This is a genomic window from Paenibacillus sp. MER 99-2 (assembly GCF_023714095.1).
GTDB lineage: Bacteria > Bacillota > Bacilli > Paenibacillales > Paenibacillaceae > Paenibacillus.
Genome location: NZ_JAMAUZ010000002.1, coordinates 1 through 115,343 on the forward strand (window position 1 = coordinate 1; position 115,343 = coordinate 115,343).

101 protein-coding genes, 6 tRNA genes and 1 riboswitch are annotated in these 115,343 nt (G+C 45.1%); of the genes, 73 read left to right on the forward strand and 34 right to left on the reverse strand.

Annotation, left to right across the window (positions count from 1 at the left end; genetic code table 11):
* On the forward strand, positions 1-334 hold a 334-nt coding region (locus M3636_RS29955; RefSeq protein WP_483311514.1), incomplete at its 5' end, for a transposase.
* A gap of 230 nt (positions 335-564) precedes the next feature.
* Here the strand turns inward: M3636_RS29955 and M3636_RS10795 are convergent.
* Positions 565-2,523 carry an ABC-F family ATP-binding cassette domain-containing protein gene (locus M3636_RS10795; protein WP_251382523.1) on the reverse strand — a complete coding sequence of 653 codons (1,959 nt, stop codon included), beginning with the start codon at positions 2,521-2,523 and terminating at the stop codon, positions 565-567.
* Positions 2,524-2,871: 348 nt separating this feature from the next.
* Between M3636_RS10795 and M3636_RS10800 the strand changes: the two genes are divergently transcribed.
* The 8 genes from M3636_RS10800 (at position 2,872) to M3636_RS10835 (ending at position 9,586) form a co-directional block, all read left to right on the forward strand.
* Entirely contained in the window at positions 2,872-3,504 is a 633-nt protein-coding gene (locus M3636_RS10800) for a 5-formyltetrahydrofolate cyclo-ligase (protein ID WP_164848626.1), read from the forward strand.
* Entirely contained in the window at positions 3,504-4,013 is a 510-nt protein-coding gene (gene moaC / locus M3636_RS10805) for a cyclic pyranopterin monophosphate synthase MoaC (protein WP_128100723.1), read from the forward strand. Before M3636_RS10800 ends, moaC begins: the two co-directional genes overlap by 1 nt.
* 77 nt (positions 4,014-4,090) lie before the next feature.
* Entirely contained in the window at positions 4,091-4,576 is a 486-nt protein-coding gene (locus tag M3636_RS10810) for a MogA/MoaB family molybdenum cofactor biosynthesis protein (RefSeq protein ID WP_056694365.1), read from the forward strand.
* A 179-nt stretch (positions 4,577-4,755) separates the two neighbouring features.
* Complete coding sequence (locus tag M3636_RS10815; RefSeq protein WP_056694367.1) at positions 4,756-5,004, forward strand: twin-arginine translocase TatA/TatE family subunit; 249 nt, start codon at positions 4,756-4,758, stop codon at positions 5,002-5,004.
* Positions 5,005-5,079: 75 nt separating this feature from the next.
* On the forward strand, positions 5,080-5,865 hold the full coding sequence (gene tatC, locus M3636_RS10820; protein ID WP_128100724.1) for a twin-arginine translocase subunit TatC: 786 nt from the start codon (positions 5,080-5,082) through the stop codon (positions 5,863-5,865).
* A 511-nt stretch (positions 5,866-6,376) separates the two neighbouring features.
* Positions 6,377-6,658: a co-chaperone GroES gene (gene groES, locus M3636_RS10825; RefSeq protein ID WP_056694371.1), complete on the forward strand. Its 282-nt coding sequence runs from the start codon at positions 6,377-6,379 to the stop codon at positions 6,656-6,658.
* Positions 6,659-6,731: 73 nt separating this feature from the next.
* The gene (gene groL, locus M3636_RS10830) at positions 6,732-8,366 is read left to right on the forward strand and encodes a chaperonin GroEL (RefSeq protein ID WP_145050416.1); all 1,635 of its coding nucleotides are present in this window, start codon (positions 6,732-6,734) and stop codon (positions 8,364-8,366) included.
* 263 nt (positions 8,367-8,629) lie between these two features.
* Positions 8,630-9,586 carry a hypothetical protein gene (locus M3636_RS10835; protein ID WP_251382524.1) on the forward strand — a complete coding sequence of 319 codons (957 nt, stop codon included), beginning with the start codon at positions 8,630-8,632 and terminating at the stop codon, positions 9,584-9,586.
* 501 nt (positions 9,587-10,087) lie between these two features.
* On the opposite strand, the gene M3636_RS10840 is transcribed toward M3636_RS10835, so the two are convergent.
* A complete protein-coding gene (locus M3636_RS10840) occupies positions 10,088-10,240 on the reverse strand; it encodes a hypothetical protein (RefSeq protein WP_251382525.1) in 153 nt (50 codons plus the stop codon).
* 172 nt (positions 10,241-10,412) lie between these two features.
* Here M3636_RS10840 and M3636_RS10845 point away from each other — a divergent pair, with 172 nt between their 5' ends.
* The 3 genes from M3636_RS10845 to M3636_RS10855 all read left to right on the forward strand — a co-directional run bounded on the left by M3636_RS10845 (position 10,413) and on the right by M3636_RS10855 (position 12,328).
* Positions 10,413-10,649: a LapA family protein gene (locus M3636_RS10845; protein ID WP_251382526.1), complete on the forward strand. Its 237-nt coding sequence runs from the start codon at positions 10,413-10,415 to the stop codon at positions 10,647-10,649.
* 224 nt (positions 10,650-10,873) lie between these two features.
* Positions 10,874-11,926, forward strand: a complete 1,053-nt coding sequence (locus M3636_RS10850; RefSeq protein ID WP_251383049.1) for a flavin-containing monooxygenase — start codon at positions 10,874-10,876, stop codon at positions 11,924-11,926.
* Between the two features lie 51 nt (positions 11,927-11,977).
* Positions 11,978-12,328 carry a hypothetical protein gene (locus tag M3636_RS10855; protein ID WP_251382527.1) on the forward strand — a complete coding sequence of 117 codons (351 nt, stop codon included), beginning with the start codon at positions 11,978-11,980 and terminating at the stop codon, positions 12,326-12,328.
* Positions 12,329-12,473: 145 nt separating this feature from the next.
* Here M3636_RS10855 and M3636_RS10860 read toward each other — a convergent pair whose 3' ends face one another.
* Positions 12,474-13,130: a hypothetical protein gene (locus M3636_RS10860; RefSeq protein ID WP_251382528.1), complete on the reverse strand. Its 657-nt coding sequence runs from the start codon at positions 13,128-13,130 to the stop codon at positions 12,474-12,476.
* A 557-nt stretch (positions 13,131-13,687) separates the two neighbouring features.
* Entirely contained in the window at positions 13,688-16,804 is a 3,117-nt protein-coding gene (lacZ, locus tag M3636_RS10865) for a beta-galactosidase, LacZ type (protein WP_251382529.1), read from the reverse strand.
* 123 nt (positions 16,805-16,927) lie between these two features.
* Between lacZ and M3636_RS10870 the strand changes: the two genes are divergently transcribed.
* Positions 16,928-17,752 carry a helix-turn-helix domain-containing protein gene (locus M3636_RS10870; protein WP_251382530.1) on the forward strand — a complete coding sequence of 275 codons (825 nt, stop codon included), beginning with the start codon at positions 16,928-16,930 and terminating at the stop codon, positions 17,750-17,752.
* Between the two features lie 29 nt (positions 17,753-17,781).
* On the opposite strand, the gene M3636_RS10875 is transcribed toward M3636_RS10870, so the two are convergent.
* Positions 17,782-19,821: a helix-turn-helix domain-containing protein gene (locus M3636_RS10875; RefSeq protein WP_251382533.1), complete on the reverse strand. Its 2,040-nt coding sequence runs from the start codon at positions 19,819-19,821 to the stop codon at positions 17,782-17,784.
* Positions 19,822-20,298: 477 nt separating this feature from the next.
* Between M3636_RS10875 and M3636_RS10880 the strand changes: the two genes are divergently transcribed.
* The 15 genes from M3636_RS10880 (at position 20,299) to M3636_RS10950 (ending at position 40,983) form a co-directional block, all read left to right on the forward strand.
* On the forward strand, positions 20,299-21,519 hold the full coding sequence (locus tag M3636_RS10880) for a metal-dependent hydrolase family protein (RefSeq protein WP_251382535.1): 1,221 nt from the start codon (positions 20,299-20,301) through the stop codon (positions 21,517-21,519).
* Positions 21,520-21,554: 35 nt separating this feature from the next.
* The gene (locus M3636_RS10885) at positions 21,555-22,721 is read left to right on the forward strand and encodes a hypothetical protein (protein WP_251382536.1); all 1,167 of its coding nucleotides are present in this window, start codon (positions 21,555-21,557) and stop codon (positions 22,719-22,721) included.
* A 314-nt stretch (positions 22,722-23,035) separates the two neighbouring features.
* Complete coding sequence (locus M3636_RS10890; RefSeq protein WP_251382537.1) at positions 23,036-23,953, forward strand: helix-turn-helix domain-containing protein; 918 nt, start codon at positions 23,036-23,038, stop codon at positions 23,951-23,953.
* 26 nt (positions 23,954-23,979) lie between these two features.
* Positions 23,980-24,468 (forward strand): DinB family protein, encoded by a 489-nt coding sequence (locus M3636_RS10895; protein ID WP_251382539.1) that lies wholly within the window; start codon positions 23,980-23,982, stop codon positions 24,466-24,468.
* Positions 24,469-24,724: 256 nt separating this feature from the next.
* Complete coding sequence (locus tag M3636_RS10900) at positions 24,725-25,012, forward strand: hypothetical protein (protein WP_145050436.1); 288 nt, start codon at positions 24,725-24,727, stop codon at positions 25,010-25,012.
* 181 nt (positions 25,013-25,193) lie between these two features.
* Positions 25,194-25,457: a hypothetical protein gene (locus M3636_RS10905; RefSeq protein WP_251382541.1), complete on the forward strand. Its 264-nt coding sequence runs from the start codon at positions 25,194-25,196 to the stop codon at positions 25,455-25,457.
* A 79-nt stretch (positions 25,458-25,536) separates the two neighbouring features.
* Positions 25,537-25,869, forward strand: a complete 333-nt coding sequence (locus tag M3636_RS10910; RefSeq protein WP_251382542.1) for a hypothetical protein — start codon at positions 25,537-25,539, stop codon at positions 25,867-25,869.
* 92 nt (positions 25,870-25,961) lie between these two features.
* Positions 25,962-26,510: a GNAT family N-acetyltransferase gene (locus M3636_RS10915; RefSeq protein WP_251382543.1), complete on the forward strand. Its 549-nt coding sequence runs from the start codon at positions 25,962-25,964 to the stop codon at positions 26,508-26,510.
* Between the two features lie 398 nt (positions 26,511-26,908).
* Entirely contained in the window at positions 26,909-27,763 is an 855-nt protein-coding gene (gene rhaD, locus M3636_RS10920; RefSeq protein WP_251382544.1) for a rhamnulose-1-phosphate aldolase, read from the forward strand.
* Positions 27,764-28,044: 281 nt separating this feature from the next.
* Positions 28,045-29,862, forward strand: coding sequence for an APC family permease (locus tag M3636_RS10925; protein WP_128100737.1), 1,818 nt, complete (start codon positions 28,045-28,047; stop codon positions 29,860-29,862).
* A gap of 410 nt (positions 29,863-30,272) precedes the next feature.
* On the forward strand, positions 30,273-31,235 hold the full coding sequence (locus tag M3636_RS10930) for a carbohydrate ABC transporter permease (RefSeq protein WP_251382545.1): 963 nt from the start codon (positions 30,273-30,275) through the stop codon (positions 31,233-31,235).
* Positions 31,232-32,053, forward strand: a complete 822-nt coding sequence (locus tag M3636_RS10935; protein WP_483311515.1) for a carbohydrate ABC transporter permease — start codon at positions 31,232-31,234, stop codon at positions 32,051-32,053. The genes M3636_RS10930 and M3636_RS10935 overlap by 4 nt, the downstream gene beginning before the upstream one ends.
* A gap of 298 nt (positions 32,054-32,351) precedes the next feature.
* Positions 32,352-33,737 carry an ABC transporter substrate-binding protein gene (locus M3636_RS10940; RefSeq protein WP_251382547.1) on the forward strand — a complete coding sequence of 462 codons (1,386 nt, stop codon included), beginning with the start codon at positions 32,352-32,354 and terminating at the stop codon, positions 33,735-33,737.
* A 451-nt stretch (positions 33,738-34,188) separates the two neighbouring features.
* On the forward strand, positions 34,189-39,780 hold the full coding sequence (locus M3636_RS10945; protein ID WP_251382548.1) for a 5'-nucleotidase C-terminal domain-containing protein: 5,592 nt from the start codon (positions 34,189-34,191) through the stop codon (positions 39,778-39,780).
* Between the two features lie 228 nt (positions 39,781-40,008).
* Positions 40,009-40,983, forward strand: coding sequence for an ABC transporter substrate-binding protein (locus M3636_RS10950; RefSeq protein WP_251382549.1), 975 nt, complete (start codon positions 40,009-40,011; stop codon positions 40,981-40,983).
* Positions 40,984-41,188: 205 nt separating this feature from the next.
* Here M3636_RS10950 and M3636_RS10955 read toward each other — a convergent pair whose 3' ends face one another.
* Both M3636_RS10955 and M3636_RS10960 read right to left on the reverse strand, forming a co-directional pair.
* Positions 41,189-43,783 carry a glycine betaine ABC transporter substrate-binding protein gene (locus tag M3636_RS10955; RefSeq protein WP_251382550.1) on the reverse strand — a complete coding sequence of 865 codons (2,595 nt, stop codon included), beginning with the start codon at positions 43,781-43,783 and terminating at the stop codon, positions 41,189-41,191.
* Positions 43,749-44,978 (reverse strand): quaternary amine ABC transporter ATP-binding protein, encoded by a 1,230-nt coding sequence (locus tag M3636_RS10960; protein ID WP_128100744.1) that lies wholly within the window; start codon positions 44,976-44,978, stop codon positions 43,749-43,751. The genes M3636_RS10955 and M3636_RS10960 overlap by 35 nt, the downstream gene beginning before the upstream one ends.
* A gap of 498 nt (positions 44,979-45,476) precedes the next feature.
* Here M3636_RS10960 and M3636_RS10965 point away from each other — a divergent pair, with 498 nt between their 5' ends.
* Positions 45,477-46,052 carry a GbsR/MarR family transcriptional regulator gene (locus M3636_RS10965; protein WP_145407424.1) on the forward strand — a complete coding sequence of 192 codons (576 nt, stop codon included), beginning with the start codon at positions 45,477-45,479 and terminating at the stop codon, positions 46,050-46,052.
* Between the two features lie 301 nt (positions 46,053-46,353).
* On the opposite strand, the gene M3636_RS10970 is transcribed toward M3636_RS10965, so the two are convergent.
* A complete protein-coding gene (locus M3636_RS10970) occupies positions 46,354-47,976 on the reverse strand; it encodes a helix-turn-helix domain-containing protein (protein ID WP_251382551.1) in 1,623 nt (540 codons plus the stop codon).
* A gap of 151 nt (positions 47,977-48,127) precedes the next feature.
* A complete protein-coding gene (locus M3636_RS10975) occupies positions 48,128-49,414 on the reverse strand; it encodes a DUF5050 domain-containing protein (protein WP_251382552.1) in 1,287 nt (428 codons plus the stop codon).
* 240 nt (positions 49,415-49,654) lie between these two features.
* Here M3636_RS10975 and M3636_RS10980 point away from each other — a divergent pair, with 240 nt between their 5' ends.
* On the forward strand, positions 49,655-50,674 hold the full coding sequence (locus M3636_RS10980; protein ID WP_251382553.1) for a Gfo/Idh/MocA family oxidoreductase: 1,020 nt from the start codon (positions 49,655-49,657) through the stop codon (positions 50,672-50,674).
* Between the two features lie 16 nt (positions 50,675-50,690).
* Here M3636_RS10980 and M3636_RS10985 read toward each other — a convergent pair whose 3' ends face one another.
* The gene (locus tag M3636_RS10985) at positions 50,691-51,485 is read right to left on the reverse strand and encodes a MurR/RpiR family transcriptional regulator (RefSeq protein WP_251382554.1); all 795 of its coding nucleotides are present in this window, start codon (positions 51,483-51,485) and stop codon (positions 50,691-50,693) included.
* Between the two features lie 541 nt (positions 51,486-52,026).
* Here M3636_RS10985 and M3636_RS10990 point away from each other — a divergent pair.
* Together M3636_RS10990 and M3636_RS10995 are read left to right on the forward strand one after the other, a co-directional pair.
* Positions 52,027-53,865 (forward strand): HSP90 family protein, encoded by a 1,839-nt coding sequence (locus tag M3636_RS10990; RefSeq protein ID WP_251382555.1) that lies wholly within the window; start codon positions 52,027-52,029, stop codon positions 53,863-53,865.
* On the forward strand, positions 53,862-54,917 hold the full coding sequence (locus M3636_RS10995; protein ID WP_251382556.1) for a hypothetical protein: 1,056 nt from the start codon (positions 53,862-53,864) through the stop codon (positions 54,915-54,917). The genes M3636_RS10990 and M3636_RS10995 overlap by 4 nt, the downstream gene beginning before the upstream one ends.
* Positions 54,918-55,048: 131 nt before the next feature.
* On the opposite strand, the gene M3636_RS11000 is transcribed toward M3636_RS10995, so the two are convergent.
* The 3 genes from M3636_RS11000 to M3636_RS11010 all read right to left on the reverse strand — a co-directional run bounded on the left by M3636_RS11000 (position 55,049) and on the right by M3636_RS11010 (position 57,514).
* Positions 55,049-55,825: a DUF3169 family protein gene (locus tag M3636_RS11000; protein ID WP_251382557.1), complete on the reverse strand. Its 777-nt coding sequence runs from the start codon at positions 55,823-55,825 to the stop codon at positions 55,049-55,051.
* A gap of 1 nt (position 55,826) precedes the next feature.
* On the reverse strand, positions 55,827-56,036 hold the full coding sequence (locus tag M3636_RS11005) for a helix-turn-helix transcriptional regulator (RefSeq protein ID WP_128100752.1): 210 nt from the start codon (positions 56,034-56,036) through the stop codon (positions 55,827-55,829).
* 206 nt (positions 56,037-56,242) lie between these two features.
* Complete coding sequence (locus M3636_RS11010) at positions 56,243-57,514, reverse strand: MDR family MFS transporter (protein WP_251382558.1); 1,272 nt, start codon at positions 57,512-57,514, stop codon at positions 56,243-56,245.
* Between the two features lie 132 nt (positions 57,515-57,646).
* Here M3636_RS11010 and M3636_RS11015 point away from each other — a divergent pair, with 132 nt between their 5' ends.
* On the forward strand, positions 57,647-59,569 hold the full coding sequence (locus M3636_RS11015) for an ABC transporter substrate-binding protein (protein ID WP_251382559.1): 1,923 nt from the start codon (positions 57,647-57,649) through the stop codon (positions 59,567-59,569).
* A gap of 106 nt (positions 59,570-59,675) precedes the next feature.
* Here the strand turns inward: M3636_RS11015 and M3636_RS11020 are convergent, their stop codons facing one another.
* Positions 59,676-61,217, reverse strand: coding sequence for a serine hydrolase (locus M3636_RS11020; protein WP_251382560.1), 1,542 nt, complete (start codon positions 61,215-61,217; stop codon positions 59,676-59,678).
* 280 nt (positions 61,218-61,497) lie between these two features.
* Between M3636_RS11020 and M3636_RS11025 the strand changes: the two genes are divergently transcribed.
* The 6 genes from M3636_RS11025 to M3636_RS11050 all read left to right on the forward strand — a co-directional run bounded on the left by M3636_RS11025 (position 61,498) and on the right by M3636_RS11050 (position 70,604).
* Positions 61,498-62,697, forward strand: a complete 1,200-nt coding sequence (locus M3636_RS11025) for an outer membrane lipoprotein-sorting protein (protein WP_251382561.1) — start codon at positions 61,498-61,500, stop codon at positions 62,695-62,697.
* 598 nt (positions 62,698-63,295) lie between these two features.
* Positions 63,296-64,483, forward strand: a complete 1,188-nt coding sequence (gene alr / locus M3636_RS11030; protein WP_128100758.1) for an alanine racemase — start codon at positions 63,296-63,298, stop codon at positions 64,481-64,483.
* Positions 64,484-64,746: 263 nt separating this feature from the next.
* Entirely contained in the window at positions 64,747-65,028 is a 282-nt protein-coding gene (locus M3636_RS11035; protein WP_056699650.1) for a CopG family ribbon-helix-helix protein, read from the forward strand.
* A gap of 3 nt (positions 65,029-65,031) precedes the next feature.
* The gene (locus M3636_RS11040; RefSeq protein ID WP_024630714.1) at positions 65,032-65,382 is read left to right on the forward strand and encodes a type II toxin-antitoxin system PemK/MazF family toxin; all 351 of its coding nucleotides are present in this window, start codon (positions 65,032-65,034) and stop codon (positions 65,380-65,382) included.
* Between the two features lie 316 nt (positions 65,383-65,698).
* Positions 65,699-67,888, forward strand: coding sequence for an alpha-galactosidase (locus M3636_RS11045; RefSeq protein WP_251382562.1), 2,190 nt, complete (start codon positions 65,699-65,701; stop codon positions 67,886-67,888).
* A 502-nt stretch (positions 67,889-68,390) separates the two neighbouring features.
* The gene (locus tag M3636_RS11050) at positions 68,391-70,604 is read left to right on the forward strand and encodes a Tex family protein (protein WP_285858810.1); all 2,214 of its coding nucleotides are present in this window, start codon (positions 68,391-68,393) and stop codon (positions 70,602-70,604) included.
* Positions 70,605-70,913: 309 nt separating this feature from the next.
* On the opposite strand, the gene cmpA is transcribed toward M3636_RS11050, so the two are convergent.
* Together cmpA and M3636_RS11060 are read right to left on the reverse strand one after the other, a co-directional pair.
* Entirely contained in the window at positions 70,914-71,057 is a 144-nt protein-coding gene (gene cmpA / locus M3636_RS11055) for a cortex morphogenetic protein CmpA (RefSeq protein ID WP_128100760.1), read from the reverse strand.
* 235 nt (positions 71,058-71,292) lie between these two features.
* Positions 71,293-71,649, reverse strand: coding sequence for a hydrolase/acyltransferase (locus M3636_RS11060; protein ID WP_251382563.1), 357 nt, complete (start codon positions 71,647-71,649; stop codon positions 71,293-71,295).
* Positions 71,650-72,134: 485 nt separating this feature from the next.
* On the opposite strand from M3636_RS11060, the gene M3636_RS11065 reads away from it, so the two are divergent.
* The 3 genes from M3636_RS11065 (at position 72,135) to M3636_RS11075 (ending at position 72,850) form a co-directional block, all read left to right on the forward strand.
* The gene (locus M3636_RS11065; RefSeq protein WP_251382564.1) at positions 72,135-72,596 is read left to right on the forward strand and encodes a SprT family protein; all 462 of its coding nucleotides are present in this window, start codon (positions 72,135-72,137) and stop codon (positions 72,594-72,596) included.
* Between the two features lie 84 nt (positions 72,597-72,680).
* Positions 72,681-72,756: transfer RNA gene (locus M3636_RS11070), tRNA-Asn, on the forward strand.
* 5 nt (positions 72,757-72,761) lie between these two features.
* A tRNA-Ser gene (locus tag M3636_RS11075) sits at positions 72,762-72,850 on the forward strand.
* A gap of 241 nt (positions 72,851-73,091) precedes the next feature.
* Here M3636_RS11075 and M3636_RS11080 read toward each other — a convergent pair.
* Positions 73,092-73,790 carry an ArsR/SmtB family transcription factor gene (locus M3636_RS11080; protein WP_251382565.1) on the reverse strand — a complete coding sequence of 233 codons (699 nt, stop codon included), beginning with the start codon at positions 73,788-73,790 and terminating at the stop codon, positions 73,092-73,094.
* Positions 73,791-73,901: 111 nt separating this feature from the next.
* Here M3636_RS11080 and M3636_RS11085 point away from each other — a divergent pair, with 111 nt between their 5' ends.
* On the forward strand, positions 73,902-74,624 hold the full coding sequence (locus tag M3636_RS11085; protein WP_285858813.1) for a flavin reductase family protein: 723 nt from the start codon (positions 73,902-73,904) through the stop codon (positions 74,622-74,624).
* A gap of 192 nt (positions 74,625-74,816) precedes the next feature.
* Here M3636_RS11085 and M3636_RS11090 read toward each other — a convergent pair whose 3' ends face one another.
* Positions 74,817-75,713 carry a Cof-type HAD-IIB family hydrolase gene (locus M3636_RS11090; protein ID WP_251382566.1) on the reverse strand — a complete coding sequence of 299 codons (897 nt, stop codon included), beginning with the start codon at positions 75,711-75,713 and terminating at the stop codon, positions 74,817-74,819.
* Positions 75,714-75,717: 4 nt separating this feature from the next.
* Complete coding sequence (locus tag M3636_RS11095; RefSeq protein WP_251382567.1) at positions 75,718-76,494, reverse strand: DeoR/GlpR family DNA-binding transcription regulator; 777 nt, start codon at positions 76,492-76,494, stop codon at positions 75,718-75,720.
* 326 nt (positions 76,495-76,820) lie between these two features.
* Between M3636_RS11095 and M3636_RS11100 the strand changes: the two genes are divergently transcribed.
* The 4 genes from M3636_RS11100 to M3636_RS11115 all read left to right on the forward strand — a co-directional run bounded on the left by M3636_RS11100 (position 76,821) and on the right by M3636_RS11115 (position 77,765).
* Positions 76,821-76,892: transfer RNA gene (locus tag M3636_RS11100), tRNA-Glu, on the forward strand.
* 91 nt (positions 76,893-76,983) lie between these two features.
* Positions 76,984-77,059: transfer RNA gene (locus M3636_RS11105), tRNA-Lys, on the forward strand.
* Positions 77,060-77,076: 17 nt separating this feature from the next.
* Positions 77,077-77,159, forward strand: a tRNA-Leu gene (locus M3636_RS11110).
* A 189-nt stretch (positions 77,160-77,348) separates the two neighbouring features.
* Entirely contained in the window at positions 77,349-77,765 is a 417-nt protein-coding gene (locus tag M3636_RS11115; RefSeq protein WP_251382568.1) for a helix-turn-helix domain-containing protein, read from the forward strand.
* Positions 77,766-77,859: 94 nt separating this feature from the next.
* On the opposite strand, the gene M3636_RS11120 is transcribed toward M3636_RS11115, so the two are convergent.
* The 9 genes from M3636_RS11120 to M3636_RS11160 all read right to left on the reverse strand — a co-directional run bounded on the left by M3636_RS11120 (position 77,860) and on the right by M3636_RS11160 (position 84,752).
* On the reverse strand, positions 77,860-78,837 hold the full coding sequence (locus M3636_RS11120; RefSeq protein WP_251382569.1) for an urease accessory protein UreD: 978 nt from the start codon (positions 78,835-78,837) through the stop codon (positions 77,860-77,862).
* Positions 78,737-79,450 (reverse strand): urease accessory protein UreG, encoded by a 714-nt coding sequence (gene ureG / locus M3636_RS11125; RefSeq protein WP_128100767.1) that lies wholly within the window; start codon positions 79,448-79,450, stop codon positions 78,737-78,739. Before ureG ends, M3636_RS11120 begins: the two co-directional genes overlap by 101 nt.
* 55 nt (positions 79,451-79,505) lie before the next feature.
* Positions 79,506-80,201: an urease accessory protein UreF gene (locus M3636_RS11130; protein WP_251382570.1), complete on the reverse strand. Its 696-nt coding sequence runs from the start codon at positions 80,199-80,201 to the stop codon at positions 79,506-79,508.
* A gap of 19 nt (positions 80,202-80,220) precedes the next feature.
* The gene (gene ureC / locus M3636_RS11135) at positions 80,221-81,939 is read right to left on the reverse strand and encodes an urease subunit alpha (RefSeq protein WP_251382571.1); all 1,719 of its coding nucleotides are present in this window, start codon (positions 81,937-81,939) and stop codon (positions 80,221-80,223) included.
* Entirely contained in the window at positions 81,936-82,322 is a 387-nt protein-coding gene (locus tag M3636_RS11140) for an urease subunit beta (RefSeq protein WP_251382572.1), read from the reverse strand. The genes ureC and M3636_RS11140 overlap by 4 nt, the downstream gene beginning before the upstream one ends.
* An 18-nt stretch (positions 82,323-82,340) precedes the next feature.
* A complete protein-coding gene (locus M3636_RS11145; RefSeq protein WP_128100770.1) occupies positions 82,341-82,643 on the reverse strand; it encodes an urease subunit gamma in 303 nt (100 codons plus the stop codon).
* Between the two features lie 232 nt (positions 82,644-82,875).
* The gene (locus M3636_RS11150) at positions 82,876-83,520 is read right to left on the reverse strand and encodes a hypothetical protein (protein ID WP_251382573.1); all 645 of its coding nucleotides are present in this window, start codon (positions 83,518-83,520) and stop codon (positions 82,876-82,878) included.
* Positions 83,521-83,570: 50 nt separating this feature from the next.
* Positions 83,571-83,774 carry a hypothetical protein gene (locus M3636_RS11155; protein WP_056699605.1) on the reverse strand — a complete coding sequence of 68 codons (204 nt, stop codon included), beginning with the start codon at positions 83,772-83,774 and terminating at the stop codon, positions 83,571-83,573.
* A gap of 276 nt (positions 83,775-84,050) precedes the next feature.
* On the reverse strand, positions 84,051-84,752 hold the full coding sequence (locus tag M3636_RS11160; protein WP_251382574.1) for an urease accessory protein UreF: 702 nt from the start codon (positions 84,750-84,752) through the stop codon (positions 84,051-84,053).
* Between the two features lie 389 nt (positions 84,753-85,141).
* Here M3636_RS11160 and M3636_RS11165 point away from each other — a divergent pair.
* Positions 85,142-85,224, forward strand: a tRNA-Leu gene (locus M3636_RS11165).
* Between the two features lie 177 nt (positions 85,225-85,401).
* Here M3636_RS11165 and M3636_RS11170 read toward each other — a convergent pair.
* Positions 85,402-85,584: a hypothetical protein gene (locus tag M3636_RS11170; RefSeq protein ID WP_251382575.1), complete on the reverse strand. Its 183-nt coding sequence runs from the start codon at positions 85,582-85,584 to the stop codon at positions 85,402-85,404.
* Between the two features lie 148 nt (positions 85,585-85,732).
* A complete protein-coding gene (locus M3636_RS11175; protein WP_251382576.1) occupies positions 85,733-86,209 on the reverse strand; it encodes a glutathione peroxidase in 477 nt (158 codons plus the stop codon).
* Positions 86,210-86,602: 393 nt separating this feature from the next.
* Positions 86,603-86,779, forward strand: a riboswitch (cyclic di-AMP (ydaO/yuaA leader).
* Between the two features lie 115 nt (positions 86,780-86,894).
* Between M3636_RS11175 and M3636_RS11180 the strand changes: the two genes are divergently transcribed.
* Complete coding sequence (locus M3636_RS11180) at positions 86,895-87,293, forward strand: hypothetical protein (RefSeq protein ID WP_235540704.1); 399 nt, start codon at positions 86,895-86,897, stop codon at positions 87,291-87,293.
* A 181-nt stretch (positions 87,294-87,474) separates the two neighbouring features.
* Entirely contained in the window at positions 87,475-88,158 is a 684-nt protein-coding gene (locus M3636_RS11185) for an HAD family hydrolase (RefSeq protein WP_251382577.1), read from the forward strand.
* Between the two features lie 131 nt (positions 88,159-88,289).
* Here the strand turns inward: M3636_RS11185 and M3636_RS11190 are convergent, their stop codons facing one another.
* The gene (locus tag M3636_RS11190) at positions 88,290-89,585 is read right to left on the reverse strand and encodes an Nramp family divalent metal transporter (protein ID WP_128104350.1); all 1,296 of its coding nucleotides are present in this window, start codon (positions 89,583-89,585) and stop codon (positions 88,290-88,292) included.
* Positions 89,586-89,968: 383 nt separating this feature from the next.
* Here M3636_RS11190 and M3636_RS11195 point away from each other — a divergent pair, with 383 nt between their 5' ends.
* From M3636_RS11195 to M3636_RS11270, 16 genes are all read left to right on the forward strand, one after another.
* The gene (locus M3636_RS11195; RefSeq protein WP_056699592.1) at positions 89,969-90,388 is read left to right on the forward strand and encodes an organic hydroperoxide resistance protein; all 420 of its coding nucleotides are present in this window, start codon (positions 89,969-89,971) and stop codon (positions 90,386-90,388) included.
* Positions 90,389-90,619: 231 nt separating this feature from the next.
* Positions 90,620-90,865 (forward strand): zinc ribbon domain-containing protein, encoded by a 246-nt coding sequence (locus tag M3636_RS11200; protein WP_056699587.1) that lies wholly within the window; start codon positions 90,620-90,622, stop codon positions 90,863-90,865.
* Positions 90,866-91,017: 152 nt separating this feature from the next.
* Positions 91,018-91,308 carry a hypothetical protein gene (locus M3636_RS11205; protein WP_128100775.1) on the forward strand — a complete coding sequence of 97 codons (291 nt, stop codon included), beginning with the start codon at positions 91,018-91,020 and terminating at the stop codon, positions 91,306-91,308.
* A 368-nt stretch (positions 91,309-91,676) separates the two neighbouring features.
* Positions 91,677-92,099, forward strand: coding sequence for a thiol-disulfide oxidoreductase DCC family protein (locus M3636_RS11210; protein ID WP_145410101.1), 423 nt, complete (start codon positions 91,677-91,679; stop codon positions 92,097-92,099).
* 252 nt (positions 92,100-92,351) lie between these two features.
* Positions 92,352-93,230 carry a DUF6612 family protein gene (locus tag M3636_RS11215; protein WP_251382578.1) on the forward strand — a complete coding sequence of 293 codons (879 nt, stop codon included), beginning with the start codon at positions 92,352-92,354 and terminating at the stop codon, positions 93,228-93,230.
* A gap of 235 nt (positions 93,231-93,465) precedes the next feature.
* Positions 93,466-93,849: a VOC family protein gene (locus tag M3636_RS11220; RefSeq protein WP_056699563.1), complete on the forward strand. Its 384-nt coding sequence runs from the start codon at positions 93,466-93,468 to the stop codon at positions 93,847-93,849.
* Positions 93,850-94,066: 217 nt separating this feature from the next.
* Positions 94,067-95,287 (forward strand): P-loop NTPase family protein, encoded by a 1,221-nt coding sequence (locus tag M3636_RS11225; protein WP_251382579.1) that lies wholly within the window; start codon positions 94,067-94,069, stop codon positions 95,285-95,287.
* Complete coding sequence (locus tag M3636_RS11230) at positions 95,287-96,579, forward strand: TadA family conjugal transfer-associated ATPase (protein WP_251382580.1); 1,293 nt, start codon at positions 95,287-95,289, stop codon at positions 96,577-96,579. Before M3636_RS11225 ends, M3636_RS11230 begins: the two co-directional genes overlap by 1 nt.
* Before the next feature lie 55 nt (positions 96,580-96,634).
* Entirely contained in the window at positions 96,635-97,396 is a 762-nt protein-coding gene (locus tag M3636_RS11235) for a type II secretion system F family protein (RefSeq protein ID WP_128100780.1), read from the forward strand.
* Positions 97,397-97,455: 59 nt separating this feature from the next.
* Entirely contained in the window at positions 97,456-98,325 is an 870-nt protein-coding gene (locus M3636_RS11240; protein WP_251382581.1) for a type II secretion system F family protein, read from the forward strand.
* A gap of 11 nt (positions 98,326-98,336) precedes the next feature.
* Entirely contained in the window at positions 98,337-98,528 is a 192-nt protein-coding gene (locus M3636_RS11245; protein WP_128100781.1) for a Flp1 family type IVb pilin, read from the forward strand.
* A complete protein-coding gene (locus tag M3636_RS11250; protein ID WP_251383052.1) occupies positions 98,509-99,186 on the forward strand; it encodes a TadE family protein in 678 nt (225 codons plus the stop codon). The genes M3636_RS11245 and M3636_RS11250 overlap by 20 nt, the downstream gene beginning before the upstream one ends.
* A 90-nt stretch (positions 99,187-99,276) precedes the next feature.
* Positions 99,277-101,394, forward strand: a complete 2,118-nt coding sequence (locus tag M3636_RS11255; RefSeq protein ID WP_251382582.1) for a hypothetical protein — start codon at positions 99,277-99,279, stop codon at positions 101,392-101,394.
* Positions 101,395-101,423: 29 nt separating this feature from the next.
* Complete coding sequence (locus M3636_RS11260; RefSeq protein WP_251382583.1) at positions 101,424-102,482, forward strand: TadE/TadG family type IV pilus assembly protein; 1,059 nt, start codon at positions 101,424-101,426, stop codon at positions 102,480-102,482.
* A gap of 61 nt (positions 102,483-102,543) precedes the next feature.
* Entirely contained in the window at positions 102,544-103,053 is a 510-nt protein-coding gene (locus tag M3636_RS11265) for an A24 family peptidase (protein WP_251382584.1), read from the forward strand.
* A gap of 35 nt (positions 103,054-103,088) precedes the next feature.
* A complete protein-coding gene (locus tag M3636_RS11270; protein ID WP_251382585.1) occupies positions 103,089-104,960 on the forward strand; it encodes a DUF6382 domain-containing protein in 1,872 nt (623 codons plus the stop codon).
* Here the strand turns inward: M3636_RS11270 and M3636_RS11275 are convergent.
* Both M3636_RS11275 and M3636_RS11280 read right to left on the reverse strand, forming a co-directional pair.
* Positions 104,949-105,860 (reverse strand): TIGR01777 family oxidoreductase, encoded by a 912-nt coding sequence (locus M3636_RS11275; protein ID WP_251382586.1) that lies wholly within the window; start codon positions 105,858-105,860, stop codon positions 104,949-104,951. The genes M3636_RS11270 and M3636_RS11275 overlap by 12 nt on opposite strands.
* A 211-nt stretch (positions 105,861-106,071) precedes the next feature.
* The gene (locus M3636_RS11280; protein WP_145410146.1) at positions 106,072-106,542 is read right to left on the reverse strand and encodes a DUF2621 domain-containing protein; all 471 of its coding nucleotides are present in this window, start codon (positions 106,540-106,542) and stop codon (positions 106,072-106,074) included.
* Positions 106,543-106,712: 170 nt separating this feature from the next.
* Between M3636_RS11280 and M3636_RS11285 the strand changes: the two genes are divergently transcribed.
* Positions 106,713-107,840, forward strand: coding sequence for a deoxyribonuclease IV (locus M3636_RS11285; RefSeq protein ID WP_128104352.1), 1,128 nt, complete (start codon positions 106,713-106,715; stop codon positions 107,838-107,840).
* 23 nt (positions 107,841-107,863) lie between these two features.
* A complete protein-coding gene (purU, locus tag M3636_RS11290) occupies positions 107,864-108,757 on the forward strand; it encodes a formyltetrahydrofolate deformylase (protein WP_128100788.1) in 894 nt (297 codons plus the stop codon).
* Between the two features lie 81 nt (positions 108,758-108,838).
* Here purU and M3636_RS11295 read toward each other — a convergent pair whose 3' ends face one another.
* Positions 108,839-109,321: a hypothetical protein gene (locus M3636_RS11295; protein WP_128100789.1), complete on the reverse strand. Its 483-nt coding sequence runs from the start codon at positions 109,319-109,321 to the stop codon at positions 108,839-108,841.
* 447 nt (positions 109,322-109,768) lie between these two features.
* Here M3636_RS11295 and tkt point away from each other — a divergent pair, with 447 nt between their 5' ends.
* The 5 genes from tkt (at position 109,769) to M3636_RS11320 (ending at position 115,200) form a co-directional block, all read left to right on the forward strand.
* Positions 109,769-111,811: a transketolase gene (gene tkt, locus M3636_RS11300; protein ID WP_128100790.1), complete on the forward strand. Its 2,043-nt coding sequence runs from the start codon at positions 109,769-109,771 to the stop codon at positions 111,809-111,811.
* A gap of 112 nt (positions 111,812-111,923) precedes the next feature.
* The gene (gene ppnP / locus M3636_RS11305; protein WP_056699507.1) at positions 111,924-112,241 is read left to right on the forward strand and encodes a pyrimidine/purine nucleoside phosphorylase; all 318 of its coding nucleotides are present in this window, start codon (positions 111,924-111,926) and stop codon (positions 112,239-112,241) included.
* A gap of 182 nt (positions 112,242-112,423) precedes the next feature.
* The gene (locus M3636_RS11310) at positions 112,424-113,779 is read left to right on the forward strand and encodes a glucose-6-phosphate isomerase (RefSeq protein WP_128100791.1); all 1,356 of its coding nucleotides are present in this window, start codon (positions 112,424-112,426) and stop codon (positions 113,777-113,779) included.
* 180 nt (positions 113,780-113,959) lie between these two features.
* The gene (locus M3636_RS11315; RefSeq protein WP_128100792.1) at positions 113,960-114,592 is read left to right on the forward strand and encodes a YigZ family protein; all 633 of its coding nucleotides are present in this window, start codon (positions 113,960-113,962) and stop codon (positions 114,590-114,592) included.
* Positions 114,593-114,597: 5 nt separating this feature from the next.
* Positions 114,598-115,200: a TetR/AcrR family transcriptional regulator gene (locus M3636_RS11320; RefSeq protein WP_128100793.1), complete on the forward strand. Its 603-nt coding sequence runs from the start codon at positions 114,598-114,600 to the stop codon at positions 115,198-115,200.
* Positions 115,201-115,343: the final 143 nt, after the last annotated feature.

Below are 115,343 nucleotides of genomic sequence, written 5' to 3' on the forward strand. Positions count from 1 at the left end.
CAAACGCCCCGCTCCAGGACTGCTACATCACTCGGATCGTGGCTCGCAGTACACGTCAAAAGAATACGTGGAGCAACTGAAATCGTATGGTATGGAACTCAGTATGAGCCGCCGAGGAAACTGTTACGATAACGCATGTATCGAGTCGTGGCACAGTATTTTGAAGAAGGAACTCATTTACTGTAACCCTCGTTTTAAGAATCCAGAAGAGGCTTATAACGCCATTTACCAGTACATTGAGTTCTATTACAACCGCAAGCGAATGCATGGTGCGCTAGGTTATCTTTCCCCTGCTCGTTTTGCGAAGAAATTTACGGACAAATCCGTCGCGTAAGTGTCTACTTTCTTGACATAGGTCCATATGATTCGTTAGATATCAGATTTGAGAAAATAGGAGAGAATAGCGTGTATCAGGTTCATTAGCTTAAAATAACGCTAAAAGGGATGTCCCTCGTCATATTCATGACTTTGGGAGATCCCTTTTAATGTGTGAATATTGCATGCATCGTAGGTGATAAAGTAACGCAATGCTTCATTAGAATACTTTATTGCAAGTATGAATATCTATTCCAAAGCGAGAGCTTCCCATTCTTCATAAGCTGTCGCCACTTGCTGTTTAAGCTCCTCGGACTTGGCCTGAAGCTCCTGTAGCTTCATGTAATCCTGATAAACTTCAGGTAGAGCCATCTGTGCCTCAAGACCTGTAATCTCATCCTCCAGCTCCGCGATTTTCAACTCTAGCGTTTCTTGTCTGCGTTGTCGATTGCGTTCTTCCCGCTTCGCTTGTTTATCCGCTTCAAAGGATGCCGCACCTGATTTCTCCGTTGATGAGGGAGCAGTGCTCGCTTTAGGCGAGAGTTTGGCAGAAGCTGCCTTGGCTTCAGCGGCTTCGCGTGCGATATCTTCAAGCTCCTGTTTTTTCTCGACATAATCATCGTAATTGCCGAGATAATGCTCCGTTCCACCTGGATGCAATTCAACGATTCGCTCCGCCATTTTATTGAGGAAATAACGGTCATGGGAGATGAACAGCAACGTACCTTCGTAGTCCATGAGGGCGGCTTCGAGCACTTCTTTGGCGAATAGATCCAAATGGTTCGTAGGCTCGTCCAGAATCAGCATATTGGCTTCCTTAAGCATGAGCTTAGAAAGGGAAACACGCGCCTTTTCCCCACCGCTGAGCGAGGAGATTTTTTTGAGCACATCGTCACCGCTGAACAAGAAGTTGCCCAGAACCGTACGAATGCGGGCTTCCTCCATGCCAGGATAAGCACCCCATAGTTCTTCCAACACGGTGTTAGTTGGGGTTAACCCAGTTTGTTCCTGATCATAATAGCCGATCTGCACCTTGGTTCCCCATTGAATATCTCCGGCTGCCAGGCGCAAGCTTCCTGTTAGGCATTTGAGCATGGTAGATTTACCAATCCCGTTTGGTCCAATCAGGGCAACGGTCTCTCCCCGTCGCAAGTCGAAGGAAACATTGCGGAATAGGGGCGAACCCTCTTCATAGGCAACAGACAATTGATCCACTCGAAGAACTTCCTTGCCCGACATGACGGCTGTTTCAAAAGAAAAGTGAGCCTTCTTCAGATCGCCCATCGGTTTGCCGAGACGTTCCATTTTGTCGAGCGCTTTGCGACGACTCTGTGCGCGCTTGGTTGTTGAAGCACGAACGATGTTTTTCTGCACGAATTCTTCCATCTTGGATATTTCATCTTGCTGTTTCTCATATTGCTTCATCTGTGTTTCATACTCAGCCGCTTTGAGCTCCATATATCGACTGTAGTTACCTGTGTATTTTCTGGAACGGTGACGTTCGATTTCGACGATGGTTGTAACCAGTCGGTCGAGGAAGTAACGGTCGTGGGATACGACCAGCAACGCGCCTGAATACCCTCGAAGGTAATCCTCCAGCCAAGTTAGGGTAGGAATGTCGAGATAGTTCGTCGGCTCATCCAGCATGAGAAGGTCAGGCGCTTGTAACAAAATACGAGCAAGAGCAAGTCGTGTTTTTTGCCCACCGCTCAGCGTAGCAATCGGCGTGTCTGCGGCGAATTCGCCAAAACCCATCCCGTGCAGTACGCTTCGAATGCGAGTCTCCATCTCATAACCGCCATGATCCTTGAACCAATCGGAGCGCTTTGCATAACGTTCCAGCAGCTCCGCATATTTTTTCTCGTCCTCCATGAAGGCAGGGTCGGCGATATCTTGCTCCATCTGTCTTAATTCAGCCTCAGCTTGGGTTAGATGGGCGAAGACGTTCATCATCTCTTCCCAGATGTTGCGATCGGACTGCAGTCCACTATTTTGGGCGAGATAACCAAGCGTTGTTTCTTTTGATTTGAAAATTTGCCCGCCATCATAGGACATCTCACCTGCAATAATTTTGAGCAACGTTGATTTGCCTGCGCCGTTTACACCGACGAGACCAATTCGTTCACGTTCTAATATTTGTAAGTTTACGCCGTCCAAAATTGGATCGACACCATATCGTTTAATAATTCCGGATACTTGTAATAACATAAAATGAAGTTCCTCCATCGCTCCAGTACGTGATTTGATAACAATAAGTGCGTGTTCAAAAAGTACGGTTGTCAGTACCGAGAAGATGGGATGAACTTTTTGAACAACCTCTATAGTCCAGTTTACATGAAATACAGATCAAATGCACCGCTTGGGAGCGGGGGGCCGTGTAGTCTTTTTGGACAATCAATGATAAACTGAAAGAAGGCATGTTAATTCATGAGTATTTTGCAGAAAATGATTCATGATAACCATTTCAACGAGATGACATCACGTCATAACATATAAATATGATTATTAATGCGTGCTTTTTTCACCTTTCACATCAACAGGAGGGTATTCAAAACCATGCAGGATCGGATGGAACACAAGAGCGAGCTTCGTTCTCGGCTGAAGCAAAGTCGGGATCTGCTGGATGAATCGCTTCGTCTCCATGCGATGGGGGACATAAGCCTTGTGGTGAAGCGGGAGCTACAGCGATTGAGGCTGGACAAGCCAAAGTTAACGATCTTTAGCTATTTGTCCTATCGCAGCGAAGCAACGACAGCGTTTTTGTTTGAAGATGGCTGGAAGCATGGGGATGTGATGCTAGCTCCCAAAGTGCTGGCGAACCCCACTCGGATGGAACTGAGGAGGGTGGCTGGAGAACAGGATATTGAATCAGGAGTATGGGGCATACCCGAACCTAAAGATTCCTGTGAAGTATTGCAGCCGGAGAATTGGCCGTATATCGATCTTGTCATTGTGCCTGGTCTGGGGTTTGATCGTCAGGGTGGCCGGATTGGTTATGGTGGCGGTTATTATGACCGTTTTGCCGAGACGTTGGCAGTCCAATGTTCCCAAGCGGGTCAAAGACCACAGATGGCAGCACTTGTGTTACCAGGGCAATTGCAGGACGAGATTCCGATGGAACCACGCGATCTGCGACTGGATCTGTTGATGACAACCGAAGGTGTACTACATATCAATAAAGGGTTGTGATGGTATTGAGTTCAGATGTACACAATGGACAGACTTCCGGAGGGGAGTTTACCCATTTTAATGAACAGGGACGGGCTCGAATGGTTGATATTTCGGGCAAGGAGGCGACCGTTCGTAAAGCAGTGGCGGTGTCCAAAGTAACGATGCAACCAACTACGCTTGAAGCGATTCGTGAAGGACGCATTGGTAAAGGAGACGTATTGGCTGTTGCTCAAATCGCAGGTATCCAAGGGGCTAAGAAAACGTCAGACTGGATTCCGATGTGCCATCCTCTTGCACTTACAGGTGTAGATATCCGTTTTCACGACAACGGTGTGGATGAGATACAGATTGAAGCAACGGTAAAGACGGAAGGTAAGACTGGGGTCGAGATGGAGGCACTTACGGCAGCCTCGGCTGCGGCGCTAACGATCTATGACATGTGTAAAGCCTTGCAAAAAGATATGATTATCGGTCCGACCATGCTGCAATCCAAAAGTGGTGGCAAAAACGGGGATTTCAATCGTTAAGTGCGTGTTCAAAAGCGGACTTTTTGAACTACCTCTTAAACGGACATTTATTTTCATAAAGGAGAAGGGTGATCTTTATGGTGTGGAGAACAGCAATCCTGACAGCCAGCGACAAAGGGGCCCGCGGGGAACGTGAGGATACGAGTGCACAAGTCATCCGGGAGCTTGTAGAAGAAGAACTGGGTGGGGAGATCGTAGAGTACCGCATCGTTCCTGATGAACCCGATGAGATTATCGCGGCACTAATTGAGATGACAGATTACTTCCATGCAGACCTAGTACTGACCACAGGGGGTACGGAGCTTGCGATTCGCGATATTACCCCGGAAGCGACAAGACGGGTAATTGAGAGAGAAGTTCCAGGTATGGCTGAAGCCATGCGTTACAGTGTCATGAGCAAAAATCGTTCTGCCATGCTGTTCCGCGGCTTGTGTGGTATTCGTGGACGAACATTGATCGTCAATTTGCCTGGTACGCCTAAGGGGGTACACGAGCATTTGGCAGCCATTATGGATCAGCTTCCAGAGGCACTACTCATGGTTACAGGACAGTTTAAGCAATAGATTGAGCATGAGTCTCCATAGGTAATCCATTCATAAATTTTGAATAATTTATGAATATTATGGGTTATGTAAGTGGTTACATCTGTGGTATGATTGGCGTAAATCAACATTGTTGTTGTTCTTGATCATTGGATTCTTATGAAACAGAGTTTCTGAGCCTTGCAGAAGGAGGAGTATCCATGGGAAGTGCTATAGGTCCAACAGGTTTTATTTTATTAGTTGTTGTGGCGCTGTTGTTGTTTGGTCCAAACAAGCTTCCTGAACTGGGACGTGCAGTTGGCCGTACTTTTCGTGAATTCAAAGACGGCGCACGCGAGATTATCTCGGATGATGACGCATCCAAGCGCAAGGAGCAGGAAAAGGCCAAGCCACTGGCATCGGAGAGTGCACCTGTAGATAAGCCTGAAGACAAACGCTTGCCGGAGTAATGACGGCCATGAATGAGAATTCCCTTCCTGCCGGAAGGGTTTTGTATTTTAAGCTGGCAATAATGGGGGGCAGGCATGACGCAGCAGACAGAAGAAATGACAATTGTGGAACATTTGAGCGAGCTGCGCAAGCGGCTGATTTATGTGCTGAGCGTTTTTGTTTTAGGTTTAATTGTAGGATTTTTTGTAGCAGATCCCGTGTATGAGTACTTAACGAAAGCCGAGTCGGTTAAAGGTTTTGTTCTGCACGCCTTTTCTTTCTGGGATGGTATTGGCATCTATATGAAGATTGCGGGACTGTTTTCGCTTGTTGTGACATTGCCATTTACGGTGTTTCAGATCTGGAAATTTGTAAGCCCGGGGCTACGACCTATTGAGCGGAAGGCTGCATTGAAATATGTACCGTATGTCTTTCTTCTGTTCCTGATTGGTCTGTCGTTTGCCTATTATGTTGTCTTCCCGATGGCGCTTGCGTTTACAACATCGATTACGGAGAAAATGGGACTTGTCGAGACATATGGCATGAAGCAATATTTCAGTTTTCTGTTTGGCATTGTGCTGCCTGTATCTTTGTTGTTCGAGCTTCCACTGCTCATCATGTTCCTGACAGCAATACGGATTCTGAATCCGACCCGTCTTCGCAAAATGAGAAGAGTGGCTTACTTCATCCTGATCTTCATCGCTGTAGTGGTTACACCACCGGATTTTATCTCAGATCTCCTAGTGATGATTCCCTTGCTTTTGTTGTATGAGTTCAGTGTGTTTCTATCGGCCTTTGTATATCGTAAGCAGTTAGCTGCCGATGAGGCGTCAGAGTCGCGCTACACCCAGGCGAGTGACGAGAACAGCATGAATAGCTAGATGAGCTTGGAGGACAGACAAACCTGAAGAAGGTATAACTAGAACTTTTCGTTGACCACAAAAGTTTGAGTGCAGCCGTCGGAGGGTAACTCTGTCCTTGAAGGGTTCTATATTCCTGTTTATGTGTGTCGTTTAACCGACTTATATCTTCATCCCATCTTCTCGGTACTGAAAACAGTCCTTTTTGAACATGTACCTTAAAGGACAAGCAGGCATATTTTGACGAGCAATGGATACAATGGAAGAGGGCTGAACACTCCACGGGGATAAGGCTTGTTATTGTCATGCGTTTGAATTGCACGGCATGGAGGAACAGAGATTCTAGTGCATTTCAGAGGGTTCGGTGTAAAGAGAACGTAAATTATCACATGAATTCGTGAAAAGGACTTGAAATCATGCTTCAAGTTGAGTATCATAAAGTTGGTTGTTAGCACTGAACACTGTCGAGTGCTAATACATAGCTACAACCTACAATGTAACGTTATATAATTTCAAAAGGAGGCTATTTTTCATGATCAGACCTTTAGGTGAACGCGTATTGGTAGAACCATTGGAGCAAGAGCAAACTACTTCTTTCGGGATCGTACTTCCGGACTCTGCTAAAGAGAAACCACAAGAGGGTAAAGTAATTGCTGTTGGCGCTGGAGTGCTGAAAGACGGCGTACGTGTAGCTCTGGAAGTGAAAGAAGGAGACCGCGTAATCTTCTCCAAATATGCCGGTACAGAAATCAAATTCGAAGGTAAAGAATATTTGATTATGAAAGAGAGCGACATTCACGCGATTCTCGACTAATTCAAATTTTATCGGTTAACCGAACCATATAGCAGTACCATTTTACACAATATACTAGGGAGGTTTTCTTAACATGGCTAAAGACATTAAATTCAGTGAAGACGCTCGTCGCTCTATGCTTCGTGGTGTAGATGCATTGGCTAATGCAGTAAAAGTAACACTCGGTCCTAAAGGCCGTAACGTTGTACTTGAGAAAAAATTCGGAAGCCCGCTCATCACGAATGATGGTGTAACCATCGCTAAAGAAATCGAACTGGAAGATGCATTCGAGAACATGGGTGCACAACTGGTTAAAGAAGTAGCAACCAAAACAAACGATGTTGCCGGTGACGGTACAACTACAGCAACTGTATTGGCTCAAGCGCTGATCACAGAAGGTCTGAAAAACGTAACTGCAGGCGCTAGCCCAATCGGTATCCGCAAAGGGATCGACAAAGCGGTTAAAGCTGCGGTTGCTGAATTGCAATCCATCTCCAAACCGATCGAAACAAAACAATCCATCGCACAAGTTGCAGCAATCTCTGCTGCTGACGAAGAAGTAGGCGAACTGATCGCTGAAGCTATGGAAAAAGTAGGTAAAGACGGCGTTATCACTGTAGAAGAATCCAAAGGATTCGCAACAGAGCTTGAAGTGGTTGAAGGTATGCAATTCGACCGTGGATACATCTCTCCTTACATGATCACAGATACGGACAAAATGGAAGCTGTTTTGGACAATCCGTACATCTTGATCACAGACAAAAAAATCTCCAGCACGCAAGACATCTTGCCATTGCTTGAGAAAATCGTTCAACAAGGTAAACCACTCGTATTGATCGCTGAAGATATCGAAGGCGAAGCATTGGCGATGTTGGTTGTGAATAAATTGCGTGGTACATTCAATGCTGTAGCTGTTAAAGCTCCAGGATTCGGTGACCGTCGTAAAGCTATGCTGCAAGATATCGCTGCCCTCACTGGTGGCCAATTGATCACGGAAGAACTGGGTCTGGATCTGAAATCCGCTGTTGTGGAACAACTGGGTACAGCTCGTCAAATCCGTGTAACGAAAGAAAACACAATCATCGTTGACGGTGCTGGTAACAAATCCGATATCGATGCACGTGTAAGCCAAATCCGTACGCAATTGGAAGAAACAACTTCCGAGTTCGACAAAGAGAAACTGCAAGAGCGTCTGGCTAAATTGTCTGGCGGCGTAGCAGTAATCAAAGTTGGTGCGGCTACTGAAACTGAATTGAAAGAACGCAAACTGCGCATCGAAGATGCCCTGAACGCAACTCGCGCTGCGGTTGAAGAAGGTATCGTATCCGGTGGTGGTACTGCGCTTCTGAACGTATATCAAGCTGTTGCTGCTGTAGCATTGTCCGGCGATGAGCAAACAGGTGTGAACATCGTACTGAAAGCTCTAGAAGCACCAATCCGTACAATCGCTGCTAACGCTGGCGAAGAAGGTTCCGTAATCGTGGAACGTCTGAAAAAAGAACAAACAGGCGTAGGCTTCAACGCTGCGACTGGCGAATGGGTTAACATGATCGAAGCAGGTATCGTTGACCCTGCGAAAGTAACGCGTTATGCATTGCAAAACGCTGCTTCCGTAGCAGCAATGTTCCTGACGACTGAAGCGGTTATCGCTGACAAACCAGAACCTGCAAGTGCTGGTGCTGGAATGCCTGACATGGGCGGGATGGGTGGAATGGGCGGCATGATGTAAGGTCATTGACCTTATCTCGTGTGCCTAGCAGAGCAAATTTTCAGTCATTTTGATTGAGGGTTTGTGAAGCAGTCACTGTTACAAATTATAAATGAATCAAAAACCACTTCTTAATTTGATTAAGGAGTGGTTTTTGTGTTCCTGGATGATCGTAAGTTAAAGCGCTCTTTTAATGAAAGATATAACATAATTGATGCAATTTAAAAAATGATCTAAAATTAGCACATGTAATGAATACTAATATAGGATTAGGGGTGTGTACGTTGATAAGGCGATTTACTTTAAGTTTATTTTTTAGCTGTTTAATTTTAATTGTAGTAGGATGTAGTCCCAATCAGGCTGTTGATGAAAAACAAGCAACAGGTAGTGGAACATTGGAGCAAGAAACAATACTAGGCTTAGTAACTTCTGATAATTGGGAGGAGGCAAAGTTAAAATTATTAAAACCAGAGTTCAAGAATATTGAAGATTATAATGAAATACTTGCTTATGTTGATGCTAGAAATGATTATGAGAATGAGAAAGTTTCTGGAAAGATATCTTACGAGCCAATAGTAATGAAATTAAATTCAATAGACTTGGATACATACGATGGTAAGTTAAAAGAAGAAATAACAGCATTTAAAGGAGAACTGAATGATGAAAAAAACGAGTATTATGAATCCTTTTATGCCAAGAAGAGGGAGGAAGGAGAACAAAAACAAAAGGAATTGGACAAAATCTATAAACGAGTATCAGAAGAGGATAAGCTCAAAGAATCATTGAAAAATAAAGACTACAATGAAATAGCTAGTCTTTTGGTAAGAAAAATGGATTATGATGTTGAGAGTAAGATGCTTTATTATTTTGCTATGTCTGAGGTGTCCCGTAAGGAAGGCGATTCTGATATGATGATGTATTATTTACAAAGTATACCTATCGCCTACGAAGGAGAGTTTTCAGACTTGTTTTTAAAAACAAAATTGAAAATTCAATCAAAAGATAAATGGATTGAAGCTGAACGAGATATGGTCAGACATAGAGCTGAGGTTGAGAAGATGTTTTCAAGGGTTCCTCCAGCTATAGGGATGACAGCTTCTGAGGTGCGAGAATCTAGTTGGGGTGGGCCTGACAAGATTAACAAAACAACTTATGAATTTGGAGTTCATGAACAGTGGGTGTATTCAAACTATCGATACGTATATTTAGAGGAAGGCATAGTTATAACGATTCAAGAATAGTATTTTATTATCAAAAGAAAAGTACTTACGTACGGACGGATCTCTGTCAAGTAGACAGTAATAAGAGGCAATTTTGAGCAACCTGAGTCCGATATTCATACGGGCTTAGGTTGTTTTGTTTTTCTTGAAAATGTTGGTGGTTGTAAAAAGGGATACAACGTTGAACAGCAGGTTTCACTTCCTTCCTGTTGCAAATGTGCAGCGATTAAAATTCCCGCTTTGAAATGGCTAAAGAAGCTCTTCATACATGCTTTACCGTATCAGTTTCTCCTTCTGGACATACTTGCCCATTCCTCGTTTAGTCTTGAAGCCTTTGTTCATAAGATTACTTGAAATGATATACGCTACTTTTTTTGCCGTAATAAGAATTTTTTTGCGGAAGACATCTTGAATACCCATCTCATGCATCAATTTTGGATTCGTTTTGTGGCTTATGATTTGTGTGTATTTCTTCTCGATCTATACTTTGACCCGTCGATAGCTATAGATTCCTCGACTACTTTACATCACTTCGTTACCCTCATCTTTAACTGTTCGTCTCCACGTTGCTTGAAGGATATTAACAGCTGTCTTTATAGTATACGCTCTTGGAAACTTGAGCGAGTCGACATAACAGGAGAACCCTGTATCATATGTTTTTTTAAATTTGCTCATAAGAAATCCTCCTATAACAGCAGAGTAAAGTGCCGGCTTTTTTTCTGTCTGCTATGAGGGGATCTATATCATTTGAACTCTTACCTTTTCTAGGGATGAAACCTATTCTCCTTTTATTCGTATGTACAATGATACATAAATGAGAATTTCGGGAATTAAGGAGGAACTTTTTTTGCGAAAGAGTACAAAATGGGTACTGTGGATACTAGGTTTAATGCTCGCTGCGATTTTTATTAATTTTTATATGAATCTATATAGCTTTGGATTTGCTCTAATTGGGGTGCTGTTTATGGTATTTACGGGATGGGGGTTTCTGGTCAAGCTAAAGAATGACGTTCGCCAGCACGAGGATCATCATAGAAGAATGCATGAATCTGTGAACGATGATATTGAGAGATACACCAGGTAAATTAACGTTCTAGATACCTGACATAGAAATAAGAGATGCTAAGCCCACACAAATTAAATCGTATAATGAAAGAGTAGGGACTCCCGTTAGGGAGTCTTTTTAACTTTATAGGTTGAAAATAATAAAACTTTTATGAGAATTACATATTGCTCTGAAAAGAAAATTTGAGTAATATAAACATATGAATAAGTGTTCATATATTGAAGTGTAAAATGATAATGGAGATGATACATATGTACGATGTATTGGTAATCGGAGCTGGGCAAGCAGGGTTAGCAGTAGGTTATTATCTCAAACAATCAGGATTAACTTTCTTGATCGTTGATGCAGGCTCATCTATTGGGCAATCTTGGCGTACACGGTACGACTCTTTGCAGCTCTTCACTCCACGAATGTATGATGAGTTACCCGGAATGCCTCTTCAAGGAGATCGTCATGGCTTGCCGAGTAAAGATGAAATTGCAGATTATTTTGAAAAGTATGCTGAACAAATGCAGCTTCCGATCAGGTTAACTTGTGCAATTACCAGTCTCTCTATTGAAGATGAAGTTTATTATGCGGAAACTACAGCGGGAACGATTACAGCGCGCAATGTTATCATTGCAACTGGGCCTTTCCAGGTTAAAAATGTTCCTAGCTTTGCGAATTCATTATCTGAAGATATTGTTCAACTTCATTCCTCGGAATATAAAAACCGCTCTCAATTGCTTCCGGGAACAACAGTTGTTGTGGGCGGAGGCAATTCAGGTGCCCAGATTGCAGTAGAGTTAGCATCAGATGATAGACAAGTAGTGTACATATCCCTAGCTCGACAGATTACATTTAAGCCATTACATATTATGAAACGAAGTATATTTTGGTATTTGGAAAAGACCGGATTGTTACGTGCGGGTACAGAACGTATGAAAGGAAAATGGCTGCGCAATCAGCCTGAGTATGTATACGGCTACGAGTTAAAAGAGCTGATTGCCAAAGATCGAGTGAGCATGCGTCCACGTGCTACCAATGCGATAGATGACCGTATCCTATACAAGGATGGTAGTGAGACAAAAATAAATAACATTATCTGGGCAACGGGGTTTCAGCGTAATGATCGTTGGATTGATATTCATAATGCTTTTGATTCCGATGGGGGAGTCTTGCACGAGAGAGGCGTATCGCCAGTTAATGGACTGTACTTTGTAGGATTACCTTGGCAAACATCACGTGGTTCGGCGTTGCTAGGCTGGGTTAAATACGATGCTCAGAGTATCGTGAATGCTGTCCTTCAGAGGTAGAATGAATATGATATCTCATATTTTGGGTATATACCTAAAAGGAGGGATCATATGAAATTAATCAAAATAGCGTGCATGACTTGTTGTATAGTACTAGCATCTCTTTTATCAGCTTGTGGTGCGGATAATATTCTACACGGGAAGAGTGATCATTGGGATGTGTCCCTTCAGCGATCAACGGGTTCATTCAATATTGTCTACATTGGGGAAGAAACCAAGCTTAAGGATATCGAGTACGACATCTCTGGCACAAATATTAAATACCAGGGGAAAGCTTCTAATGAACAAGAGGTACCCTTCCATATATCCGGCCCCATCATAAGTAACGCGGATAAAACAAAAGATCCGATTACGTTTAGAATAAGCTGGAATGATCAAAGCGAGAGTGTGACCTTTGAATAGCTCTCGCTTTGGGAGGTGTTACACGGTTGAAGTGGGCACAATTATGGATTTAGCGGATTCCTAGCTAACACATCAATTACTTTTATTGATCATACTTTACACAATGAGCCGTCCTTCATAGGACGGCTTCTTACACGTATGAGACTTATTCCACCGTTGTTATTTCAAAAACAGACGTCCCATCATTTTGAATCTGGAAGCGATATTGGAATCCATCTCGTATCGTCGTTCCATCAAACTCACTCTGATTCACATCGCGTTCCAACAGTCCGATATCCTGAATAACATCTTGCGCATCGTTATAGGTATATTCACTGTGAGTGGTTAAGATGAGTGTAGCGATAGCTGTTAGCAGTACGCCACGTGTCGGTTCATTGACATTACCAGTCCCATATAACTTAATCTCCTGTATTTGATCAGCTGCATTGACTATTCCGATCAAGCTCAGTTCGTCATTGAATGCATATTCAAAAGTAGGAGTAGCCTGATCCGCAGATGATTCATTCATGGTCAGTCGAGTAATCGCCAGCCCGTTTAATCGGTATTTTCCTACAGCAGCATTGAACTTGTTTCGGAAATCGCCAGCAGTCATTTGGAATCCAGTAGTATTGTTCGGACTTGAAGCATCGTCGTTACTTTGATCCGACGCAGTACCGGAATTCTGCTGTGTTGTCTGCTCTGAACTAGGCTGTGAAGAGTCTGGAGATAATGCCAACATGCCATACATACCTATGGAAGCCATTACGAAACAGAGCGTCGTTAGAATGATATGCTGGATGTTTATCTTGTTACGTTTTCTCATCGATAAGATCATGCGTACAAGAAAAACAAAGAAAGCTAATAATCCAATAATCCATATTACGGTAAACAAAACTTGCAAATTCTCACCTCGTAATCTCTCAATTGATGAAAGCTCATCTATATTCTTTTGTTCCAACATTCATTATAATGTTTCTTCGAGTAACTTTAAACTGAGCATGTACGCTCACACAACGAACATTATGGATCATATATCTCACATCTCCAGCACACATCTCAATTCAAACATCACGTATCAAGCATCACGCATCATGCATCACAGATCTAGCTTCATTCATCACGGGCAAAAAGCACTGCCAGCATACAGCTAGCAGTGCTCTTCTTAGGCTTTCCTAACTTACATGTTCTATATAACTTGAACTAAAGAATATTTACACTTGCCACTCCAATGACAGAACAACCTTACGATCGCTGTTATCCCCAGATTTTTTTAATTCCCTCTATAAGGGGAAAATCCGGGGATAAAGGCGACCGCTCCGCTTCTTCAGGTTATTTCTGTCCTCTCCGTTTCCGTGTAAATGTTTAGTTCAATTTATATAGTTATACAGGTTTAACCGTAAAGGTGAAGTGGTACGCACGATTAGCGGGCAATGTATATTCCGCATGAGTAGGCGCACCCCAGCTATCGTCACCGCCTACGCCCATTTGTTTGTAATTGATGCGGGCAACAGTCTGGGTGCTCTGAGGTAGTTTGTACACATGGTCATGTGTCTCAAGTTCCTCAGGCGTCCACGGCAATGCATTAATCTCAAATGGTGTTGCTGATTCGAAGCGGACACCGTTTGTGTTATTGCTGGACGTAATTTCAGCATAACGTACATCGGTTTTGTTACCGCATTCCTGTGGTCTCAGGTACGGAACGAATTGATCGCGTACCGCTCCAGTGTAATATCCTAATCGTGCACTTGTCAGCCGGTCTGCATAGTTATCATGTGGCCCTCGACCATACCAAGCAATTGTATCCAGCTCGTTATTCAGTTGCAGCAGCATGCCGAATTCCGGTAGCTCGGGTAATCCTTCACCTGGAATAAGATGCTGTTGTATTTCCAGCGTGCCATCTGGGAGCATCTTGTACGTAACGGACAACGTGCACCCTGGATGTGCATTCCACGTATAATCGCTCGTCACGATGCAATTTTGTTCATTCACTTGGTGTTCGAAGCGAATTAATTGGCTAGTCGCGTGTGCATCTTTCCAGAAGCCGGAGCGCTCTGGGAGACCGTTACCTAGATCATTATCTGTCACAGCACGCCAAAAATTAGGTCGGACAGGTGCAAGCAATTGCTCTTGCTTGTTGATCTGATAGGATGTAAGCGCGCCTGTAGTTTGGTCAAAAACAAACGATACATGTTCACTACTTACGCTCAACTCGTTCTGCACATCCTCTACGAGTAACGATTTACCCTTGCCTTGCTCTGCTGCCTTGTTTGGTTGCAATCTTGGCGATACAACGAACTGATCCCAAGCGACTTCATGACCCTCACCTGCCCATTTGGTTGCAACTTTGGTCACGAGCGACACGGTTAACACCGCTTCTTGGTACAGATCTGTTGATGATGTATAAGGAATCCGGATTTCGCTTGAGTCTCCAGGTGCCACGGCAATGTCAAGTTGACCGTTCTCAACAGGTTTACCATCGTGTAATAACGTCCATACAAGATCGTATTCGCTCAGATCGGTGAACAGGAAGAGATTACGGATACGCAAAATACCCTCCTGTACATTTACGGCTTCCATGCGAACATTTTGGTAACATTTCTTCACTTCTTCAAGCTTCGGTGTAACAGAGCCATCTGCCAGGATCAGTCCGTTTCCGCAGAAATTACCATCATGCGGCGATTCTCCGAAATCCCCGCCATAGGCGAGATACTCAATCCCATCTGCTGTAGTTGTGAGCAGCGCCTGGTCGATCCAGTCCCAGATAAAGGCTCCCTGCAAAATGTCATAACGGTCAAATACATCCCAGTATAAGTGTAATCCACCACATGAGTTACCCATGGCATGGCTGTATTCACAGATGATATAAGGTTTCTTCGGCACCTTCAGCTGGGCATATTCCTCTACTTGTTGAGGTTTGATATACATGGTTGACTCAATATCACTCGCTGAATCCGAAGGGCGATAATGGAACGTTCCCTCGTAATGAACGAGTCTTGTTGGGTCAGCCTGTTTCAGATGATCGTACATGGCGATGAAGTTGTCGCCACCGAAGGATTCATTGCCCAGCGACCAGATGATGACGGACGGATGGTTTTTGTCCCGTTGGAACATCGAGTTACAGCGATCTATTACATTGTCTCGCCATTCTGGCTTGCTTGCAGGAATGTTGTTCTCATTCAGTTCCTTTTGTCCGTAGTACCATGATCCATGTGTCTCCAGATTGGTCTCGTCGATGACATAGAGACCATACTCATCACACAGTTCGTACCAGAGCGATTGGTTCGGATAATGAGAGGTACGCACGGCGTTAACATTGAAAGATTTCATCAACTCAATGTCACGGATCATGTCGTCAGCGGTAATCGCACGTCCTGTTTTCGGAGAAAATTCATGGCGATTGACGCCTTTGAAAACAATACGTTGACCATTGATTTTCATCAAACCGTCCTTCAATTCAAACGTACGGAATCCAACGCGGGAACGAACCGCTTCAACCGTTTCACCATTGTCCGTCTGGATAGACAGAACTACTGTATATAAATTAGGGAATTCTGCACTCCATTTCAGTGGATTGTTAACCTCTGCAGATAAGTGAACGCTCAGTTCGTTATCATTGGCAAAAGAAACAGTCGCACGTAATGGTTGATCCAGCACCGCTTGATCCAGTGCATCATAGAGCTGTGCCTGCACGTTCATGCCATCTGTAACGCTGGCATTGTGATTGAACAGTTTCACATCGATCTGTAGTTCAGCATCCTGATAGGCTGCATCAAGGTGAGTCTGTACGAAGAAGTCAGCAATCTGTACAGGTGAAGGAGAAACCAGATATACGTCACGGAAAATGCCGCTCATCCGCCAGAAGTCCTGGTCTTCCAGCCAGCTCGCATCACACCAGCGGTACACCTCCACGGCAAGTGTATTCTCGCCATCACGTAGATACGCACTAATGTCAAATTCCGAAGGAGTAAAGGTATCTTCGCTATAACCGACTAATTCACCGTTAACCCACACATAGAACGCAGATTCAACCCCTGCGAAATGGAGAAGAACAGGGCGATCCTTCCAATCAGCAGGAACGGAGAACGTTCGGATATAAGAACCAACAGGATTGTAGGTTGTTGGTGCGAATGGTGATTTTAATTCTGGCTCACGCTCTGACCATGGGTAACGAATATTTGTGTATTGTGGATAATCATAGCCTTGAAGCTGCCAGTGCGAAGGAACCGGGATCTCGTCCCACTGGCTATAATCGTAATTCGTCTCGTAAAAGGACGTGATTCGAGCATCTGGCGTTTCTGCAAAAGCAAACTTCCACACGCCATTCAGGGACTGGTACCAAGGAGAAGATGTTGCTTTATTGTTCAATGCTTCCGCAACAGATGGGAATGGCGTCATTGAAGCATGTGCCTGTAATCTGCCCACTTGAAAGATTTCAGGATTATTGTTCCATTCAGGATAACCATTGGCTGGAGGGGTGTAGTTCAATTTGTTTCTCATCACAGCAGCTCCTTCAATAATGTTATAATATTGTCATTATAAAATTGAAAAGGCACTTATGAAATAAAGAATATTGCCCACATCTATCACAATATGAAACTAAATTGACAAGGTGGTGAACTAGTGGAAACTCAATTTAGGTTTGGAAAAATAGACGAGACCTCTCGTTTGCCGATTTATATGACTACAGTAGGTTATTGGGAGCATCAGAAGGACACAGATCGTCCGCAGGGCTTCCCTGATTATCAGATCCATCAGGTCATTGAAGGGCAGGGAAAGCTGATTATTCAGGATGAAGAGCATATGGTCGGCCCGGGTGATGTGTTTTTCTTGTATCCTGACATTCCGCATCGTTATCTGCCTATAAGTGATCGCTGGGAGCTGGCATGGATATCCTTTCAGGGGCGAGAGGCAAGTGAGTTGCTCTCGTATGCGGGCATTACCCATTCACGCGTATGCAGATTGACATCCAACAAGCTATTACAAGGGTTACAGCACATGCTTGTGAGAGAAGAGAATGTGGAAGATACCCAGTATGAAATTGAATGCTCCAAGTGGTTGTACGCCCTGCTGCTGGATCTTAGATCAATGCTGATCGCGCCAGCTAACCAGAATGATGAGTTACAGCGTTTAAAACCTGTGTTGCGATATATCGCTGAGCATCTGGATCAGTCGTTGTCTCTAGCCGAGCTGGCCGAAGTGGCTGTGGTATCCCCGCAGTATTTGTGCCGATTGTTCCAGCGGGCATTATCCACCAGACCGTTGTTCTATGTGAATCAACAGCGTATTAATCGCAGCAAGCAATTGATGTTTAGTGAGATGCAGCTGCGAATATACGAAATTGCCCATCGGGTTGGGTACGAGAATGCCAGTTACTTTTGCGCCATGTTCAAAAGGCATACCGGCATGAGCCCAGAAAGCTTCCGTAAGCTACATGGATTGCAATGATTTCATTCCACCTTATCCGTTGGTTCAACTTATATAGAAGGTGTATGCGTCACAGCGTATACTTCGCTTAAATGAAACGCCAGATAGATTTTCATCCAGCCTTCTGATTCATTCAGATCAACACCTAGAATCTCTTCTATTTTACGTAGACGTAAATAGAGTGTATTGCTATGAATATGCAATCGTTCGGCCGTGGCCTGAACGGAGCGATTCTCGGAAATATAGGTTTTGAGCGTAAGTTCGAGCTCCCCCGATTTCTGCTGCTGGAGCGGTGCTAGAACTTCATGAATATAGTTTTCAATATCCGACGTCTCTTGATTGAGGAAGAGCTTGTTAATGCCAATATCCTCATAGAGCATTATGCCTACTTTATTACGCTTCAGCAAAAAGGAAAGTGCGCGTGTAGCCTCGTCATTGCTCTTGGATACATACTCCAGGCCACGATACATGCCGCCAATTCCCATCAAGAGTTGCGGCGTCTTGGAGGTAGTCCATTTCTGTATAGCGACTTCAAGTGTGCTTATGACGTGCAGCCGCATTTTGGGATCGGAGGCGGCAGCCAGAATCGTTATTTTATTGTGCGTATTAAATAGTAGATGCTCTGTTGTGCCTAACTCCTTGTCGGTAAAGCCAATCAGCTTACGAACCCAATTTTCCGTTGTTTTCATATCCAGGTGTTCACTCTGAAGCTGAACCTGAATGACGAATAAGGATTGATGGGTGGGTAAATGAAAACTGGCAAGCCTGCTCTCTAACTGCTGAGGTTCCCGATATTGAACCAGATCACCGAAATAATCCTGGTTTTTGCGATATGTCATCTCCGTCAGAGAGTAGGTATTCATCATATTCAATGTGACAATAGCTCCGCCCTGTTCCAAAATAACATGGTCAAGCTGCCGCAGGGGATGATGCAGCTCAATGAGGAAACAACCGAGCACAAGCGCACCATATACGATCGGATATAGATATACGTCGGGATGCCCATCTCCAGGCATTGACACAGGGTCGAAGCTGTTCTCTATCAAGCTATAGATATTGATCTCATGAAGCACAGCACTCTCAGGTATCGTAGGATACCAATCGTTTCTCGCCATATCAATATAATAGGTAGGCAAGTTAAGCATCGAACCTACCTTCTCAATGGTATGACCTAAAGAACCGTGTTCAATCGATAGTCTGGTAAACTGATTATGAATTTCATTGCGGCTTACAAGATAACGATTCTTCTCCAGTAGCTCAGAATACATGGTTGCGTTCGAGATGGCGATCGCCGCCTGATCTGCAAACCCTTGCATCACGTTCAGATCATGCGGGGCAAAACGCCTGTATTGCGTGAATTGATAGACGAGCATGACCCCGATTTTCCGCGTGTTCATTGTGACTGGGACGGCAATCATGCCTTTAGCCACACTACCGTCGGGTAACGCACTAACAATAATACTGGCTTTCTCCGGATTAACGTTATCCATATCTCTGTACGCCTCTTCCGGGTTACTGTATATACGGCCGATGCCTTCCTCATATACCTTCCCAGTAATTCCTTCATCAATCTCTCCTTGATACTGAAACACACTATCTTGAAAACCAACCTTGGCTCTAGGAATCATTTTGCCTGATTCGGGATCAACCATCATAAACAAACCACAGGATAGGGATGGAATCACCTTAAGGGCATTCTCCATAATTTTCAGCAACAGATCGTTCAATTCTAGTGAACAGGTAAGCTCTCTTAGCCCCGTCATCCAGCGCTCATTATGTACACGCTCCTTCATAATCTGCTGTTTGAGCAGTTCTTCCCGGATCAATGATTCCAGACGTTCACTCTGTAAGAGGGTCAGCTGCTTCTGAGTGTCGACAGCAACACGAATGTGGCAATGGGATAGAAATTCAAACGTATATTTAAATATTTTCCACTCTGAACCTGGAGGTATTTCCTCGATATTGTCGGGCATTTCTCCTACAAGCAGCCAGTTATTCCACTGAACATCATAATCATCCTTGAGCCATATGCCATATCGACAGGTGCCAAAGCTAAGTGTCATAAAGGAATGTATCGTCTCATTTAACATGGGTGCGACTCCTTTCGTGTGCCAATACATAACATTAGTCATATCAATTTTAAACGAAGGTTCTTCTTCGCTGTGTATATCACCATCAATATCTATATAAAACTGTTGGTATCAACAATGACATTATACAATTGCAACTTATATAATGTCAGTAACTTTAACGCAATACAATTTCAAAGTGTTACAACAGTATAGCTTTAATTTGAACGTGTGCACGTAATATTTAAGTTCAACTTAACTTTTACACGAGAACGGAGAGGACAGAAATAACGTGAAGAAGCAAAGCGTTCGGCTGAAAGCTTTCTGAAAGAAAGCTACATCGGAAGCATAGGCTATCCCCGGATTTTCCCTTTGGAGAAGGGAATCAAAAAAATCTGGGGATAACAGCGATCGGAAGGTTATTCTGTCATCGGAGTGGCAGTGTAAATATTCTTTAGTTGAACGTACAACCAAATCTGAAAACGAGGTGGAGTATTGATGAGTCCAATGATTGCTTTTACAGGTGCATTGCTAATAGATGGACAAGGTGGAGAGCCTGTTGCCGATAGTGTGGTTCTGGTAGACAACGGTAAGATTAAAGAGGCAGGTGCCAAGGCAACAGTACAGATTCCAGAAGAAGCTCAGATTGTCGACGTGACTGGAAAAGTTATCATGCCAGGATTGATCGATGCACATGTTCACGTACATGGAGCGAAAAATCTGAACATGGCAGCAGTGGCTCTTGAGCCAAATGAACTTCAGATGGGGAGAGCATTACAGGATCTACCCAAGCTGATTAACGCTGGATTCACAACGGTTCGGGATGTCGGCAGCCATGTCGCTGTGTATATTCGTGATTTAATCAAAGAAGGTGTCGTTAAAGGGCCGCGGATCAAAACGTCTCGTCATATGCTCAGTCAGACAGGTGGACATGCAGATATTCATATGATTCCAACGGAATTGAACATTTTCACGACATGTGACGGTGTGCCAGAAGTCATTAAGGCCGCACGCACGCAGTTCCGTGAGGGTGCAGATTTTATTAAAGTGTGTTCGACAGGCGGGGTGTTGTCTGAGAAGGATGATCCACGGTGGTCACAATTCCGCTTGGATGAACTGAAGGCGATTGTCTATGAAGCTGAGGCGGTACAGTCGTATGTAGCATCACATGCACAAGGCACACAGGGGATTAAAAATGCGTTGCTTGCAGGTGTCCGTACGATTGAACACGGAATCTACATCGATGAAGAAGGCATCGGTTTGATGCTGGATCAGAAGGCTATTCTTGTTCCAACACTGGCTATTGTGCATCGGATTATCCAAGAAGGGCATAAATACGGTGTACCTGAATTTGGCATTCGCAAAGCCGAGCGTGTATACCAAGAGCATATTGAGAATATGATCATCGCACACAAAGCAGGTGTGACCATCGCAGCGGGTACGGACTTCTGTTCATGTGCACCGGTGGAGCATGGCGGTAATGCGCTCGAAATGCGATTGCTTGTAGATGATGTTGGCTTCACACCAATGCAGGCCATTGTGGCTGCAACGAGAGATGCGGCCAAAGCGATGCAGATGGAGGAGGAGATCGGCACCCTTGAAGCGGGCAAGTCAGCAGATCTGCTGGTTCTGAATGTGAATCCATTGACCGATATTAGTCTGCTTGCTAATACAGCCCATATTGAGCAGGTCTATTTATCAGGTGAGCGCTTGAAATAATAAGCAGACAACATAGAGAATGGGGAGAAGTCACCATGTTTAGTCAACCGATTTATATCGCCACGATATTACTTGTCATTTTAGCTATAGGAGAATTAGTCTCCATCTGGTCGAAAGCACGAATTCCTTCCTTGCTCGTTATTCTAATCGGTTATCTACTACTGAACTGGGCCGGATTCTTTCCGCAAGGCGTGGTGTCGAGCTCTGCACTGAGCGCGTTCGGGGCGTTGATGGTGGCTCCGCTTATTGTTCATATGGGAACCTTGATTCCATTGAAACTGATTCGTTCGCAATATAAAGCGATATTGATTTCACTGTTCGGATCACTTATAGCTACAGGGCTCATTTTGTTAATTGTAACGCCATTTTATGGTTATCCTACAGCCGTTGCCGGATCAAGCCCGGTGGTCGGTGGTATTATCTCTTATCTGATCACGGCTACGAAGCTGCAGGAGATGAATCTCGCGCATCTGATTACGATTCCGGCGGTTATTTTGGGGATTCACTCACTCGTGGGCATGCCGCTCGCAACGAATCTACTTCGGAGATATGCACTGAAGCTACAGAAACAGGGTGCTTTTGAGAACAAGACTCCATCGTCAAGTAACGTAAATATTAAGGAAGCGAATGTCAAAACATTTCTTCCGAAGCGTTTCCACACGGCACCAATCTTGCTGTTGTTCTTGTTTATTATGGGCAGTCTGTCCATCTATCTTGGCAATATAACCGGGCTTAGCTACAGTATTTGGGCTCTGCTGTTAGGTGTTATTGGACATCTTGTCGGGCTATTCCCATCACGGATTCTGGATAAAGCCAGTACGTCAGGCATTGCTATGATCGGTCTGATTATCGTGGTTATGACAAGTATGGAGTCGATTACGGTGGATGCAGTGGTCAGCTCTATTATTCCCGTATTGTTCATTATCGCAGTCGGGGTGGTTGGGGTAATGATCGGAGGATTCCTTGGTTCTAAGCTATTCAAATGGGACCCGCTGAAAGGTTTGCCAGTAGCGTTAACAGCTCTATTTGGTTTTCCAGGGGACTACATTATCTGTGAAGAAGTGAGTCGTTCTGTTGGACGTGATGAGAATGAACGTCAAGCGATTCTGGATGAGATTTTGACACCTATGCTGGTAGGTGGATTTACAACAGTCACCACAGCTTCTGTATTAATTGCGTCAGTATTGATCAAGACACTGTAAGAGGTTGTTCAAAAAGTCCGCTTTTGATTACGAAGGATGCGCGAGCGGTATCTCAGCGTTGGTTAGTTTAATTTTCTTTATAAAATTGATCTTCTCTTCATCCCAATTTCAGTTTCTATTAAGGTTCGAGGGCTAAGATAAGTCTTGTAAACCCCTTCTCGTGTTAAATAGATGTGTGACTGGCTCCGCCCGGATCGTCCGGCGGGGCATTTTTTTTGTATCTTTGGCTGTGTAGGGTTATGTGATGATGATATGATAGAAGCATACATAATGGGTATACAGAGCAGAGAGATGAAGAGGAAGGAAGGGTTCTCATGGATGTAACGCTGCATACGATGTTTCGACCAATCCAGATCAATGGTACGGATGATCAATCGTATTATGTAGAGAGAATGCCTTCTCCTGATCTGATGGCGTATATTGCTTGCTATTGGGAATCAGGTTTTTTTTCGAACAGTGAAGAGAACATATTGCCTAAGCATACGAGTGGATTACCCACTCGGGTATTGCCAGACGGTTGTACGGATATTCTTATAACATATGATGCGGCTCAGTCGAAGCATACGTTATCGTATTGTGGAAACTACACGCAGCCCCTCGTATTTCCCCAAGGAGTAGGTGTGGTTCCGTCCGGGGATTATACGTTTGGTGTGCGCTTTTTTCCTGGAGGGGCTCGGTCATTTCATGGCTTGCCACTGGATGCGTTCACAGATCTGAGGATCGCCCTTGAGGAATGCTGGCCTACGCAGGTGGAGGAACTTCGGGAGCGCCTGGCTGCAACGAACAGCTTCCATGAGCGGGTGCGACTTATGGAGGGAACGTTGAAGCAACTGTCGGTACGTATCTCAGCATACGAGCAGGATCTGATGAAAAATGTTCTGCACCGTATATTCAGTGATGGCGGCAGTATGAATGTGCATGAGCTCGCCATGCGTGAGGTTGTGAGCGAGCGGCAATTGCATCGTAAATTTGCAGGCTGGATTGGCATTAGCCCCAAGCGGTTTAGCGAGATCGTTCGTTTTCACCGTGTACTGGCGAGCATTCATCAGAATCCGGTGAGTGATTGGGCGGCCTTGGCGGTTGAACATGGATTCTATGACCAAGCACACTTGATTCGTCACTTTCGTAAATTCTATGGAGATACGCCACGGACCGCTGCTAAGGAACATCATTTGATGATGTCCGATTTGTACAATAGATTAGACAAGCCCTCGGTTATACTTAAATCCTAAGATGAATGATAAAGGAGACAAATGATATGAATGGAACTATGCAAATGAGAGATCATCTGCTTCGAGAGTTGGAAACGGGCGTGCGGACTGGCGCATCACTTATCCGTCTGATTCGTCCTGAGGATTGGGCATACCGTCCACAGGATAATATGCGTTCTTTGGTGGAGCTGGTGCACCATTTTATTCAAATTACAGCTTCGGATCTTGCCATCATGCAGGAGAAAGGCGAAGCAGAGGTAGGACAAGTTGAGAATAGTCTAGCAGGCATCCAGGATATTGAGAAATTAGAAGCAACGCTGTGGAGTAATCTAGAGGCGTACAAAGCCTATATCGTTTCACTCAGTGAAGAGGATCTATTAACCCGTTCTACCAAAGCTTTTTATATGGAGCATGGTCACCTTCAGGCGCAGTGGCAGATTGAGACGTTAACGCATGTATTCCATCACCGTTCCCAGCTCTATAATTATCTGAAGCAGCAAGGTCATGAATTAAACTTCTTCATGTTATACGCGTAAGCTCGGGAGATTTATAATCTTCTGTCAGCAGAGTTTGCGTAGGTAATTCAGTCCGTTTTTTACGTTGAACATAAAGTACGCATCGCTACAGCTCTACCGAATGGTTCGGTAGGGCTTTTTTGCGTCTCAGTCTATAATCGAATCTCGAATCTATGAAGTCTAGTAAAAATAGACGTTATAACACTGGCATTTTACCGTTACAATACTAGATTTCAAACATAGAATACCGTATCAAAGCAAAAAGGAGGTGATTCACATGGCTATCCTTTTACCATTACAGTATTACAATCTTCCAGCGGGTGTAGGTAAGTCCTACTACGAAAATCTGGCTGGAGGCACCAATGCTACTGTAACAGTCAACAACAACGGACCATTTCCCGTATCTCTTGTGATTACTCGTGTCAATGAACCAGTTGTCACTTATGTTGTTCCTGTAAACAGTAGTCTTACGATTGGAGCGGGTCATGTGTTAGTTTTCGCGTTGCTAGCGAATAATGGAGGCGCGGCTTCCGGAACGATTCAATTCGCTGTAGCTGATTTCTAATGCAGACTTGACTGTAGTGCACTGAACAAGCCCTTGTCTGGTAGGTTATCTTGCCGGGCAGGGGCTTAATTTTTGATAGTGCTAGTTTTGTAGAAAATGGTATGATGTGTAAGCTTGTTATATTTACATAACGCTGTTATAAGAATGAGCGCTTCTTGCACAGCACGAAAGGAAGAATTAAATGTTGAACAAAATGTTGAAGTACATGTTGGGGATTACGTTATGTCTGTCACTGATCTTGCCTGCTGCGAGCACACAGGCAGCTTCTGCCATGACCACGCTGGATTTTAGCAATGGAGCGACCTATTATGGGGAAACGAAGAATGGTAAACCTCATGGTGATGGAACGATGACATGGAGCAAGAGTAAGACTTACAGTGGCAACTGGGTGAATGGCAAACGCTCGGGTTACGGGGTGTACCAGTTAAAGCATTACGACCCTTAAATACGAGGGGAATTGGAAGAATGATAAGAGAGATGGCAAGGGTCAGCTAGAAATCAAGGAAATATCTAATGAAGCAACATTGCTTGAGAATCAGATTCGAACAGGGACGTTTGCCAAAGATCAGTGGGTTGCAGGTTATGATGTTCGACATGGAGAGTACGATCCACCGTATTCTTTTATGTACAAGGACGCTAAGATGAGCCTGGAGATGATGGGTTCACCAGGGAATATGTTAGCAGGGTTAAAGAGCGGGTATTTCTTCTCATTCAAGTATAAAAAGGGAAATGTCTATCGTAATGTCGGTGTGGGTGATGAGTTTAGTCAGAAGCAGTTTGCTACATTTATTAAGAGTATAGAAAAAGAAATCAAACCACACATCGATCAATTCGAGAAGCTGGCTAAGCAGCTGTAGACGTTATTCTCTTGTTTAACCTAGCTCCCATGCGATTAATTCATTGGTAAAGAACCAGTGAATTCGTCATACCAATGGGAGGGTGTAAGACCATGAAGGAAACTATGAGAAAAGAACGAGCAACGTTTCTTGAAACCAATCGTCTTGAGTTCGCGACATGGACTGAAGAAGACCGTCCTTTGGCATCTGCGCTTTGGGGTGATCCAGAGGTGATGAAGTGGATGAGCAACAAGGGATTTCTTAACGAAGATGAGGTTGAGGCAAGACTCACGCAAGAAATGAAACGGCAGCAGGAAGAGAATATGCAATACTGGCCGATGTTTGACAAAGAAACGGGTGTATTGGTAGGCTGCTGTGGGCTTCAGCCATATTCATCGGATGAGTTCGTGTATGTATTAGGTGTTCATCTGACACGGGATCATTGGGGGCAAGGTTATGCGACAGAGGCCGCTCAGGCGGTGATCCGATATGCATTTGAAGAGTTAGGTGCTAAGAGGCTCGTGGCAGAACACCATCCAGAGAATCAAGTATGCAAAGAAATGCTGCTTAAGCTTGGTTTCACTTACGATCGGGATGAACTGGTCGAGCAGACAGGGAAGATGCATCCATTATATCTGTTACAGAGTCCATCCCAGAGATAAGATTAATGATTCGTTGGACATAACATTAGGAAGTATAGCGCTCACACAATGGTACTCTCTTGGCAACTCGTAATGAGTTACGTCGAATAGAGTCCAAATTCATCGATTTTTTATTTCATTTTCAGCTTCTATTAAGGTAGCAAGGGTAAGATATTTCTTGTAAACCCCTTCTCGTGTTAGATAGATGTGTGACTGACCCCGCCGGACGCCGGTGGGGTATTTTTTTGTTTGATTTTGAAATAAAACAGAAAAACAAACATAAACAAAGATAAATAAAATAATTAAACGTAAATATGATTGACTTATAAAGATAAACAAAGGTATAATGAATGTGAAAAAAGGAACTTAATAGTACGTGGCAAGCCAAAAAAATGATGTAATCTAAGGAGAGAATGATCATGAACGTGACCCTTACGAATAAAACGAACGAAACGGATCGACCTGCTGGCTGGAATATTCCATTCATCCGTGAGATGGCCGAAATTACACAGCATATGTGGAAAAATGGCTGGGATGAACGCAATGGTGGTAATGTCAGCTATTTGCTGGAGGAAGAAGAGGTTGCTCAGTATATCGATATTCATCAGGTCATCCGTACAATTAAACCCGCATTTGCTGTGCATGAGCTGGCAGGGAAATATTTTATCGTAACGGCTTCGGGTAAATATTTCAAAAATGTGCTTGCTGATCCAGAGAGTAATCTCGGATTACTGCGTGTCTCGCAGGATGGACAGGAATTGGAGGTATTGTGGGGCTTGAAGTCGGGAGCCAACCCGACCAGTGAGCTGCCTACCCACTTCATGAGTCATATCGAACGTTTGAAAATCGACCCGAATCACCGGGTTGTCATGCACAACCATGCGACCAATGTACTGGCGATGACATTCATCCATGAACTGGATGAGGCGAAGTTTACGAAGACGTTATGGCAGATGTGTACGGAATGTGTGGTTGTATTCCCGGACGGTGTAGGCATCATTCCGTGGATGATCCCGGGATCGAATGAGATTGGACGTGAGACGGCTGAGAAAATGAAGGAGTATCACGCAGTGATCTGGCCACAGCATGGTATTTTTGGTACAGGGACAACGATTGATGAAGCCTTCGGACTCATTGAAACGATTGAGAAAGCTGCCCAGGTGTATATGCTGGTTGCTGGTCATGAGATTAAACAACGAATTACGGATGAGCAGCTGACAACCCTCGCTGAAGCTTTCGGCGTGACCCCACGTCCAGGCATCATCGGCACATAATATATGTATTGCTCGTAGAGGAATCTTTTACGAGTGAAAAAGGAAATGGTCTTTGGTTCAATGAACCGAAGTCCGTTTCTTTTTTTTTGGCATCCAAACGTCAATTTAGCTCAAAAAAGTTCAAATAGATCATAAAGAATGGCTTTGTTATTCATTATTGAATTGTAGAATGCATTATCTCACGCTGACGAATTTCGGGTGAAATGACGTATTGTTATTGCGCTCGCGATTTTGCATAATAACAATGCTTCACACATGAAAGACGGAAGGAAGTCATGATCATGATTGGCAAAATGAAGAGGGTCTTAATAGGCAAGCCGATGAAATCGGCGCAACTGGATGGGGAGAAACTGGGGAAATGGAAGGCTCTCGCGATTCTATCCTCGGATGCATTATCGTCTGTAGCCTACGGTACGGAACAGATTTTACTGGTGCTCGTTGCGGCTGGATTTGCCGCTCTGTGGTATTCCGTCCCGATCTCCATCGCTGTGCTTGGCTTACTTGTCATTTTAATATTCTCTTATCGGCAGACGATATTTGCCTATCCTACAGGGGGCGGGGCGTACATTGTAGCGAAGGATAATTTGGGCACAACGCCAAGCCTGATCGCCGGAGGATCATTGCTAGTCGATTATATCCTCACGGTTGCGGTAAGCTCATCTGCAGGAACCGACGCGATTACGTCGGCATTTCCCGCTCTACATGATCACAGCATAGCAATTGCGCTGTTGATGATTGTATTTTTAACCATAATGAATCTAAGAGGAGTCACAGAGTCGGCATCCGTGCTGGCGCTCCCGATATATCTGTTTATCTTCTCCATTGCAATACTTATCATCTCTGGTGGGATCAAGTTCTTCACTGGAGGTATGCATGCAGCAGCACCTGAGTTCGGAACCAGTCTATCACACGTAAGTATATTCTTATTGCTCAAGGCATTCAGCTCAGGTTGTTCTGCACTAACCGGGGTGGAAGCTGTAAGTAATGCCATTCCGAACTTTAAGCAGCCTGCGGAGAAAAATGCAGCAGGAACTTTGCTGCTGATGGGTTGTATTCTTGGCGCAATGTTCATCGGCATTACGTTGCTCGCTTTTGGTTATGGCGTGAAGCCTGATCCTCAGGCAACGGTTATTTCACAGATTGCTGAAGCAACCTTTGGCAGAGGCACGATGTATTTTATTATCCAAGGTGTGACAGCACTCATTCTATTCCTGGCTGCGAATACGGCATATTCGGCTTTCCCGCTGTTGTCGTTCATGATGGCGAAAGACAAATATATGCCGCATATGTTCATGGTGAGGGGAGATCGCTTAGGATTCTCGAACGGTATTATTTTTCTAAGTGTAATGTCTGCATTGCTCGTGGTTGGTTTCAAAGGCAATACGGAAAGTCTCATTCCCCTCTACGCGGTGGGTGTGTTCATTCCATTTACGTTATCCCAACTGGGCATGATGATTCGCTGGATCAAAGTCAAACCATCAGGCTGGCGGACGAAACTACTTGTTAATACGGTAGGTATGCTGACGACCTTGTCGATCACCTTAATCTTTATTTTCACCAAGTTCACGCAGACATGGGTTATCTTTATTTTCCTACCACTCGTCGTTTATGGCTTCATGCGCATTCACCGTCACTATTGCAACATTGCTGATGAACTGCGGATTGACATCCAATTAGAGAAACCGATTCGAAAAGGAAATACGATTGTGATTCCAGTGGCTGGTATTACAAGGGTAGTGATGAATACGATCAGTTATGCCCAGACGATGTCGGATAACGTTGTTGCGCTATACATTGGTTTCGATGATGAGGCAATTCACAAGATGGAGAAAAAGTGGGAAGAATGGAACCCCGGTGTGCGCCTTGTGGTGGTGAAATCCAGATACCGTAGCATTATGGGGCCTTTGAAAAAATTCATCGATACCGTAGAGTGGAAAACATCCGAGACGGATCACATTACCATTCTTATCCCGCAATTCATCACCAAGCATTGGTGGCAAAATGTACTGCATAATCAAACGAGCTTCATGATTCGAACCTACTTGATTAATTACAAGGACGTTATTGTAACAACTGTTCCTTACCATCTTAATCGATAGACGTATGACAAGAGAGGTAGAGATCTATACGTGCAGTGGAAGCTTTACTCCGTTGTTAGAAGTTCTAATATCCTTACGAAGCAATAACCAGAGTGCATTTGTAAATTGTTATTTTCCAGTTTTGTGTTAAATGAGTGATGATCCAGGAAATGAAATGTTCATTTCGCTTTTACAAAGACAGCCGCATGAAACTTCCCGAATGAAGGGAGGACATGCGGTTTTTTTGTCATTTTATCCATTAATATGGAAGCTGTTTCAAGATGATCCGTTTGGTAAACCCCCTTGTCCACGATTAACATTACGTTAATTCAGAATGGATTCTGCAATGATGTTGAACTTATAGACTGATTAAGGTGGTTATGACGCTTGAGTCATGACCGAATGAGCTAATCAAGGGGGAAGAAAATCCGATGAGTGAGCTTGATAACCGGATCGGCTTGCCTGCTACCAGTCGGCGTATATCGAAGACAAGTGAGCGCCGTACGGCTTCGCTCCGAGTAGGGCGGATGCGGGAGAATATGCTGGCCTATGGTTTCCTGGCACCATCGCTGCTTTTGTTCGCAGTGTTCCTGTTTTATCCAATGTTTAAGTCTGTGTACCTCAGTCTGCATTCAACTGATCCTACGGGACAGATTGCTGCCTATGTAGGACTGGACAACTTTAAGGCGGTTTTCCAATCCGGGCTGTTTCTTCAAGGCATGAAAGTGACGTTGCTATTTGTTTTGTTCACGGTGCCAACGGGCATCCTGACCGCTCTCATTCTGGCTGCGCTAACCCATAACAAATTTAAGGGAATGCGTGTTTTTCAGTTTGTGTTTTCTCTACCCGTTGTATTATCTGTAGGTTCGTCCGCAGTCATCTGGAAGTTTTTGTTCCACCCGACGCTGGGCATGCTGAATTATTTATTAGGAAAAGTCGGCGTTGATCCGATTCCTTGGCTAACCAGTCCGGATTGGGCACTAATCTCCATTTCGATCATGACCATCTGGATGAATCTTGGATTCAATTACATTATTTTGTCCAGTGGATTGCAAGGCATCCCGGATGAGATCTATGAGAGTGCGAAAATGGATGGAGCAGGACCACTGCTTACGTTTCACAAAATCTCAATGCCGTTGCTGTCACCTACGCTGTTTTTTGTCAGCGTGGTTTCCATCATTGGTGCGTTCCAGTCGTTTGGTCAGATCAACATTCTAACCCGTGGGGGGCCGATGGACAGTACAAATGTATTCGTCTACTCGATCTATCAGGAAGCCTTTGTTAATTTCCGTTTCGGAACAGGTAGTGCGCAGGCACTGATTCTGTTCGCGGTCATTATGCTTCTAACCCTAATTCAGTTCAAATGGGTAGAAAGGAAAGTACATTATCAATGAGAACTCCATGGATGAACACCTTATTGTATGTGCTTCTCACGATCTGTGCGGCACTGGTACTGTATCCGGTCATGTATACCTTCTTCATGGCTGTGATGACGCCCGAGGATGCAAGTGCCTATCCGCCGCATATCATTCCGCAGTCGATTGACCTGTCCAACTTCTCCGAAGTATTCGATATCGTGCCTATTGGTACGTTTATCTGGAATACTTTCCTGGTTGCGGGACTGACCATGCTGGGGCAATTGATTACGGCGAGTATGGCTGCATACGCTTTTGCCAAAATGCAGTTTAAAGGAAAAAACGTCATCTTCAGTATGTTTGTCGCGACGATGATGATCCCTTGGGAAGTCACGATGATTCCAAACTATCTAACGGTTCGTAGTTGGGGCTGGCTTGATACGTATCAGGGCTTAACGGTTCCGTTCCTGGCTACGGCGTTTGGTACCTTCCTGCTAAGACAGTTCTTTATGCAACTCCCCAAAGAGCTGTTTGAGGCAGCAAAAATTGATGGCTGTGGACACATTCGATATTTTGTATCGCATGTACTACCGCTGTCTCGCCCAGCGCTTGGAACACTAGCGATCTACTCGTTCCTCAGTATGTACAATTCGTATCTGTGGCCGTTGCTTGTAACGAACACCCCAGAGATGAGAACAGTACAGATCGGGATTTCGATGCTGGAGTTCCAGGAATCCACTGCATGGAATCTGGTATTTGCCGGCACGGCGATGGTCATTCTACCATCTTTGTTGCTGCTGGTGTTTGGGTTGAAACAGCTTGTCCGCGGAATGGCGGCTGGCGCATTGAAGGGTTAGTTCAATCAGAGCTTTACCACCATTGAAAAAGATTCTTGCATTCCAATGCTACGAGCGAGTAAACCAGGCTCAATCTTAAAATCAATTTATGAGTAATTGCGAAGGTAATGGAAGGAACGAAATCGATTCTGAAGAAGCAGCGCGTTTGCGTTTATCACCGGATTTTCCCATTTAGAGAATGGGGAGAAAAAATCTGGGGATAACAGCAATCGGAAGAACGATTCGTTACTGGAATGGCCACTTCGCATAACTCCAATGAACTGATTTTTGAAATGAGCCCTAAAAAAGGAGAGAGATCATGGTAAAGGGATTTGGTTTGAAAAAAAGAGGAACGTTCGCTTTAATGTTGGCAGCACTCATGTTAGTTATCTCCGCATGTGGTACCAAAGCAGACACAAGCAGCACGCCAGCGGCTGGTGGACAAGCGGATGCCGCTGCAGCTACGACTGAGCCGGTTCATTTGAATTGGTGGCACTCCATGTCCGGTGCAGGGGAGAAAGCGATCAATCAACTTGCATCCGACTTCAACGCTAGTCACCCTGACATTCAGGTAAAAGCGATCTATCAAGGTAAATATGATGAGAGCTTGAATAAGCTGAAAGCATCGATGGGATCAGATAGCGGCCCTGACATCATCCAGGTTTATGAGATTGGTAGTAAGTTCATGATTGACTCTGGCATGATTACGCCAGTACAGCAATTTATTGATAAAGATAATTTTGATCTTTCTCAATTGGAGCCAAACATCATTCGCTATTACACCATTGACGGTAAATTGAACGCGATGCCTTTTAATACTTCGAACCCAATTCTTTACTATAACAAAGACATGTTCAAAGCAGCGGGCTTGGATCCAGAGAACCCACCAAAGACATATGAAGAGTTCGAACAAGCAGCTAAAGCACTGGGCAAAGACGGTAAACCAGGCGCTTCCATGGCGATCTATGGCTGGTTCATGGAGCAATTCTTCGCTAACCAGAATGCAGATTATGTAAACAATGGTAACGGTAGAGACAGCGCAGCTACTGAATCTCTGCTGAACTCCGAAGCTGGTGTGAAGACATTATCGTGGTGGAAAAAGATGATCGACGAGAAAACAGTATCTAACCTCGGACGTAGCACAGATGATACAACAGCAGCATTCACAGCACAACAAATTGGTATGACACTGGATTCTACGGCTGGATTGCGTAAAATCGTAGAAGGTTCTGGCGGTAAGTTTGAGCTTGGAACAGGATTCTTGCCTCGCCCAGCAGATGCAAAAGATGGCGGCGTTGTCGTTGGTGGTGCAAGCTTGTACATCATGAATAACAAATCCGATGCACAGCAACAAGCAGCGTGGGAATTCATCAAGTATTTGGCGACACCAGAAGTACAAGCGAACTGGAGTGTTGCGACAGGATACTTCCCAATTACGACAGCAGCTTACGATCAGCAAGTATTAAAGGATAATATGGCGAAGTACCCGCAATTCCAGACAGCAGTCGACCAATTGCACGCTTCCGTTGATTCGACAGCAACTTCTGGCGCAGTTATGGGTGTATTCCCAGAAGCAAGACAAATTGTCGAAGGAGCAATCGAGACGGTTCTGAATGGACAAGGTGAACCTCAAGAAGCTCTGGATGCAGCTGCGAAGCAAATTACAGATAAGATCGCACAGTATAACAGCACAGTGAAGAAATAATGTTAGATTAATCTCATAACTACAACTCAGATGCGGCGGTCGAACATGATCGTCGCATCTCTGTGTTCAAACTGAAAATATCATGTGGGCCTTAAGTCGGATGAAATAAAGATAAACCAAGGATAATTATTGGAAAGACGGTATCGTAAAATGTCGAAAAGATAATAGCTATGCACTGGTTTTGTTAACTTTTCTGACGTTAATTAGTCATATATGCATAAGTGTATAATGCGAAAAGCTAAAAAAGTCACGAATTTGGACAGAAAACTGCCTGAATTGAAGTTTTTATTTAACATAAATTTTATTTTTGTGAAGTCTATGTTCTATTTTCTATCATTTTATAAAAATAATGTTTACATGTAATCCGGGTTCAGTTATCTTATATTTGAACTAATGTACAAGCTGTCTGAACAAATGATTGTCAAAACGAAGATACGGGGGTAGGTAAAGGATGTATAGTAAACAAATGAAGAGTTGGCTCAGGTTATTCTTAGCCATGGTTTTATTGGTTACAGGTACCATACCAATCGGTGTATTCAACAGTAAAGTCGCCGCAGCAGATGAGCCATTGACGGTTGGACAAGCACTCGCTCTTCCTTCAGATGATAGGCCTGCTACAATTGAAGGCTATGTTGTAGGGACCTATAGTAGCGGTTCAAAAGTAAATGTGAATCCGCCCTTTGTAGACACAAATTTTGCAATTGCTGAAAGCCCGACAGAAACAGACATTAATAAAATGATGCCTGTGCTGGTACCCACATCTGCTCCTCGCACCATTTTTGGTCTTAATAGTAATCCTCCTTTGTATCAATCAAAAGTACGCATTACAAACGGCACTTTATCTCAATATTTTTCTACTAAAGGTTTACGTACTGGTACATCGTCAACCTTCCAACTTATCGATGAAACACCTGAAACAGAAGTGGCCAATGTCACTGCTAATCCATCCTCCGGAGAAGTTCCGACGGGCACACAGATCACTTTGGCAACAACTACAGTTGGTGCCACCATTTACTATAAGCTGAATAATGAAGTTGAGTTTCTCCCCTACACTAACCCCATCATAATAAATGACACTACACACATTGAAGCCTATGCACATAAAGAAGGATTACTAGATAGCGCCATCACTCTGCTAAATTACACGATTGTTGACAACACTCCGATTCCAATCGTTGAAGCCAGAAACAAGTCTGAGAATTCTTCGGTTACTGTTCAAGGTATTGTTACGTACCGAGAAGAGTCCGGAGGCATGGCAAACCTCTATATTCAGGATTCAAATGCAGGAATCGTAATACGAGGAACAGATTCTACAGTTGAACTAGGTGATCGGATTGAAGCATATGGCTCACTCACCGTATATAATGGCTTACTTCAGGTAGAAAAAGATAAAGCCGGATTCCCTGGCGGTTATATCAAAATCGTGGATAAGGCTCAAGAAATACCAGAGCCAATCTTACTTACATCTAAAGATTTTGCACCTGCTGCTGGTGGAGGGAAAGGCGCAGGAAGCATATACGAGGGTATGCTTGTCGAAGTGAATGCGGTCACTGTGACAAGAAGCAGCAGCTCCACGTTTTTTGCGACAGATGACGATGGTGGAGAAATTACGATTTATGCGAAAAACAGTCCTACTGCTCTAGCCGCAGGCAAAACATACGAAAAAGTGACAGGAGTCATGACGTACCACACTAGTTATGGGCTTGAACTTATTCCGCGTACCGCAGCAGATGTTGTCGAGAATCTGCTTTCTGTGACAACCAACGTACCTTCAGGTGGAATTGTCAAAGGCTCGACCGTGACATTATCTTCTCCGATGGCAGGGGCAGAAATATATTACACAGTAGATGAGAGCGAACCAACTACGTCATCCGTTTTATATAGTCAACCTATCACAATCAATGAGGATTCCATTATCAAAGCAATTGCTGTATTCAATGGAAGAGAGAGTGATGTATTTAGTTTTACTTATAAGGTTCTTCAGCAACTGGATAACCTTAGAATTCATGATATTCAAGGGGCATCACATGCATCCTTATACGATGGGTTGGCTGTACAGAATGTCGAAGGTATCGTAACCCATGTAGTCAATGGAAGTTCATTCTACATGCAGGAGATCCCTGAGATGGAAGATGATAATGAGGATACATCTGAGGGGATTTTGATATATAAACCGACACATGGTATGAATGTAGGCAATAAAGTTATGGTATCTGGACAGGTGAAAGAGTATGCAACATCAGCGACAGAACTGGCAACAACTGAGATTGTAGCTACAACAATTACAGTTGAGGATACAGAGCAGCAGCTACCTGAACCAGTTCTTCTGGGAAGTAAAGGACGAATCATTCCTAAGGTGATTGATTCTGATCAGTTTGGCGAGTTCAATCCCGATATGGATGCAATTGACTTTTATGAAAGTTTGGAAGGAATGAGAATACAGATCGATGAGGCAACCATTATTGGACCATATTCCAGTGAACCGGGTCTAGCTGTTGTTATAGATAATGATCCGAACAATCCGCTTCGTACACCTGCTGGTGGTGTCATCTTGACCGGAGACGGTGCAGAAGCGTTTGAAAGTTCACTTAATCCACAGCGATTATTTATTAATAAAAAACCCCCACACGCGGTTAAAACTGGAGATAAGCTCACTGATTCAGTTAGAGGAGTCATGACTTATTCCAATGGTAATTTTAAGATCCTCCCTGAGGGGAATCTTCCAGCTATTACTTCAGGTGCGTTAGAACAAGCAATAACGAAGATTGAACAGACGAATAATAAGCTGACAATCGCAACCTTCAACGTTGAAAACTTCAGCCAGAAGGATGCAGCAAGAGCTATGAAAATCGGTGGTATTATCGTCAATAACCTGAAAAATCCGGATATTATCGGCATTATGGAGGTACAGGATAATGATGGTGCTACGGACAGTGGAACAACAGCTGCGGATGCGAGCTTCCAGACCTTAATTAACGCAATTGCTTCAAATCATGGGCCGACCTATAAATATACGGATATTGCTCCGGAAAATAACAAGGACGGCGGGGCGCCAGGTGCCAATATTCGTGTAGGCTTCTTATACAACGAATCGCGTGTTTCGTTGAAGGAAGGAATTAAAGGAAGTGCAACAACATCCATGCAGGTAGGTGTTGACGGTAGTCTATCCAATAATCCCGGCCGAATCGCGCCTAATGATGAAGCATTTGCTAGTTCTCGCAAACCGCTTGCTGCGGAATTTGAATTTAACGGTGAGCGTGTAGTTGTGATCGCCAACCATTTTAATTCCAAAGGTGGAGACTTGAAGCCTTTTGGAAGTATACAGCCTGCGACAAGAAGTAGCGAAGTTCAGCGCGCGAAGCAAGCGACGCTCGTAAATGGATTTGTGAAAGAGTTATTGAACAAAGATCCTGACGTTAATGTCGCGGTTCTCGGTGATTTCAATGACTTCCAGTTCTCCAAAACACTGAACATTCTCGAAGGAGATGAACTGGACAATCTGGTGAACGATCTACCGGAAAATGAGCGCTATTCCTATATTTACGATGGAAACTCTCAGACACTGGATCACATTCTGGTGAGCAAAAATGTGTCTGATACGGCAGTCATCGAAGTTGTGCATGTGAATGCCGATTTCGAAACAGCAGATGGACGGGTGAGTGACCATGATCCATTGCTGGCTCAATTAAGCATCGGCGATGCTGCGGAAGAAGGCGACTTCAATCTACGTGTATTGCACACTAATGATACACATGCACATTTAGATAATATCCCTCGCCGTGTAACGGCGATAAAGGAAGCACGCAACGATAATACACTGGTGCTGGATGCAGGAGATGTATTCTCAGGTACGCTATACTTCAATCTATTTAATGGTCTGGCGGATCTGGAGTTTATGAATATGATTGGATACGATGCGATGACCTTTGGTAACCATGAGTTTGATAAAGGTACAGGTGTGCTGAAAGATTTCATTGAACAAGCTGAGTTCCCATTCGTGAGTGCTAACATTAACTTTGGGAAAGATGCGAATCTGAGTGGCCTGTATAATGAAAGCATTGGCAAACCGGGGGAGGACGCCCAAATCTATCCGGCTATTATTACAGAGGTAAATGGTGAACAGGTCGGGATTTTTGGTCTGACTACAGCGGATACGGTATCTCTATCCTCACCTGGAGATGAGCTGAAGTTTGAGGATTACCGAGCGAGTGCCCAAGCCACGGTGGACATGCTGCAACAGGAAGGCATTAACAAAATTATCGCCCTGACACACTTGGGTTACTCCGAGGATCTGAAGCTGGCTGAAACAGTAAAAGGCATTGACATTGTAGTAGGCGGTCATTCACATACAATTCTGAAAGAACCGATTGTTGTGGGAAGCGAGGATGAACCTACACTGGTTGTGCAGACTGGGGAGTATGACGTTTCTCTTGGAAAGTTGGATGTTACGTTTAATGAAGAGGGCGTATTGAAGAAATGGAATGGTAAATTGCTGAGTCTTGATGCAAAGGACGCCGCGGGTAACTATATCTACGAGGATGACTCTGTTGCCAAAGCGAAGCTTGCTGAATACGCACCGCAACTGGAAAAATTCAAGAAAACCGTGATCGGCAAAACCAATGTATTTCTGGATGGAGAGCGCAACAGTGTGCGTAAGCAGGAAACGAACCTGGGGAATCTCATGACAGATGGCATGCTGGAAAAAGTGAAATCGATCGTGAAAGAAAATGATGTCAAAGGGTATGTAGCGATCCAAAATAGCGGCGGTATCCGTGCTTCCTTCAAGGAAGGCGACATTACGCTAGGTGATCTGCTCACGGTAATGCCGTTCGGGAATAATCTGTCCGCGCTGAAAATGACAGGTAAGGAAATTACCGCTGCGCTGGAGAACGGAGTAAGTGGAGTAGAAACGGGAGAAGGACGCTTCCCGCAAGTATCTGGAATGCGATTCTATTATGACTCCACCAAACCAAATGAGAAGATTGATTCTGTCACGAACCAAGTAACACAAGTAGGCAAACGAATTATCAAAGTTCAAATTAAGAATGCAAACGGAACGTATACGGATATTGATCCGAATGGATATTATATCGTAGCTACGAACTCCTTCATGGCCAACGGTGGAGACTTCTACCGTGCAATGAGAGCTGCTAAGGACGATAATCGATTCTACGAATTGAATCTGGTTGATTATGAAATTTTCAATGAACACCTTGATCGAGTAGGTCTGGTAAATCAAGCCACAGAGGGACGTAGTACTGACCTAAAAGGTGGCTCATTGCCAGGGGAAGGAAGTAACCCTGGTAATGGTGGTGGCAATAATGGAAGTAATCCCGGAAGTGGTAACGGGGGTGGAGGTGGTGTAACGACACCAGCACCAACGACACCAACCCCGGCACCAAGCAATCCAACACCATCACCAACGCCTACACCAGTTCCAACGAACCCAACACAGCCAACAACTCCACCTTCAGGTTCGAATGGTTCTACAACGCCAAATGTAGTTTTGGGGGATGTGGCGAGTCACTGGGCAGGTGCTGCCATTCAGCAGGCCATTTCCCGGGGAATTGTGAATGGATATCAGGATGGAAACTTCCGCCCGAATGCTCCAGCTACACGCGCTGAATTTATTGTTATGTTGGCACGAGCATTTGAACTTCCGGTCAGCAACAAAGCGTTGACGTTTAAGGATGCTGCTGGGATACCTGCTTGGGCACAATCTTTTATCTTTCAGGCTGTGGATCAAGGAATTATTAGCGGTTATACCGACGATACATTCCGCTCATCAGGCAAAGTATCGCGTGTAGAGATGACGGTAATGCTGGTTAGAGCTCTTGGGCTTCCGGTAGAATCCAATCCTACACTGAGTTTTGCGGATGCAGATCAGGTACCTGCTTGGGCAGCTCCTTATATCGCTGCAGCCTATGAAGCGGGTCTCGTAAAAGGAACAGGCAAGAACAAGTTTAACCCATTAGCTGAAGCTACTCGGGCTGAAGTGGTGACATTGCTAATGTCAGCAAGTGAGCTTCAATTACAGCCATAAGGTCTGGTATTCGATAGTTACAGAGCAACAGTATATGTGATAGAAAAGTAGCTTGCAGGAATTCATCTTGCGAGCTGCTTTTTTGTGCAAAATAAACCATATGATATATGTGTTGGGGAGTAGTGGATCAGTGTAACGAAAAAGATTGACACCCTAGCGGATCCTATCATATAATCAGCACGATAAATTGATAATGATTATCATTAATGATTAGGGGAGAAAACACAGATGAAAAAGAGAATGATCCTGCCGTTGATTGTGATCATGTTGTTCGCAATCATCGCCAGCGCCTGCGGTAACGATGCTACAAACAATGCAACCAATAACAGCAATCAGGAGACTGCTGCTGATACGACAAGTTCAGGTGCTGCTCAGGAAGAGACAAAGGGCACAATTACTTATCAGTCCGAAACTGGCCCAGTAGAGATTCCGGCCAAGCCCGAGAGAATCGTTGCTCTGTCTAATGGCCCCAATATCCTTTCTATGGATGTAACACCAGTGGGTGTGGACGAATGGACTGCGGCAAATCCGCTGTTCAAGGATAAATTAAAAGATGTTGCGATCGTAACGGATTCAGATCCAGAGAGCATCGCGGCATTGAACCCGGATCTGATCATTGCGGGTTCTACCTCGAAGAATCTGGAGCAACTGGCTAAGATCGCACCTACTATTGTATATACGTGGGGCAAACTGGACTACTTGAACCAACAGTTGGAGATCGGTAAAGTGCTGAATAAAGAAGCGGAAGCACAAGCATGGATCGATGATTTCACGAAAAGAGCCGGGGATATCGGCAATGAGATCAAAGCAAAATATGGGGATAACGTGACGGTATCCACGATTGAAATATTTGAAAAAGAAGTGTTTGTCATGGGGGATCATTGGGCACGGGGAACCGAAGCGTTATATCAAGCGATGAAGCTGAACATGCCGGAACAAGTGAAGAATGATACACTACAAGAAGGCTATCACTCCTTATCCCTTGAGGTTCTTCCTGAATACATGGGTGATTTTGTTGTGGTCAGCAGAGACATGACTCGGGATAACGAAATTATGAAATCTACCATTTGGAGCAATATCCCTGCTGTTCAGAATAAACACGTCATTGAATTGGAAACCAAAGCTGTTACGTATAGTGATCCAACTACACTAGAGTATGTATTGAATATTTTCCAAGAAGTATTTCTTGGCGAAACGAAGTAACGAGAAGGGCTTATGAGTTCTTTTACAAGTGCAACGATTTAAAAAGGAACATATACACACACGCACAAGTCTGGGTATCTCGTTTCATTAACTGTCAACAACAAAACAACCTTCTCGATGATCGAGAAGGTTGTTTTCGTTTAATATGAGCAGCGTAACACGTTCACTTTTTTGCCAAATTCAGGTTTATACAACTTGAATTGGGTTAATTATCTTTTAAATCTTCAACCGAATTGATATCCATGTAAGTTGGAACGACAAGTCCTTGTTTCACGCCAGTCATGCTCACAGCGATATCGTCGATTTTGTCTCCGTACGAATCCCAATAGTCGCCGTGAGTGAGTGGCAACCAAACAGCTGGAGAAGCATCGATATCTCCTGCTGCCAAGCCTGCCCACATTGGACCTGCTTCAACTTGCAGTGCTTGCACGTTGTAACCTAGATCTGTCTCAAGGACATATTTCAGTAGATTCGTACTTGCAATCTCAGAGTCCCATGCAACATAACCTAGACGTAGCGTATCACCCTTAACAGGTGTAAGTCCTTTAATCCATTCCTCAATTTGGTCTGGATGTTTCTCAGCATAAGTCTTGGCAGCTTCTTCAGGGGAAATGCCTTTTTGAATGTCTACCATGATTTCACTCATTTCGTCGGCAGTCCAATTAAAGCGAGAGAAGAATTCATAAGCCACAGGATGATCTTCTTTTATTCCCTTACGACCAACAGTGTGAACTTCCTCTGCGTCCCCGAAGATTTTGTCGGGATCATCCAGATACTTGAGATCATACTGATTGAACATCCAGTGAGGTGTCCAACCAGTAACGATGATCGGTTCTTGATTTTTGTAAGCTTTGTCTAGAGATGCAGTCATCGCTGCGCCAGAGCCTTCAACTAGATTCCAGTTCGTTAAACCATAATTCTCAATGGCATTTGCTGTAGCTTTCATCAGACCTGCACCTGGGTCAATCCCAACGATTTGGTGATTAACCTCGTTGCCTACATTCGTACTTGCTGTTGGAGCAGCAGTAGAAGCAGCAGCGCCTGTTTCCAGATCTTCAATGGAATTAACATCTGTCATATAACCTGGAACCACAAGACCTGTACGTACACCCGTCATGTTAGCACCAAGATCGTCAACCTGATCTTTGTACCGATCCCAGTAGTCAGCATGTGTTAGTGGCAACCATGCTGCCGGAGAGGCATCTACGTCACCAGAAGCAACACCTGTCCACATTGGACCTGCTTCAACTTGAAGGGCATTAACCTTGTAGCCAAGTTTTGTTTCCATCACATATTTCAGAAGGTTTGTACTTGCGATTTCGGAATCCCAAGCAACATAGCTAAGTTTAAAGGTATCGCCATTTACCGGTGTCAGACCTTTAGTCCATTCGTCGATCTGATCGGCATGTTTCTCAGCATAATCTTTAGCTGCATCTTCTGGCGATGTACCATCCTGGATGGCAATCATTATTTCACCCATATCATCGGATGTCCACTTGAAGCGGGACAAGAACTCATAAGCGACAGGGTGATCTTCTTTTAGGCCTTTACGAGCGATGGTATGAATTTCTTCAGCATCCCCGAAGGATTTTTTTGGATCTTCCAGATATTTAAGATCATATTTGTTGAACATCCAGTGCGGAGTCCAGCCTGTAATGATAATCGGTTCTTCATTTTTGATGGCTTTATCCAGCGTAGCAGTCATTGCTGCACCAGAGCCTTCGATGAGCGTCCAATCTGTCAGATTGTAATCCTCAATCGCTTTTGCAGTTGATTTCATGATACCAGCACCTGGATCGATACCGATAATTTGATAGTTCACTTCATCACCTACAGCATTAGCTGCTGCGTTGTTTCCGCCAGCGGAAGTTGTACCGCCTACGAAATACTGGGAGAAGCCTGCGAGGAGCACAACGAGTGTCGCTACAGAAGTAATCCATGCTTTTTGTTTCGATGTAACGCGTGACGTCTTCTTGCGACCTGGCATGAATAGATTTTGTGTGAATCGGTCAAGCACAATGGCAAGCACGACAACAGCGAGACCTGCTTCAAAACCTTTACCAATTTGCAGCTGCGTAACGGCACGATATACTTCGGCACCAATACCTTGCGCACCAATCATGGACGCGATAACGACCATAGAGAGGGACAACATGATGGTTTGGTTAATACCGGACATTACTGTAGGTAAAGCCAGCGGAAGCTGTACTTTAAACAATTTCTGTGCAGCAGTTGAACCAAATGCATCAGCTGCTTCCACCAGTTCGCCAGATACCTGCTTGATTCCGAGGTGAGTCAAACGAATTGTTGGCGGAATTGCAAAAATGACAGATGCAATAACACCTGGTACAACACCCAGGCTAAAGAAAGTAACCGCAGGCAGCAAGTAGACAAATGCAGGCATCGTCTGCATGAAGTCAAGCAGTGGTGTAACAATTCTTGCTGCTGTCTTGCTGTATGCCAGCCAGATACCAATTGGCACACCAAGTAGGATGGAGATTAACCCGGAAGTAATAACGAGACCGAGTGTATCCATTGATTGAGACCAGTACCCGAGGTTATCTACGAGTAGGAATCCGATCACTGTAAATAGGGTCAGTGGGAGTCGTCCCACAATAAATGCAAGAACACCTAATATCGCAATGAACAGGAGTGGGTGGGGCAGCATAAACAATCCTGAGAAATATCCGACCACGCTCTCAATAACAACAGAAATAACTTTAAACAATCCGGAGAGCGAGGAGCTCATCCAGTCAACGATGGATTCAATCCACGATGCTAGTGGTATTTTGGGAATCATTCACGAGTTCCTCCTTTACTGCAACTTCACCGCTAAGAGCACCCAGCAGGGCACCGCGGACGATAACACCTTGCAGACGGCCATTCTCACCAACAACGGCAAGAGGCACATGGGCAGAACTTGTAATTTCAAACAACTCATGAATCAACGTTTCAGGTGGAACGGTTGGTCCATCCGTAATAAGGATGTCGTTCAATGTCTTGCTCTCACGCATTGCACGAGAAGCATCTTCAGCCGTAATGACACCTAGCAATTTCTTCGAACGGTCAATGACAAACAGGTTGGAAATACCACGTTCGCGCATTAATTCGAGGGCAACACGAGGACCACGGTCTAACGTAATCGTTTCTGGGCGACGCATTACGTGAGAAGCGGTAAGGACTTTGGACAAGTCCACGTCTTCGACGAAGCGGGCCACATAGGAGTTGGCCGGTTGAATCATGATTTCTTCCGGTGTACCGATCTGCACGACGGCTCCATCTTTCATAAGAGCAATACGATCGCCGATGCGCAGCGCTTCGTCCAAGTCATGGGTAATGAAAATAATCGTCTTTTTCATTTTATCCTGAAGCTCAATCAGTTCATCCTGCATATCACGGCGAATCAGTGGATCGAGGGCGCTGAAGGCTTCATCCATCAACAGCACTTCTGGATCATTGGCAAGCGCACGGGCAAGACCTACACGCTGCTGCATACCACCACTGAGCTCATCCGGCATTTTGTCTTCCCAGCCTTTTAGGCCAACTAGCTCAAGCGACGTTTTTGCTTTTTCACGTCGAACTTCTTTGTCCACTTTTTGGACTTCAAGTCCATACTCCACATTATCGAGAACGGTACGGTGCGGGAACAACGCAAATTTTTGAAAAACCATGCTGATTGTTTTCCGGCGTACTTCGCGCAATTGTTCTTTGTTCATCTTACGTAAATCTTTGCCATGAACGAGAATTTCTCCAGATGTTGGTTCGATTAATCGATTAAACATACGAACCAGTGTGGATTTACCACTACCGGATAATCCCATGATAACGAAAATCTCGCCTTCTTTGATCTCCATGTTGACCCGATTGACACCAACCGTTATCTGTTTTTCTTTGGCCAACTTTTCTTTACCCCAACCTTGCTCTAACAATTGTAATCCTTGCTCGGTTTGGGGGCCAAACAGTTTACTTACATTCTTCACTTCTAGTATGGTCATGTTTTCACCCCTTCTGATGTGTTGTGCACTTCGAACGGCTTACAGCATCCACAAGCCCATACACTTGTGCGCCCAGCCACGAAATCCGGTAATCGTTGCTTCGCTTCCCGTCTTTCTGGGTAACGTTTTGTATTCTAACAATACTTAACCAGTATATCAACCGAATAAACAGTACATAATGTTTGTACAGTAAAAACTGTACAAAGTTTTCCTCCCATATACTCAGTCTATCTCCTTATTCTGGCTAATTAGACACCTTTACTTTTCAGAATGCTTTTCCTAAAATAGAAAATGGGTTGAATTGAAGTTAATTTTTTTGGTTAAAAGAGAGTCATAGGCAAATGTATCTTGGCAAAGTTACCATTTTAATACATTGGGTGATCAAAGCCCTCTGGCGTATAGGATGTCCGGCCGGATGCTTTCCCATGTAAGCAGGACTTTGTAAGGGTGCAATTATTTTTGCCGAGACTGGTAATGTTCAGAATGGAGGTTGCAAGCATGGGCTTGGACCATTTACAAGAAGAGCAGCAGGAAACAGTTCTCAGAATCCGGAAACGCGTCATTGAAGCGATTGGGCGCAATATGGATCTATACGGCGTTACGCTGTCCACCGGACACTTATACGGTTTACTTTTTTTTGCAGACAAACCAATGACCCTTGATGATATGGGACGGGAAATGGAAATGAGCAAAACAAGCATGAGTACCGGCGTTCGCACCCTGCTGGATCTAAAAATGGTGAATAAAGTATGGAGTAAGGGTTCGCGTAAAGATCTATATGAAGTGGAGTATGACTGGCACCAAACGTTTACAGACTATTTCGTCATTAAATGGAGAAAAGCGGTGGAGAGCAATCTTCAGACTCTGCGCAAATCCATTGAAGAACTCAATCGTTTAATTCGTGACTCGGATGAACAAGCTGACGCAGAGCTACTTCATATTCTTATGGAGGACAAGCAGAAAATGCTACAAGCGGAGGCCTATTACAAATGGCTTGATCGATTAATTGATACAATGGAAGATGAAGAAATATACAAGCTTGTCCCTCGGGAAGAAGTTCAAGAACAGTCCTGAATTTAAACAAGATTCCCAACACAAAAAGGCGTTCTCCACATGGAGGACGCTTTTTCTGCGATTATGATGTGAACAACCTCTTATAGTGCATGTTCAAAAAAGACGGTTTTCAGTACCGAGAAGATGGGATGAAGCTAGAAATGGAGTAGCGGAGCGTAGGCAAACCTACGTGAGCAACTACATTGTTTCTGAAGGAAACAAACTTCGTAAGCATCCACTTATTTCGGCAGAATCCCATATTCGACGCTGAGATGCCATCAGGCATCCTCCGTAATCAAAAGCGAACTTTTTGAACAACCTCTTATAGAGTCCAAGCCGTTTGAGAGAAGGCTGTATACTGCTGGGCAATCTGCTCTAACTCATTCATGATCTGAATCTGTCCGCGAGGTGTCCAGCATATCTCAAACCAATGCTGAATCTCATGGACATTACCATGAAGTACAGCAGGTGAGCGGTTCCAGCCTGTCGTCTGCTTCATTCGGCGGAGCACTTTTTCACTGGCAGCAAGGGTAGGTACACGCTGAATCAATAGGTGATCCGTATCGAGTAATGGGGTACTCTCTGCCAAGAACTCACTTTGTGATTGTTGTGGCGGGACAAGTTGTGCAGGTTGCAGCCCCAGCTCACCATATAACAATTCCGGCAGTGGATGATCAAATGTACCTTGTATGCGAACGAGTTGTGATGTCACTTGAACAAGCGTAATACGCTCGTTAGCGAAATACGTCTGTAGACGCTTGCTCGTTTCCAAGATTCGGAAGGCTAACTCTTTAATATGAAATAACGCCTGTTTCTCTCTTCCAACCAGTTCTCCGATTCGAAGATAACTTTCGCGCCAGTCTTGCCCTTTGCTCAAGATCACAGTGGGTGCAATGCTTTTGAGTGAATCCACATATGCCTCATGATACCAATCGGCAATGATTAAATCAGGCTTAGCTCTGCGCAGTTTATCTAATTGCATAGTGAACTGACGATGGGATTCTTTATCAACGACTTCTCTGTCACTCCATGCGTTAACTGATGCAACCGCCTCAAGACCTAGGGAGGACAGGTGTTCAGGCAAGGCAAGCACCGATGCGGTGGCGACTTTTAATTGTTTTTGCTTCATATATAAACTAGGCGATATGCCCACAGTTTGTTTGAATTTGCGATTGAAATAATATTCGTTGCCGTATCCGACGGATTCTGCGATCTCTTTAATAGAACATTCGTTTTGTTTTAATTGTGATTTGGCTTTGGAGATCCGAAGTCCGTTCAGATAATCGGTGGGGGACATGCCCTTAGCCTTTTTGAAGCTTCGAGAATAAGAGCTAGGCGTTAGGTTGGCGATTTTGGCGAGTTGATCCATGCTAATCCCGTCTCCCATGAAGCGGTGCATATATCGAATACTGCGCTCAAGCGCCGGATCAACTCTTTCTTGATTCGTTTCTAGCCGATGCTCTGAGACATACTGGAGCAATTCATGGAGCTGGCTATGTATGCTAACAAAATGATCTTGCGTCACACCACGATATGCATCGTACAGTTGTTTAAAACGCGCCACGATCTGATGTTCTTGACGGACAAGTATTCTGCCTGTATGCCAATGCAGCGGAAGCCCAGGAACAGATGTCATTTTCCATTCACCGTGCACTTGCTGCACAATTACCGTGCTCATACTCACCAGAATAAACTCCGTTATATTGGACGTTGAGGTAGCCTCGACGTGTGTACCTTCTTCTAAGACAAACAGTTGATTAGCCGTAGCTGGATAGAGTTCATCATTAAGGGACAGAAGCCCTTCACCTTGTAAAACAAGGCACAGCATCGGACGGGACACCGCTCTGCTATTTACACGGAAATTCTCTCCACGTCGAACCCGGCACATGGAAGAGAGCAACGGCAGAGATGAAGTTTCACCATTGAAAGAAAGCTGTTCAGTCATACCGACCATCCTTTTTAGCTCATTTTCTTAATGATAACAATTATCATTCTCATATGGAAGTGTTTTTTGAAATAGAATAACGTATAAACAAAAAATACCCCGAACCACATTAGGTTCAGGGTATTTCTACAAGCATTAGTATGAATGCTGCTTAGTTTGATGTAACCAATCGGATATCGTCAAGGTATACGTCACTAAGTGCTTTTTTGCCTGTGCCGTTGGCATTCACGTGGTACAACCGATAGAGGTCATCCGCATTGATGTAGAACACACCTGGCACGTTGTTTCTAAACAGGAAAGTATCCCACTCTTCGCCGGTAAGCTTCGTCACCTTGAAGGCTGTTGTTACAGAGTAGAGTCCGTTGTTGCCTGAGATGTACACCGTAGTCGGTGTGCTGTTGGTGTACTGATTGGATGCATAAGTTACGTTGTTCAGGTTCAGGGTAGTCGATTTGGATACCTTGTTGCTAGCAAACGTTTTGCCGTAGGCTTTTTTGTCTGCATCAATGATGACAACTTTATCTGTTCCTAGAGCAGTTACTTCTCGCACACTCTTGCTGTGAACCTGGAAGGTCTTGCCCGCAGAAGTCAGAGCGAAGGCTTTACCTGTTGCATAGTTATAATCCTTGTTGCTATCAAGCACGATGCCTTTGTTATAAACGTAAAGGTTATTTCCCCATCCACCGGAGTACACCGCGTTCACATCGAGCTTAGACTTAGGGTTAACCGCCGTACCCTTGCCCGTATTATAGTTTACCTTGTACAGAACCATTGCATTGGTGGAATAGAAATCCTCGTAAGGGTTCGTATTCAGCATCACTTGCAATTCATTTTTGGCTTCATTCAGCAGGTAACGACTCTCTACAGCACCAGATGCGATCCGTTGCACGGCTCCGCTACCATTGGAAGCTTTGGAGACAAACCATGTGTTGCCGTTCACGAGACCGTTGTAGTATACACGACCTTTACTGACAGAGAACATCGGGAATTCTGTATCGGCTTTATCAGCAATCTTCGTAGCAGAAGATGCAGCGCTATTACCGTTTGCCCGATAGATCTGCCCTGTTGTATCTAGATAATAAATGAATCCGTTATCTGTGTAGTAGTCCAGTACACCCGTTGCATATGTTTCTGCAGCATCACTTGATCCATCATTCGGCACTCTAAGCAACGTTGTAGATGACTTAGATTGCAGGTAATAGAGGTATGATCCTGCTTCCACCGGATCGGTACCTTCATAATCGATCAATACTTCTGTCGTTTCACTGCCGTCCCCAGTCACTTTGTAGAGAACACCATCCGAATCATAATACACGCTAGACTGACTAAGCGTTGCAGCTTGTACCTCAGTCCCGCCAACGAGTGTTGCTCCCCCCACCAGTGCACAGATCAGCAATGCTCCCATGGAGCGCTGCAATTTGGCCAACCATTTGTTCATAATGCAATCGTCACCCTTCTTCTTGTTATATATGTATAGACCTTTAAGTTATATCGGTAAACAAGGGAAAAAATGTTACAGTTCCCAACTCCATCAGGCCTAAAATGAAATTGAATTTCACAAAAACTCCTTCTCGGTGTCCTTCTGTGCAGGGGGATGCCAATCCTGTTCTGAAGCATTCCCGATGTAAATGGAGCATGATAACATTCGGTGTATCCTAGAGCAGAGGAGTACTGGAAAATGTTGAATATGGCGATCATTGGATTTGGTAATGCTGTTGTCAATTATCACCTGCCTTATCTGGAGAGATCAGATAACATCAAGGTGAAGAAGATCTATCGGCGTGAGGAAGATCGGATTGGAGATACAGAGAGAGAAGAATATTATCCCAATATTACATTTACTATGGATTTCGATGACGTACTTCAAGATAACGAGATTGAATTAATTGTTGTAGCAACACATGTGGACAGTCATATTGAATATGCGAAGCAAGCCCTAGAGCATGGAAAACACGTATTGGTAGAAAAACCGTTTGCTGCAACGTCAGCAGAGGCAAAGGACATTTTCGAGCTTGCTGAGCGCAAAAATCTAATCGTTATGGCGAATCAGAACCGCAGATTTGATGGGGACTTCTTGACTTTGAAGAACGTAATCGAGAGTGGAAAATTGGGCAATATCCATGAAATCCAATCTCATTATGATTATTTCAAACCATCCTGGATCAGACCTGGGTTTGGGTTAATGCATGGTTTGGCTGTGCATACCATTGATCAGATGGTATCTCTATTTGGTAAAGCGGATCGCATTCATTATGATGTGCGAAGTCTGGTTTATCCGGGTCAGGCGGATGATTATATCGACATTGATTTTCGCTATGGCTTGACCAAAGTAACGATTAAATGCAGCCTGTTGGTCAAGATTGCACATCCCAAGTTTATCGTTCATGGTGACCGTGGTAGCTTCGTTAAATATAGCAGTGGCCATCAAACCAAAAATGGGGAAGGACCAACGCAGGTATCCTTTGAAAGGGAGCCTGAAGAGAATTGGGGCACTCTAACTTATGTAGACGATAAGGGAGAATCACATACCGAGAAAGTACCTTCTGAAATTACGGATTATGGGCTTTTGTATGAGAGATTAGTCCAGGCGATCCGGCATCAAGGGGAACCACCGATCAAGAATGAAGAGGTATTATATGTACTCGATATATTACAAGATGGGGTCGAGGCTGCGAAGCAAGCCCAATCATACAACTGAACTTAACCATATAGACCTAGTAGGAGTCGCTAATACTGCCCATATATAGGATATCGAAAAGATAGAGCACAGAGACCATAGTGGACATCTTGGAAAGACGTAGCTGTTCATAATATCCATGGGTAAGAAGCGTTTCAGTGCACTGTCTGGACAGTGTAGAATGATTGTTGCTCGTGACTGCGATGACTTTCATGGACTTCTGACTAAGTATTGTGGCTGCATCAATCATAGACAGATTCTCTCCTGTATGCGATATGACAAATGAAAGCGTCGTCTGACTGGGAGTCATGGTGCTCAAATAATGCAAATTAGGACTATTATGAGCAATGGCGGATATGCCCAGTTCGTTCATCTTGGTGCAGGCCTGTTGGGCTAGATAATAGTTCATGTCATTACCATAGATATCAATTCGACTTGATTGTCTCACCCAATCTATAATTCGTTGCAGAACAGAGGGATTTAATAGACGGCGAGTTTCATTCAGTGCTTGTTCATAGAGGTAAGGAACGGATTCAATAGCTGCGAGCACATTACCTTGTTCGGCGATTAGCTGATCCTCAGAGCGGAATGGAGGAGAACTAGGCTGATATTCCAGCGCAAGCTTCAGTTGAAAGTCTGGGTACCCTTGGGTACCCAGTTTTTTGCATAAACGAACGATTGTCGAAGAGCTTGTATAGGTTAACTGAGCAAGTTCATGTGCCGTTGACTGAAAAACAGTGTGGGGATCGTTCAAAATAAAGTCGACAATATGCTTTTCTTGTGTCGTTAGTTTCTCTGCATATTTTAATTTTTGAAGTAGCCGGGATTCCATTCTTGCTCTATGCCTCCTACTAACATTCTGAGTATAAGTACACCTTTTGATATCATAACCTTTGGGTTTTGTTTTCTCAATGATATGCAGGAGGTATCCCGGCACCAAGGTTTGTCTCCTAACGTATGATGCTCCTTGATTTTGTTGAGCACATTCTGATCGTTTTGCACCTTTAGTCCCAAGCGATCAACATAACTATGAACCAAAAGTCTATTGAATTCGGGTCCCAGGTTTGTTTTCATCCGTTCTGCTACCTAGTATCCTGATATATAAGGTGACAGAAGCCGTTTCAGTGCTATTGCCATTGTGGTAATGATAGGGTAGACCCCCAATTGATCTATATAAAAAACCGTAATATTCGTCTAACGCCGGTCTTGGTGAGCAAGGCCGGCTTGACGCGTGGTTTTAGCTATCAGATCGAGCCTATCGTCGCTGAAACAGTCTATTTATATGTATACATATTTAATTCGTCTAACACATCGAATTCCATATAGGTTATGGAGTCTTTGGTGTAGTCGGACTTTAAGGAAGGTGAACGAATATGACAGCATCTAATGAGTATCGCTTTCAGGTTAACCTGAGCGGAATGATCCAGATTTTATCGAATCACTTGTACAGTAGCCCTAAAGTATTTTTACGTGAACTGATGCAAAATGCGACGGATGCGATTACAGGCCGCGCGGAAGTGGAGCCGGGATTCAAGGGGAATGTTCGAGTGGAGCTTACAGGTACCGGTGAACAGTTAACGATGATGGTAGAGGATAATGGCGTCGGATTAACTGAAGCGGATATCCATGAGTTTCTGGCGATGATTGGTCAATCATCCAAGCGGGACCCACAGTCACTTTTACAAGGAGAAACCTCATTTATCGGCCGGTTTGGAATCGGGCTATTATCCTGCTTCATGGTGAGCAATGAGATTGTCATGCTGACACAATCTGTGAAGGGCGGACCATCCATGGAGTGGAGAGGGAAGCCAGATGGTACATACACAATTCGGCAGCTGGACACACAATTATCCCCGGGAACCAAAGTATATTTACGCTCCACGCCCGAAGCAGCCCATTATTTTGAAAAGGATTATGTACAACAGGCGTTATTTTATTACGGTGCTTTGCTACCTTACCCAGTTACGATAGACAGTGAAGGTGTGCAGAGCATCGTGAATGCTGAGTCGCCTGATTGGCTAATTGCGCCTGAACGCGCGAGAGGGCGGAAGGCCGAAGTATTGGCCTTTGGTGAGCGATTGTTAGGTGAGAAATTCCAAGACTTTATTCCACTAACAACCGCCTCAGGGCGCACAGGGGGGATTGCTTACGTATTGCCCCATGCTGTGAATTTGAACGTCAAGCGTTCACACCGCGTTTATCTGAAACGCATGCTCGTATCGGAGAAGGCAGAGAATATTTTGCCAGAGTGGGCATTCTTCGTGAAATGTCTGATCTGGACAGATGAACTTCAGCCAACGGCATCACGGGAGCATTTTTATGAAAATGAGAAGCTGGAAGAGGTACGCTCTGAATTAGGAGACGCGCTTCGTCAGGGGCTCGCTGATATGGCTGAGACTCAGACTGAACGATTACAGAAGATTATTCGTCTACATGCGCTGTCTATGAAGGCTCTGGCTGTGGATGATATGGAGTTCTTCCGCATGATTCACCGCTGGTTGCCGTTTGACAGCACCCGAGGCCACCGGGAATTAGGAGAAATATTGGATGAACAGGAGACACTCTATTTCACCACGACAGTAGATGAGTATCGTCAAATTCATCATGTTGCTTCCGCGCAGTCCATGCTGGTTATTAATGGCGGTTATATATATGACAGTTCACTAATGGAGAGCCTGCCTATGGTGGCAGAGAACGTCAAGACCGAACGGATAGAGCCAGATGAAGTGTCGATGAGCTTTACCGATGTGCCGCCAGATGAACGCAATCGTTATTATGATGCTTTGCGTCTTGCGGATTCAGCCTTACAGCGTTTTCGCTGCCGAGCAGAGGTGAAAGGGTTCAAACCAACCGATCTGCCCGTGCTGTTCACACTTTCACAGGAATCCTCAACGCTACGTGCACTTGAGAAAGCAAGTGAAGAGACCACGGATTTATTTTCTTCTGTACTTGGCTCTCTATCTTCAGGCATTGGATCTGCAGGATATTCAACGTTATATCTGAATGTAAGTAATCCCGTAATACAGCGGGTATTAACGTCACCGGATGCTCAGATGACACCGATTGCCATTGAAATGTTGTACGTGAATGCATTGATGATGGGGCATTATCCGATGAACCGCCAGGAGCTTGAAGTAATGAATCAAGGCATTGTTCGTTTCATTGATTGGGGTCTGCAGGCGAATACGAAACCACAGGAGGGAAATGAATGAGAACGGAGATGGATTTTGAAGATTTAATGGAAGAGGCTTATGGGCTTCCAAACGGGCCTGCCAAACTGGGAATGTTAGAAGAAGCAGCCAGAATAGCTGATCTCAATAATATGGAGGAGGAGGCGTACGAAGCGCGTTCCGAAATTGTTGAGGTGGCTTCCTTCTGTGGCTATCCGATGAAAGCCTTGATTGCATTCTCCTGGCAGTTGGGGAAATTCGATCAGCAGCCGGAGTTATATGACGAGGAAACATTGATGTGGTCATATAAATGGATTCTTGGAAAAGTGACGAGCTTCCCTGAAGTATCTCGCGATAAAATATTGGAGCTACTCGAAGACTTTGGACGCCGCTTCAAGTCATTTGGGTACAGTGATCATTCTTATTGGTACTATCGCTTCCGGATCTATATGGATATAGGTGAATTGGATGAAGCCAGCATGAGTTATGCGAGATTCACAGAGCTGGAACGTGACTTCATGAGTGACTGTGAGGCATGTGAACAGAATGAGATTATGAGCTACTGGATCAAGATGGGCGATGACGAAAAAGTTCTACAAACGGCGAAACCGATCTTAAAAGGGCGGATGAGCTGTGCCGAGATCCCGCACCTCACGTTGTCTGAAATCCTGATGCCACTTTATCGCCTTGGACAGACCAAGGAGGCGCATGTCCATCAGAAAAATGGTTATCGACTGATCAAGGGACAGAATGATTTTGTGCAAAGCTTCGGCGAACAGATGGAATTCTTGACGTTAACTGATCCTGCGAAGGGTATTGATATACTGGAGGAAAGCCTTGCGCTGGCGATGGATCATGAAGACCCTTTTGCCAAAATGATCTACTATGCGCGTGCTGCTTCGCTATTACGGCGCTGGACAGAAGAGTCACCTGGCTATCGCCTGCGTCTACCCGCATCGTTCCCATATGACGGAGATCCAGGGGACCTGATTAAGCTTGCAGATCATTTCGGAGATTACGCCAAATCGATGGCCGATAAATTTGATCAACGGAATGGCAATCGCCACGTTTCAACGTTGTTAGAGGATAGTTAAACATAATCATAGTGTAGAACAGGTTTAATGTTCTAATCATTAATGTTCGAATTCGATATTGCCAAGCGTGCTTGCAGCTCATGACGGGATTTTCAATCCTGCCATGAGCTTTTTTGATTTGCTAAATGGAATTAAGATTTGCTTGCACGATAGACCTCACGATAATAGATGCCGATAAGGATAACCCAGATTGCAGACAGGACGACAATAGGGAAAGCGGCAAAGGAGAAAAAGATGGAATAGAGCACCATAAAGATCATTCCAATACTAAGGAGAACATTCATGGCGCGGAAGGAACGATAGGCTGCGCGATAGACAATCCATTTCTCACCTTCATCTAGCTTATTGAAGTGCTCCTGATGCATGTTGCGTGCATTGATATCAAGCGTACGATCTGGGAAATAAGTATTATATCGTTTTATTGTTATGTTTTGTAGCAAAACTACTGTAAATATGGCGATGCCAGAAGTAATTAAGTTAATGAGATTGAAAGTTTCAGGAGAGTTAACGACGGTCTGTGTTGAAGCGAATAATGACAGGGAGAGAGCTAACCACGTAAACGACAGGATTACATTAAAACTGCTAATGATCATCGCTCTTCCTAATGAACGTTCAGCCGGTGAATCTAGGGAATCAGCATCACTAGGGAGATCCTCTTCCAGATTAGGGCTAGTAGGCATACGAGTCAGAATCACTGTATTCCATGCAGCTAACATCAGAAATAAGAAGCCAAGTATGCCGAACAAAAGATCATAATCGTAGTATACAGAGAGTCTCCAGTTTAGATCGCTCGGTGCATTCAGTAGTCCACTAGCAGTCAAGAAACCAACAAGCGCGCCCCCAGCCATGTACATCAGCAGACGTAACCAACGGTGTCTCGATTTTACGGTTGCAGTTGAATTGGTCATGTTAATCTCCACCCTTCAATTCAAAAATTTGTTCAACAGGTTCATTAAAAACTTTGGCTATTTTCAATGCCAGAACGACAGAAGGAGAGTAATCTCCGCGTTCAATGAGGGCAATGGTTTGACGAGAGGCGTTGATTAATTTAGCCAGTTCTGCTTGAGATAGACGGTCTCTGGCTCGTAACTCCCGCACGTGGTTGTGTAATTCTTCCATTCACTCACCTCCTAATCGAATTGTATATTATAATATACAATTTGTAAATGATGATATACAAAATAAATACGATAATATACAAAAAAACGAGGATATAAAGTGAAAAAACCTCCGCGAAACTTTATTCGGAGGGAAAGTAGATAAGCAGTATATAAATGTGAATTCCATTTGAACGATGTCTTACTTTCAGGCTTGGAACCGACCAATTAAGAAGCATCTGCATGACCTACAGAATCATGTTGAGTTGGTGTAACTGGTGATCGCAACGTCAACGTCCGACGGAAAAAGAATAGAGAAGCGATTCCCAGCAGCGCATAGATGGCTGCCATTCCGTATGAAGGGACGAAGGCACCAAGCGTGAGTCCTAAACTTCCGAGCAGTGCAGCTACGTTATAGCTCATGCCGTCAACAGCCATATAAGCGGCGCGATTCGAATCAGGGATCATACCTGCAAGTAGAACTTGCCGCACAGGAGAATACATCAGCTCTCCAACCGTAAGTATTACGGTGCATATGATGAGCAATAACGTCCAGTTACTGAATCCGAGAAAGGCAAAACCAGCAGTGTATAGACACATGCCAACCGTCATTACGTTTCGAGAAGGGAACCGCCCCAACCACTTGGAGAAGGGAATAGCAATGAGCACAACGAGTACAGTGTTGATCGCCATAATGAGGCTAAACATTTGCAGACCTGTGATATCCCAATGAAACAGCTGAGCACTGAATTCGTTTTTTAGCCTAACCGCAATATACTTGTCTAATTGGAATTCCAGAGAGAGCGCCAGCACGGTAGCGGTGAGGAAGACCATAAACCGCTTGTCTTTAAGGACATCGATGTACGTATAGAAAATGTTCTTTGGCACGGTTGGTATTGGCATGTGAGACAAAATTGTATGTCTTCTATCCATTGTTTCATGAATATAAAAGATAAGGATAACCAAGGTGATCAGGCTCTCTACCCATACAATACTAAATAGAATGAAACGCAAGGATTCAAATAACAGCCCCCCCATCAAAGCACCGATCGTAACGGCTGCGTTGGTTGTCCAATATTGTAGTCCATATACATAATGGCGCTCAGGTTCACTGCTCACATCGACAATCATGGCATTGGCTATCGGAACCGTGATCCCGGAGCTTAGGCTACTAAGGAAAAACATCAAGCAGGTTAAAGGAACTGAATTCAACCACGGCGAGTTAGCGGCAGCTAGCCAGAACAGAGCGAATACCTGCAGCAGTTGAGCGATGACCATCAATTTCTTTCTTCCGATTCGATCAGACCAATATCCCGCCCATAACCCAACCAGCATGGACCCGATAATGTTAAATGTCAGTAACAAGCCTGCCCAGCCTGCGCCAATCTGAAGACTCAGGTAGATTGCCATAAAAGGAATGATGGATTTCTGCGTTAGATCCGTAAAGAAATCGGTGATGATTCGGATCTGAATATTACGATGTAAGTCGATGTATCTCATATGGTTTCAGTCTTCCTTTCATTGGTGAAACGGCTTTTCCTGAGTATAATGAAGAAAAACCTGAAGAAAAACTGTAGGAGTTCAGCGATGAATTTCAGATTTTAATGAGGGCAATGAAAGGCTGGAACGGTTGTGGAAGTGACGGAACATTATATCCAACTACGGTTGATCTTTTCCCATGTTCATGAAGAGGAAGAAGTAGAGATAACGATGGGTGTACTAGCAACTCATTTGTGCTGTACCATGCGTAATATGAATTTAATCATGAACAAATTTTTGGATAACGGTTGGGTCAGATGGAGCCCGCAGCGGGGAAGAGGCAAAAAATCGATACTTGTTTTTCGTTTATCGTTACAAGAAGTGGCTGGGGAATGGTTTGAACGTCTACTACATAACAACAAAATAGAAGAAGCGTATACACTGGCTGCATCGTTACCGTTCCTCATTCGAGAAAATGTAATGCGCAGGCTACAGAGTCAATTCGGTCTTCGTTCGGATCAGAGTGCTCGGGGGAGGGTGGACACACTCCGTATTCCACAGGAAACGTCGTTCGAGACGTTAGATCCAACCCAGGCTGTTGTGTGGGGCGATGTGGGGATCGTTGCAGAAGTGTTCGATCGCCTGGTGCGTTACAATGCAGAGCGCGATGTTTGTGAGCCAGGACTTGCGATGGCATGGGAGAGCAATCCTGAGGGAACGGAATGGACGTTTTATTTACATAAAGGAGTACTTTTTCACCACGGTAGAGTCCTTGAGGCAGAGGATGTGAAGTATACCTTTGAACGCATCTTATCCAGTGTGGACAACCCATGTAAAGCCTTGTTCGGTTCAATTCAGATGGTGAAGACGTTCGACGATTTGACGGTTCGCTTTTTGCTGAAGGCACCCAACTTTATGTTTCCTGATTTGATGAGCAGCATAAATGCATCTATTTTGCCACGAGATGTTGAGATAAACCCGCTTTATCCGATTGGTACAGGACCGTATCGCTTGGTTCGAAATGACCCGAACATCCTGGTTCTGGAGGTCTTCTCTTCGTATTTCCGAGGGCGTGCGTTTATCGATCGTGTAGAGGTATGGCAGCTTCCGGAAGCAGGGCGGGGCGAATCCGTGATCAGACAGGAGCTGTTTCCAGACGGTAACCCACATGCGGTACAGCATGAAGTACAAGGCGGGGTTTTTATGACGTTTAATATGCGCAAAAGAGGCCCTCATCTCGATATCTCTTTTCGTCGTGCCATACGAGAGCTTATGCATCCACAAGCGATGGCGGATGCTTTGAATCGTCCAGCGATCCAGCCAACATATAGTCTGGTTCGTAAGCATGACCAAGGGAATCAGCGGGACGAAGAGATGAATCCGTTGGATGCAGAGAAGCACCCGAGAGAAGTGACGATGGAACAACAGAAGTGGAATGAAGTGGAGGAAGATATGGCTCCAAATGTAGGTGTAGGCATTGGTGTAGATGGATCTTCTCTGGTAAGAGCCTCGGCATGGTTGAAATGTAGCAATTACGCAGGAGAGACGGTGAACGTGTGGGTTGAAGAGGGCGTGAACATGGAGCATGACATGGTTTGGTTCGCTAAACGGTGTGAACAGATTGGTCTGCATGTAAACATTGTACCTGGCGATGTGGTCAAGGCCATTTACCATAACGAGTTACAGGCGTACGACCTCATATATACTGGAGAAGTCTTTGATGATCATGTGGTGAGGAGTCTCATTACGATGTATACGTTCCAGAAAACGCTCTTTCTCAGTGTAATGGATGATCATTGGAGGCATGAGTTGGAGCGGGGTTGCGACCAGATCGTGGCGATGCAGAAGCCAGTGAAACGGATGGAGAGTCTGCTGCAACTGGAGGATCGACTAATTCAGGAGGCGATTTTGCTGCCCGTGTATAGCTTCAGTGAGGTGCATTCACATCATCCATCGCTGCGAGATTATCGCGTGATGGGGTATGGTATGCCGGACTTGCGGCGGTTGTGGGTGAAACGCAGTCCTACTGCGCCTGAAGAGTCCTCCAGCTATTCGGCCTATATCCCGCTGTGGTAAGTGAGCACTACAACGGGATGGTCGGATATTAGAAGAAGGACGTTTAATCTCTATTTTAAATCCTACCTTAAACTCATGCGTAAGATGGTGCTCAAGGTATTAGGCTTTACTTTTGGGCAATAACAGCAGCTTTTGAAGTAGCTTTGGTTTCAACTTTAGTAAATGTAACTTCATTTGCATTGGGCTCCGTCAATAATGGAATCTGGAGAGAATGAATATAGTTCTGATCATCTAAGGTGAATGTGAACGGGAGCTTCTGTCCCTGTCCCTGTTGAACAAGCTCAACATCGAAGGTTTCGTTGCCAATGTACTGCATACTCATGTCTAAATCGTTAAATGTGGCACGTAATCCGCCTTCAGCAGTAGGTTCGATCAGGATATCGCCATATCCAAGATGGTTGTAAACGCCAGTATAATCGGATATGAGACGTTCCATGGGTTGAACTTCCGTTTTCTCGAAGTCTGTTGTCTCCTGATGTTCGGATTCTACAAAGGCTGTACCTTCTGTTTTTTCGGATGCGTTCTCTGGCTGTGAGTCCTCCCCATTGATGAGTTTGGTCAATCTATCGCTCCAGTCGATTGGTTCCAGTTCAAGTAATCGATCAATAATGTTATAGGAAACGGTATAAGGCACTACGCTGCCATTGCTATTACATAGCACAACGACGCCAATCTGTTCTTCTGGCAGAAAGGCAACCTGGGAGGTAAAACCGTCAATCCCTCCGCCATGATGAATCATTCGATGACCACGATAGGATTCAATGGTCCATCCCAATCCATAGGTGCTAATAGGGACTTCTTTACTACGGAATGATGAATCACACGGCATATGCGGGTCATGCATGGTCTCCATTTCCTCTATGGAAATGAGCGCTTTGCCATCATGCTGTCCTTGATTCAGTTGGAATTTTAACCAGGAAACCATATCTATGAGATTGCTGTTAATCGAGCCAGCAGGGCCAATCGTATCGATATTGCGATAGGGAATTCGAATATGCTGTTCATCCTTCTCCATATAAGGTAAAGCATATTCAGGCTGGAGCTGCATGAGATCCACAGACAGGACGCTTGAATCCATCCCAAGTGGACGCAGTAACGAAGCCTCCAATACGCTTTCCCATGATGCTTCCTTTAGTAATCCGATCAGATAACCTGCTGTCATATACATCATGTTCTGGTACTGCCACTTATTCCTGAAATCCTCATTAGGCTCCAAGTATCGTAGACGATGAACGAGCTCTTCTCTCGAATGAGGAGAGTTATACCAAGCCAGCTCGTGTCTTGGAAGTCCAGAGCGATGGCATAATATATCCCGGATCGTTAGCCGCTCCGTCGCTACCGGGTCGAACATTTTGAAATCAGGCATATATTGCACAATCGGCGTGTCCCAGTTCAATAGCTTTTGGTCTACAAGTATAGCGGCAGTCGCTGCAGTAAAAGCCTTGGTAGATGAACCGATTGCAAAGAGCGTGCTTGGAGTTACGCCCAGCTTGGCTTCAAGGTCACGATAGCCATACCCTTTTTGCCAGATCACCTCATTCTTGTGCACAACCGCAACGGCTGCGCCCACACCTTTCCAGTGTTTCATTTGTTCTTCCAAATATTCATCCAATCCATCCAGCAATGAGTGAAGATTAGTTGTTGTCATCCGTTACCCTCCAATGATATGAATTAGGTTTTCAATAAAAACAAGATGATCGTAATCTAGTAGGTATTTCCCTATATCAACTATCCCTTTTCTGTATAAAAAAGGCATCCTTCCCGAGACGGATTTGATCCTAGACCTTAGGAATAAATACGAGCAGATGATGCTTGTCAAACTAGTCCGCATAAATCGAACAAGTCCCTCATAGACATGTACTAATCAAGTAGGGGTTCTGCATCAAGCACAGCCCTGAAGTGAAAACAGTGCTAAAGGGGATGATGTCATGCGCCGAATATCATGGATGCTTGCCATGGTATTGGTCTTATCGGTCTTGCTTGCCGCTTGCGGGAAGAAGGATGCGGCAGCCGTGGTCAAAGATCTGAACGAAGTCGTAGGAGAGATGGAAAGTTACCAGGGAGCAGGCGTGATGACGCTGCACACTGGGGATACGCCGCAGCAGTACAAGGTCGAGGTATGGCATCAGAAGCCTTCCTATTATCGAATTGCGTTAACCAATGCCAAGAAGGATATAACTCAGATCGTATTACGTAATGATGAGGGTGTGTTTGTACTCACGCCAAGCCAGAACAAAAGCTTCCGATTCCAAAGCAATTGGCCAGATAATCAAGGGCAGGTTTACTTGTACGAAACGTTGATTCGCAGCATTACGGGAGATTCGACTCGTCAGTTTGTAGATGAGAAGGATAGCTACGTGTTCGATGTTGCTGCCAATTACAATACACATGCATTGGTTAGACAAAAAATCTGGCTGAATAAGGCAGATTACGCGCCTAAACAGGTGGAGGTATCCGATTCCAATGCCAATGTTGTGGTCGATGTGAAATTCGATAACTTCAAATTCGGTGCTGAATTTGGTAAGGATGCGTTTGATATGCAGCGCAATATGACCGCAGCTACAGAAGGGAACATTGGAGAAGGTGCTCCTGCAAATCAGGCGAAAGAGGAAGATAGTGCTACAAATCCTCAATCTACAGAGGGGCAACAGCCGGCATCTGATTCAAGTGGTGAAGTAAGCGACGGTCAGACTGGCATTAGCGGAAGTGATGAGCAAGAGGGGGCTCAAGACCCGGCAAGCACAGAGCAGGGTACAGAAGAGCCGACGATGACAGTGCCAGAGGATAGCGAAGGTTTTGGTGTGATCGAACCAACGTATGTCCCTGAAGGTGTCAAACTGAAAGACGATCAAATTGTTGAAGAATCAGGTAACTATTCAGTACTGCTGCGCTACGAAGGGATGTATAACTATACGATCTTTGAAGCTAGACCACAGGACAGAGCTGTATCGCTTGCTCCATCCCGTGTTGTGGATCTCGGATTCACTTGGGGCATGATGAGTGGAGACGCACTGCAAACTTTAACGTGGATGTACGATGGGATCGAGTACCGGATTACAAGTGCAGATCTACCAGAGAATGAAATGAAACAAATTGCACTATCCATGCAGGAGCAGTCCGGGAAATAATATGATAGCGAACTTTTTGAACAACCTTTTGAAGTGCGTGTTCAAAAAGGTCGGTTTTCAGTACCGAGAAGATGGGATGAAGATAGAAATGGAGTAGCAGAGCGTAGGGAAACCTACGTGAGCAACGGACATTTCGGCTGAATTCCATCTTCGACGCTGAAATGCCGTGAGGCATTCTTCGTAAACAAAAGCGGACTTTTTGAACAACCCCTTAAAAGGTATAGTTGTCATAACAGAAGGAATGCTAAGAAGCATCGGAGACTTGTTCTCCGGTGCTTTTGTGTTGTTCACGCTTACTACTGCAATCGCATAGAATGGCGATACACGTCAGATCAATAATTCAAAAGACGCTTCTACGCACGAGGAACCGGGTAAGTAATACGGTATAGGCGGACATATTCTATCGTGAAATGAGAATATTCTCATACAATGTTCAGTCTATCTGCCGTTTTCTTCCTTAATTCCGGGCTACGTTATGACAAGGTCATTACATTTGAATGAGGCATATATTCAACTCATTTGACAGTCACATGCTTGAGCATTACGATGGAGTCTGATGCGTGAGCCGGATTAAGACGATTAGAGAAGGTGACAGAACGTGCAAGAACAATATCGGCCGACCCAAGCGGAAATTAACTTGGATCATCTGTGTGACAACGTAGAAGCTTTCCGTGAGGCATTGCCGAAAGGGATGAAGCTCCTTGCTTGTGTTAAGGCCAACGCTTATGGACATGGAGCTGTAGAGACAGCGAGAGGACTTGAACAATATGGGGTCGATTATTTGAGTGTTGCTTTTCTAGATGAAGCGCTCGAATTGCGTCAACATGGGATCAAGCTTCCGATTCTCGTGTTAGGTTATACACCGCCGGAAGGTGTTGCTGTAGCCTGGGAACATGATATTACAATTACCTTGTACAGCCGGGAAGTGCTGGATGCGATTCGAAACCTGAATGCAGGCACGTCCCTCGGAAAATTGAAGGTGCATATTAAAATTGATAGTGGTATGGGGCGGCTAGGCTTGCTGCCTGGTAAGGATGCAGTAGCCTTCGTACAAGAAGTAGCTTCGCTGGATCAGGTAATGCTCGAAGGCATGTTCACTCACTTTGCGAAGGCAGATGAAGTAGACAAGACCTATACACTGGAGCAGTATCGACGGTTTCAAAGCGTTGTGGAAACGCTGAGGGATCAGGGATGTGTCATCCCGATTATACATACGGCAAACAGTGCCGCCGCCATTGATACACCGAATCTGTCTTACGACATGGTTCGTGTGGGAATCAGTCTGTACGGATTGTATCCGTCTGCTGAGGTGAATCATCAGGTGGTGAAGCTGTCCCCGGTATTGACACTGAAGACGAAAGCGGTTCTGGTCAAAACGCTACCACCCCACTGGGGCATCAGCTACGGAACACGCTATGTTACACAGGAAAATGAACGAATTGCGACCCTGCCTATTGGCTATGCAGATGGATTCTCAAGAATGCTGACAGGCAAAGCACAAGTGCTTGTACGTGGACGCCGTGTTCCCGTTGTCGGTACGATCTGCATGGATCAGTGTATGGTGTCGCTACAATCTTTCGCTGAAGAAGCGGAAGAAATTCAAGTCGGCGAAGAGGTTGTCCTCATCGGCCACCAGTCTGGCGAATGTATAACCGTAGACGAAGTGGCAGCCCAGCTAGGTACGATTCCATATGAAGTGATCTGTATGATGGCACACCGTATTCCGCGGATCTATCTGCGGGATGGCATAGAAGTTGCCAAGGTTAATCCACTTTTGACCTTCTAAACAGGTTAACTGGACGCTATTCCCAATAAACTTTTTTTCAGAACAGAAGGAAAACTGTCGGAGCATCTCGAATTATGTATGACGATAAGGATTTATAATCCTGGAAAAGAGATGTTTGGTCTGTACGAATATTGTTCCCCGTGTTTATAATGGAGTACAGCATACTTGATATACGCGGGGCATATATATTCCTTTGTATAAAAGTTCTGGAAAAACGTAATACTGGTTCACAATGGCGAAAGGTTTGTGGGGGTGGAAGAAAGGTGGCCAACTTGCAGAACACCAAGCGAATCATGATCAGTCTGCCTGATCATCTTTTGCAGGAAGTGGATGGCATCGTAGCGCTGGAGAACTCCAACCGCAGCGAATTGATTAGGCAGGCCATGAAGCTGTATCTGACGGAACGGAAGAAGCGGTATATCCGTGAGTCTATGCAGCGTGGGTACATGGAGATGGCGAAGATTAACCTAACCATGGCATCCGAGGCCTTTCACGCGGAGGAAGATGCGGACAGCACTCTGGACCGCTTAGTTAGCGGGGTGTAGACATTGATCGTAAAACGCGGTGACGTTTTTTTTGCGGATCTTTCTCCCGTTGTCGGTTCCGAGCAAGGTGGAGTCAGACCGGTGCTGGTCATCCAGAATGACATCGGTAATCGATTCAGTCCAACTTGTATTGTGGCGGCGATTACCGCCCAGATCCAAAAGGCAAAGTTGCCGACGCATGTAGAGATTGATGCGGCGGCACATGGCTTTGACCGGGATTCGGTTATTTTGCTCGAACAAATACGGACGATTGACAAGCAAAGGTTGACTGACAAGATTACTCATTTGGACGAGGAAACCATGAAATTGGTTAACGAGGCCTTACAGATCAGTCTGGGCTTGATCGATTTTTAAGGGTGAAGCAGTTGGTTGAGACTGCCCGCCCGCCGTTGACAACGGGAAGTGCCTTAGGTCATCTTGGGCATAACCAATTCAAGTGTATGTTCCAAAGGTATCTTTGGAGCAGCCTTGGTATAGTGCATGTTCAAAAAGGAAGGTATTCAGTACCTTTTAAGGCAGTAATTCACAGGAGCGTACAGCAGCCAATCGGCAGCGGTACGCTCTTTTGAATAAAGCTGGATGAAAGCGTAGAACATTGTCCATCTTTTCGCTATAATGAAACCTGAGAAACCGTTTACCAAAAAGACAGATATAGAGGTGGAGGAGACATATGAGCATTTATATCAATCAGGAGAAACTTCAATTCCATTTACAAACCCGCAATGCAAGTTATGTATTTCAAGTATTGCCTTCAGGGTATTTGGTGCATTTGTACTACGGCAAAAAATTACGCGATACCGATCTGAGCTGGTTGCATGTTCGGACAGAACGCGCATCGTTCAGCCCTAACCCGGTGCCTGAGGATCGGACAATCTCATTCGATACATTGCCAGTGGAACTGCCAGTGTATGGAACGAGCGATTTCCGTAACCCGGCTATCCAACTCCAATTGGAGAACGGCTCAACAATCTCAGAGTTTACCTACACAGGTCATCGCTTGGAGAAGGGTAAACCTTCGCTTGAAGGACTACCAGCAACATATGTAGAAGCTGCGGATGAAGCAGAGACATTGGTCATTGAATTGCAAGACCGTGTTGCTGGCATCAAGATCGAGCTTTCTTATACAGCCTTTACGGCATTTAATGCTATTACACGTTCGATGCGTGTAGTAAATGAGAGCGCTACCGCTGTGAATGTCTTGCGTGCGCTTAGTTCTTCAGTTGATTTCCCGCACGCGGATTATGAATTGCTGCAATTGTCGGGTGCTTGGACACGTGAGCGCGACATCGTTCGCAGACCACTTGCTTCCGGTTTGCAAGGTGTAGAGAGTCGTCGTGGTTCAAGTAGTCACCAGCAGAATCCGTTTATTGCCTTGATGACGCCAGGGACGGACGAAGATCAAGGTGAGGTATATGGATTCAGCCTCGTCTATAGCGGAAGCTTCACAGCACAAGCGGAAGTGGATCAATTCTTCACGACACGTGTGTCACTGGGTATCAACCCGTTCGACTTTAGCTGGAAGTTAGAGCCACAGGAAGCATTCCAGACGCCAGAGACGGTTATGGTGTACTCGGATGCAGGGCTTGATGGGATGTCTCAGTCCTACCATGAACTTTACCGTGAGCGCCTTGCCCGTGGTCAATTCCGGAACGCGGAGCGCCCTGTCCTTGTTAATAACTGGGAAGCAACATACTTTGGCTTCGATGCAGACAAGATCGAACAGATCGCACGTGCGGGACAGAAGCTTGGTATCGAGCTGTTTGTACTGGATGATGGTTGGTTTGGGCACCGGGATAGCGATAATTCCTCCCTGGGTGACTGGATCGTAGATAAGAATAAATTACCACAAGGTCTGGATGATCTCGCGAATCGAGTGACGGGTCTAGATATGCAGTTCGGACTGTGGTTCGAGCCTGAGATGATCTCACCTGATAGTGAGCTGTATCGTGCACACCCTGACTGGTGCCTGCATGTGCCTGATCGTCGCCGTACAGAAGGACGTCAGCAGCTGGTACTCGACTTCTCCCGTCAGGATGTGCGTGATGAGATAGTGCGCATGTTGAGTGACGTACTGGGCTCTGCACCGATCTCCTACGTGAAATGGGACATGAACCGGAATATGACAGAAGTAGGCTCTGCGTTGCTGCCAGCAGACAGACAGCGTGAGACGGCACACCGTTATATGCTGGGATTGTATGAGGTGATGGAGCGGATTACGAGCACATTCCCGCATATCCTGTTCGAAAGTTGTTCAGGTGGTGGCGGACGTTTCGATCCAGGTATGCTCTATTACATGCCGCAAACTTGGACAAGTGATAATACCGATGCGGTATCCCGTCTGCGTATTCAATATGGTACGAGCCTTGTGTATCCAGTAAGTTCGATGGGATCACACATCTCTGCTGTACCGAATCATCAGGTGAACCGGATTACGTCACTGGAGACGCGTGGACATGTAGCGATGTCAGGTAACTTTGGTTACGAGCTGGACTTGACTCGTTTCACTGAGGAAGAGAACGAGATTGTAAAAGCACAGGTTGAACTGTACAAAGAAATTCGGGGTACGATTCAATACGGAACATTCCGTCGCTTGCTCAGTCCGTTTGAAGGAAATGAAACAGCATGGATGTTCATCGCACCGGATGGCAGCGAAGCGGTTGTGTTCTATTTCCGTGTGTTGTCTGAGCCGAATGCGCCGTTGCAGCGCCTGAAGCTGAAAGGATTAGACCCTAACGCGGATTACCGTCTGAAGGGCAGTGAAGAGACACTCACTGGCGATGCTTTGATGTATGGCGGTATCGCAGTGGGTGCAGCGTCAGGAGACTACCTGAGCGAGATGTTCCGTTTCGAGCGAGTATAATTTCAGAAGCTATATCAAATGAACTAAAGCGTATTACACTTACCACTCCGATGACAGAATAACCTTCCGATCGCTGTTATCCCCAGATTTTTTTGATTTCCCTTCTCCTAAGGGAAAAATCCGGGGATAAAGGCGAATGCTTCGCTTCTTCACATTATTTCTGTCCTCTCCGTTCTCGTGTAATTTACGAAGTTCGTTTGATATAGCAAATCCAAAGTAATACTTCGCTTTTATAATTAGTATGAAGAAGACCGGGGTACGTCGAAATGACGTTTTCCGGTCTTTTTTGCCCGTACGCTGCATGCTAGTTGTCGTTTAAACTGGGGGATTGGAGAGTGGATAAACTTGTAAGCTCGCCTCATGCTGGAAATTTAAACGGGATTTTGTGATAATATAGGGAAGAAGAATCTGCACGCGTGTAGATTCCATACTGTGATTATTGCAGCGAAGCTGCCCTGGACGTTCTTCTAATGATCGATTCAGGAAGGAAAGAGGGATTTATTTGTCTGAACAGGAAACGGTTCTGGAACCTAATGAAGAAACGATAAAGGCTGAACGCCACGAGCGAATCATTAAGCAGGTAGCCAAGGAACTGGCGCTACCCCTGAAGCAGATCCGGACGACGTCCGAGCTTCTGGATGAAGGCAACACAATTCCGTTTATCGCTCGTTACCGTAAGGAAATGACTGGAGAGCTGGATGAGAACCAGCTACGAAATATTGAAGAACGCATCGTATACTTGCGTAACCTCGAAGACCGTAAAGTGGAAGTTATCCGTATTATAGACGAACAAGGCAAGCTGACCAACGAACTGAAGCAGTCCATCACTCAAGCTGTGAAGCTGCAAGAGGTCGAGGATCTGTATCGTCCGTATCGTCAAAAGCGTAAAACGCGCGCCAGCGTAGCCAAAGAGAAGGGTTTAGAGCCGCTCGCTACCTGGATCTGGAGCCAGCCTAAACAAGGAGATGCACTGGAAGAGGCGGCTCGTTATATCAGTGCTAAGCTTGGCGTAGATGACGCAGAGGCTGCGTTACAGGGAGCTAAGGACATACTGGCAGAGAACATTGCGGATGATGCTGCTATTCGTGCATGGATTCGCCGATACACATTAGATCATGGAATGCTGACTTCCGAAGCGAAGGATGCTGAGCAAGAGTCTGTGTATGAGAATTATTATGAGTATCGTGAGTTAGCGAAAAAGATGCCACCACACCGTATCTTGGCGATTAACCGTGGTGAGCGTGAAAATATTTTGAAAGTCGGTTTGGACGTGGTAGCAGATCCAGCTCACCGTCACATGGAAGGTCAGATTATTAAGGGCACCTCTGCTGTGCAGGACATTTTGCGTGCAGTCATTGAAGATGCTTATAAACGTCTCATCGCACCTTCCATTGAGCGTGAAGTTCGCGCAGAATTAACGGAAAAAGGGGAGACCCAGGCAATCTCCGTATTCTCAGCTAATCTTCGGAACCTGTTGCTCCAGCCACCGATTCATGGCAAACGTGTGCTTGGTGTCGACCCTGCCTATCGTACAGGTTGTAAGCTGGCAGTCGTTGATGATACGGGCAAGTTGCTGGAGGTTGCTGTAACTTATCCAACCCCACCACATAATAAGAAGCGTGAAGCAGCAGAAGTGTTCCACCGGATGATCAAACAGTATGATATCGGTCTGATTGTGATCGGGAATGGTACAGGATCTCGTGAAACCGAGCAGTTTGTAGCCGAGATCATTCAGGAGAATGGCGATGAAAGTCTTGTATATCTGATCGTTAACGAGGCTGGTGCAAGTGTGTATTCTGCATCCAAGCTGGCTCAAGATGAGTTCCCGGATCTGGACGTTGCTGAGCGTAGTGCGGCTTCCATTGCTCGTCGAGTACAAGATCCGCTGGCAGAACTGGTCAAAATTGATCCTAAAGCCATCGGTGTAGGTCAATACCAGCATGACGTTTCTCAGAAAGTTCTCGAAGAGAGCCTCAAAGCGGTTGTAGAATCTGCCGTTAACCATGTTGGTGTTGATGTGAACACGGCATCTCCTTCACTGTTGTCCTATGTGGCTGGGGTGAATGCAACCATTGCGAAAAATATTGTGAAATACCGGGAAGAGAATGGCCGCTTCACCAACCGTCGTCAGTTGCAGAAGGTACCTCGTCTCGGAGCAAAAACTTATGAGCAATGCGTTGGCTTTATGCGGATTGGTGAAGGGGAGAACCCACTGGATCGCACACCAATTCACCCAGAGTCCTACAAGGTTGTGGATCAGCTGTTCAAAGAGCTTCAGGTGGAATTGGACAAGCTGGGCAGCAAAGAACTGGCTGAACTGCTCTCTGAGCAAAAGGCTGATCAGTTGGCTGTAAAACTGGATGTCGGCGTGCCGACACTTCGCGACATTTTGGACAGCTTGCAGCGTCCGGGCCGAGATCCACGTGAGGAGATGCCATTGCCAATCTTCCGTACAGACGTATTGAAGATTGAGGATCTCGACGAAGGTATGGAACTACAGGGTACGGTTCGTAATGTTATTGATTTTGGTGCCTTTGTAGATATCGGTATCAAGAGTGATGGACTTGTCCACATCTCACAGCTCAGCAATGGTTATGTTAAACATCCGATGGATGTGGTTTCCGTCGGGGATAATGTAACGGTATGGGTTATGAATGTAGATACCAAAAAAGGCCGTGTAGGTCTAACGATGAAGAAACCAGCTTCGGCTAAGTAGTTTCCTCAAAGTGCATGTGGGACAAGTGTATGTAGTACAAAGTGCATGTTGAATAAGTACAGATGAAACGATCAAGTATCGATAAAGTACGTTTGGAAATGATAGAACAGCCTTCCCAAGTGACAATGTCATTAAGTTTATTTTATCTTAATGGCATTGCTCTTAGGGAAGGCTGTTTTTGGTCTGGTTGGATTGTCCTGTGGACTGATTAACATTCGAATGATAGATCACTGATAATATCAATGATAAGTTATATAGAGGAAGAGTATTTGATCGGACGGAGAAGGGTGGAGCGTTACAGCATCGTTCTTAGAGTTCGCTGTCCGCGCTGCGTACTGTACCACTTTTTGGTTTGTTACGATAAAAGAACCAACATTCATTAAGTAGCTTAATCTGGCGGCTGTCTTTTTTGTGGAATGCACGCATGAGCTGGTTGCAGAGCCATTGAGGCAAGGGTATCTCCTCCTCTTGCATAATTCATCTGTATGTTAGCATATGTGATAACAGCCTGGCCTGTGCAAATGAACCATTGACAATAGGAAATTCAGGTAGGGGTTAATCGAATTTAATCGAATATGGATAGCGTGCCGTTGTGGTCTAGAAGTACATAGCAAACAAAACGCACACCCATACATGGGCATGCGTTTTGTTTAAGCCGTGTTAACTTTTACTAACAAATTCAGTTAAATTATAGCGTTTCCATCTCTTCTTCATACCATTGTTCCAATTGAGCTTGAAGTGCGCGAATCTCAGTGAGTAAGGAAATTAACGGATAATGGCTCTCATGTAATTCGGCGAAACTACGTTCGAGTGCATTGATGTAGTCTAGACCTCCAACAATTGAGAGTTGTTCATCCAGCAGATCCAGTTGGTCACATTCGGCAATCGCTCGAGGTAGAACGGGTACGTTGGATGCGGTTAGTTTATCGATCTCTTTGTGTAGGCGCAGATTAAGGGCGCTGAGCTGATAAGCATAGTCGGCAGGCATTTCTACAAATTGTAATTGCTGTTCCAGTTGCAGGATGACGTAGCGCATTGTAGGCATAACTAGTATTAATCTCCCCTCATACATTCTACTTGACAGTGTAGCCTAGGAAACGGTTAGAATTCAAGTATTATAAGAGGTTGTTCAAAAAGTCCGCTTTTGATTGCGAAGGATGCCTAAAGGGCATCTCAGCGTCGAATATGGGATTCAGCCGAAATGTCCGTTGCTCACGTAGTTTTGCCTACGCTCCGCTACTCCATTTCTAGCTTTATCCCATCTTCTTGGCACTGAAAATCGAACTTTTTGAACTTCAATTGTAAGAGGTTGTTCAAAAAGTCCGCTTTTGATTGCGAAGGATGCCTTGATGCATCTCAGCATCGAATATGGGATTCAGCCGAAATGTCCGTTGCTCACGTAGGTTTGCCTACGCTCCGCTACTCCATTTCTAGCTTTATCCCATCTTCTTGGCACTGAAAACCGCCCTTTTTGAACACGCATTATGCGGGAAAATCAATCGTGCAATCGGTGTGAAAGGAGAGGGATCGATGGAGAATGAAGAACTACAACAATGGATTGAACAGGTATCCTTGGATCATTTCGGGGTTCCGTTCACCCATGAAGCGTTGTTTAACCGGCGGCTAACGACTACTGGTGGACGATATATGCTGAAGAGTCATCGGATTGAGATCAATCCACATCAGCTTGAAGTGCATGGACGAGAAGAAGTCGAGAAGATTATTAAACATGAGCTGTGCCATTATCATCTGCATATTCGTGGACGTGGTTATCAGCATCGTGATCCTGAATTCAAGGCCTTATTACAAAAGGTTGGCGGTTCTCGCTTCTGCCAGTCCCTTCCCGGTAGCAAAGGTCGGAAGCCGCTGCCCTATCGCTATAAACTGGTGTGTAAGAGCTGTGGTACCGAATATTTGCGTAAACGTAAAGTAGATCCCAAGCGTTACCGCTGTGGGCGATGTGCGGGTAAATTGAAGATGGTAGATTTATAAGACAAGCCCTTTATTAGAATGGAAATTAGTCTTGTTGACTTGGCCCTTTAATCATGATAAATTAAATCTATTCAAGATTAATATTCCCTGATAGCTCAGTTGGTAGAGCACTCGACTGTTAATCGAGTTGTCACAGGTTCGAGCCCTGTTCGGGGAGCCATTCTTGGAGAGATACCCAAGTGGCTATAAGGGGACCCTCTGCTAAGGGGTTAGGCTGCGTAAGCGGTGCGAGGGTTCGAATCCCTCTCTCTCCGTATTGATTAAACTTCTCTGCAAAGGGATGAGAACCCTAAAGGTTCGTCGGAGCATAAGCTTCGTTAGCGGTACTTCGCAGTCTCGAATGAAGTGAGAGTATGCCTCTCTCTCCGTTCTGAATAAAACATGTAAATCCCCACCAGATTGAGCGATAACTGCTCCATCTGGTGGGGATTTTTTGTTGTTTTGATATGCTCCATTTACCATGATTTTGACTGATCCTGCCGTTTAGAACAACCTCTATAGGGAAATGTTGAGTGCTTCGTATAGCCCTGTCTTACCTTTCTCTGTTAATTCAACGGAGCGGCTCCCCGTAATTTGCCTCGTCCAGTCTAACTGCGATAATCGGCGGTTCAATTGCTCGCCGAGCAAGCCGGAAAGGTGGTGGCGCCGTTCGCTCCAATCCAGACATTTACGAGCCAGCGCACGGCGTGATCCTGGTTTGACCTGAAGCTCAATTCCAAACGAGGCAAACCAGTCGAATCCTTTCACTGTAATCGTATAGTCTTTGTTTTCCTCATCCTCCGGTTCAATAAGGTACTCCTCGCGCAGCAAAGCCTCACACAACGAGATTCCCAGTTTCCCGGCCAAATGACCATAACAAGTTCTGGCGAAGCTCAGATGCCGCAGTTGATCCGATTGTTTGAGTGAACGCACTTGTACAGGAGGCGCAATGTTGGCCATGGACTCGATCAAAAAAGCAATCTCTTGATTGGCCAAACGGTAATAACGATGTCTGCCTTGTTTCTCAACGACCAATAACCCGCCCTCAACTAATTTGTTCAGATGATTACTTGCAGTCTGGGGAGTGATTTTAGCGATATAAGCAAGTTCACCCGCAGGTAAAGCTCGTCCATCCAGCAATGCTTCTAGGAAAATGGCACGACTTGGGTCAGCAATCAATGATGCAATAATGGTTATATTCGGATATGTACTCATACTTCGATGATACTTGAACTATAGGCGTATTACAATCGATCAGAGGTGAATGCTCCGGACTATGCAAGGAGGAGCTGAATAAACCAATGAGAGCAGGAGAGGGAGAACGGAATGAAGAAGGAACAAGAGATAGAGCGAAACTACGCACCGAAGCGGGAACATCCACAGCCGCATGGAGAACAAGAACGAAGCTCCAACAACGACTCATATCCACAACATACAGGAGATACGCATGGTACGGAAACGATACAACCAAGTATCTTATACTATGGTACCCCAGTGCTGATGCTTAGCACACTTAATGAGGACGGTTCGACTAATTTATCACCGTTATCGTCCTCTTGGGCATTAGGGGATTGTCTCGTGCTTGGTATTGGAATTCAAGGGAAGGCATATGAGAACTTGATTCGACACCCGGAGTGTGTCATTAATCTGCCGGATGCTTCGATGTGGAAGCAGGTTGAGGTGATAGGGAAATTAACAGGTGTAACTCCAGTACCTGAGGCCAAGCAACAGATGGGTTATACATTTTGCCAGGATAAATTTAGCATTTCAGAACTTACACCCCAGAATTCTATCGAGGTTATGCCGCAGAGAATTGCAGAATGCCCGATCCAGATTGAAGCTTCTGTCCAGCACATTCGTATTCCGGAGCATACACCGTATATGGCTATTGTTGAAGTGAAGGCGATGAAAGTGCATGCTCATGCCAAGATCATCTCAGGCACAAACAAGATTAACCCAGAGGCGTGGCGACCACTCATCTACAATTTCCGGCATTATTACGGGCTGGGAGCGAAGTGTGGAGAGAACTTCCGGGCGGAGAAGGTGTAGTGAGAAAGGGGGTTAATATCATAACCTCAAATGTTGAGCAAAAGTAAACAAGCACAGACTCTTATCAAGAGACTGTGCTTGAGCTTATGTTTTCAATAAGAATCATATCGCATTCTTTCGTCAGGGTTAGTGAACTAACTAACACTGCCTGTGGAGCAATAAATGTTATACATAGAATTGTCTGTTTATCTATTACAGATTACCTTCAATAACACTTGCTGGTGAGTTAATTGGTTTACCTTCAAGTACCGAATGAATGGCATGAGCTACGCCGTGCTCTACATTGGTCAATGTTATAGCTTTAGCTAATGCTTTAATTTCGGGTTCTGCGTTGCCCATTGCAATTCCTAGCCCGGCCATCTGCAACATGGATACGTCATTGAAGTTGTCCCCGATCGAGACGGTATCTTCCATAGCAATGTTCAAATGAGCTGCAAGCTTAGACAAGGCATTACCTTTGGATACATCGGGATGCTGCATTTCGAAGTTGTGTTCAGATGATACAACCATCGCGACATCCGAACGTGCTGCGAAGTATTGTCTACCTTCACGTAATTGATCCGGATTCATGGAGAAGGCCATAATGTTGTAAATGTGTGCTTCTGCGGGAATTTCCTGATGTGAGCTTACGCGGTGATAATCTTTTTTGTCATAGTGCTTCTTAACAGCTCGGATGAGGCGTGCAACGTCCTCGCTAGGGCTTGCACCTAGAATGCGATCCATCTCGGCAAGCATCGCGTTATGGCTGTTGATTGGAGCATAGATTCCCTGTTGCGTGGAGGCTTCATAATAGCAATCGTGATCCTCTAGCCACTGCATGACAGAGGCGGCTGTTTCACGCTCCAATGGGAGATGGAAGAGACGTTGTCCATTCTCATCATGGATCGTTGCGCCATTTGAACCGATAACCGGTGTTTTGATTCCTCCTTCTAGAGAAATATTAACAACATCGGAATACACACGGCCTGTCGCAATCGTCACCCGTAGTCCTTCTTGCTGTGCACGGTGAATTGCAGCTGCGTTCTCAGGGCTAATCTGGCTGTCTCTGTTCAATAACGTTCCGTCTAAATCTGTAGCAAATAATTTCATATACTTACAACTCCTTATCTTCTGTAGGTTCAGGAATGAGAATCTCGACTTGTTGTTCGGCTAGAAAAGTACGCCATTCCGGCGATGGCCATTGATTCGTAATTAAAATGTCTACCAGTGACCAATCCGCAAAGCGATAGCCATAACGTTTGTTAAACTTAGAATGATCGGCGAGTACAATAACCTGTTTGGCCGCTTGCATCATACGGTATTTAATCTTGCCTTCTTCTTCGGAGGCGCTGAAGCCATCCATGGTAAGACCACCAATGCCAATAAAGGATTTGTCTACATAATAATGAGAGAGGGTTTCGATCACAGGAGCGCCATAAACATAGCGTTGCTCTTTATCGACCTTACCACCAAGTAAACGAATTTCGACGGAGGCATGATTGGAGAGAAGGTCAGCTGAATGCATGGAGTTCGTAATGACAGTGCAGGATTTACCGTTGAGGTTCTCAGCACAGGCTTGCACTGTAGTTGAAGCATCCAGGATGATATGCTCACCTTGACGAACGATAGCTGCGGCAAGTTTGCCAATGGCTCTTTTTTCCTCTGAGACATAGAGTAGACGGTCTTTGTAGGATCTGAATTCTTGCGGAGGAGAGGGGAGAATCGCGCCGCCACGCGTCCGGATAATGCTATCCTGCTCTTCAAGCTTAATGAGATCTCTACGAGCGGTGTCCCGGGATACGTCAAAGAGTGAACCGATCTCCTCGACAGAGATGCGATTGTGTTTACGTAAGTGTTCTATAATAAGCTGCATTCGTTCTTCTTGGAACAAACGTGCCGCCTCCTTATACAGGGATGACCATGTTGTATATCTATATGTCTAATTATAAGTAGTTATAATGTTATTTGCAATATTATAAGTGAATATCAGTTTTTATAAGTAATTTGACGTATCTTTTACATATACAACAGATTCTAATGACGAATCTCTGAAAGGCTTCCATGTGTTATTCTTTGTTGTTATCCCTTTCCGATACAACATCTGCACAAAAATAAGGAAGAATACGTGCTGAAAATTTCTTTCAAAAAAGTGTTGCACTATTTCGAATGATCGTGGTATACTCATTCTTGTCGCCAAGAAAGACAACTTGTTATTGAGGCCCGTTGGTCAAGGGGTTAAGACACCTCCCTTTCACGGAGGTAACAGGGGTTCGAATCCCCTACGGGTCATATCTTCACCACCTTCATTAATGAAGGAAACCTCGCAAGTCATTGTTCTATGCAAGAGATGATCATGGCACATCAGGTGAAGTTACAGCAAGAGCCATTAGCTCAGTTGGTAGAGCACCTGACTTTTAATCAGGGTGTCGAAGGTTCGAGCCCTTCATGGCTCACCATTTTTACAATTGAATATGCGGTCGTGGTGGAATGGCAGACACGCTATCTTGAGGGGGTAGTGGGCGTACGCCCGTGGAGGTTCGAGTCCTCTCGACCGCATCACAGTATCACAAAATAGACTCTCATGGTTTTATCCATGGGGGTCTATTTTTGTATAAAAGCCGCATGAGGATGTAAACATCGGATTAGTGGCTGAGGATTCATGGAGGTTGTGGTATAATTATGTATATTGTGTTGTCCGTGATTCATTAGGATAAGAAGATTATTATCGTTGGAAGGCGGTCCTGTATGCAGTCAATATATGAGCGAATTGAACACCTGATTGCTGAACGAGGAATGACGAAGAAGGCTTTCTGTCAACAACTGAAGATTAGTACAGGTAATTTGGGTGATTGGAAACGTGGGAAATCCACGCCGAGTACGAATAAGCTGATTGAGATCGCTTCGTTTTTTGATGTGAGCCTGGACTGGCTCATGATTGGTCGTCCGTCGAAGGAAGCGATGGTACGAGAAAAACGAGAGGATTATTTTTTTGACGTGTTGCGGCAATTGAATTGCCAAGAAAGTGAGTTATCGACTGAAGAGCAGTCTTTTATTAGTGAATATATTGAGTTTACTCGTTACCGTAAATCGAAGGAGAGTCGAAACGCACAGGATTTCCGTTATGAGAAAGAACGCAAGACGGAAGATGATGAATCATTATAGTTTGAGTAATTATGAGAAACTCTTGAATACCCTGATGTTAAGTGGGTACTCAAGGGTTTTTGTTGTTTCTCATAAGAAACTGCAGATCATATGTTCATTTGCGGAATGTCAAAGCTCCGCTGCCAAGTAATTGGGGGCGAAGTGTGTTCCAGATGTGCAGGCATTGTTCTTGCAGCTCCCAGGCTGCGGTGCCGAGGATGCGGACGCCAATCCCACCGGTGGCAAGTAGGCTTGCTCCAGCCAGCATACGTCCATCTGGAGGAAGGACTGAACGTATGAGCTCTAATTGTGTTGCGCCGAGATTGGGGGCGATCATCCACAATGCTGCGGTATGGGTGTAGTGAAGTAAGGCGGCGGATTGTCTGGGATCGTTGGATTTGGGTTCTAAACCTAATCGATCCCAGACTGCAAGCTGTTGCCCCTGCCATATTTCCGTTAAGCTACGATAATGATTGAATTGAAAAGCTTCTCCCCGGTGAATACGGCCGGCTGACCAAATATCCGCATAGGCTAGTATGCAATGTTCCTCTAGTTTAAAGGTTGAATGGAGTGAAGAGGAGCTGCCTTTGAAAGGGATAACGCATTCGGGAAAATACTCCAGCACCGCTCCTTGCTCCAACCTGAAGTGATGATGGATGGAAGAGGGGAGAGATGGTGTTGGGTGGAGGCGAGTAGCTGATGTGCTGCTTAGCATCACATGAGTATCCTTACCTAGCTGCCAGTTGGAATGATAATGATCCCCGTTCAGGACACCTGGCGAGACATCAGAGGTATATACACAAAGTCCGTCTCCGTCGCCAGGTGTGCGAAAGGAACGGCTGAATCGAAGAGGGGCGCTGTAATATCTGTCTGTCATGACGGTGCGCCCGTCTTGAAGGGTGAATGTGGCGTGTAGCTCGCTGCGACGCATCTTGGCACCTTCAACATGAATGTCCGATTCAATTGTACCCTCTGATGCTGAAGCTCTAGAATTAATGGGTGTGGGTGGAACCATGGCCATGTGTATGTGGATGCGCAGCGCCATCGTCATCCATATATTGATGTTCAAGCCAATGAACAATCTCGGAGACACCTTCGCCACTCATCAGATTGGACATGACGTAAGGGCGACCTTCGCGTACTCGCTCGGTATCTTCCTGCATGACCTGTAAGCTGGCGCCGACATAAGGGGCGAGATCAGTCTTGTTGATGAGTAGCAGATCGGAACGTGTGATACCAGGGCCTCCTTTGCGGGGGAGTTTCTCCCCTTGAGCAACGTCGATAATGTAAATGAAAACATCGGCTAGTTCCGGGCTGAATGCCGCTGATAGATTATCCCCGCCACTTTCGATAAAGATGAGTTGCAGATCAGGGAAACGTTCGATTAACTCGTCAACTGCTTCGAAATTCATAGAAGCATCCTCGCGAATGGCGGTATGAGGACATCCGCCGGTTTCAACACCGATGATACGTTCAGGTGCAAGTGCGTTTTGGCGCAGTAAAATTTCAGCGTCCTCTTTGGTGTAAATATCGTTCGTAATTACTGCGAGGCTGTAACGAGTACGTAGTGCCTTGGATAACTTTTCTACTAATGCGGTTTTGCCCGAACCTACGGGGCCACCGATTCCTATTCTCATCGGACGACTCCGGTCAAACGTTTTGCGTTCCCATTCTGGGTGATGTGTATGATCTGCTCCTCCGCACATAACAATTCCTCCTTTGTTTTTCTTACAATAATGAAAGTTTTTGAATGCTTTTAAATCAGGACATAAACAGACGTGCGGGTAAACTTTCATGCCGCATTGCGTAGATTTCTTGCGCGATCCCGAAGCTGTGCATGTCATCTGGATCGTCTTCGCGGACTTGATTCCATTCCTGTTCAATGACGTCTAATAGCTTATGAATAAGCATCTGAGCTTCGGTCTGTCCGATGGGCAGAAGGCGCAGTGCGCTGTTCACATAGGCGTTGACGGAAGTGTAGAGATGTCCGATGACGGCTTCGTCCAATCCGATATCCAGCCGATGATTGATATAACCGTGAACGGTTGTGATGCCGCAAAAGGCACCATGCTCATGGATGGCGATGTCCATAAGGGAAAAGTCCATCCATGGATAGAGCGAACGTGCTAATTTCAGTAGTCGCTTACCCATTTTATGCCCGCTTTCCCTGAGTTCGCGTGGTGTGCGCTGGGCATGAACCTGTTTATCATATAAGGCGAGAAGGGATGCGTTCTCCTCGTCTATTGCCTGGTAGACACCCTTGATCGCAAGTCCGTCGAGGCGTACAAGACTGGCATGGAGCTGGCTGCGAATGAATGCTTCCAGTTCGGCCGTTGTCCTCACGGTTCCATCATGAGTGTAGGCTTCCAAGCCGAATGAATGTGAGAATCCACCGATAGGTAGAGCGGAGTCCAAAAGTTGCACGTAACGAAGTAGCTTCGTGCCGCTGTGCATCATGGGATACCTCACCCCTTTATCAAAACATGAAGTAACGCTGAGCCATGGGTAATTCATCTGCGGGTTCGCACGTAAGGAGTATACCGTCGGCACGAACCTCATACGTTTCGGGATCCACTTCAATGGTCGGGGTCACATCATTGTGAATCATGTCCTTTTTGCTCACTGTGCGGCAGCCTTTCACAGGTTCAACGCGCTTATGAAGTCCAAGCTGTTCTTTGATGCCGGCATCTGCCGCGGCTTGGGAAACGAAGGTGATGGAGCCTTTGGGCAATGCGCTGCCAAAAGCGCCGAACATCGGTCTGCCAAACACAGGTTGGGGTGTTGGGATCGAAGCATTGGGATCACCCATCTGGGCGAAAGTGATCATACCTCCCTTGATGACCATCTCGGGTTTGACGCCAAAATAGGCGGGATTCCAAAGTGTTAGATCGGCGAGTTTACCAACCTCAACGGAGCCGACGAGATGGCTAATTCCGTGGGCGATAGCTGGATTAATCGTATATTTGGCGATATACCGCTTGATACGATCGTTATCGGCTCTTGCATCGGGATTAGTGTCCAGTTTGCCGCGCTGCTTCTTCATTTTGTCTGCCGTTTGCCATGTTCGTATGATGACTTCACCGACACGTCCCATAGCCTGGGAGTCGGAACTGATGATGCTGAATACACCAAGATCATGCAAGATATCTTCGGCAGCAATGGTCTCGGGTCGAATCCGAGAATCTGCAAAAGCAACATCCTCAGGGATGGAAGGGTCTAAATGGTGGCAGACCATCAGCATATCCAAATGCTCTTCTACCGTATTTCGTGTGTAAGGTCTGGTGGGGTTAGTGGAAGAAGGGATAACGTAGGACTCGCTGGCTGCTCGAATAATGTCTGGTGCGTGCCCGCCGCCTGCGCCTTCTGTGTGGTAGGTGTGTATGGTGCGACCGTTAATGGCTGCGAGTGTATTTTCCAGAAATCCGGTTTCGTTTAATGTATCGGTATGAATGGCTACCTGAACATCATGCTCGTCAGCAGCAGTCAGACAGGCATCGATAGCACTTGGGGTTGTGCCCCAATCTTCATGGAGCTTGAGGCCGATTACACCTGCTTCGATCTGTTCTACTAAAGGGGCTGTGGTGGAGCTATTCCCTTTGCCGAGGAAACCGATATTCATAGGGAAGGCTTCCACTGATTCCAGCATGCGATGGATGTGCCAAGCTCCTGGTGTGCAGGTCGTTGCTTTTGTTCCAGTGGCCGGTCCTGTGCCGCCGCCAATCATTGTGGTAACTCCGGAAGATAATGCCGTCTGAATCTGTTGTGGGCAGATAAAATGGATATGGGTATCGATTCCACCTGCGGTTAAGATCATTCCTTCGCCAGCAATGATCTCCGTGGAAGCGCCGATAACAAGTGAAGGATCAACTCCGTCCATCGTGTCGGGGTTACCGGATTTTCCTATAGCGCAGATGAGTCCATCGCGGATGCCAATATCGGCTTTTACAATTCCCCAATGATCGATGATGATGGCGTTGGTGATTACAGTATCGGGGGTGCCGTCACTGCGAAGGGCAGATGTGGACTGACCCATGCCATCACGAATGACTTTGCCGCCGCCGAACTTGCTCTCTTCACCGTAGACGGCATAATCATGTTCAATCTCGGCCCAAAGATCGGTGTCTGCTAGTCGGACGGCATCCCCGGTTGTGGGTCCGAACATGGAGGCGTATTGCTCACGGGTCATTGATTTCATGGGGAGTCACTCCCATTCTGCTTGAGTGGTGCAAAAGTTTTCAGGAAGGTGTCTAGCTTCTGGGTGTCGGGAGGGGTATCTATAGCGCCTTCGGTTAAACGGTTGAAACCATGAATTTGTCGTTTGCCGCCAAAGGTTGTAAGCTCAATAGGTTTCTCTTCGCCAGGCTCAAACCGAACAGCGGTGCCTGCGGGGATGTGTAGACGATGTCCGTAAACGGTTGTGCGATCAAAGTCCAATGCGGCGTTAACCTCATAGAAATGCACGTGGGAACCAACTTGTACGGGGCGATCCCCACGGTTCAAGACAAGTAATCGCACTGTTGGGCGATCGGGATGACAGATGATGTCGTCCTGCTTCAAACGATATTCACCAGGGATCATGGCGTTCTCCTGCCTTTCTTAGCGTATGGGCTCGTGTACGGTGACGAGCTTTGTGCCATCGGGAAAAGTAGCTTCTACCTGTACCTCGGGAATCATATCAGGTACACCTTCCATACAGTCCTCGCGTTTCAAAATGGTACCTCCATATCGCATCAATTCTGCAACACTCATGCCATCACGCGCGCGCTCCATGAGTTCAGAGGTCAATAAGGCGATAGCTTCGGGAACATTCAACTTAAGTCCTCGACCTTTACGCTCTCGGGCGAGGTTAGCGGCTACGGTAATCAGGAGTTTTTCTTTTTCCTGCTCAGTCCAGTGCAACGTAATCCGACCTTTCCCTTATGAAGTCTTGATCTCCTATATAAGTGAATAAAATCATGTTCATCTTATATAATTGTTATGTTAAATATACTCACACAGGGTAGGTTCGTTGTCAATGTAATTTGAATAATATTGGTATTTTCTATGAGCGGAAATTCATAAATGTGTTATGTATAGTAACATTGGGAGTTTGGTGTTTTCTTTTGATACAACTTTAACAGTCGATTGGATTCTAACCCAGAATTCCGGAATATTGTGGGTACACCCTACGGATGCAGTCTGGGCAAATGTCATGGGTGAACTCGGCATGGGTGTGCTTTTTGAGATAACTCTCGACGGAATTCCATGTATCCTGTTCGTCCTTAATTTGTTTACATACAGCACATATGGGAAGGAGTCCGCGTAGTGTGCGTACCTCGGATAATGCTTGTTGAAGTTGTTGCTCGGCCTGTTTCTGTTCTGTGACATCGGTGTGGGCGATTAGGGCTAGTTCGGAGGTGCAAGGTGAGTCTGTTGTGGGTAAGGGAGTGAGTTCTAAGCGGAACCACCTCTGTTTCAAGTTGGGCAGGTGGATCGTGATGTCGTATGTATGGTTACTGTCAAAAGGTGTACGAATGTTTTTGAGTCGCTGGATCGTCTTATTGCTCTGATGATCTCGATCAGGTGATGTCCATGCTTCTAATAAGTTGAGATAAGGGAGCGTGCCGGATGCGGAATAATAATACGCTGGTAAGTGCGTGTAGTCATGCAATTGGCCAAGTCCTTGTCGCCAAGCGTTGTTGCAGCTACGAATAGTCCAATGGTGATCTACAATAATGAGCTGGTGGCGCATATATTGATAAGATAACTTCTCTAGATCGGTTGTTAAGTAACTCATTGTGTGAAACCCTCCTTGTGGTCAGTTGGCGCATAAGACATGGTGCTCTGCTAGCGGAGATCGTCTGGAATTTGTAAAATATCTGCGACCTGATTGCGGAATCGGGTAGCCTTGCGTGTGCCGTGAATTAGATTCGATAGACGGTATGGCGGAATGTCGTGTTGTTCGCAAAATGTTTTCTGATCCATCTGGAGTTCGGTTAAACGGCGTTTGATAGCCCATCCGAATGGGGTCACGGGTTTCTTTTTGTTCAAAAGGGTTCACCCCTAGGTTATAAGTAGTATTCAGTCGCTCCTTTTTCGGGTAAAATGTAGGGAGATGCGAGCTGTATATTACATTATATACGTTATTGCGTCATGTAACAATTAAAAAAGACGGAAATAAGTGTATTTTATGATTTAAAATGACGTAAATTCGCAAATTCCTCCATAAATGAATCGCAAAAAACACGCCAACAAAGGAGTTGCGGCGTGTTTTTGTTCAATTAGAGGTGTGCGTTGCGGATGGTGCGTGGATGCGTAAGTGAGTTGTTATGCTTTGAACGCGTGTAACCCAGCTCCAAGCATGTGGCAGCTTGGGAATAGAGACTTCATTGACGTCGTTGTTGCTTGAGTTGGTTCATCCGCAGCGGAGGCGCTAACGGTGTTCCATTCATGCTCCAGGTCTGCGGTCAGGTGAACCAGCAGTTCCTGTATGTTTTGACGATCGAGGGGGAGGGCTTTCGAGGCTTCAATTATGCATGCGTTTGAGGCTGAGTGGAGATAACCGAGTACCGCCTCCTCGACGGGGATATCAAGGTGGTGGTTAATCCAGGCGTGAACAGTGGATAGGCATCCAACTGAATTATAGGTGGACAGCGTGTGTTCTAGTTTTCTGAAGTCGATCCAGGGATGGAGAGCTTGAGCAAGCTTGATTAACCGTTTGCCCATAGCGGAGGAATGTTCCCTGAGATCTGGAGGGGTTCGCTGGACGTGAACCAGTTTGTCAATAAGAGCTGTTCGCCATGTATCCTTCTGATCTGCTGCGCTGTAGATTCCCTTAATCGCCATTCCTTCAAGGCGGACAATGCTTGGATGCAATTGACAACGCATGAACGATTCCAGGTCTGCTACGTCACGGATTGATCCTTCTGCTATAAGTGCATCCATGCCGAATGAATGAGTGAACCCTCCGACTTGAATAGAGGAATCAAGCAGTTTGACATAATCGAGCAGCTTATTCCCACGGTTCACAATCTTTCGCCTCCTACGTTCGTTAAATGTTAATATATATAACATTTTATTGCGTTTAGATGCTGTTTATGAGTTTGAATCCGAATTATATGATATATATAATCACATTATTATTCGCTTTTTGTCAATTAAATCTTGTTATTTTTATTTAAATTTCTTTATTATGTTAATTATAATAACATAATTAGTTATGTGTTGAAGTGCGTAATGATATTCTTGTTTATTGGAAGGGAAGTAGGTCGAATTCAAGGATATGCAACTGCTGTGGGAATATGACGATTCATGCAGTTAGAGGTGGACTATCGTGTGAAATAACTGAAATTAAAAAGTGCTTTACTTTTATAATGAAACCCTGTATAATCAATTTTGTTGCCGATAATTTACGACATGCGGTCGTGGTGGAATGGCAGACACGCTATCTTGAGGGGGTAGTGGGCGTATGCCCGTGGAGGTTCGAGTCCTCTCGACCGCATCATAATGCAAGATAAGAAGAAGCTTCCGAACATGGAGGCTTCTTTTTTTGTTTCTAACGTTTTATTTTATTCTAACTTCATTAAGCCTGAACAATGTTGTTCAGTTTTCAAAGATCAAACTTGAAGCAGACGTAAAATTTCGCCATCGATGACCTTTTCACTAATTCGCATAAAACCTAACGATTCGTACAATTTTCCGGCAATCGTAATTCGAAATCGCTAACATATTTAGATTCCGCAATCCAATAAACGACAGGTGCAGGAAATAGAGCAAGCTGTTCTGGCTTAACTTTAAGCTGAGTACATGCATACCAATTCTCAATAGTCACAGGTTGTAAATCGATAAGTGCGTTTTTCATACCACATCACTCCTCTCAACAGAACACTCTAATGTCTATCATAAGTTCTTATGTCAAAATAAGCTCTTGAGTGCAAAAAAAAGCCACCAACTGGAAAATTCCTGCTTAGCGCTGGGGTCTCCGGTTAGGTGGCAGTTGGTTGTTCAATTTATTTCAATAATTTCTCGATGTCAGCTTCAATCTGATCAGGGGTGGTTTTGGGTGCGTAACGCTTCACGACACGTCCTTCCTGATCCACGAGGAATTTAGTGAAATTCCATTTGATTGCTTTGGAGCCGAGTAGGCCTGGAGCTTCTTTGGTGAGATGTTGGAATAGGGGGTGAGCGTTTGACCCGTTGACATCGATCTTCTCGAACATAGGAAAGCTTACACCATAGTTCATTTGGCAGAACTCAGCAATATCATCGGATGAACCCTTTTCCTGTGCAAACTGATTGCTCGGGAATCCGAGGACTTCAAAATTGCGGTCTTTGAATTTATTGTACAGCTCTTGCAGTCCTTCGAATTGTGGTGTCAATCCACACTTACTAGCAGTATTCACAATAAGCAGCACTTTGTTCCGGTATTGAGACATTTCTTGTTCTTGGCCTCGAAGGGTATTAACTTTGTATTCATAAACGGTCATGAAAATCGCCTCCAGTATCAAAATAAATGATTCCTTTTTCGTATATACCTATTATATTGGTTACAATTAAATAATGCAAAACTAATATTGGATAATTATAGTTCTGGTGCATTTAGGAGCTTGAATCGCTCTCCATAGGGCCGAATAGGTAGGTGATTTCTGTGATCACGAGAATTAGAGAGTTTCAAGGAGATGGATGAAGCAAACATATGTTGTAAGCGATATCATTGGGTTGAAACGGCATAAATCCGTCGATTCGGTGATCTGTGTACACTTTACATCAACATGACCTCGGTGTATGATTCATATCGTAATTTCTAATTTAATTTCTATTGTACATGAAAAAACGAAACAAACGATAATATCGATCTAATCAGTCATGATGTAAGAACGATGTTTTAATCGCTGAGTTTCCATTCATTCATGGGTGGAAAACGGGGGAACCAAAAGGATGCGCTGTTCTAGGGCAGTATGGATCCATGGGGTGAATTTTCCGGTAACAGCCGGAAATAGGGCGACTCTCGCGCCCGAATCCGTCAGCTAACCTCGTAAGCGTTAAAGGGAGAGGCAACAAGCCGTACGCTGGTTCATGGTGTTTTTGCCATGGATTCTTTAAGAAGCGTCCGGGAGGCCTTGGTCCCCCACGCTTCTTTTTTGTTGTCTTTTCACGCCAAGGGAGGAACGAATGATGGATAATGAGATGATTCTAGTGACTGCTCCGAATGAAGCGGGGCGTAAATTTATCAAACTGTTGATGTACAAAAAAATGCCGTTTGCCGTTCTGACCAACAGTGCAGGGGAAGAAAGGAAACTCCGGAAATTCGGGGTAGAGCATGTCATTCGCATGAATACAGCTGCGGCTGAAAAATGGTTTTTACCTCAGAGCAGTGTAGGTAATGTTTTTATTTTCGAGAATAGTCTGAACTTGACCTGTCGTTATTTGCAGATCTGTCGTTCGTGGACATCTAAGTCACTGTGTGTGATTACTGAACAGAGCCATCCAAAAGGAATTTATCGAGGCATGGGTGCCGATCGGATTGTCTATTCATTAAATGGAGAAGTGGGTTTCCTACTTAACGGTTGATGTTGCAACCGATAATTGCTCCCTTGTTAGGTGCCTGATATAATTGAAATATTAGATCATTAAACTTATGAACAAATGGTAAACGGAATTTTGAGGAGACTCATGCATGAAGTGGGTCTTCTTTTTTTATTGTTCAGGGGATGCAGCAAGAGTTTCCCGTAGCTGACAAGGAGGAATAGATGTGCCGGATGTACGTGGGTTAAGATGGTTGTTCTTCGATGTAGGAGATACGCTAGTAGACGAATGGGAGCCTGTAGACGATATTATCGGTCAGTTTGTGAGAGAAGCCTGTGCGCTTGGATATCCGGTGCAGATCGAGACTGTGCGGGAGATATTTGTCACCTGTTACCGAAACTATGAGGCGTGGCCAATGAAAGTGGCGATACGCACGTTGATTAGCGATGAACAGCATAGAGAGCAGATTCAGGCTAAATTGAAGTTTCGCAAAGAGCTTGAGCAGCCCTATGCGTGCGCAGGTTCAGTGCTCAAATCACTGTCACGGTATTATCGCATTGGCATCATTGCTAATCAGAGTCCGGGCACGGAGGAACGGTTAGAGCGTTATGGATTGCGTAAGTATGTGAATGTGCTTGCCTGCTCGGCTGAAGAAGGAGTGTCCAAGCCTGATCGTGAACTGTATGCGGTGGCATTGAAGCAGGCAGGGTGCAGGCCTGAGGAAGCGGTTATGATCGGAGATCGCATTGATAATGACATCGTTCCGGCGAAGAAGCTTGGAATGCTAACGATACGCATTTTACAGGGGTATGGACGGTTCCAGCCTGAGCTTGAAGATCAGGATCACCCGGATTGGACAATTGATAATCTAGAGCAGCTTCTTCCTTTACTTTTACCAGATCAAGATTAGGAGATATATACTCCAAAATACTCTTCGTTGCTGATGACCCTACTGGAGCATATAGTTCTGGAAAAGGATAAATAAGAGCCGACCCATTTCAAGTGAACATTTCACTTGCATGAGTCGGCTCTTTATTTACATTAGAACAGTGCTATGGTCTGAATAATGAGGTACACATTCAGGACAACGATGACTGCAGCGATGATCCATGACGTGATTTTTAACCAAAGTTTGTTCGCGAATGCACCCATACTCTTCTTGTCACTCGTAAACATGACCAGCGGAATAACCGCAAAAGGAAGCTGTAAGGAAAGTACAACTTGGCTTAGGATCAACAGTTCCTCTGTTCCGTGCTCTCCTGCAATAGCGGTAACAATGACGGCAGGAATGATTGCAATCAGGCGAGTGACCAGACGTCGCAACCATGCAGGGATTCGAATGTTAAGGAACCCTTCCATAACAATCTGTCCAGCGAGAGTACCGGTAAGTGTCGAGTTCTGACCAGATGCCAACAGGGCAACGCCGAAGAGAACACTTGCAACAGTGGTGCCAAGCAGAGGTGTGAGCAGATGGTAAGCATCTGCAATCTCGGCAACCTGTGTCATACCGGCACTGTGGAATACTGCCGCAGATACGATCAAGATCGCTGCGTTGATGAACAGCGCGAGTGTAAGTGCAATCGTAGAATCCATGGTTGTATAACGAATAGCTTCTTTTTTACCCTGTGGTGTCTGTTCAATCTGACGTGTCTGCACAATGGAGGAATGCAGATACAAGTTATGCGGCATGACAGTAGCTCCGATAATACCGATGGCGATGTAGAGCATGGCCGGATTCTGTAGGATTTCAGTGCTAGGTACAAAACCGTGAAGCACTCCGCCCATATCGGGTTTTGCCAAAAACAGATCAATACCGAAACAGAGGGCAATGGTTGCCATAAGCACAATTACAAGGGTTTCGAGCGCCCGGAAGCCTTTATTCTGTAATACTAAGATTAATAGTACATCCACAGCTGTAATAATAACGCCGTATAACATTGGAATGTTGAACAGCAGCTTCAAGGCAATAGCGGAACCAATAACTTCCGCGAGGTCAGTGGCTGCAATGGCAAGTTCGCAGAGTACCCAGAGCATGATGACCACTGGCATACTGAAGCGTTCACGACAGGCTTGAGCAAGATCGCGTCCTGTGACGATCCCGAGCTTACCCGCGAGCGATTGTAGCACAACAGCCATCAGATTCGAGATCAGAATAACGGACAGTAGTGTGTAACCAAACTGTGAACCACCTGCGATATCTGTTGCCCAGTTACCGGGATCCATATATCCGACAGCTACCAAGTAGCCTGGGCCAACAAAAGCGAGGAACTTTTTCCACCAAGCCGCGTTCTGAGGAACCTTCATGGAGTTGTGAGCTTCCCCAAGGGAAGGAGCCATTCCAGCCGTGGATAGCGATTCTCTGGAAGGGGCGTTGAACGGATTTCTTTTACTCATACAATAATCACCTGACTTTGAAATAATAATGAGACAACATGTGATATGTGATATATCTAAATTTTTATGTTTATTCTTACATTGTACTCCTTCAATAATTTTTGTCTAGTGCAACTTTTGTGTATCTACACAAAAATAAGCCGATGTCTTCATCATGCTCAACTGTATATTACCCATCGATTAGAAATTTCAGCCTTTGAGTGTTATTTGCATGAAAATAAGAAAGATGTAAAAGCTGAATATGAATCCAACATGCGTTTCAAAATGAGCCAGAAGTTTAAAATGAATTGTAGGCAGCAAAAAAACAAAGTGAAGGAGAGATTCTAATGGAAGCTTTATATACAGCAACAGCAACAGTTAAAGGTGGACGTACAGGCTCAGTAACTTCTTCGGACGGCGTACTTCAGCATGATCTGAAAATGCCTAAAGAACTGGGTGGCTCTGGCGGTGAGGGAACGAACCCTGAACAGCTCTTTGCAGCCGGATATGGAGCATGTTACGAGAGTGCACTAGCTAACGTGGCGCGCAAAGCAGGTGTGAAACTGGAGAATGTGGTTGTAACAAGTAATGTATCCATTGGTAAAGACCCTGCGGATGATGGATTTCAACTGTCTGTGCGTCTGGATGTAAGTATGCCAGGCGTTGATCATAGTCAAGCAGAGGATCTCGCTCGCAAAGCTCATGACTTCTGCCCTTACTCCAAAGCGACTCGTGGCAATATCGACGTTGTATTAAATGTAGTCTAACCAATACTTATAGGAAAAGACTTGATTTTAAATAGCAGGTATATCTGATATCGATCTGCTATATAGGACAAGCCCTGCTGGTAATCGGCAGGGCTTTCTATTTCAGTTTTGAGTAACCTCTCTAATTAAATTGGCTGATGGTGCAGGAGATTGTAGGGTCAGGAGCGTACTCTTTTACATAATTATTCTCTTATTTCATGTGAGCTATCCTAAAAAAAGGGGGAACGCAAAATGAGTATTGAAGAGATGATCGAACGGCGGTTTGTATGTTCGAAGTGCCGAGGAACCGATTGTGATATTAAGGAAGTGTCGATGTCGGGAGCAGGTTTAAGCAAAGTATTTGATATCCAACATAATCATTATTTGTTCATCACGTGTACTTCTTGCGGATATGTAGAGGTATTTGATCCGGATGTGCTCAAGGGAAAAAAACAAGGACAGGTAGGGACTATTCTGGATATTTTGTTTGGAGGATAAGATTACAAAAGGTTGATTGTACGGAAGTGTTCCGGATTATTCCAGTTCAGCCGTAGCTACTTGAGTTGACATGGGCCTAAAATTTCTTTAATATGACTTAGTACTGAGAAGTATCATTGCATGAACCAAATTTGAATTGACAGGTGATATCCATGTCTTATAGACCGAAAATTGCACAACTGCAAGTAGCTAGCCAAAACGAAAAAGACGGATTGTATGAGTTTACAGTAAAACTCGAAGATGGTACACATTGTCGTGTGTTCTACTCCCGTTCCCCAGAATGGAAGTTGACTCATATCAGTCGTCTGCAAAAAACACCTTGTCCTGTATGCCGCAAAGATTTCATTTGTAAATGTATGGATCAGTGGTCAGAAGATCTGCATCACCAAATGATCGATGAGCAATGGGTGGACAAAGGACTTGCTGAAGTAACTCAAAACTAATTTCGTCTGATTTCGGGTGAACTGCCCAGACAGATTCGAGCGTAGGCACCGAGCCTACGCTCTTTTTCTATTTTCCTTTCTGTTATCAGAGTGTTAGGTATGGAGATATGTAATTCAGTGTTACTAGATTTAGGGCACGTTCTAGTTGAACATAGTCTAAAATGGGTAAGTTAGTCTAGGGCGTGTCTGGAAACTCCGAAGGACGCAGATTTAACCGAATTTTCGTTCCAAGCAAGGAAATTTTCCGCAGGCGTGCCGGGGCACGTCAAGGGAAAGTGACGCAGCAGGGGGCGAAAAGGCGGTGAAAGATGCACTTCAGCGAGTTTTGAGACACGTCCTGATAGCATCAACTTTAGGAGGCCTCCATTATGACAGCTAAGGATATCGATCAGCATCAAGGACACCCCATTGTGCTCGTGGACGGCGTATGCCATTTCTGCCAGGGCATTACCAAATGGATTATTAAGCGTGATCCGGAGGGTAAATATCATTTTGCATCACTGCAGTCCGATATTGCGAAGGAATTACTGCGGAAGGGCAATCTTTCGCCAGATCAGATGGATACATTTGTACTTATTGAAGACGGCGTTTATTATACGCGCTCTACGGCAGCGCTTCGCTTAGCCAAAGGTCTCAAGTTCCCCTACCCATTGTTGTATGGCTTAATCATTGTTCCTAAATTCATACGTAATGCTGTATATAATCTGGTTGCTCGCAATCGTTATAAATGGTTTGGTAAGGATGAGGCTTGTATGTTGCCGACACCAGAGATCAAAGAACGTTTCTTATAAGGTAGTTTAAAAAGATTGCTTTTGATTACGAATGATGCCTGTTGGCATCATCAGCATCGAATATGGAATTCAGCCGAAATGTCCGTTGCTCACGTAGGTCTGCCTACGCTCCGCTACTCCATTTCTAGCTTCATCCCATCTTCTCGGTACTGAAAACCAATTTTTTTAAACGGGGGTATTTATAATCTTTGATTAATAACGGGAAAAACTGGGTAATCAATAAGGATTATATTTATTTGGGAGGAAATCAACTTGAAGAAGTGGACTACATTAATTATCGGGGCATTATTATCCATCAGCTTGGCCGCGTGCGGAAACGATACAGATAACAGTGCTGCAACGCCGCCAGCAAACAACGAATCAACCAATGAAGCAACGAACGAAGGTACAGCAACTGAACAGCAGGAGACGGCAGCAGTTCCTACGCTAGATGAGTTAATTACCAAAACAAATGAAGCAACCAAAGCGATGAAGAGCTTCACAACTGATGCAACAATCGACCAAAATCTGAAGCTTGAGGCTGGTGACCAGTCCCAGGATCAAGAGGTTAAAACTTCGATGAAGATGGATATCATCAAAGATCCAATGATGATCTATCAAGAGATGAAGGTCGAAATGGCAGGGCAGGAAGCACAGAATGTGAAGCAATATATTACTTCGGACAATATCTACTCACAAGTTGGCGACCAGTGGGTTACAATTCCGGAGGATCAAACCAAGGCATTGATTGAACAGATGCAAGCAAGCATGAATCCGGAAGCCGAGCTGGATCAGTTCAAAAAAATCGCTGAAGATACGAAGATTACAGAAGAGGGCGACAATTATGTAATCAACGCTGACGTATCGGGTGACAATGTGAAAGAATTAGCCAAATCCGTCATGGAGCAAAATGGATCCGATGCTCAGACTCAAGCGATGCTGGAGCAGATGAACATTACGAGCATGAAGATGAAGTATATGGTTAACAAAGAGACGTATCTGCCTGCAGCTACTGATGTAACCATGGTAATGGAAATGGAGCAGAATGGACAAAAAGTAACTATGGACATGAAAATGAACTCCACCTTCTCCAACCATGACCAAGTAGAAGAGATTAAAGTTCCACAAGAAGCTTTAGATAGCGCGAAGTAAGTTATCTGGGTGCTAAGTGGTGAGTAATCTTTAAGCTACACGAGTGTAATTAGAGGCATGCCTTAGCACAGTTCTGTGTGTAAACATGATGTTTGCACACATCTGTGCAGGGCATGCCTTTTTTTGTTTATGTTGATCTTTTCTGGTCATAGATCAGGGATGTATAGTAGAATTTATGTAAACGTTTAATGGGGAATTATAGCTTGCTCAGTATCTCAAGAGAGGGGTTTCAGAAATGATTCAATACGCACATTTACATCATGTCAGCCTGGCTGTACGTGATCTGGAGATTGCGAAGCAATTCTACTCCGGACTACTGCAGATGCAGGAGATTGAACGCCCGCCTTTTCGCTCTACAGGCATATGGTATGCCATTGGCAGTCAGCAACTGCATTTGCTGCAACATCCTGAAGGGCATACGCTGCGTGAAGCGGGGATTGATACGACGGATGGGCATTTTGCCATCTGGGTTACAAGCTATCAGGAAACAATAGACTGGCTCACAAAGCAAGGCATCGAATACGAAGCAAGACCAGATAGTGTGGCTGGCTTTGCACAGATTTTTGTCCTTGATCCCGATCGTAACATTATTGAGTTTGGCGCATTATATAATTCTTAATCATCGGCTGTATGAGAGATGTCCATATGATTTGCATGAGCTTTAGTTAATTTCGGCTACAGGATCATTTGTATAAATCTCTTGCTCCCCCAGAAATTGTATGATATATTATCCATACATTCATAGCACGTGACGGAAGCACCGTCCATATGCTGCATGTTCATGCAGTCATTGGACGGTGCTTTTTTGTGCTTTTTTTGCGGGGAGGGGAGAACAATTGATCGTTCTAAAAGTAGTGCTTGCTTCTAAAGATCGAGAATATATCAGCGCCTGGTTAGATTTTGTGCAGGGGAGCTCATCAGGCTCTGGTTTGCGATTCACAGCATTTTCACAATGGGAGCCATTCAGAGAGCATATGCAGGGACAGGGGGAGCGAGAGATACCCGATCTGGTCATTGCGGAGCAGGAGCTGCTGAACGCTTGGCTCAGTAATGGTGGGGATACCTCGGGCATCCCATGGTTAATGTTAAGTGAGGGGAATGATGAGGTGCACGAAGATAAACAGTTGATGAAATATCAACCTCTGCCCTCATTGTTAGATGCAGTGCTGAACGCATGCCGCCAGCCACGTCGCAAGAAGGCGCATCGACCGGGTCAGGATACGCTTTCTATTGGTGTCATCTCTGCCTCAGGTGGAAGTGGGAAGACAGCAGTTGCTCTGCATATGGCGAAGCAGTTAGGACTGGCTGGATATGCTGTGCTTTACCTTAACCTGGAGACGTTGGACAGTACGCAACCCTTCCTTGAGAAAGGTCTAAACCGAAGTCTACAGCGTCAGCCTGATGCCGAAATGGGGCTGTCTCGACTTTTATATGATCTAAAGGCCAGCAGGAAAGAAACAGGGAAAGCGGTTCAGTTGCAACCGCAGTCCAAAGGTGTAGATCATTATGTCCTCCGTCATGAAGGACTGAAGTCCGATGTATTCTGGCCTCTAACGAACCGCAAAGAGTTGCTGCAAATGTCCAAGGAGGATACTGCTAATCTCATTCAACACCTGACTCAATGTGGACAATACGACGTCATTATTCTAGATGGAGATTCAGGCTGGGATGGACGTAGTGAAGGGATCATTGAAACAGCAGATACGTTCGTATGGCTTGTAGAAGACGATATTGCTGCGATGCATCGCTGGGGGCAATGGATACAGTACGCTGAGCGAGTGAAGCCAAACTGGATTGAAGGTGTAATGGATCGTGCGAGATTCGTGGTGAACAAATATCGGGATAGTGTTGTGAATGCGACGCCAAGACCTGACCTGCATCTGGATGCCGTATTGCCATATATTCCATCCTGGAGGCAGATTAGTCAGGAGGAAGTAATGCTTAGCTCACCGATCTTTCAGCGAGAAGTGAAAAGGTTATGTGCGCTGCTGATCCAGAATGGAGAGGAAGAGCTAACGCAGACAGGTCGAATTCACCAGGGAGTGGGAGGACGCTAATGACAGACTCATCCCTTAATGATCTAAACCGGGAAGAACTGTTCCAGCATATGCGTCAGGAAGTAAGGGCTGGGCTAGATCTGACCTCATCCGCAGGAGACGAGGAGTTATGGCAGGGAATTGAGCGGAAAGTGCTCTCTGATCCGAACCTGCATGACCTGACATCTGGAGAGCGACATACGTTGGTACAACGGCTATATGACTCCTTCCGTGGGCTAGATATATTACAGCCGCTTGTGGATCATCCCGATATTACGGAGATTATGATTAATAGCCATAAGGAGATATTTGTAGAGCAAGCAGGTGAAGTTAGCCGGATTACACTTGAATTCGAATCCAAGGAACGGCTGGAGGATATCATCCAGATGATTGTGTCTGGGGTAAACCGAATTGTTAACGAATCTTCTCCAATTGTTGATGCCAGGCTTAAGGATGGTTCACGTGTCAATATCGTATTGCCGCCCATTGCCTTGAAAGGGCCTACGATGACAATTCGTAAATTTCCAAGTGAGCCGCTGACGATGTTGAATCTGGTTCAGAAGGGTGCCCTGCATGAAGAGGCAGCAGAATTATTACAACAGTTGGTTCGTAGTAAACACAATATTTTTATCGGTGGCGGTACGGGTTCGGGCAAAACCACGTTCCTTAATGCATTATCTCAGTTCATTCCCACTGATGAGCGGATTATTACGATTGAGGATTCGGCAGAGCTACAGATCGTGACGGTACCTAACCTTGTATCTATGGAGACACGTAATGCCAACACTGAAGGTAAGGGTGAGATATCAATTCGGGATCTAATCAAGTCTTCCTTGCGGATGAGACCCAATCGTATTGTCATTGGTGAGGTTCGGGGTGCGGAGGCGCTAGATATGTTGCAAGCCATGAACACAGGTCATGATGGTAGCTTGAGCACAGGTCATGCCAATAATATTCGCGATATGATCAGCAGGCTGGAGACGATGGTACTTAGTGGTGCGGATCTTCCGATTGCTGTTGTGCGGCAGCAGATTAGCTCTGCAATCGATATCTTTGTGCATTTGTCCAGACTACGTGATCGTTCACGTAGAGTAACGGAGATTAGTGAGGTTATGGGTATAGAGAACGGGGAAGTACTGCTTAATCCTTTGTTTCGATTCCAAGAGCAAGAAGAACGTGAAGGGAAGATTATTGGGGGACTGATACAGGTTGGTATGCTGAGTCGAATCGACAAAATTCAGATGGCTGGCTTGGGCGACTGGTTTGTAGAATACATAGAACGAACAAAGGAACACAATTCGTTAAAGAATTAATTTGCGTATAACAACGTTATTTAGATACTAGATATGGTTTGGAAGGTGATTATTGTTGGCGGAAGCTAGACAAGCATTAACCGATTACACCGTATTCACGTTATCCCGGAGACAGCGATTTACCTGCATGCTGATTAGTGGATTATTATTTTTCGGCATCGGTATTCTATTCTACCATCACTGGTTGGCTGGCATTATCCTGGCTGCAGGGTGCATCTGGGTGCCTAAACATTGGACTAAGGTGTTGCTTGAGCGAAGGAGAACGACGCTCAGTCTGCATTTCAAACAGGCACTATACGCACTGTCTTCTGCACTGGCTGCGGGTAAATCAGTCGAGAATGGATTTAAGGAATCGGTAGAGGATCTACGGATGCTGAACCCCGAAGCAGATACGGATCTGATTCGAGAGTTTACTATTCTGCGGACGCGGATGGAGTATGGACAACCTATTGAGGAAGCCTTGCAGGATTTTTCCGATCGAGCACAGGTTGAGGATATTACGAATTTTGCAGACGTGTTTATTACTTGCAAACGAACAGGTGGTGACCTGGTCGAGGTTGTCCGGCGGACATCTTCTGTAATTGGGGAAAAGCTGGATATTCAGCAGGATATTATGGTTGCCATAGCACAGAAAAAGTTCGAATCCAAGGCGATGTTTGCTGCCCCGTTTATATTTCTTATTTTTCTTAATTTGACTGCAAAGGACTTTATGGAACCTCTATATAGCGGCATGGGATATCTAATCTCCACAGGTGCTTTAGCACTGCTTGCCTGCTGTTATCTGTGGATTACACGAATTATGGATATCAAAGTATAGAGGATTTCTCGATTACGAGGGATGGCTGAACACGGACTACATGATAAGGAGTTGAAACGATGCTACTTCCCGTCATATTCGGCGGAATGCTCGGGATTGGATGGCTGATACTGGATCGTACCCAAGGACAGACCTACCGCCATTTACGTAAGCTGGAGATGGAAGGATTACGATTCAAGAAGCTGCACGCTCCATTCTTGTTTTTATTGGATAAGTTTGAGGTGGGACGTCGATTGCCTGTAGTGATGTTCCGTATGCAGCATGCCATTCAGAAGATGTATGGCATACAGCACAGTGGAGAGAAAACGCTGCTCTACAGTGCGGAGATGCTGACATATACCTGGCTTATGTTATTGATGGGTTGCTTATTATCTCTTGTTGGGGATATAGGTCTTGGTGGATTGGCAGGTGGTATAGTGCTTGGTGCTCTTCTACCCTTTGCGTTATATAAGGATCTCAGCAGTAAGGTGCAACGCAGAGATCAGGATATTCTGGTGGAATTACCGGAGCTACTGAATCGAATTGTTCTATTGGTTGGTGCTGGAGAGACGGTACAACGTGCCATTATGCATTGCGTTGCCAGTCAGGGAGAACGAGATCATCCATTGTACAACGAGCTACGAAAGACAGCCCATGACTTGAATAACGGTTATTCGTTTCAACAGTCGTTCGAGCAGTTCAGCCGGCGCTGTGGGGTACAGGAAGTAACGATCTTCACAACAACGGTGTTGCTTAATTTCCGGCGTGGGGGAGGTGACTTTGTATTGGCGCTACGGGATCTTTCGCATGTGTTGTGGGAGAAACGTAAGGCTGTTAGTCGGGCAAAGGGAGAACAGGCTTCTTCCAAACTTGTGTTTCCAATGGTACTGATCTTTTTTACGATCGTTGTAATGATTGGGGCACCTGCTTTTATGATGATGAATATGTAGGAGGAATTGGGATGCTGGAATTAATGAATAACAAGGTCAATGGATTTTGGAAGGAAGAGGATGGGCTTGGTACGCTAGAGCTCATCTTGATTATCGGCGTTATTATCATTATTGCATTGATATTCAAAAAACAAATAACTGAATTAGTCACAAATCTTCTTGGTAAGGTGACGAAGAAAAGTGATGAATTTTTCCCAGGATAACCGGAGGAATAAGGAGGAGGGGAGCTTCACGATTGAAGCCTCCCTAGTCTTCCCAGTTGTGTTGTTTACGCTTGTTATCCTGCTTTTTTTCAGCATGTATATGTATCAAAAAACGTTCTTGAATCAGCATGCATATGCTGCATCCGAGCGTGCCGCTTATAGCTGGGACAACAGTCACAAGCAAGCGATGACCGGAGAATTTGCTACAGGAGAATACGACAGCCTGTACTGGAGATTGAAGGATGACCAATTGCTCGGCGCACTCTTTGGCTGGGCAGGAGCTGACAATCAAGTTACGGCTTCAGTGCCGGCAGGTGAAGGTGGTAGCTTATCTGAACAAAAGTTATCCCAAGCAGTTCAAGGCATGCCTGCGACGATGACTGGAACGATTGAATACCAGAATACGCTGATTCAGCGTAAGGTAACGACCAAGCTTGAACAGATGATATCTTTGCCACTACCTTCTTTTTTATTCGATTCAGGTAACAATGTGTTTACAACTGCTTCATCTGCGGTTGTTGAGCCGGTAGAGTTCATTCGAACGGTGGATTTAATTCGTTATTATGGAGCCAAGTTCAAAGGCAAAGGTGGAACTGGAGATAGCAACGCTGCGGAAGCGGGACAGGTCGTGCAATACTTCGGAAACCGTAAAAAGTGACAGAAGGAGGGGGGATCGCTGTTTAGAAAAAAAGATGGTGAAGCGGGAGCCGTTACCCTTTTTTTAATATTAATTTTGGCAGGCGTGTACATGTTTGTCGCTGTATTCATTGACTATGCTCGCATTGCCGCTTTCAAAGTGCAGGCTGAACGCATGACACATGCTGCGCTAAGATCTGTCATGTCAGCATATGACCCGTCACTGCGCGAGTATGGATTATTCGCTTATGGAGACAGCAGCAGCGAAGCCATTATGGCTAAGGTGCTGAATGACAGTGTGAAGCCATCTGCGGTGAAGGATAGCTTTCCGATTCTTGATATCCAGTGGGATACAACATCCTTAAGTATGGATCGGGAATTAGGGAATCACGAGATATTCAACCGTCAGATTCAAGAGGATATGAAATATCGGGCACCTGTCGATTTTACCCTTGAAGTGGTCAATCGTTTCAAACCGATGTCTGAGGAATTAAAGGAAGCAGCACATACAGTGGATTTGCTCAAGAAACTGCAGAAGCTGTATGACAAGCGAGAAAAATTGTTGGATGAAGCGATTGAGAATCAGACAGAATCGGCGGATAAGCTGAAAAATCTTCCGGATCTGATCATGAATCCGCCTTCGTCTGCCATATATGATGAGATGCTGAGAGAAGCACCAGAGACTGCTGCTGAAGCCGCAGCCCGGTACGCTGATTATCTTAATAAAAAGCAAATCGACGAGGGTCTGCCCTTCACCCAGCAAATGTACATCGTAGAACTGGGGCGTTATCGGACAGGGGTTGGCAAAGTGGCGACAGGCATAAGCATGACTATTCAGCCAGCTTTTCAGACGCATCAAACCAAACTGGAGGAGGCACATGCCAAGATCGAAGAAGCCCGCCAGATTAACGAAGAGATGAAGCGAGTTATTGCTGAGGGAGAGAATCGTTCACAGAATGCCAGCTACGATAACGTAGGTAATTCAACGCTGCCTGGCGCGAGCCCTTCATCTGCTGGACGAGGTGATGAGGCTAAAAGTACACGTTCCCTTGCTTCCGAGCTTGTGAGAGCTGATTCTTTATTCGATCAATTGAATGCACGAGTTCGTTCACAGACGTCAGATTTCAACCTCGTGCAAACGGACAGTATGGAACTCAATATGCAGCTTCATAGTGTCACGGCTATAAACGGTGTTGCAATTAAACCCGCAGTTACACAAGCAAGCCGGACTACAGAGCAATATATGAATACCTATGTACGCAGCGGCTCCTCAAATGTCATCATGCAAAGTAAAAAGCAGCTTGAAGAGGGACGAGGGTCAGATGCCCAGCGTAAAGCGAACGACAAAGAGTCGAAAGGCAAGCTAAAGGAAGTCAAACGCATGTTGTCACAGATTGAAAAGGGCAGCTCAGGGTCAAAGGAAGCATTCAAGCAATTAGAGGCGTACTACAACGCAAATATTGCTTTTAACGAGGCGAGTCGTGAAGAGTCTAAAAAAGCCGAAATTGATGGTGATCCCTACGATTCTGGTGGCAATGCCATGAACGGAATGGACAGCTTGTTCGGTGGTATGTCAGGACTATTAGACAGTCTGGGGGATGAGTTATTCCAGAACGAATATGCGCTGGCCTATTTCAACTCAATGGATTTTGGACAACTGTTCAGCTGGACAGAGGGGAGTGGGGATGCAGGGGATGTCTTTAAGCTTGAGAATCAAGAGCTGGAGTACATCGTTTACGGTTTCCATAATCCTTCAGGTAACATTGCGGCTGCTTATGCCGAAATCTTTGGGATGCGACTAGCGATTCGTACGGCAGAAGGGTTAGTGAAGAATAGCAAGTTAGGCAATCCGCTTTTGGTACTCTCCGCAGCTATTTTATATGGAATTACACATGCGATTGCAGACATGGTGGCTCTTGCCAAAGAGGGCAGCGTTGAATTGTCCGATTATATCAAAGTGAAATTGACATACCGAGATCATCTCAGACTGTTTTTACTTATGCATAGTAATAATGACCGGAAAATGTCGCGGATGCTTGCACTAATTAGGCTGAATACGGGTGTGAACCCAGACGAGAAGCAGACATATGCATCTAGCGAGATACGAAGTAGCATCAAATTATGGTTCCTGCCTGGCGTCGCCAAAAGTATAGGCGCGGTATTAGGCAGCGCAGATCAGGTTGAGGATGGGCGAATTTTCATTGATCGGAAGGCGGACTATTCCTATTAAATGATAAGGCTCGTTCTGGTGGAGGGAATATGGATAAGCAGTATCAGCAGCATGCCCAGCAAGAGAAAATGTTGGAACGATTGCAGACACGTCTGACACAGATCAACAGACTAGAGCGCTTGAAAAATCTAAAATCCTTGAAAGAACGTAGCCGTTCTGCAAAAAAGGAACAGGGCAGCATCGTGCTGGAAGCTTCATTAGTGTTACCTGTGTTTTTGTTCTTTGTCATGTTCTTAATCTACATTGTGCAAATGACACTGGTATCTACTGCACTCCAGAGTACAGCAGGCGAAGCTGTAAAACAGCTCTCTACCAAGATATATCCTGTATCTCTTGTATTTACCCCTTCTGATTCAGCAGGTAGCGGGAGCAGTGATTCGGGGACTGGCTGGAAAATACCTGAGCTGTCCCTCACAGAGTGGGCAGAAGGGTATGCATCTTCGCTTCCAGAGCCACTTAGTAACTGGGTACGGGCAGCAGCAGCTCGAGGAGAGCAGCCTTTACAGGAGATCAAAACATCTGTACTGGAAGCTGTGCTTGATCCAGTTGTAAAGCCGCTGCTAAAACCCTTTATGAATACTTCAATACTGGATTATGAACGAGTACATGTAAATGGGGTCTCTATCCCTGATCTTAAAAACAAGACCAATCCATATTTCAGACTTGAGCTGAGTTATGAGTTGCCACTCAAGGTGCCTTTTATCGGTAAATCACTAAGAATTCAGGCTTCTGCCGCAGAAAGATTATGGATTGGAGATACAGGAGAAGGCTCCGACGGTAGTGGAGATGGCACAGATTCAACAAGCTCAGTTACTGTGTTATCCAAGCCAGAGCCAGCATACATAGGCAATAATGCCATGATTAGGGTTAAGGTAGAGCCCGGAACCACAGCGAATTTAACGATCTTTTACAAGTCGGGGGAAAGTACAGCCAAGCACATCGGTTGGGCAACTGCAGATGAGAACGGAGAAATTCAGTGGGAATGGTTTGTTGGAACACGTACAACGGAAGGAACGTGGACGTTTGTTGTAGAGACAGCGGATGGTGTTGTGATGGAAACGGCGTTCGATGTTGCCTCTAGAAAGTAATAGAAGTGAGTGTTCAAAATTCGGTTTTCAGTACCACCTCTAGAAGGGAGGAGAGTCGGAAGTGACCTGGTTCTCTATGATTTGCGGTTTATATATACTGGCAGCTTTTGTTACAGATGTACGTTCAATGAAAATTCCGAATCGGTTGACGCTTCCTGTGACTGTTGCGGGACTCCTGGCTCATACGATCTGGCAGGGCTGGGAAGGGTTCATATTTTCAGTAACAGGATTTGGTGTTTGTTTCGGAATCATGTTTCTAATGTATGCATTTGGGGCTGTTGGTGCAGGAGATGTTAAGTTATTTGGCGGCATAGGAGCATGGACAGGGCTTGTGTTTGGCATTCATGTATTGGTCTATTCCATTTTGTACGCTGGCGCAATTGGTCTGATCATCTTGTTGTTCCGTAGAGATTCTGCCAAACGAATTCGTGCCATGGCAAGTGGGATTGCAGGCTTCTTCATGCTTGGCTCACTTCAGCTGGTTAGTAAAGATAAAACATTAAAGTTTCCTTTTATGCTGGCGGTATTACCCGGGTTCATCAGTGTTTATGTGTATATGGCTTCGACATAGATTGAATTAAAGCTATTTGGAAAGAGAGGATCGGTATGTATGGATTAACAAGGGATTTTATCCGCAACGGTGGAGCCTTTATGGTTCTGGAAAAACCGGAAGGGATGAAAATGGAGAGTTTAAGCCGAGTACAGACGGGTATGCTCACTGCCAATTCGATTCCACGGCTACTACCTATCCATATTCGTGAAGTGGACAGCACGGTAACGTTACAGTATGACATCTCAGGCTATAAAATGCTGTCACAGGTTTTGAAGTCGAGCAGGATTGAAATGGCTGTTCTTTATGGTATATTGTACCAGATTGCGGACACCTTTACCGAATGTCGTCAATATATGCTGGAGTCACGTAAGTTGATGCTGCAAGAGGAGTATATTTTCGTAAAGGGATCGCTTGAGCAGGGTGAGCTTGGTTTAGTCTACGTACCTCTTATGGATACGCCAGAAGTGGATTCTACACCTCTACAATTTCGCGAACTGGTTATTCGCCTAATGTCACATACGAAGGAATTACAAGGACAAGGCATCCAGCGTGTTCTGCAATTATGCGATACGGAGCAATGGGATGTTCAGTTATTGCGAGAGTTGTTGCTGGAGTTGTATGTAGATGAACAGAAAGGTTCAAGTAACGTTGAGTTTCTATCTTCAAGATCGACTGGAAGCGGTGGGGTCGGTAAGCATGCACAACTATCAGGCAATCATGCTTCAGAAGATGTTCGAATAGGCCAGCCACAATTTAGTAGTCGGGAGTCTTACTCGCCGCAGCATGTGCTTTTTGAATCGGAACAAAAGCTCCATTGGCGTCAACACGCCAAGAATCCTGATGAGAAGGAACTGGATATAGTGAACAGGTCGATGTCCAGCTCTTCAACTAGACGTTCTCAACGAGATACACCACCTCAGTCATCTCAGTCTAACTTCGGTAATGAGCAGTCATTAGGGCGGTTGCCCAAAGCGTCAGTACAAGATGACATGTATGATGAACCGTTGGACGATCAAGCCGAGCAGAAAGCGGCTTCTTCCAAGGTAACTTATATCCTGTTGGGCTGTATGGTGGGCATGGCATTGATATGGAGATTCATCTACATGGAGCAACCAGGTGAAACACAAATGATCCTGTCTGCTGCATTAAGTGTTGTATTGCTTGCCATCGCTGTATGGGCGTGGATTAGCAAGGGGAGATTCAATACGCCAAAAGGCAACACCAAACGTAACAAAGCAGATCAGAAACAGGATTCATATCCATACTCGGATTCCGATTCGAACGCTATGGACACTTCTACAGATAAAAAATCTACCTTTTTTGGGTTAGGCAAGAAACGCCCTAAAGAAGAGGATGAGATGTTTCAGGAGAACTGGCGTTGGAACGCTCCAGCACCGGCTATCGATCAAGCTTCCACTGCTGCTGGTTACGTAGGTCATGGTACGAGTACTCGTTTTCAGGATTTGCATACAGAAACGCATGATAATCTAACTTCGCAGGCTGCGCCTATCACTCCATCGACCTCTGAATTACCACGTTATCCTGTGGCAACAGAGCCAACGGTTAATTTGCAGAATGTAGGAGGTGGGGAACAAGCAATAGCAGGAATGGGTATGTCGTCATTTTATCTGGAACGTCGTTCAGCGACGGGTGAGCATAATGAACGGATGGATGTACGCGGAGCTTCTTTTGTGATCGGAAGATCAGCAGACATGGTGCAGTGGGTCGATACAGCAACCGGTGTGTCCCGTGCTCATGTGGAATTGAGCCGGAACAAAACGGGCTATGTGATCAAGGATTTGGGCTCTGTCAATGGAACGATTCTTCAAGGCAATCCACTTGCCCCGTACAAAGAATATCCATTGCAGGATGGAGATACATTTACGTTAGCTGATTCATCATACACCTATCGATCAGTCGGATAAGTCTCGATGCTTCAGGTCTTCTAAGGCTTTGGTTAATGTAGGGAATGTAAATTCGAACCCGTGATCTAGAGCCTTTTGCGGAATCACGCGCTGTCCTTGCAGCAGCACTACCGAGAGTTCGCCTACCAAAGCCTTGATGAGGAATCCAGGTACAGGGAACCAATGCGGACGATGATATACCTTCCCGACAACACGTCCAAACTCATCATTTGTTACAGGGTTCGGTGATGACGCATTCACCGGTCCTGAGATGTCTTTGTTCTGAATCGTAAAATCAATCAGTCGCACGATATCCATAATGTGGATCCAACTCGTCCATTGCTTGCCACTGCCTATTCTACCGCCAACCCCTAACATATAAGGTAGTTTCATGAGCGGGAAGGCTCCCCTTTTATGACCGAGTACAAGACTTACCCGGATTTTCACAAGCCGTACATCTTGGATGGCATGGGCTGCTATTTCCCACTGTTCAGATACACGGGATGGAAAATTCATTGATTTTTGTGGACTACTCTCATCAAAGGTCTCGGTTGGAGACGTTCCGTAGATCGCCATCGCAGATGCTTGAACGACAACCTCCGGTTTGTTCTCTAGTGATTTGACGAGCTTAGCTACACGAGCTACCGTCGTTACTCTGGATTCCACAATTTCTAATTTTGCCTTGGTCGTCCAGCGCTGATTCAGTGTCTCCCCAGCAAGGTTCACCAAGGCATCCATTCCTTCTAACAAATGAGGCTGTTCCTCGGCTTGCTCCCAAGAGATGTATGTAAGATTCTCACTAGGGTTATGAAGGTCGGGCAGTTTGCGTGTAATGATTTTCACATGGTATCCGGCCTGCAACCAATAATCGACAAGTGCGCCTCCTACAAATCCGGTTCCTCCACAAATAGCAATTTTCATGCAAAATAACCCTCCTTTTATATCATTATGCTGATAATTACCCTGACAACCGATCAACAAACAGCCCCGACTGGTAAGCAATGCCTCGAATGGGTCTTACCTGACGGAGCTCGTTGGAAATTAAAATAGTAAATTAGATTCCTAGTGAAGATGGCGATTATGATTTGTGGTACAACTATTTAATGATCGCTCGTTTATTTTATCTACGTATTTATTTGTTTATTAGATGTTTATAGGGCATATAATCAATTTTATTTTTCTCTAAGAATTTCACTAGGAACTTATTATCACGCTTCGGGGTGGCAATAATGTATCCTTTGATGCAATGATCTCTCGAAACTTCTGTAGCTTGATCTTCCACAGCGATTCTACCAATCTCAGCAGCGATGGAATGTTTGGCGATATCACGAAAAGGACCGGGAACAGGTTCCACCAGTTGATCCAAAAATGCCTTGGCTTCGTCTGTCCATAAGTGACGACTTGTCTCGACCCAATGATTCTGCCAATCTAGCTTGGACTTGCCGTCTGCCTTAGGGAGAACCTTCAGGAACTTGCGCATCATAAAAAATCCGCCAATGCACATACTGCCGAGCAAAACAAATGTCCAGAACGCCATGGTATTCATAAACCAATTGCTGGGTGAACTGCTGACCAGCGTCAAAGCATAGGAATCGAAAATCATTGCGGAGTCACCTCGGTTCATTGATTTTCACGGATAGACGAAATCCGTCTGCCCATGTTCCAGATGTTAGCTGTAAAAATTAGCCTGTATCCCGAATTATAGCGCATTTCTAGATTTATTTCGATAATCGCGTTAGAATAAGGGATAATTCAGATTAAGGGGGATCAATGATGCTGAAAATCGGCTCCCACGTGTCCTTTTCGGACAAGGGATTATTGAGTGCAACGAAGGAAGCGTCCTCGTACGGTTCTAGCTCGTTTATGATATATACAGGTGCACCGCAGAATACACGTCGTAAGCCTATCGAATCCATGTATATTGAAGAAGGTAAACTTGCTATGCAAGCAGGTGGAATGGAAGATATCGTTGTCCATGCGCCTTACATTATTAACCTCGGTTCGTACAAAGAAAATACGTATGAGCTTGCAGTGAGCTTCCTTCAGGAAGAGATTCGTCGTACACATGCCATTGGTGTCAAAAATATCGTATTGCACCCAGGTGCATTTACCGACAAAGATGCACATTATGGTATTGAGCGGATCGCTCAAGGACTGAATGAAGTGCTGGACGGTGTGAGAGAGACTGATGTAAATATCGCCTTGGAAACGATGGCGGGTAAAGGGACTGAGATGGGTCGGAGTTTCGAAGAAATTGCCCAAATCATTGAAAAAGTAACGCACAATGAACGCCTTACTGTATGTATGGATACCTGTCACATTCACGATGCTGGATACGATATCGTGAATGATATTGACGGTGTTCTGAAACAGTTTGACGAAATCGTAGGTCTTGACCGCATTGCGGTTATGCATATTAATGATAGTAAGAACCCAGTGGGTGCACATAAAGACCGGCATACGCCGATTGGCTCTGGCTGGATTGGTTATGAAGCGATTCATCGTATCGTTCACCATGAAGCACTACAAGGCCGCCCATTCATTCTGGAGACGCCTTGGATCGGGAAAGAAGCCAAGACACAACGTCCGATGTACGAAGCTGAGATTGCTTTGCTGCGCGGCGATATTGAAGGTCGATTTGGCGGAGAGTTCCTGACAGATGTGGAGCAATTGCATCACTTCTTCCAAGGGAAAGAGATTGAAGCCCGTTCTTATGTACTCGATGTGTGGACTTTGCTCAAGAACGATGCCAAAGCCAAAAAAGCAGATCCACGTGAACCGCTAGAGCGCCTATATGACTTGGTAGCTGAAGCAGCGCTGTTCCCACAACTCAGTGAAGAACAACTGAATCAACGCTTGATTGCTTGGCTTGCAGGCAAGGAAGCACTGGTCACGGTTTAATTTGAAGGAGGAAGAATAACCCGATGGAGATTCATGCTAAACAAGTACGTCCTGATGCTAAAAACCGCGCCGATCGGGCGCGGATGCTCATTTCCTGCCCTGACGGGCCGGGAATTGTAGCGGCTGTTTCACATTTCTTGCACCAGCACGGTGCAAACATTGTTCAGTCTGACCAGTACACGATGGATCCGGCTGGCGGTATGTTCTTCATGCGTATTGAGTTTGACCTTCCACAGCTCGAAGCGAGTCTTCCTAAGCTGGAAGATGACTTTGCTGAGGTAGCAACTCGTTTCGAAATGGAGTGGACTTTGTCGGCTGTAAGCCGTAAGAAGAAACTTGCCATTTTTGTATCCAAAGAAGATCACTGCCTCGTTGAATTGTTGTGGCAATGGCAAGCTGGTGACCTCGATGCAGACATTGCACTGGTTGTTAGTAATCATCTGGATATGAAAGATTATGTGGAGTCCTTTGGTATTCCATATCATCATATTCCGGTTACAGCAGACACGAAGAAGGAAGCGGAACAACGTCAGCTCGACATCATTGGTGACGATATTGACGTTATTATCCTTGCGCGTTATATGCAGATCATCTCACCAATGTTCATTGAACATTATCGTAATCGTATTATTAACATTCATCACTCATTCCTTCCAGCCTTTGTGGGTGGCAAGCCTTATGCTCAGGCATACAACCGTGGTGTTAAAATCATTGGTGCTACGGCTCACTACGTTACGGAAGAGCTGGATGGTGGACCGATCATTGAGCAGGACGTACAGCGTGTAAGCCACGGGGATGACGTCACTGAATTGAAACGTATCGGACGTACAATCGAACGTGTTGTTCTTGCGCGTGCTGTGAAATGGCATGTAGAAGACCGTATCTTGGTTCACGAAAATAAAACCGTTGTATTTTAAGCTTATGCTTTAATACTGCGCAAGGTTGATTCGGAGCCACATAAACTGGCAAAAGAAAAAGGCGATTCCTATCTATGTACTTCATAGGGGATCGCCTTTTTTGAGCTTAGTAAAGCCTTTTGCACATAATTCAAGAGTTACTCCATAGATGAGGTGGGCAGTGACCCAGTACAGAATGGCGTGTGTATCATTCAAATCAGGAACACGTGTAGACAGTTGGGATAGCGGAATATAGAGAAGAGAGGAAACTGCGCCAATTAGGATACCTTTGAGCATGGCATACTGAGGGCGATTCTGTATCCACCATATGTAGAACACGCCGATGCCGATGGATACAACGAGGTGCAGGGCAAATTCTACGAATTCTGGCAGTATTGGTGGTAGCCCGGGCACGAAATCAATGTTTAGGAGCAAAGTATAGACCGAAATGCCAGTAAATGACTGAATGGCTTTAAGTAAAAATCCAAGTACGAGGCCCGAAAGGACGCCCGTCCATACACCTTTGAACCAAGGGATGGTCTGCCGGTTTAACTCGGAACGTTTAACAATAGGGTCAGAAGACATAGCGAGACCTCCAATCCATGAAATTTACTTCGCTTCCTGAAGTATACTACGTTTTGAATTCCCAATCAGGATCACAAGAGCAAGTTAATATTAATAAAAGCTAAAATGAAATCTACATGCCAAAAAGAGTATGGTTTTCTGGTTAAAGGTTATACTTCTTCCGATGGATGGACGAGGCTCGTCCTGACGAAAGATGGGCTGGAATGTTTTTTTACACGATTTTTTGGCGCTGTGAACCCATCTCTCGCAGCAAATCACCGAATTTTCCCGAACTTCTAAAAGAAGGTTATGGAAAAGCTTCACGCCAAGTGATACAATACAAAAGTGAATAAGTCAAAATGAAACACTCAAGCGGATTCACTTATTGTTATATACGGTTTGCTTGGTATTGATGAGAGGGATTCGCTTGCGCACCCGACTTATCTAAAGACATGAGGAGGACAAACCATGACTGACAAGAACGAAGCGATTCAAAAGGACGAGAACACTACAATCGACAATCTGTCGATTACAACCGTACGTACTTTGGCGATTGATGCAATTGAGAAGGCAAATTCCGGACACCCGGGAATGCCGATGGGCTCCGCTCCAATGGGGTACCAACTTTTTGCAAAAACGATGACTCATAACCCGAACCACCCAACTTGGGTTAACCGGGACCGTTTTGTCCTGTCCGCAGGACATGGCTCCATGTTGCTGTACAGCTTGCTGCACCTGAGCGGCTACGACTTGCCAATGGAAGAACTGAAACAGTTCCGCCAATGGGGAAGCAAAACTCCGGGTCACCCGGAATTCGGACATACTGCTGGTGTTGACGCAACTACAGGCCCACTGGGTCAAGGTATTGCAATGGCAGTTGGTATGGCGATGGCTGAAGCACAATTGGGTGCAACATATAACAAAGAACAATTTAACGTTGTGGATCACTACACATACGCAATCTGCGGTGATGGTGACTTGATGGAAGGCGTATCTCATGAATCAGCTTCCTTGGCTGGACGTTTGCACCTGGGTAAACTGATCATGTTGTTCGACTCCAACGACATCACTTTGGATGGTAAATTGGATCTGTCTTCTTCCGAAAGCATTGCGAAGCGTTTTGAAGCTTATGGCTGGCAAGTGCTGCGCGTTGAAGATGGTAACGATCTTCCTGCAATCGAAAAAGCAATTCAAGAAGGTCAAGCAGACACGCTGCGTCCTACATTGATTGAAGTGAAAACTGTTATTGGTTATGGTAGCCCGAACAAACAAGGTAAAGGCGGCCACGGCGGTACTCACGGATCTCCACTGGGTGCAGATGAAGCTAAATTGACTAAAGAATATTATAAATGGGTTTACGAAGAAAACTTCCACGTACCAGCTGAAGTTCGCGATCACTTTGCACAAGTGAAAGATCGCGGTATCGCTGCTAACCAAGCATGGGATGAGAAGTTTGCTGAGTACAAAAAAGCATTCCCAGAGCTTGCTGCTCAATTCGAGACAGCGATCAACGGCGACCTTCCAGAAGGATGGGATCGTGACCTGCCTAAATATGCAGCAACAGACAAAGCACTCTCTACTCGTGTAGCATCTGGTAACGCTCTGAACGGTCTGGCGCACAACGTGCCACAACTGACAGGCGGATCTGCTGACTTGGAAAGCTCCACGATGACTCACTTGAACAACCTGACTAACTTCACTCCTGAAGATTATGCAGGTCGCAACATCTACTTCGGTATCCGTGAATTCGGTATGGCTGGTGCAATGAACGGTATGGCTCTGCACAGCGGCGTAAAAGTATTCGGTGGTACGTTCTTCGTATTTACAGATTACCTTCGTCCAGCAGTTCGTCTGGCAGCATTGATGAACTTGCCAGTAACGTATGTCCTGACTCACGACAGTATCGCTGTTGGTGAAGATGGTCCTACGCATGAACCAATCGAGCAATTGGCTTCCCTGCGTATCATTCCTAACTTGACGGTGATCCGTCCAGCGGATGGTAATGAAACTTCTGCTGCATGGGCTTATGCGCTTGAGAATAAGAGCAACCCGGTTGCCCTTGTACTCACTCGTCAAAACTTGCCAATCTTGGAAGGAACAGTTGAAGGATCACGTGAGAACGTTAAGCGCGGTGCTTATGTTGTTTCTGATTCAAAAGACGGCAAAGCAGTAGCACAAATCATCGCTACAGGTTCTGAAGTACAACTGGCTGTTAAAGCTCAAGCTGCACTTGCAGAGCAAGGCATCCAAGTTCGTGTAATCAGCATGCCAAGCTGGGATCTGTTCGAGAAACAGGACAAAGCGTACAAAGAATCCGTCCTGCTTCCAGACGTTAAAGCTCGTCTTGCAATCGAGATGGCTCATCCAATGGGTTGGGAGAAATATGTTGGCGATCAAGGCGACATTCTCGGAATCAACACATTTGGTGCATCCGCGCCTGGCGACCGTGTTATCCAAGAGTATGGCTTCACAGTGGATAACGTTGTTAGCCGCGTAAAAGCACTGCTGTAATAGACTGACCAACGCGCAATAGAATAAAAGCTTATTTCCGCAGAGAGGGGTGGGTAACCACCCTGAACTGTTTTGCCTTTTGTTTTCATTAACTTCAGGGGAGCGGGTACGCATGTCACAGTTTGATCAAGTGAGTGTAGTTAAAGAGGCCAACATTTATTATGAAGGTCAGGTAACCAGCAGAACGGTTATTTTGGGAGATGGCAGCAAAGTGACATTGGGCATTATGCTTCCAGGCAGTTACGAATTCGGTACAGATTCTCGTGAGATTATGGAGATTCTGTCCGGAGATCTGAAAGTATTGCTTCCCGGTGAAGAAGATTGGCAAGAGATTCAAGGTCAAGCTACGTTCCACGTGCCTGCCAATTCCAAATTTAAACTGGAGATACGCAGCGTTACCGACTACGTCTGCTCGTACCCGGCGGAATAACATAAGAAGGGTAAGCGGAACCTCGTTAGCGAGTTCGGTTTACCCTTCTTGCTATTTATAACTTAACGACAAAGTTCGCGTTGCAAGCTTGTCAGTAAGGTGGATTTGAAGTATCCTTAGGCTAAGTTGTTTGTATGGAAAACGGAAAATTACTTAACGATTATTAGGAGGTTTTTTAGATCATGGCTAAAAAAGTGACTTTTGACTATAGCACTGCATTACAATTCGTCAATCAACATGAAGTAGACTATTTCGCTGAACCGATTCGTTTGGCTCACGAGCAGCTTCATAACGGAACGGGAACCGGATCAGACTACCTTGGTTGGATTGACCTTCCAACGGCATATGACAAAGAAGAATTCGCTCGTATTCAAAAAGCGGCTGCTAAAATCCAAAGCGATTCAGAAGTTCTGATCGTCATTGGTATCGGTGGTTCTTACCTGGGTGCTCGCGCAGCGATCGAAATGCTGACACACTCTTTCTACAACAATCTGTCAAAAGACAAACGCAAAACGCCTGAAATCTACTTTGCAGGAAACAACATCAGTTCCACTTATGTTACACATCTGCTGGATCTGATCGAAGGCAAAGACTTCTCTGTAAATGTAATCTCCAAATCGGGTACAACGACAGAGCCAGCGATTGCATTCCGTATCTTCCGTGCAGCTCTTGAGAAAAAGTACGGTAAAGAAGAAGCTCGCAAACGCATCTACGCTACAACAGATAAAGAGCGCGGCGCTCTCAAAAAACTGGCGAACGAAGAAGGCTATGAATCCTTCATTATCCCAGACGATGTAGGCGGACGTTACTCTGTTCTGACGGCTGTAGGATTGCTGCCAATCGCTACTGCTGGAATCAACATCGAAGAAATGATGCAAGGCGCTGCTGACGCATCGAAGGAATATAGCAACCCTAATGTAGCTGAGAATGAAGCATATCAATATGCAGCTGTTCGTAACGCACTATATCGCAAAGGTAAAGGTACAGAAATCCTCGTAAACTACGAGCCTTCCCTGCACTTTGTATCTGAATGGTGGAAACAATTGTTCGGAGAGAGCGAAGGTAAAGATTTCAAAGGAATCTATCCAGCATCAGTTGACTTCTCAACAGATCTGCACTCCATGGGTCAATTCATTCAAGAAGGAAGCCGTAACATCTTCGAAACCGTAATCCAAGTGACTGAAGTTTCCGAGCACATCTCAATCGAAGCAGATGCAGACGATCTGGACGGTCTGAACTTCCTCGAAGGTAAAACGATGGACTTCGTAAACAAAAAAGCATTCCAAGGAACGTTGCTTGCACATACAGATGGTCAAGTACCTAACCTGATTGTGAACATTCCAGATATGACTCCATATTCCTTCGGATATCTGGTATACTTCTTTGAAAAAGCATGCGGCATTAGCGGATACTTGCTGGGTGTCAATCCATTTGACCAACCAGGGGTAGAAGCTTACAAGAAAAACATGTTTGCATTGCTGGGCAAACCAGGCTTTGAAGAAGAGAAAGCCGCGCTGGAAGCGAGACTTTCGGAATAATTCATCGCTCTGCTCATATGATGATATCATGTAAGTGTTAAGTCGATTGGGGAACCCAGGGTCATCATTATGATTGATTCAGGTGCCAACCCAAATGTCTAAAACAAGGCAGTTCGTCCGCGTTCTCACGCGGGGAACTGCTTTCTTGTAAAATGGATCAAATTAGAAAGTTGGATTGGAATGATTGAACGCTATCGCACGGTTCGAGAATCGGGCAATCTAGAGATTGTCATTAAAAAGTCCCGATTTATCGGACATATTATGCCAGTAACGACAGAAGAAGAAGCCATAGCTTTTATCGATGACATTAAGAAAAAGCATTGGAATGCAACGCATAACTGTTCCGCTTATATGATTGGAGAGCGGGATGAGATTCAGAAGCAATCCGATGATGGAGAACCGAGTGGTACTGCCGGTAAACCTATTCTAGAAGTCATCAAAAATCAACAATTGAAAAATGTAGCTATTGTGGTTACACGGTATTTTGGGGGAATCATGCTTGGCGCAGGTGGATTAATTCGCGCTTACACAGACGGTGCTGTTGCGGCCATTGAAGCTGGAGAAGCGATCACCAAAGTGCTGCATCGTGAAATATTTGTGGAGCTTGACTACACATGGCTGGGGAAAGTGGAAAATGAATTAAGGAGCCGGGAAGTCCGTACAGGTGAAACTGGATTCACCGATAAGGTTACGTTGACTTGTCTTCCGCCGGATAGTGAATCTGAGGCATTTGTGGCTTGGATCACGGATTTGACGCAAGGGCAGTCCCGGATCACGGAAGGACAGCGGCTTTATTTTATTGAAGGGGAATAAAATATATGGCTAGAAGAGCAGTCGAACAGGAATTGTCGAGGGAGCGGATACTGGAGGCGGCGAGGCATCTTTTTATTACCAAAGGATACCGCGCCATATCGATGCGAAGCATCGGCCAGCATCTAGGCTATAGTCATGGGTCGCTGTATTATCATTTTAAGGAAAAGGCAGAGCTGTTTTATGCCATTGTGGTGGAAGACTTCAACCATCTGGGACATTTGCTGATGCAAGCTATGGTCAGGCCAGTACGTGATGGCGTGAGTAAAGCCGAACATATCATGATGGAGTTTATTCGCTTTGGTTTGGATAATCCGTACCAATACGAGATCATGTTCATGCTGCGGGACGAGGAATTGTTGTCTTATTGTCGTGCCGAACAGGGGCGTTGCTTTGATTTGTTTGCATCCATCATTAGGCAATACATGAAAGAGGAAGGCTGTTCAGAAGAGGATATCGAATGTGTACCACGTACACTGTTTTTGTCTATGCACGGATTCATATCCTATTTTAATCAGGATCGTGTAACCTTTGCTGAGATTGAGTCCTCTGCACTGTCTCATGTTAAAGTACTCTGTCGTAATCTCCACCACCAGCCTGGCGTCCAATAATGACGCTTTTGTTGCACTCATACACTTCAGGGCGGTGAATTGTCATAACATTAATTCTTTATAACGTTGTCTCGCGAAAGTTTTATTATGCAAAACAACAAGTCAGGCGGTTCATAACCCAGGAATGGGTGGGAATCGCCTGT

Coding starts and splice junctions, on each gene's coding strand:
- M3636_RS10795 (WP_251382523.1), bottom strand. CDS start 2,523: ATGTTATTACAAGTATCCGGAATTATTAAACGATATGGTGTCGATCCA.
- M3636_RS10965 (WP_145407424.1), top strand. CDS start 45,477: ATGGGCTTGGACCATTTACAAGAAGAGCAGCAGGAAACAGTTCTCAGA.
- M3636_RS10975 (WP_251382552.1), bottom strand. CDS start 49,414: ATGAACAAATGGTTGGCCAAATTGCAGCGCTCCATGGGAGCATTGCTG.
- M3636_RS11020 (WP_251382560.1), bottom strand. CDS start 61,217: ATGACAACAACTAATCTTCACTCATTGCTGGATGGATTGGATGAATAT.
- M3636_RS10905 (WP_251382541.1), top strand. CDS start 25,194: ATGTTGAACAAAATGTTGAAGTACATGTTGGGGATTACGTTATGTCTG.
- M3636_RS10895 (WP_251382539.1), top strand. CDS start 23,980: ATGAATGGAACTATGCAAATGAGAGATCATCTGCTTCGAGAGTTGGAA.
- M3636_RS11230 (WP_251382580.1), top strand. CDS start 95,287: ATGACAGACTCATCCCTTAATGATCTAAACCGGGAAGAACTGTTCCAG.
- M3636_RS10995 (WP_251382556.1), top strand. CDS start 53,862: ATGAGAACGGAGATGGATTTTGAAGATTTAATGGAAGAGGCTTATGGG.
- M3636_RS10850 (WP_251383049.1), top strand. CDS start 10,874: ATGATACATATGTACGATGTATTGGTAATCGGAGCTGGGCAAGCAGGG.
- M3636_RS11140 (WP_251382572.1), bottom strand. CDS start 82,322: ATGATCCCTGGTGAATATCGTTTGAAGCAGGACGACATCATCTGTCAT.
- groES (WP_056694371.1), top strand. CDS start 6,377: ATGATCAGACCTTTAGGTGAACGCGTATTGGTAGAACCATTGGAGCAA.
- M3636_RS11205 (WP_128100775.1), top strand. CDS start 91,018: ATGTCTTATAGACCGAAAATTGCACAACTGCAAGTAGCTAGCCAAAAC.
- M3636_RS11130 (WP_251382570.1), bottom strand. CDS start 80,201: ATGATGCACAGCGGCACGAAGCTACTTCGTTACGTGCAACTTTTGGAC.
- M3636_RS11275 (WP_251382586.1), bottom strand. CDS start 105,860: ATGAAAATTGCTATTTGTGGAGGAACCGGATTTGTAGGAGGCGCACTT.
- M3636_RS11085 (WP_285858813.1), top strand. CDS start 73,902: ATGAAGAAGGAACAAGAGATAGAGCGAAACTACGCACCGAAGCGGGAA.
- M3636_RS11200 (WP_056699587.1), top strand. CDS start 90,620: ATGAGTATTGAAGAGATGATCGAACGGCGGTTTGTATGTTCGAAGTGC.
- M3636_RS10880 (WP_251382535.1), top strand. CDS start 20,299: ATGAGTCCAATGATTGCTTTTACAGGTGCATTGCTAATAGATGGACAA.
- M3636_RS10810 (WP_056694365.1), top strand. CDS start 4,091: ATGGTGTGGAGAACAGCAATCCTGACAGCCAGCGACAAAGGGGCCCGC.
- tkt (WP_128100790.1), top strand. CDS start 109,769: ATGACTGACAAGAACGAAGCGATTCAAAAGGACGAGAACACTACAATC.
- M3636_RS11115 (WP_251382568.1), top strand. CDS start 77,349: ATGCAGTCAATATATGAGCGAATTGAACACCTGATTGCTGAACGAGGA.
- M3636_RS11180 (WP_235540704.1), top strand. CDS start 86,895: ATGATGGATAATGAGATGATTCTAGTGACTGCTCCGAATGAAGCGGGG.
- ppnP (WP_056699507.1), top strand. CDS start 111,924: ATGTCACAGTTTGATCAAGTGAGTGTAGTTAAAGAGGCCAACATTTAT.
- M3636_RS11045 (WP_251382562.1), top strand. CDS start 65,699: ATGAGCATTTATATCAATCAGGAGAAACTTCAATTCCATTTACAAACC.
- M3636_RS11170 (WP_251382575.1), bottom strand. CDS start 85,584: ATGAAAAACGCACTTATCGATTTACAACCTGTGACTATTGAGAATTGG.
- M3636_RS11310 (WP_128100791.1), top strand. CDS start 112,424: ATGGCTAAAAAAGTGACTTTTGACTATAGCACTGCATTACAATTCGTC.
- M3636_RS11210 (WP_145410101.1), top strand. CDS start 91,677: ATGACAGCTAAGGATATCGATCAGCATCAAGGACACCCCATTGTGCTC.
- M3636_RS10855 (WP_251382527.1), top strand. CDS start 11,978: ATGAAATTAATCAAAATAGCGTGCATGACTTGTTGTATAGTACTAGCA.
- M3636_RS10815 (WP_056694367.1), top strand. CDS start 4,756: ATGGGAAGTGCTATAGGTCCAACAGGTTTTATTTTATTAGTTGTTGTG.
- ureC (WP_251382571.1), bottom strand. CDS start 81,939: ATGAAATCAATGACCCGTGAGCAATACGCCTCCATGTTCGGACCCACA.
- M3636_RS10960 (WP_128100744.1), bottom strand. CDS start 44,978: ATGACCATACTAGAAGTGAAGAATGTAAGTAAACTGTTTGGCCCCCAA.
- M3636_RS10955 (WP_251382550.1), bottom strand. CDS start 43,783: ATGATTCCCAAAATACCACTAGCATCGTGGATTGAATCCATCGTTGAC.
- M3636_RS10990 (WP_251382555.1), top strand. CDS start 52,027: ATGACAGCATCTAATGAGTATCGCTTTCAGGTTAACCTGAGCGGAATG.
- M3636_RS10935 (WP_483311515.1), top strand. CDS start 31,232: ATGAGAACTCCATGGATGAACACCTTATTGTATGTGCTTCTCACGATC.
- purU (WP_128100788.1), top strand. CDS start 107,864: ATGGAGATTCATGCTAAACAAGTACGTCCTGATGCTAAAAACCGCGCC.
- M3636_RS10985 (WP_251382554.1), bottom strand. CDS start 51,485: ATGGAATCCCGGCTACTTCAAAAATTAAAATATGCAGAGAAACTAACG.
- M3636_RS10930 (WP_251382545.1), top strand. CDS start 30,273: ATGAGTGAGCTTGATAACCGGATCGGCTTGCCTGCTACCAGTCGGCGT.
- M3636_RS11285 (WP_128104352.1), top strand. CDS start 106,713: ATGCTGAAAATCGGCTCCCACGTGTCCTTTTCGGACAAGGGATTATTG.
- M3636_RS11005 (WP_128100752.1), bottom strand. CDS start 56,036: ATGGAAGAATTACACAACCACGTGCGGGAGTTACGAGCCAGAGACCGT.
- tatC (WP_128100724.1), top strand. CDS start 5,080: ATGACGCAGCAGACAGAAGAAATGACAATTGTGGAACATTTGAGCGAG.
- M3636_RS10890 (WP_251382537.1), top strand. CDS start 23,036: ATGGATGTAACGCTGCATACGATGTTTCGACCAATCCAGATCAATGGT.
- M3636_RS11060 (WP_251382563.1), bottom strand. CDS start 71,649: ATGCCTACAATGCGCTACGTCATCCTGCAACTGGAACAGCAATTACAA.
- M3636_RS11320 (WP_128100793.1), top strand. CDS start 114,598: ATGGCTAGAAGAGCAGTCGAACAGGAATTGTCGAGGGAGCGGATACTG.
- rhaD (WP_251382544.1), top strand. CDS start 26,909: ATGAACGTGACCCTTACGAATAAAACGAACGAAACGGATCGACCTGCT.
- M3636_RS11270 (WP_251382585.1), top strand. CDS start 103,089: ATGTATGGATTAACAAGGGATTTTATCCGCAACGGTGGAGCCTTTATG.
- M3636_RS11065 (WP_251382564.1), top strand. CDS start 72,135: ATGGAGAATGAAGAACTACAACAATGGATTGAACAGGTATCCTTGGAT.
- M3636_RS10970 (WP_251382551.1), bottom strand. CDS start 47,976: ATGACTGAACAGCTTTCTTTCAATGGTGAAACTTCATCTCTGCCGTTG.
- M3636_RS11255 (WP_251382582.1), top strand. CDS start 99,277: ATGTTTGTCGCTGTATTCATTGACTATGCTCGCATTGCCGCTTTCAAA.
- M3636_RS11280 (WP_145410146.1), bottom strand. CDS start 106,542: ATGATTTTCGATTCCTATGCTTTGACGCTGGTCAGCAGTTCACCCAGC.
- M3636_RS11010 (WP_251382558.1), bottom strand. CDS start 57,514: ATGAGATACATCGACTTACATCGTAATATTCAGATCCGAATCATCACC.
- M3636_RS10980 (WP_251382553.1), top strand. CDS start 49,655: ATGTTGAATATGGCGATCATTGGATTTGGTAATGCTGTTGTCAATTAT.
- M3636_RS11150 (WP_251382573.1), bottom strand. CDS start 83,520: ATGAGTTACTTAACAACCGATCTAGAGAAGTTATCTTATCAATATATG.
- M3636_RS10875 (WP_251382533.1), bottom strand. CDS start 19,821: ATGTTAAATGAGACGATACATTCCTTTATGACACTTAGCTTTGGCACC.
- M3636_RS11220 (WP_056699563.1), top strand. CDS start 93,466: ATGATTCAATACGCACATTTACATCATGTCAGCCTGGCTGTACGTGAT.
- moaC (WP_128100723.1), top strand. CDS start 3,504: ATGGTATTGAGTTCAGATGTACACAATGGACAGACTTCCGGAGGGGAG.
- M3636_RS11250 (WP_251383052.1), top strand. CDS start 98,509: ATGAATTTTTCCCAGGATAACCGGAGGAATAAGGAGGAGGGGAGCTTC.
- M3636_RS10800 (WP_164848626.1), top strand. CDS start 2,872: ATGCAGGATCGGATGGAACACAAGAGCGAGCTTCGTTCTCGGCTGAAG.
- groL (WP_145050416.1), top strand. CDS start 6,732: ATGGCTAAAGACATTAAATTCAGTGAAGACGCTCGTCGCTCTATGCTT.
- M3636_RS10945 (WP_251382548.1), top strand. CDS start 34,189: ATGTATAGTAAACAAATGAAGAGTTGGCTCAGGTTATTCTTAGCCATG.
- M3636_RS11295 (WP_128100789.1), bottom strand. CDS start 109,321: ATGTCTTCTGACCCTATTGTTAAACGTTCCGAGTTAAACCGGCAGACC.
- M3636_RS11190 (WP_128104350.1), bottom strand. CDS start 89,585: ATGGCTCCTTCCCTTGGGGAAGCTCACAACTCCATGAAGGTTCCTCAG.
- M3636_RS11260 (WP_251382583.1), top strand. CDS start 101,424: ATGGATAAGCAGTATCAGCAGCATGCCCAGCAAGAGAAAATGTTGGAA.
- M3636_RS10925 (WP_128100737.1), top strand. CDS start 28,045: ATGATTGGCAAAATGAAGAGGGTCTTAATAGGCAAGCCGATGAAATCG.
- M3636_RS11090 (WP_251382566.1), bottom strand. CDS start 75,713: ATGAAATTATTTGCTACAGATTTAGACGGAACGTTATTGAACAGAGAC.
- M3636_RS10950 (WP_251382549.1), top strand. CDS start 40,009: ATGAAAAAGAGAATGATCCTGCCGTTGATTGTGATCATGTTGTTCGCA.
- M3636_RS10840 (WP_251382525.1), bottom strand. CDS start 10,240: ATGAGCAAATTTAAAAAAACATATGATACAGGGTTCTCCTGTTATGTC.
- M3636_RS11080 (WP_251382565.1), bottom strand. CDS start 73,790: ATGAGTACATATCCGAATATAACCATTATTGCATCATTGATTGCTGAC.
- lacZ (WP_251382529.1), bottom strand. CDS start 16,804: ATGAGAAACAAATTGAACTACACCCCTCCAGCCAATGGTTATCCTGAA.
- M3636_RS10885 (WP_251382536.1), top strand. CDS start 21,555: ATGTTTAGTCAACCGATTTATATCGCCACGATATTACTTGTCATTTTA.
- M3636_RS10900 (WP_145050436.1), top strand. CDS start 24,725: ATGGCTATCCTTTTACCATTACAGTATTACAATCTTCCAGCGGGTGTA.
- M3636_RS11245 (WP_128100781.1), top strand. CDS start 98,337: ATGCTGGAATTAATGAATAACAAGGTCAATGGATTTTGGAAGGAAGAG.
- ureG (WP_128100767.1), bottom strand. CDS start 79,450: ATGTGCGGAGGAGCAGATCATACACATCACCCAGAATGGGAACGCAAA.
- M3636_RS11000 (WP_251382557.1), bottom strand. CDS start 55,825: ATGACCAATTCAACTGCAACCGTAAAATCGAGACACCGTTGGTTACGT.
- M3636_RS11195 (WP_056699592.1), top strand. CDS start 89,969: ATGGAAGCTTTATATACAGCAACAGCAACAGTTAAAGGTGGACGTACA.
- M3636_RS11175 (WP_251382576.1), bottom strand. CDS start 86,209: ATGACCGTTTATGAATACAAAGTTAATACCCTTCGAGGCCAAGAACAA.
- M3636_RS11240 (WP_251382581.1), top strand. CDS start 97,456: ATGCTACTTCCCGTCATATTCGGCGGAATGCTCGGGATTGGATGGCTG.
- M3636_RS10915 (WP_251382543.1), top strand. CDS start 25,962: ATGAAGGAAACTATGAGAAAAGAACGAGCAACGTTTCTTGAAACCAAT.
- M3636_RS11025 (WP_251382561.1), top strand. CDS start 61,498: ATGCGCCGAATATCATGGATGCTTGCCATGGTATTGGTCTTATCGGTC.
- M3636_RS10860 (WP_251382528.1), bottom strand. CDS start 13,130: ATGAGAAAACGTAACAAGATAAACATCCAGCATATCATTCTAACGACG.
- M3636_RS10940 (WP_251382547.1), top strand. CDS start 32,352: ATGGTAAAGGGATTTGGTTTGAAAAAAAGAGGAACGTTCGCTTTAATG.
- M3636_RS11315 (WP_128100792.1), top strand. CDS start 113,960: ATGATTGAACGCTATCGCACGGTTCGAGAATCGGGCAATCTAGAGATT.